The sequence below is a fragment of the Dickeya zeae NCPPB 2538 genome (assembly GCF_000406165.1).
In the GTDB taxonomy this organism is placed as follows: domain Bacteria; phylum Pseudomonadota; class Gammaproteobacteria; order Enterobacterales; family Enterobacteriaceae; genus Dickeya; species Dickeya zeae.
This window is the reverse complement of sequence record NZ_CM001977.1, coordinates 3,033,750-3,149,092: the sequence shown is the minus strand read 5'-3', so window position 1 is coordinate 3,149,092 and position 115,343 is coordinate 3,033,750. Positions and strand designations below refer to the sequence as shown.

The following is a 115,343-nucleotide window of genomic DNA, read 5'->3' as shown; positions in this document are numbered from 1 at the left end:
TCCATGCCGAAACCGGTCGCCAGTGCACTTGACTGGTATGTGTCTGCAGCAGAAAACAACCTGATCTGGTCCTGGCCGGACAACGAGAAAAAACCATCCTGACAGCGTACCGTTACTCGGCGGGCGCGGTGCTTAACGTACCGATTTTCAACATCCATGATACTCGACACCCGTAATACTCGACTACGCGGCGAGTCAAAACACGGTATTATCCAAAAATACAGTATGACTAAAAATACACCGGGCTGATGTGGTTGCATCAGCCCGGTGGCTTATTTTTCCCTGGACGTATCAGCGCGTTATGCTGCGGGTACTGTTGTTGGCGACTGGTGTCAGTAAAGGTTGTTGCTAGTGATGCTGATGATTGCTAGTGAGGCTAATTGTGTATGAGATCAATTGGTTATGAGAACAATTGGTTATGAGATCAATGGTTAACGAGGTGCGCGCTCAGGCGCACATCGTGTTTATTCACATTGCACCACTTTAATCGCCAGGCCTCCGCGGGATGTCTCGCGGTATTTGGCGTTCATGTCTTTGCCGGTTTCGTACATGGTTTCAATCACTTTATCCAGAGAAACACGGGGTTCGCTGGAGCGACGAATTGCCATACGGGCAGCGTTGATCGCTTTAACAGATGCAATGGCGTTACGCTCGATGCAAGGCACCTGAACCTGGCCAGCAACCGGGTCGCAGGTCAGTCCAAGATTGTGCTCCATACCGATTTCCGCCGCGATGCACACCTGCTCTGGGTTGGCACCCAGCAGTTCAGCCAGACCGGCTGCTGCCATCGAACAGGCAACACCCACTTCTCCCTGACAACCGACTTCTGCACCGGAAATCGACGCATTCATTTTAAACAGAATGCCGATGGCCCCGGCAGCCAGGAAATAGCGCAGGTACGTGTCTGGCGTTACCGGTTGAATGAATCGGTCGTAGTAGGCCAACACGGCAGGAATAATGCCACACGCACCATTGGTCGGTGCTGTGACTACCCGGCCACCTGCGGCGTTCTCTTCTGATACCGCCATCGCGAACATGTTGACCCAATCCATGGCATCCATCGGGTCATTGGAAAAACGCCCGTTGGTGAACAATAACCGGTGTAACGCCGAGGCACGACGTGGCACGCGCAGCGGGCCAGGAAGTACGCCCTCGGTATTCATACCGCGATGAATAGCGTTTTGCATGGTTTGCCAGACGCTGGCGAAATACGTTTCCAGCGCATCGCGGCCGTGCATGGCGATTTCATTTTTCATCACCACCGCTGACAGCGACAGGCAATTATCGTGACAATGCTGAAGCAGTTGTCGGGCAGAATAGAACGGCCAGGGCGCGCGCTCTTCCTGTGCCATTGGCTGGCCGAAGTGTTCCTGATCGACGACAAAACCGCCACCGATCGAATAATAGGTTTTGCTGTACAGCACGTTTTTACTGGCGTCGAGCGCACGGATTGTCATGCCGTTTTCGTGCAGCGGCAGGTTCTCCGGTTGGAAGCGCAGTGCGCTGTCCAGCGGGAAGTTGACCTCATAGCGCCCATTGAGCAACGGCAGACGGCCGCTGTGCTGTACTTGTTGAATAAAGGCCGGGATCGCGTCGATATCCACGCTGTCTGGCAAATTGCCCGCCAGTCCCATAATGATGGCGATATCGGTGTGGTGGCCCTTGCCGGTCAGAGCCAGCGAGCCATAAACATCAACAATAATGGCGTCAACCGATGAAATCAGAGACAGGTTGACCAGATCGTCGGTGAACATGTTGCCAGCTTTCATCGGACCAACGGTATGCGAACTGGAAGGGCCGATACCAATTTTGAAAATATCAAATACGCTGACCATAGGGGGTTCCTTTCAGCTGACGCAGGCAGCAGCACCGCCTGCGTCGGGAGGGACAGAGGAATTACTCGAACAGGGTGTAAACGATGGCGGTGATGGCGATCAGGCCCAGCAGGGTGACGAACACGTTGCTCAGCGCGCCGCTGTACTGACGCATGGCCGGTACTTTACGGATAGCGTACATCGGCATCAGGAACAGCAGACAAGCGATAACCGGGCCGCCCATGGTTTCAATCATACCCAGAATGCTCGGGTTCAGTGTGGCGACCAGCCAGGTGGTGACCAGCATGAACAGGGCAGTGATGCGGTTCAGTTTGGCGGTTGAAACTGTCTTACCGCGGCTGCGCAGCATTTTTGTCATCATGCCGTTCAGGCCTTCACCTGCACCCAGGTAGTGACCCAGGAACGATTTGGAAATGGCGATAGTGGCGATAACCGGTGCCAGATAGCCCATAACCGGGTTATTAAAGTGGTTAGCCAGATAGGACAGGATCGAAATGTTCTGAGATTTCGCTTCCATCAGGTCAGACGGGGAGAGTGCCAGTACGCAACTGAATACGAAGAACATCACGGTCAACACCATCATGATGTGGCTGCAAGCCAGGATACGGGAGCATTTTCTCTCAGCGTTATCGCCATATTCACGGCGTTTGGATACCGCAAAAGACGAAATAATCGGTGAGTGGTTGAAGGAAAACACCATAACCGGAATGGCCAGCCACAGCGTTGCCAGCAGGCCATTACCTGTGGTGCTGTTGGTCAGGGAAATATTATGGAAAACAGTTGTATTCCAGTGCGGAACTAAATACAGCGCCAGCATCATTAATACGGCCACAAACGGATAAACCAGCACGCTCATCGCTTTCACGATCATCGCTTCGCCAAAGCGAACGATAAACATCAGTCCCAAAATCAATATCAGAGACAGAATCGCTCGCGGTGGTGAAGGTAAATGCAACTGGTGAGTAATAAAGCTGTCAACGGTATTGGTAATAGCGACACTATAAACCAGCAGTATTGGATAAATAGCGAAGAAATAAAGCAGGGTGATTAATTTTCCCGCACCAGTACCAAAATGCTCTTCTACAACTTCGGTAATATCTTCACCACCTTTTTTACCGGATAAAACAAAACGGCATAATGCGCGGTGAGAGAAATAGGTCATCGGAAAAGCAATAATTGCCATGATAATCAACGGAATCAAACCGCCAATACCGGCATTGATGGGCAAAAACAGCACGCCCGCGCCGATGGCCGTGCCGTACAGGCCCAGCATCCAGACGGTATCGCTTTTACGCCAGCCTGAAGCGTTCTCCAGTACCTGACTGCTGTCTTGAATTGTGCTCATGCGAGTTTCTCCTTGGTGAACACAGAGTATAAAAAAATGCCGTACCGGCTACAGGCCAATACAGGGGTAATTCGCAGGTGTCACACGAGACATCATGTGAATCGGGGTAACCTTTTATTGTGGCGGCATTCTATATCCTGACCAGTGTGAAATAATAGTGAGGCGATCACACAAATGAATAAAGGTCAATTATTTTAACCCCAATTATTCAAAAATAAAATATCAGGATTGATGCGTTAAATAATTTATTTTGGGAGGTATCTTTTTTGATGCGTTAATTGATTTGAATTGGTGAATAATAAAGCGGAAATATTTCTCTTTCTGGATGTCCGTGAGTGAAATAAATAGCTGACACAAAGTATTTATTTTATTCGCGCTGAAGATAATAAACCCAATCGTCATAATGTCACGTAAAAATCGTACCGGCGATGAGACGCCCTAAATATTCCCGTTGCCAGAAAGCTAACCTGTCTGCAACGTCAAGCAAAACGGGTATCAGCGGGTCATGACTGACCTGCATGCACCGCTGACCCGTAGTCGACACCGGTTGCTTAATCAGCCAACCGGTGTTGTGCCCACGCCAGTCCAGAGTGATAAGCCTCAGGTAGCAGGGGCGCTAATGCCTGTAGTGTCTGGCTCAACCGCGCGTTATCGGGATGAGAGAGATTCAGGTGTCCGACTTTACGACCCGGACGAACCTCTTTTTCATACCAGTGCAGATGTACCAGCGGCAATGTCAGCCAGTCAATATTCACATCGGTGCCGATCAAATTGACCATCACCGACGGGCTGGCAACCACCGGAGCAGGAAGCGGCAGATCGAGGATCGCACGCAGGTGTAGCTCGAACTGGCTGATGGAGGCACCGTTTTGCGTCCAGTGGCCGCTATTGTGTACTCGTGGGGCCAGCTCATTGATCAACAGACGATCGCCTACCACAAAACACTCCATGGCCATCACGCCCACGTAACCGAGACGATGCATGATAGCTGACAGCATCTGTTCCGCCTGCTGCTGCAGGTGGGGCTGTGGGGTCGGCAGCGCCACACTGGTACGCAAAATACCGTCTTCGTGCAGATTGTGGGTCAGTGGGTAAAATACGCATTCACCTGTCGCGCTGCGAGCGCCAACCAGCGAAACTTCGCCAGAAAACGCGATGCCTTGCTCAACAATACACTCACCGTAGCAGTCGGCTGGCAGGCTGTGCTCTTCGCCGGTGCGGATACGCCACTGGCCCCGACCGTCATAGCCGCCGACGCGGCGTTTAACAATTGCCAGTTCGCCCAGTGAGGCGAAAACAGCTGGCCATTCCTGTGCCGAAGCCAGCAGTTGCCAGGGCGCGGTGGCCAGACCCAGTTCATCCAGCAGTTGCTTTTGGGTGTAGCGATCCGCCAGACGCGGGAAGATATCACGGTTAACGAAGGCGGCGTGCTGCGCCAACTGGCGGGTCAGCGCCGTTTCCGGCCATCGTTCGATTTCGGCGGTGATAACACTGTGTTGCACCGGAACGGATTCCGGCTCTGCATCCAGCCCGACAGGATAGACAGCGATGCCAAGCGGCTCGCCAGCCTGACGCAGCATACGGCCTAATTGGCCGTTACCCAGTACGCAAACCGGTTTCATGCTTCTTCCCTCGGATCTGGGTGGTTCAGTACCTCGTCGGTTTGCGCCTGACGCCATGCCGCCAGACGGGTTGCCAGTGCGCTATCGTGACGCGCCAGAATCTGGGCGGCCAGCAGGGCTGCGTTGGCCGCGCCCGCTTTACCGATAGCCAGAGTGCCGACAGGAATGCCGCGCGGCATCTGCACAATAGAGTAGAGGCTGTCTACACCACTTAGCGCAGCGCTCTGAACCGGAACGCCCAGCACCGGCACCAGCGTTTTGGCTGCCAGCATTCCCGGCAGGTGAGCAGCGCCGCCCGCGCCAGCGATAATAACGTCAAAGCCATTCTGGTCCGCCTGTTCGGCGAAGCTGAACAGTTTGTCTGGCGTGCGGTGCGCGGAGACCACTTCAACGTGATAAGGCAGATTCAGTGTAGTGAGGATCTCTGCAGCAAACTGCATGGTAGCCCAGTCACTCTTTGAACCCATGACAATAGCGATTTTCGCCGGGGCAGCGTTGGATGACATGCCTGTAATGCTCCTGTGGTTTGCATGGCGGAAGTAATTCATGTTGATGACGTGCAATGACAGTGAACGTTAATGATACGGTCATTGCGCGCTGCAACGGCGACCTGAAACCGGAGCCACAGGCCGCGAGGGCGTAGAGCATACCATGAGCCAGAAGGGAGGAAAACGGTTGCGTGGCGATGAAATGGGCCGTTAACAGGGAAAATCAGTGTAAACGGGGCGTTACAATGGAAACGAGTTCAGACGAACGTCATCCGCCGTTACCTGGAGCCACGATCCTTCCTGATGCCAGGCGCCTAATACCGCGCGTTCTGCTTTTACGCGGCCTTGATCGATAACGTGGATAGCCGGGCGGTGTGTGTGCCCATGGATCATCAGGGTGGCGTGATGGTAGTGCAGGCGGTTAATCACTTCATCGGCATTGACGTCCATGATCGTCATGGATTTATGCTGGTTGGCTCGCTGGCTGGCAGCACGCATACGTGCAGCAATGCGCAGGCGAAAAGATAAGGGCAACCACAGGAAAAGCCGCTGGATAAGCGGGTTATGCACTTTACGACGAAAATTTTGGTAGGCGTGATCGTCGGTACACAGGGTATCGCCGTGCAATAACAGAGTGCGTCTGCCATAGAGGTCAAGCACGGTTTCGGTGGCAAGCAAGTGCAGACCGCTCTGGTGGGCGAAACGCCTGCCGAGTAGAAAGTCGCGGTTGCCGTGCGCGAAATAGCAAGGCACGCCACTGTCGGTCAGCGACTTTAGCGCCTGAGCGACTGTCTTGTGCAACGGGGCAGGGTCGTCGTCGCCAATCCAGGCGTCGAACAGATCGCCGAGGATGTAGAGTGCGTCGGCGTTGGGGGCATCTTCTTGCAGAAAACGCAGAAAACCGGCGGTGATCGCCGGTTCCTGTTCGCTCAGATGCAGATCGCTAATAAATAGCGTCGACATACCGCAGGCGTTACTCGCTAACGGTTACGCTGGTGACGATCACGTCTTCTTTCGGTACGTCCTGATGCATACCGCTGCGGCCGGTAGAGACGGCTTTGATCTTGTCAACCACATCCATACCTTCTGCCACTTCAGCGAATACGCAGTAACCCCAGCCATTCACAGTTTCAGACTTGAAGTTCAGGAAGTCGTTGTCTACGACGTTAATGAAGAACTGTGCGGTTGCTGAATGCGGATCGTTGGTACGGGCCATGGCCAGCGTGCCACGATTGTTGGCCAGACTGTTGTTCGCTTCATTTTTGATCGGCGCATTGGTACTTTTCTGGCTCATGCCGGGTTCGAAACCACCACCCTGGATCATGAAACCGTTGATCACACGGTGAAAAATCGTGTTGTTGTAAAAACCGCTGCGGCAGTAGTTCAGGAAGTTTTCCACGGTAACCGGCGCTTTTTCCGGGAAGGTATTGATGACGATATCGCCGTGGTTGGTATGAAACGTAATCATAGATGAACCTTACTTAGCCATAATACACAGAATAATGAGAGATATTCACCGAGGCGCCAAGCCGCCAAGAGCGCTCTTATAACATAAGTGAATGGCTGAGTCAGCACAGGGCGTGGTGGGCGGCACAATGCGCACCGTGCGATGAATTCTATTTCAAATAAATTCATTAATATAAGTAAAATTAGGTGAATTAATTTGAAATATATTTTTCTTGCGCTAAATCAATAACTAGTATCATTTTGATATGTTTTTTTACTTTCTAAATTTATTCTTGTTGTAGTTGATAGTCACTCTCGTTAACACGTTGCTCACTCAATAATCATACAGGTAGGTAAATTATGTTAGACCGGATTAATCAGCTATTAGACAACCCGGATTTCGGTAAGCTGGTTCTGCGACTGTCATTCAGTATTTTGATGCTGTTCCACGGCGTTCATAAGCTGATCGGAGGTGTCGGCCCCATTCAGGGAATGCTGGCGGCTCACGGCCTGCCGGGTTTTATTGCCTACGGTGTATTCATGGGCGAAGTGGTGACACCGATTCTGATGATCCTCGGTATTTTGACACGTCCTGCCGCGCTTATTTTCTCCTCCACGATGATTGTTGCCTTGTTGCTGGCTGAGCCGCAAGCACTGTTCATGCTGGAAAAAACCGGTGCCTGGGGAGCAGAAGGCGTTGCCGTTTACTTCTTTGCCGGTATCGCGATTGCACTGTTGGGCAGCGGTAAATACTCCGTAATGAGCAACCCTCGCTTACGCTAAGCACGCAATAGCGCATATTCATCTGCATTAGCTGCGAGATAAACCCGGCGATATCGCCGGGTTTATGCGTTTTAGCCTGAGCAAAATGTGAAATGGCGGGGAAAGACGAATATTAGGTGCGCCCGCTTGCAATAGGGCAGGGTTCAGGTTTCAATACGCAGCTACGTCCGAAAACCGGATAAAAACTGACTTTATTACGCGTACCGCAGACAACGATGTACATCTCCTGCGAACACCATGGAATGCCCTGATGCTAAAGATCTTTAATACCCTGAGTCGTCAAAAAGAGGAATTCAAACCCATTCACGCTGGCAAAGTTGGCATGTATGTGTGCGGGATAACTGTTTACGACCTGTGTCACATCGGTCATGGGCGTACTTTCGTGGCGTTTGACGTGGTGGCGCGTTACCTGCGTTATCTGGGGTATGACGTTAAATATGTTCGCAATATCACCGATATTGACGACAAGATCATCAGGCGTGCGACGGAAAACGGCGAAACCATCGAGCAACTCACCGACCGAATGATCGATGAGATGCATACCGATTTTCGCGCGCTGAACATCCTCTCCCCGGATGAAGAGCCTCGTGCGACGCATTACATAGCGGAAATCATTGAACTGGTTGAAAAATTGATCGCTCGTCGTCATGCCTACGTGGCGGATAACGGCGACGTGATGTTTTCCGTGGATACCGCACCGGGCTATGGCGTGTTGTCCCGCCAGGATCTGGAGCAGCTCAAAGCCGGTGCGCGGGTGGAAATCACCGAAGTGAAACGCAACCCGATGGATTTCGTGTTGTGGAAAATGTCCAAGGTGGGCGAGCCAAGCTGGCCGTCGCCGTGGGGCAATGGTCGTCCCGGCTGGCATATTGAGTGTTCTGCGATGAACTGCAAGCAACTGGGTGAGCATTTCGATATTCATGGTGGTGGCTCTGATCTGATGTTCCCACACCATGAAAACGAGATTGCTCAGTCTACCTGCGCGCACGGTGGCGACTATGTCAATTACTGGATGCACTCCGGCATGGTCATGGTAGACCGGGAGAAAATGTCCAAATCCTTGAATAACTTCTTTACCGTTCGTGATGTGTTGTCTCACTATGATGCTGAAACTATTCGCTATTTTCTGATTTCTGGTCATTACCGCAGTCAGTTGAACTACACGGAAGAGAACTTAAAGCAGGCGCGTGCGTCACTGGAGCGCCTGTACACTGCGCTGCGTGGCACTGATGCGTCGGTACCAGCGGCAGGCGGTGAGGCGTTCGAGCACCGTTTCCGCGACGCGATGGACGACGACTTCAACACGCCGGAAGCCTATTCGGTGTTGTTCGATATGGCTCGCGAGGTCAATCGTCTGAAAGCGGATGATGCTGTGGCAGCCAGCGGTCTGGCGTCAGCGTTGCGCCAGTTGGCCGGTGTACTGGGCTTACTGGAGCATGACCCGGAATTATTCCTGCAAAGCAGTGCGCAGGCGGATGATGGCGAAGTGCAGGAGATTGAAGCGCTGATCAAGCAGCGTAACGATGCTCGTCAGTCTAAAGACTGGGCGCTGGCAGATGCGGCGCGTAATCGGCTGACGGAAATGGGCATCGTGCTGGAAGACGGTCCGCAGGGTACTATTTGGCGGCGTAAATAATCTTGGCGGCGTAAATAATCACGACAGCGTATCGCTAAAGTAAAGGCCCGACTTGCGGGCCTTTACGGTTTCTGGTGAACATGAAAACCAGCGATTATGCCTGTACGGTTACTGATTCACTGCCAAACTTCACTACCTGACCAGCAACGATTTTGCAGCGTTTGCGGGTTTCAATCTGGCCGTCGACGGTGACTTCACCGTCGGCGATAACCTGCTTGGCGGCGGCGCCGCTTTCGCTCCAGCCTTGTAGTTTCAGTAAATCGCACAGTTCCACGTGCGGGTGTTTATCCAAATGGAATACGTTCATGAGGGTTATGCCTGTGCCGGAGTGTCGTGGTATTCCTCGCAAGCCTGCAAGGTGTTCTGGATAAGCGTAGCGACCGTCATCGGCCCGACTCCACCCGGTACCGGGGTGATGTACGCCGCGCGCTCAGCAGCTTCATCAAACTTCACATCGCCCACGACTTTGCCATTTTCCAGCCGGTTAATGCCGACATCGATAACGATAGCGCCCGGTTTGATCCACTCACCCGGAATGAAGCCCGGTTTGCCGACCGCGACCACCAGCAGGTCAGCGTGTTCAACGTGGTGACGTAAATCTTTGGTGAAACGGTGGGTGACGGTGGTGGTGCATCCTGCCAGCAGCAGTTCCATGCTCATCGGACGACCGACAATATTGGACGCGCCGACTACCACGGCGTTCAGGCCGAACATATTGATGTCATAACGTTCCAGCAGCGTGACGATACCGCGTGGGGTACAAGGGCGCAGCAACGGCGCACGCTGGCACAGTCGGCCGACGTTATACGGGTGGAAGCCGTCTACATCTTTGTCGGCGGCAATACGTTCAATCACCTTGGTGTTGTCAATGCCAGCCGGTAACGGTAACTGCACCAGAATGCCATCAATGGCGGTATCGGTATTCAGTTCGTCGATCAGCGCCAGCAGCTCCGGTTCGGTGGTGGTGGCCGGCAGGTCGTAAGAACGGGAAACAAAGCCCACTTCCTCACACACTTTGCGCTTACTGGCGACGTAAATCTGTGAGGCAGGGTTATCACCTACCAGCACGACGGCTAACCCCGGTGCGCGTTTACCTTCAGCCAGTCGTTGTTTCACGCGCACGGCGACTTCGTCCTTCACCTGCTGCGCAATCGTTTTACCATCAATAATTTTTGCAACCATGTACAGAAAATCCATCATTTTCACTACGGGGGGATGCGCCTATTTTGGCAGAAGCGCCGCAGACTGTCAGGCGTTGTGTGTGGATTAATTGTGATAACACGGTATTTATCTCTGCATACTGTTACCGCAGAGTAACAATACCTGTCATGCGAATACCTCATAAGGGGTAATTCTTCATCCCTGTAGGGAGTAATGGTGGCGTTTCTCACTGCGACGATCTGCCACCCTGTGTTAGCCTGCCGAACGCCAAAATGTGTTAATCGTTTTAAACTGTTGTTGGGTTTTTCAATACGGTGTGGCAGGGGATGGTGCGATAAGAACTCGCTATTACTGATTTTTTTGTTTTTTGTCAAACATATCCCTTTAATGTAAATAAAGTTTCTACAATGATTGACGATGAAGTGAGTATCAGTCGATTGATTATCTCTGGTGTTTTTTGAGGACCATTCGGGGGACATTTATGCTGCGATTATCCTCGCTTTCTATCCGTTACAAGTTTGCGCTGGCGCTGACGCCATTACTGATTGCGCTGCTGTGGTTTGCTACCAATGGCGTATTGGATCGGCGTCATACCGAGCAGGATATGGTGCAGTTTGCCCAGTTACTGACACTGGCGCAGCGAGCGGGCAATGCGGCACACGCCCTGCAACGCGAACGCGGTATGAGTTCAGGCTACATTGGCAGTAAAGGGCAGAAATTTGCCGACCCGTTACGCGAGCAGCGAGGAGAAACAGATAAGGCACTGGCGGCGTTGTGGGAAAGCCGGTCTGCGCTGGTGTTATCTGACTCTGCTGGTGATATTGCACAGCGACTAAGCCGCTTGCAGGAGCGCTTGCAAACATTGTCCTCACTTCGTTCCCAGGTTGATGGTTTCTCTCTGCCCACCACACAAGTTGTCGGGTGGTACACCGCCAGTGTCAGCGACCTTATCGCGTTGGTCGGCGACATGAGCCATCTGGTTACCGAAGGGGGGTTGGTTAGCCGGGTCGCGGCGTATTACAACTTGCTGAATATCAAAGAGCAGGCGGGCATTATGCGGGCATTGTTGTCCGAAGTGTTTGCAGTGGATCGCTTTGCTCCGGGGCAATACGAGCGTTTCAGCCAGTTAGTCGGTATGGAGAATGCTTACACCACCGCGTTTAATCAGTTCGCGGAACCGGCGCTCAGGCAGCAATTGCAGAGTTCACTAAGCGATGCCGCGGCGCAAACCGCGCTGAAAATGCGTGATACCGCCTTTGCTAAAGCGGCTACCGGTGGATTCGGTATTGATGCTAACGAGTGGTTTAGCCAGCAAACTCAACGTATCGATCGATTAAAAGTGGTGGAGGACGCTGCTTCCGCAGAATTGCTGAACTGGGCGAACCGGCTGGAATATCAGGCACGGGTAAGCGGCTATGGTTATCTTGGCGGTGCGGTGGCGGCCGTGGTGTTGGCGCTATTGCTGGCAGTACTGGTGGCCCGCAATGTGTACCAGCAGCTGACGTCTACATTGAAAACCATTGATGAAATGGGCAACGATCTGACCTGCCGTTTGGCTGTGCCGGGTAAAGATGAGCTGTCGCAATTGAACCAGGCGTACAACCGGTCGCTGGAAAACATCGAGATGGTGGTGAGCACCATTAAGCAGGGTGCACAACTGGTGGAACGCGCCAGTACCGAAATCGCGCAGGGTAATCAGGATTTGGCGCAGCGAACGGACGAACAAGCGGCCTCGCTGGTGGAAACCGCCAGTAGCATGGAGCAGATAGCCATTGCAGTGAAGCAGACGGCGGATTACGCCGGTCAGGCGTCCGGGCTGATGACGACGATGGAAGCGCAGATCAGTGCCGCCGATCTCGTTACGATGCAGGCCAGCGATGCGATGGCGCAAATCCGGCAGTCCAGTGAGCAGATGTCGCAAATCACCGCCGCCATCGACGCCATCGCGTTTCAGACCAACTTGCTGGCGCTGAACGCGTCGGTAGAAGCGGCCAGAGCGGGTGAGCAAGGGCGTGGATTTGCCGTGGTAGCGACGGAAGTGCGCAATCTGGCACAGCGCAGTGCGGGGGAATCGCAGCGTATCCGGGATTTGATTTCAGCCAGCATTGAGCAGGTGCATGCCGGTGTGACGCTGGTTGCTCGCAGCAGTGAGACCATGAAACAGATCATGGCCAGTACGTCTCAGGTGCGTGATTTCGTCAGTGATATCGCCACGGCGGCGCGGGAGCAGTCGCTGGGTGTGGATCAGGTGCATCTGGCGCTCAATCAACTGGAACAAGTGACCCAGCAGAATGCCGCGCTGGTGTCCGAAGCAGCCACGGCCAGCCAGTTGCTCGACAGGCAGGCCAGTGACATGAAAGAAACGGTCGATCGCTTTGTCGTCGCTGATAACGACGCTGATAATAACAATGCTATCGCCAGCACAAGAATCGGCCTGCCTCGTTAATACACCGGCGGTCAGCGATGATACTGTCTGGCCGCCGCCTCCATGAAGGTGCGAACGATGCGCTCCAGCATCGGCTGTAATGCCTGTGCCTTGTCCGGTTGCCAGGCGAAAGGTGCCTGTTCACTCATGTAGTTACACTGCGCCAGCTCCAGTTGCATTGCGTGTTGGTGTTGTTCTGGCTGGCCGTAAGCCCGGGTGATGTAGCCGCCACGGAAACGACCGTTCATAACCCAGCTCCAGCGCTGTTGTGAGTGGCATGTCTCCAGCAACGCTGACTCAATAGCCGGTGCGCAGCTCAGGCCACCGTTGGTACCCAGGTTCAGGTCTGGCAATTGTCCATCAAACAAGCGTGGAATACGCGACGCAATAGAGTGCGCATCGAATAGCAACGCGTAACCGTGGCGCTGTTTGATGCGCGCCAGCTGTTGTTGGATCTGTTGGTGATAAGGATGCCAGATATCGCGCAGATAGCGGGCACGAGCGGCGTCAGACGGCGCATTGCCGGGAGCAAATGCTGGCGTGCCATCGAACAAAATATCGGGGAACAGGCCGGTGGTGGCGGTGGTATACAGTGGCTGGTCGTCGGCCGGGCGGTTCAGGTCGATAACAAAACGTGAGTAGTTAGCCGCCAGTACGCTGGCACCGAGCCCGTGGGCAAAATCGTACAACTGCGGAATATGCCAGTCGGTATCTGATAGCGGGCGAGCGGCGGGGGTGAGCCGGTCGGCTACTTCCGGCGTAAGATCGGTACCCGCGTGGGGAATGCTGAGCAACAGCGGGCTGTCGCCCTCCATCAAGGTAAATGGCGTCATGGACGTTGTTCTCCTCGAAAAATCGTTGTGCAGGGCAGTTGACCGCCCAACCAGTAAACCAGTTCTGCCGGACGCGCCAGCGGCCAGTGGACAAAATCGGCCACTTTACCGGCTTCCAGCGAACCGTGACTCTGTTCCAGCCCCAGAGCACGGGCCGCGTGTAAGGTGACGCCAGCCAGTGCTTCTTCCGGTGTTAATCGAAACAAGGTGCAGGCCATGTTGAGCATCAGCCGCAGTGACAACGCGGGGGAGGTGCCAGGGTTGCAGTCGCTGGCGACAGCCATCGGTACACCGTAGCGGCGAAACAGTTCGATCGGTGGGCATTGTGTTTCGCGCAGCAGGTAATAGGCTCCGGGTAACAGCACCGCGGTCGTGCCCGCGGCGGCCATCGCCGCGACATCCTGCTCGGTGGCGTATTCCAGATGATCGGCGGACAGCGCCTGAAAGCGAGCGGCTAGCGCACTGCCGTGTAGCGATGACAGTTGCTCGGCATGCAGTTTCACCGGCAGGTGAAGCGCCTGTGCGGCCTGAAACACGCGTTCGACCTGCGCCGGGCTAAACGCCAGATGCTCGCAGAAGGCATCAACGGCGTCCGCCAGCCCTTCGCTGACCACCGTGGGCAGCAGGTCACGGCAGACCAGATCGATCCACGCCTCCGGCTGTTGCCGGTATTCGGGGGGAATGGCGTGGGCGGCCAGACAGGTGGAAACAACCTGCACCGGCTGTTGTCGCCCCAATTCACGGATCACCCGCAGCATTTTCAGCTCGCTGTCTGGCGCTAACCCATAACCGGATTTGATCTCAATCGTCGTCACCCCTTCGGCCAGTAAGGGTCTTAAACGGGCCAGTGCCGAGGTGAGCAGGCTATCGTGGCTCGCCTCGCGGGTGGCATTGACGGTAGAAAGGATGCCACCGCCAGCAGCGGCGATATCGGCATAGCTGACGCCATTGAGGCGTTGTTCGAATTCACCGCTGCGATCACCGCCAAACACCAGATGGGTATGGCAGTCGATCAAACCGGGTGTAATGATGCCGCCACCGAAATCGGTGACTTGCGACGGCGCGAAATCGGGCAATGCATGCCGTGCACCCAGCCAGACGATGCGCCCGGCGGTGACGGCCAGCGCTCCATCTTCAATCACGTGATAGCGGCCGCCACGCAGGGTGACCAGATCAGCACCCAGCCACAGGCTGTCGCACGGTATCGTCATCGTGTATTCCCTTGCTGTTATAATCTTGTATAGACAAGTTATACGCCACCACAGCATTTCAGCAAGCTGTGACGGAATAGGAATTTCTTATTCACTTTCTCCGTCACAGTACCGGCAGTGAACCCGCGTTGATGGCGGAATAAAAAAGCCTTATATCCCACGTCGCAAACTTTGGTGTATAGATATGTCTATACAATGTTACTGATGACAATCACCGACAGGATCTTGCTATGTCCGTTTATTTTGCCGAACGAGCGTTACTGCCACAGGGAATGGCGCGCCATGTGCGTCTGGAAGTGGATGACCAGGGGTATCTGCAATCCGTTACGCCGCAGGCGGAGCCAGAAGGCGCGCAGCGGCTAAGTGGCATCGTGCTGCCGACGATGGTTAACCTGCATTCACATGCTTTTCAACGTGCGATGGCTGGGCTGGCGGAAGTGGCGGGTCATCCGCAGGACAGTTTCTGGACCTGGCGCGACCTGATGTATCGCATGGTGTCGCACCTGACGCCGGAACAGGTGGGGGCGATCGCCACCCGGTTGTATATCGATATGCTCAAGGGCGGCTACAGCCAGGTGGCGGAGTTTCATTATTTGCACCACGACCCGCACGGTAAACCCTACCGCCAGCATGACATGTTGCGCCATTTGCTGGCGGCGGCGCAGCAGGTCGGCATCGGTCAAACCATGCTGCCGGTGCTCTACAGCTACAGCGGTTTCGGCGCACAGCCGCCGCAGCCGGGGCAGGCTCGTTTTATTCAGGATGTAGACCATTACCTGCGCCAGCAGGAAACGCTGGCCTCGCTGGTTCAGCCTTATCCGTTGCTCAATCACGGGTTGTGTTTTCATTCGTTGCGGGCGGTCAGTCAGAATCAGATGGAGGATGTGCTGGAAGCCACTGACAGTAGCCTGCCGGTACATATCCATATCGCCGAGCAGCAAAAAGAAGTGGAGGATTGCCTGAACTGGAGCGCAGAACGCCCGGTACAGTGGTTGTTTAATCGGTTTGCGGTGGATGCCCGCTGGTGTCTGGTGCATGCCACCCATTTGGATGACTGGGAACTGAGTCGACTGGCCGACAGCCTGGCAGTGGCAGGGCTGTGCCCCACCACCGAAGCCAATCTCGGTGATGGTATTTTCCCGCTTGACCGCTATGTGGCCGCGGGAGGGCGCTGGGGCATCGGTTCTGATAGCCATGTGTCGTTGAATGTGGTGGAAGAGCTACGCTGGCTGGAATACGGGCAGCGGCTGCGTGATCGCCGTCGTAATCGGGTGGTGACCGTGCAGCAACCGGCGGTCGGCAGCCTGTTATACGCTCAGGCGTTGCAGGGCGGTGCTCAGGCTTGCCGGGTGCCGGTTGGCGAATTAAGCGAAGGCTGGCGTGCCGACTGGCTGGTGTTGCGTGAAGACGCATTGCTGAGCGCGGTGGCTGACGACAGCGTGCTCAACCGCTGGCTGTTTGCGGGCGGGAGTCAGCAGATTCAGGAGGTGTGGGTGGCGGGTAAGCTGGTTATCGAAGACGGGCGGCATGCGCTAGACGACGAAGCCGACGCCCGGTTTATTGACGTCATGAAAACATTACAGGCGGTGCTGTGATGCACAAATTCAGTCTGGATAGGCTGGCGGTCAGCCGCTGGAAAAACGGCGGTGGTGACACCCGTGAAATTTGCCGGATAGCCGCTGATCAGCCCGATGGGGATTTTGCCTGGCGTGCCAGTATCGCCACCATCGAGAAAGACGGTGATTTTTCCCGTTTCCCCGGTGTCGATCGGGTGATCACGCTGTTGTCTGGGGAGGGTGTAATACTCTGTGGTGAAGGCTGGCAACACCGGTTGACGTTGCATCAGCCGTTTGCCTTTACCGGCGAACAGGCTATCACTGCACGGCTGTGTGGCGGCGTCAGTCTGGACTTCAATATTATGGTGGAAAGATGTGGTTACCGGGCAGACGTCTCGGTCATCAAGGGGACGACGGTGCAAACGCCAGATACCGACGGCATCGCCTATGTACTGGCAGGCCACTGGTGTGCGAACACACACCGACTGGCTGCCGGGGAGGGAGCATGGTGGCGGTCATCGGGAGTGTGCTGGATACCTGATGACGACAATGCTGCCTTACTTCTTGCCACGATTTACGCACGATAACCTGCTCTGTGCATCGTCCTGATGCACAATCATTGGGCACCGCCATTATGTGGTGCAAGCTGTAAATGCGCGGTGCAACCTGCAAATGTGCGATACCTCCTGCGAATGTGTTTCTCCGCTTATCGCGACTTCCTGTTCGCCGCTGCCGGGCGGGGTTACCCGACATTACCCACCCGAATTTGCCCGCCAACTGAAATCATGGCCCGAATTTTGCTGCTTACCTGATGTTGTATATACATGTAATTACTTTGAAGCGTAAACACCAGGGGGAAGACATGAAAAAGAGCAAGCTGGTTCAGTCTGTGATTGCCTTATGTGTAGTCAGCGTGTCGGCTGTCTTTTGCGCAGGTGCGCAGGCCAAAGAGTGGAAGTCGGTGACTATCGCAACGGAAGGCAGTTATGAACCCTGGAATCTGACCTTGCCCGGCGGCAAGTTGGGCGGATTTGAACCAGAGTTGATGACCATCCTGTGTCAGCGAATGAACATCCAGTGCAAGCTGGTGGTGCAAAACTGGGACGGCATGATAGCGGGTCTGCAGGCTGGCAAGTTCGATGTGATGATGGACGCCATCGTGATTACCCCAGAGCGCAAGCAGGTGGTGGATTTTTCTGTTCCCTATGCGTCCACCCCAGCCAGTTTTATTACCGTCAAAGGTAAGCTGGCGCTGCCTGTCGAAGCCGATAAAGCGATGATTAAGCTGACAGATGATCCTGAGCAGATTAAACCGGCGATAGCGGGTCTGCGCAGCGCGCTAAAAGGCAAAACCATCGGTATCGCTTCCGGCACTGTCTATACGCCTTTTATCGACACCTACTTTCGGGATGTCGCCACCGTGCGTGAATACACCGCATCCGCTGATGCCATTCTGGATCTGCAGGCAGGGCGCATTGATGCCGTGTTCGACGATGTCACCTTCGCCAATTCCATCCTCAGCAAGCCGGAAAACAGCAACCTGACGTTAGGTGGCCCGCAACTGGCTGGGCCTATTTGGGGAGAGGGCGAAGCGTTGGGCTTTCGCAAGAGCGACCCGGAGCTGAAGGCAAAATTTGATGCCGCTATTAAAACCGCGCTGGCGGACGGCACGGTAAAAACGCTCAGCGAGAAGTGGTTCAAAACGGACGTCACCCCCTAAGACTTAAGGAAACAGTATGCTGGCCCTGTTAGATTTCAGCGATCAGGGGTGGGGCGGACTGCTGGCGATGGCCGCGCTGACCACCTTGTTCCTTACGATGGTTGCGCTGCTGATCGGCGCATTGGTCGGTGCTGCGGTCGCGGCGGCCAAACTGTCCACGCGCCGGTTCTGGCGCGTGGCCGGGGAGACGTATTCCATCGTGTTTCGTGGCATTCCGGAACTGCTGATCATCTACCTGTTTTATTTTGGTGGTTCGGGTGTGTTGACGCAGATTGGGCGCTGGTTCGGTGCCGAGGGGTTTATCGAACTGCCGCCTTTCCTGATTGGCGCGTTGGCGATTGGGTTTATTTCCGCATCGTATCAGGGCGAGGTGTACCGCGCGGCGCGTCTGGCCGTGAGTAGCGGTGAACTTGAAGCGGCCAGCGCGATGGGGATGTCGCGCTGGCGCATCGGATGGCGGATTCTGCTGCCGCAGGTGATGCGCTTTGCCCTGCCGGGTTTGTCCAATGTCTGGCAAATGAGCCTGAAGGATTCAGCGCTGGTGTCGGTCACCGGCATTATCGAGCTGATGCGCGCCAGCCAGATGGCCGCCGGTTCGACCCGCGACTATTTTCTGTTCTACCTCGCCGGTGCGGCTCTCTACCTGATCCTGACTGTGTTTTCCAATGCGGCGTTTGCCCGCCTGGAGCGGATGTTGTCTCAGCCTTATCGGCGTAAAGCGATGCAGGAGCCGTCATGATGGATATTGCTTTTCTGACTCAAACATTCCTGCGGTTACTCTCGGCGTTGCCAGTGACGCTGGGGCTGTTTTTTTCCTCATTTGTGGTGGGCGCTGTGCTTTCGGTACTGCTGGTGGCGATGCGGGTGAGCGCTATCTGGCCGCTGAGTGGGTTTGCGCGTTTGTATATGTTGATTTTTCGCGGGACACCGCTGCTGATCCAGCTATTTCTGGTCTATTACGGTTTGGGGCAATTCAGCGTGGTGCGTGACAGCCTGTTCTGGCCGGTACTGCGCGATCCGTTCAGTTGCGCTGTGCTGGCGCTAGCGCTGTGCACCGCCGGTTATACCGCGGAAATTCTGCGTGGTGCGCTGTTGTCTGTTCCTGCCGGGCAGATTGAGGCGGGGCTGGCGTGCGGCATGTCGCGCTGGCTACTGTTGCGCCGCATTATCGCACCGGTGGCGTTGCGTCACGCGTTGCCCGCCTGGTCAACCGAGGCGATCTTGCTGATCAAGTCCACCGCACTGGCCAGTCTGGTCACGGTGTGGGATATCACCGGTGTCGCACAACAGATAATCCAGCGCACGTATCGCACGCTGGAGGTGTTTGTCTGCGCGGCGCTGATTTACCTGCTACTGAACTTCATTATTGTCAGGGTGTTTGCCTGGCTGGAACGCGCGTTGTCACCTAATCTGGCCGCGTTACCGACGTCTTTTGGGAGAGATCATGAATAAAACCGCCCCCATTACCTTATCGATGATCGATATCCGCAAGTCATTCGGTGCGCTTGAGGTGCTCAAAGGTATCTCGCTGGATGCACGCAAAGGCGAGGTGATTTCGCTGTTGGGTGCCAGTGGATCGGGCAAGAGTACCTTTTTGCGTTGCATCAACCTGCTGGAAACGCCAGATGACGGCACGGTCGCGGTCAGCGGTGAAATGATCCTGATGAAGCGTCACAAGCTCGGCCATCAGGTCGCGGCTGACAGGCGTCAGGTGGAGCGGCTGCGTGCCCGATTGGGAATGGTGTTCCAGAATTTCAATTTGTGGAGCCATATGACGGTGCTGCAAAACGTCATCGAAGGGCCATTGCATATTCTCGGGCGCTCGCGCACCGATTGTGTCGAGCAGGCTGAGGCGTTACTGGCGAAGGTCGGGCTGTATGAGCGGCGGCACTTTTATCCAGCGCAACTGTCCGGAGGCCAGCAGCAGCGGGTGGCAATTGCCAGGGCGTTGTCGATGGAGCCAGAGGTGATGCTGTTTGATGAGCCGACCTCGGCGCTGGATCCGGAACTGGTCGGCGACGTGCTGAAGGTGATGCGCGGGCTGGCCGAAGAGGGGCGTACCATGCTGGTGGTGACCCATGAAATGGGGTTTGCCCGCCATGTCTCCAGCCGGGTGGTGTTCATGCATCAGGGGCGGATTGACTGTGAAGGTGCGCCAGACGCCATGTTCGGTGGCGAAAGCTCGGCGCGTTTTCAGCAATTTATCGCCAGTCACCAGACCGTGTAAGGGGAACACTATGGTTACCGAGATTTGTTGGGGCGATGCACCACTAACATGGCGTGAACTGGTGCAGGTGGCGCGCCATGGCGCACCGCTTAGCCTGAGTGAGGCGGCCTGGCAGCGTATGAGCCAATCACGGCGTATCGTCGAACAGATTGTGGACAGCGAAACGCTAGCCTATGGCGTGAATACCGGTCTGGGCGCGTTATGTAACGTCACCTTACCGGTGGCGGATCTGGCGCGACTGTCGCGCAATACCTTGCTCAGTCACGCCTGTGGCGTCGGGCCGCGGCTGCCTGTCGAGCAGACCCGGGCCATTCTGTGTGCGGCGATAGCCAATTACAGTCACGGCAAGTCGGGAATTCAGCCGGATATCGTGCGGGCACTGCTGGCGTTGCTCAATCAGGGCGTCACACCCTGCGTGCCATCGCAAGGCTCGGTGGGTTATCTCACTCATATGGCACATATCGGGCTGGCGTTGATTGGCGTCGGTGAGGTGGAGTGGCAAGGTCAGGTATTGCCAGCATCGCAGGTGTTGCAACGTATTGGTGTGGCACCTGTGACGCTGGGCGCGAAAGACGGGCTGTCGCTGGTCAACGGCACGCCGTGCATGACCGGGCTGGCCTGTCTGGCGTTGGATGATGCGGCGCGTCAACTGGACTGGGCGGATGTGACTGGTGCAATGAGCTTTGAGGCGTTGCGTGGGCAGATCGTGGCATTTGACCCTGAAGTGCTGGCATTAAAACCGAGTGCAGGCATCCAACGAGTCGGGCAGCGCCTGCGTGCCCTGTTGGCTGGGAGCCAGATTATCGCCCAGAGCGAAGGCATCCGGACGCAGGACGCACTGAGCCTGCGATCCATTCCGCAAATTCATGGTGCCTGCCGCGATCAATTTACCGCGTCGGTGCAGCGCATTGAGATGGAACTCAATGCCGCGACCGATAATCCACTGGTGCTGGGCACGCCGGAGCAGTGGCGGGTGATATCGCAGGCCAACCCGCACGGCGAAGCGGTGGCACTGGCGGCAGACAGTCTGGCGTTGGCGTTATGCGAACTGGCGAGCGTGGCGGAGCGTCGGCTGGACCGGCTGATCAACCCACTGGTGAGCGGGTTACCCCCCTTTTTGGTCGCCCAGCCGGGGGTAAATTCCGGCATGATGATCGCTCAGTATGTGGCCGCTTCACTCTGTGGTGAGAACCGCTTATTGGCCCAGCCTGCGGTGGTCGATAACTTTGTCACTTCCGGCTTGCAGGAAGACCATTTGAGTATGGGGACCCCGGCGGCGCTCAAGTTGCTGAAGCTGACTGAGAACGTCTGGCATGTGCTGGCTATTGAATACCTGCTGGCGGCACAGGCGTTGGATTTCCTCGGCCCGGATAACGCCGGTGTGGGAACACAACGGGCCTGGCAGTTGCTGCGCCAACAGGTTGGGGTCTGGCAGGAGGATCGATGGCTGGCACCGGATATCGCCCGTGCAGTAGCCGTGTTACGGCATCAGGATCCTGACTGGGATGAATTGCCCTACCCGAACAGGCAGGACGTTTCAGAAACACGTGGATAACGGCGAACCGTAACCGGGGTTCGGGTGTTAATTGAACGCCAGTCGGTAAAAACGTTGAGGCCGCCCGACGGTGCCGTGCTGAATGTGGGCTTCCAGCAATTTAATGTTCTTACAGTATTCCAGATAGCGCCGGGCGGTAGATTTACTGATGCCAATCATATCGCTCAGGCTGTCGGCGGTGTGCTGCGTGTGCTCGCCGGAAAACGCCGCCCGTACCTGATTGAGTGTCAACTCGTCGATACCTTTTGGGTAGGTAAACCCGGCAGGCACATGATGTGGAATGCTCTGACGTATGACCCGGTCGATCTCGTCTTGTTGCAGATGTGATTTCTGGGCGACTTTTCTGTTGAACATCAGGTAGTTTTTCAGCGCTTCTTCCAGCCGCTCCAGTATGAACGGTTTGACCAGATAATCACTGGCACCGTGCCGTATTGCTGCTTTGATCGTCTCGATGTCGTTGGCCGCGGTAATAAAAATGACGTCGACCTCCGGTTGGGTGGCACGCAGATGCTTCATCATGTCGATGCCGGTGCCATCGGGCAGGTAGTTATCCAGCATCACGAGGTCGGGTTTTTGGGCAGCGATGGCTATTCGGGCATCTGCCAGCGTGTCTGCGCTGCCTAATAGCAGGAATTCAGGGTGTTTCCTGATGAAGCTTTCAATAAAGAAAGCCATGTCGTGATTGTCCTCAACCAAAAAGACGCTGATTGTGTTTGCCATAGCGTTAATCTTCTAACTATCGGTTAAACTTTGGGTATATAAACGGAAAATACCGCGCCGTCGTTATCGCCGTCTGTATCAACCAGACAAACGCCCTGTGCCTTTTGTACCAGCGACTGCACCAGATACAAACCGACACCATGATGGCGTCCTGATTTGCTGGTCGTGCCTTTCATAAATAGCTCTTCTATCGCCACCTGACCGAGCCCTGGGCCGTTATCCTGCACCGATAAGACGATTTCATCACTGCTGTCATTGAGATAAAGTTCGACCGATTGCGCATGGGCGGGCATTTTCACCGTGGCTTCCAGCGCGTTATCCAGCAGGTTGCCAATGATACAGGCCATTTCCTCGGCGCTCAGCGGTGCATCCGTTCCAGTGTAACAAGAGAGCGGGTCAATCTGCAGGTCGATGCCCAGTTCGCTCGCCCGTCCCAGTTTACCGAGTATCAACCCGGCAACACAGGGGCAGTGGAAAGACTGGATGATGGCGTCGTAAAGCTGCTGTTGATGAGCGTTTTCCTGCGCAACATACTGGCTGACTCGCTCATATTCCCCTAACTGGAGCAGGCCGTAGATAACCGCCAGCCGGTTTTTGAATTCGTGGCTGATAACCCGCAGCTCTTCGCTTTCGTGTTTGATGTGATTGACCTGTTTGGTCATCAACGTTTCGTTGGTTCTTTCCCGCAGGCTGATGACAAAACCGGCAAACTCATCCTGCTGGTTGAGGATGATGGCGCGGTTGGCGATAAACGTCGAGCCGTTGAAGGTCACGTCCACATCATGGCATTCCTGACGTTCGCTGGATAAAAAGAAATCAGCCGGGACGACATAATCGGTAATGCTGTGTCCGGTCAGCGGACTGTTGGGATGGTCGATCGCGAGCATCTTTTTGGCCGCGTTATTGATGGCGATGATGCGGCCTTCCGGGCTGACGGCGATTACGCCATCGTAAATGGCGTGCAGAATGGCCCGGCGTACCTGGTATCTATAATTGATCATCTCCGGCGTCAGGCCGGACATCTGTTTTTTCAGCAAGCGATAGGAAAAGACGCCGCCGAGTAAAATCAGGATAAAGACGGCGACCAGCAAGCCGAGGAATGGCGAGAAGTAATCCTCCAGCAGGATCTGGCGGTGCGCTTCCGTATACCCAACCGAGACATAGCCGATGAATTTACCGTCGAGCAGCAACGGAGCGCGGGTTTTGACCGAGGCACCAGAATAACCGGTATTGTTGACCGTGTAGCTTTTTCCGGTGCGTAGCAGTTCAATATTACCGCTATCGTTGATGACCCGGTTCACCTGCGCCGGATCCGGATGGTAGAGGCGGATGTTATCCGGGTCGCTGATGACAATAAAATCCGCATCACTGCGCGCGTAGCGTTGATCGATAAGATTACGCAACATCGCCAGATCCCGATGCTGGACCGCCTGCTTGAGTGCCGTGTCCTGCGAGAGGATAAGCGCCAGATTCTTGGATTTATCCGCTACGTCGTTATACAGCAGATGACTGATAACGAGAAAAACCGCGCAGCCGGTCACCACCACCACGGCCAGCGATGTGATGAAATAATAAAGTATTATCTGATACTTATAAGAGCTGCTTGGCTCGCCGCGGCTGGTGATGGCCTCTGACATGGTGTATTCCGTCAGTGATGGTTGTACAAAAGATAACGACCGCCGCATCCTGTCGTGCCGTCTGGGTAAGCTATCTGATGGCTTGCGAGCCTCGGGAAACAGGAGCGAGTAGGGCTATTTAAACAGACAAGCGGCCTGATTGCTTCAGGCCGCATCAATGTTTCTGGTGATAACGCAGGTCGCGGTAACGCGTTAGCGATTCAACAGTGACAACACGCTATGCAGCGAAAGGCCCAGTAACGTGAAATCGGTGGTTGAGTAGGTGGTCGGTGCATCGACACCCGCATCGTGGATCGGCTGGAAAATAAACGCCGAACCGGCAATAGAGATGATGCCGCAAGCCACCGCACCGATGACCGCGCCACGGATACCACCGGTAGCATTACCGATAATGCCTGCGCCGCCGCCACTGGCAAAGGTAAACAGCAGGCTGGGAACCATGGCCGGGTAACCGAATACCGGTAACAGAATCATGGTCAGGAAGCCACTGATGGTGCAGCAGATAAAACCGATGAAAACAGCGTTGTTGGAATAAGGAAACAGTGAATAAATTTCAATCGCCGGAATGGATTTCTTAATGATTTTATCGCTGATACCTTTAAACGCTGGAATCAGTTCTTCGATAAACATATGCACACCGCGGGTCAGCATATAAACTCCGGCTGAAAATAACCCAGCTTGTTTGAGCAAAAACAGAAAAATATTGGTGTGGCTGTGATCTTTATGGCTGGCATCCGCGATGACCTGTACGTGTTCGGCACCGGCAACCAGTGAGGAGATAACAAAAAACAGCAACATAACAAAGAAGGTTGACACCTGCTTATCTTTTAAGAAGCCGATACTGGTCGGAATAGCCAGTTTCTCGGCGTCGACGTCTTTATTACCGAATTTTTCGCCCAACCAGCCAGCCAGCATATAACTGGTGGAACCAAATTGGCCGATAGAAAAATCACCGGACTGTCGCAACGCATCACAGTTTTCAATTTGTCGACAATAGCGCACCAGCAAGGCGGGAGAAATAACACACCACACTCCGGTAATAAGCGTCGCCAGTATCGCCGAGCTGGAAACGGAGATACCGTGCAGCATGGCGATGATAGTCAGACAACTGACCATGAAGAACACATGATGGCCGGAAAGGACGATATATTTCAGTGGCGTGATTTTAGCCAGCACAATATTGAAAAACATGGCACCGATAAGCCCGGCAGCAATAGCGGAAGAGTACAGCTTGCCGAGTTTTTCCATCGCAACAACAATCACCACTTCATTGTTGGGGACGATACCCTGGACGTGAAATGCGGTCAGGAAAATTTTTGAAAAGTTACTCAATGCTGGCGAGATAAGCAGGTCTGCGCTGGCGAACAGAATGATGAAACCCAGATAGGTTCTCACTGTTGACGTAATGATGTCATTGATGTTCTTCTTTTGAATAATATTTCCCAACATGGTGAAAAGACTCACCAATATGGCGGCGTCTTTGAGTAATTCAATCAGAAATTGAAGCACGGTATTCCCCTTTATTAATAAATTTCTACTCAGGGTAAAATAACGGTGTTCATATCGGTGAAAGTTGATCTGCGGTCACATTGGTGGATAAATTTAAAGCATTAAATGATTTTTATGCGCTTAATTATTATTTGGTTGATTTTGTTTTTTTGTTTCTTTACCGTCGGCAGCGAATTAAGCGTTACGGTTTATCCGCTTTATGTTAATGAATATCTTTGCGAATGTTAAGTGCGGTGATGAATTAATTGATATGTTTTAGTGCTATTACATATTCAGGCTGCATTATCTTTTAAGTTTTGTAAAAATACTGAGTGTTTTTTATTGAAATAAGTGAGTGGCGCTAACAGGTGCACCCTGTTATTACAGGTAGCACATAAAAAGAGCAAAACAGAATAAAAGCAGGTGGTTTCGGTATTGATGTGGAACTTGTCTCCCCTTGTGATGCAACGAGACCGCTTCCATCTGCTTTTCTCTATACCCTTCATACTTCAAGTTGCAGGTGTGTTGGCTGCCCTCACTCACCCCAGTCACTTACTTGTGTAAGCTCCTGGGGATTCGCTCGATTGCCGCCTTCCTGCAACTCGAATTATTTTAGGTATATGTCGTCTATTCCCATTCAACACTAAGGTGCCGTTTCCCTGCCTGTGGGCGGCAGGCACCAGAATAGCCGAATGGGACAGGCGCTTAGCCGCCGAACCGTCCGAACAATTGATAACGGGAACCGGGATAAAACAGTCGCGCCGAGGTAACGACTCGCGAGCCGTGCCAGGTCCGGCGGCGGATCAGCAGGCAGGGTTCCTGTTTGTCCAGCGCCAGTAGCTCGCGCTGGCGTGGTTCAGCGGCAACCGCTTCAACCCGGTGCTCACCGGCGGTCAGTGGTGCCACACGGCTCAGGTAACTGTGTGGCGTGACAACGGTAAAGTCCTGTTGCAGATAATCCGGTGCCACCTGGGGGTTCACGTAGCGGATCTCCAACTGTACCGGCACGCCGTTTTCATAGTGCACAATTTGCGAATGAAACAGTGGCTGCCCAGGCGCGATATCCAGCTGTGCGGCCTGATCGCTGTCGGCACTGAGACGTTCCAGCACCAGTACCTGGCTGCTGTGGCGATGACCGCGTGCGGCAATTTCATCGGCGATGTTGTGAACTTCCAGCATCGCGGTATGGGCTTTCTGCTCCGCCACAAAGGTTCCCACCCCTTGCATTCGCACCAGAAAACCTTCGCTGGTCAGTTCCCGTAAGGCCCGGTTGATGGTCATACGGCTCACGCCCAATTCGTTGACCAGCTCACTTTCCGACGGCACACGTTGGTGTGATTGCCAGGCTCCGCTGCGAATCTGGTTGATGATGGCTTGCTTTACCCGCTGGTAGATGGGGGCCGGGGTATCACTCATGGCCGCGGCAAGTTGGGACGCGGTTTGCTGGTCGGTCAAGGCGTTATCCTCAAAAGGCGACAGATAATGGCAGTGTAACGAACAACGCCCAGTCCTGTATAGACAACCTGTGATTCGAGGCAGTTTTCATCGCACTGCCAGCCCACCGCATTTTGTAAATTTATCAAAAGATCGATCCTTATCGTTATTCTGACGATATCTTTACGAAACCTTGACGTTTTGATGGCGTTCAGGTGACGTCTTCCATCTTGTCGGGCTTGTTCCTGATTTGTGCATGTGGTGTCAATTAAGAGTCGATCATCGATGAATACAACGTTTTCCTGTGTAGGATGCGGCAAATGCTGCATGGGCCATCATGTTCCCCTGACTCTGACTGAGGCGAAAGAATGGGCATCAGACGGTGGCCAAATCATCGTGTTGGTGGAGGGATTTCTGCAAAATGGTATTGGTATCCCACCAGAGCAGCGACAGCATGCCCAGTCGCGCTCTTGTGATGTGATAAGTGGTGAGACACGGGCATTTATTGCTATCACCTTTGCGGCTTACAGTCCTGGCCCGTGTCGGCATCTGGACGACGATTTACGTTGTCGAATCTATGCGCGCCGCCCGCTGGTGTGCCAGATTTACCCGATGGAGATTAACCCGCATATTCCACTGCGACAGGTTAACAAGGATTGCCCGCCCGAGGCCTGGCAACACGGTGACGCGTTGATTGTTTCAGACCGGCTGGTGGACCGTGAAACCGAGGCGTTGATCGAACGCTCCCGTCAGGCGGATCGGGATGATATCCATATCAAAGCATCAATTTGCCACTGGCTGGGGATCGCCACCAGTGCGCTGAAAGGCGATGGTTTCACGGCATACCTGCCGGATATGACGGCTTTTCTGTCGGCGCTGGAGTTGGCCGGGCAGTTTACCGCCAAAGAACATGCCGACGCCGCGCCGGGCCGTGCGTGGCAGTTCCATGTTTCCGGTGAGGACGTGCTGGAAACCCTGAAACAGGCCGGTGCTGACGCGGTCACCGGGCCGTCTCAGTCTTATGGTTTTATCGGTTTGCGCGCAGCCTGATCGCGTGGTAAACACGCCCTGCCGTTTGTCTGTTTGAACGTGCATGGTTGAAAACAGGGCAGGGTGCACCGTTATAGGGCACTCTGCCTCCCTCCCTGTGGTGATTCTCTTCTTTTCTGTCGCGTCATCCCGCCATTTTCCGTCGATTTGCCCGTGTTGCTGTACTGGCACGCCTCTTGCTTGTATAGACAAGATTATAACACTTGCGGTCCATTGCTTTTTCTTTTCCTGACAGGAGTAGAAACATGAGTACAGCACCAGGTCGTACCGGTTGGAAAATCTCGTTGATGGCGGTTTGTCTGGCTAGCGCCCTGAGCGCACAGGCGCAGGAAACGCCGGTGGCTATCGGTATTTCCGGCTGGACGGGCTTCGCCCCGCTGACACTGGCGGATAAGGCCGGTATTTTTCAAAAGCATGGGCTGAAAGTGGATCTGAAAATGATCCCACAGAAAGACCGCCATCTGGCGGTGGCATCCGGTGCGATTCAGTGTGCCGCAACGACGGTGGAGACCTACGTTTCCTGGGCGGCCAGTGGTGTGATGCTCAAACAGATTGTTCAGCTCGACAAATCTTACGGCGCGGACGGACTGGCGGTACGCAATGGTGTGAACAGCGTGCATGACCTGAAAGGGAAAACCATCGGCGTTGATGCGCCTGGGACTTCACCGTACTTCGCACTGGCGTGGATGCTGGATAAAAACGGCATGAGCCTGAAAGACGTCCACATTGCAACCTTGTCGCCGCAGGCGGCGGCTCAGGCGTTTGTTGCCGGGCAGAATGACGCGGCCATGAGCTATGAACCGTACCTGTCTACCATTCGTCAGCAGCCGGATAAGGGAAAAATTCTCGCCACGACACTCGATTACCCGATGGTGATGGACACGCTCGGCTGTACGCCGACGTTTTTGCAGCAACACCCGCAGGCAGCGAAAGCCCTGGTAGAAAGCTATTTTGACGCGCTGGAGATGATTAAAACTCAGCCGGATAAGTCATACGACATCATGGGCGCGGCGGTGAAAACCAGCGGTAAGGAGTTTGCCGAGTCAGCCCGTTATCTACGCTGGCAGGATCGGGAGCAAAATCGTGTCTTCTTTAGTGGCGAAATCGCCCGGTTCAGTGAAGAAGCGTCAAAACTGTTGCTGGAGGCGAAAGTCATTCGCCAGCAACCGGATCTTTCCGCGCTGTATGACGCCAGCTATGTGAAATAACCGAGGAGAGATGCGGACATGGCGGACATCAATAGCCTCCCTCACACCACCACGCGTACACCTGCGGCACTGCCCGATGCGCCGGTGCGGGTGCATAACCCGTTAATGGTGCCGCTGCGACCGGTATCGATGCGCTTACGCTGGACGCTCGGCATCGGTTTCTTCGTGCTGTTTATCAGCCTGTGGTCGCTGGTGACGTTCAGCGGTGTGGTTTCCGCCACATTTCTGGCTAACCCGCTGACGATGCTACACGAAGGGGTGCTGCTGTTTACTGATTATGATTTTCAGCAAGACATCGGCATGACGGTGATGCGCGTGGTGGCCGGTTTTCTGCTGGCCGCGTTGATTGGGGTGCCGCTTGGCATCCTGATGGGGGCATACAAGCTGGTGGAAGCCTTCTTCGAACCGTTTGTGTCATTCTGCCGTTATCTGCCCGCCTCGGCGTTCGTACCGTTGCTGATTCTGTGGGCCGGTATCGGTGAGATGCAGAAGATCCTGGTGATTTTTATCGGCTCGTTCTTCCAGATTGTGTTGATGGTGGCGGTCAGCGTTGGCGCTGCACGGCGTGATCTGGTCGAAGCGGCTTACACACTCGGGTGCTCCAGCCGCAGTGTGGTGACCCGGGTGTTGATCCCCGGCGCGGCACCGGGAATCGCCGAATTATTGCGGCTGGTACTCGGCTGGGCCTGGACTTACGTGATCGTCGCCGAGCTGATTGGTGCCTCAAGCGGTATCGGCCACATGATTGTTGATAGCCAGGCGCTGCTCAATACCGGACAAATCATCTTCGGCATTATTGTCATCGGCGTTATCGGGTTGCTGTCCGACTTCCTGTTTAAAGCCGTTAATCGCCGTTTATTCGCCTGGAGCCTGTCATGAAATACAGCAAACTGACCATTCGGCAGGTGGAGCGGGTGTTTACTGGCCCGCACGGTGAGGCTATCCCAGCGTTGCAGCCCATCGATTATCAGGTCAATGAAAACGACTTCGTCACGATTTTAGGGCCATCCGGTTGCGGTAAATCGACGTTACTGCGCATTATTGCCGGACTGGATACGCCAACCCGTGGCGAAGTCTGGCTGGATGGCGCGTTGGTGGACGGCCCCGGAGCCGATCGCGGCATGGTCTTTCAGAGTTATACCTTGTTTCCGTGGCTGACGGTGCGCGAGAACATCTGTTTTGGGTTGCAGGAGCGGGGCGTCAGTGCGGCGCAACAACGCGAACGCAGCGAGTATTATCTGCATCAGGTGGGGTTGAACGGGTTCGAGCATCATTATCCGCGCCAGCTCTCCGGTGGCATGCAACAGCGTACCGCCATTGCCCGCGCGCTGGCTAACGACCCGAAAGTTCTGTTGATGGATGAACCCTTCGGTGCGCTGGATAACCAGACCCGGGTCATGATGCAGGAATTGCTGTTGTCGGTGTGGGAGTCGTCGCGCAAGACGGTGTTGTTCGTCACCCACGATATCGACGAAGCGATTTTCATGGCTAACAAAGTGGCGATTTTTAGCGCCCGGCCGGGTCGGATTAAAACTGAAGTGGCAGTGGATTTTCCATGGCCGAGAGACTATACCCTTAAAACCTCGCCAGAATTTATGGCGCTCAAGGCGCGGGTGACGGAAGAGATTCGTAGTGAAACCCGGCAGGCGCTGGCACACTGAGCGGCGCGTCTGCTGTGGGTGTGCAGGATGAAACATACGCACCGGCTGGATAAAGGATGATGAACGCAGCCGGATTGGTTTAGCTTTACTTGTCTATACAGGATTAGATATATGTCACAAACCCGAAGCTATTGCCTGACGCCCGGCACGGTGGATCTCGCCACACTGCGCGCGATTTATCGGGGAAACGTCACCCTGACGCTGGCGGCACAGGCGCGTACGGCGGTGGCAGCCGCGCAGGAAACGGTGCAGAACATTGTGCGCCAGGACCGGGTGGTCTATGGCATCAACACCGGTTTTGGCAAGCTGGCCCAGACCCGTATCCCCGCCGACAGACTGGCGGAGCTACAGCGCAATCTGGTGTTGTCCCACAGCGTGGGTATCGGCGATCTGTTGCCGGATGATGTGGTGCGTCTGGTGATGGCGACCAAAGTCATTAGCCTGGCGCGTGGGCACTCCGGGGTGCGCTTGCAAGTCATCGACACCTTGCTGGCGCTGTTTAACGCCGGGGTCATGCCCTGTATTCCAGAAAAAGGTTCGGTGGGGGCCAGTGGCGATTTGGCACCACTGGCGCATTTATCACTGCTGCTGTTGGGAGAAGGGCAGGCGCGGGTTGACGGCGCGCTTATCCCGGCGGCTGACGGGCTGGCGCGCGCTGGCGTTGAGCCGTTGGTGCTGGGGCCGAAAGAGGGGCTGGCGCTGCTCAACGGGACTCAGGTGTCCACCGCACTGGCGCTGCGCGGGCTGTTCGAGGCTGAAAATGTGTTTGCCGCCGGGCTGGTGGCAGGGGCGCTATCACTGGAGGCCATCAAAGGTTCGGTGAAACCGTTTGATGCCCGTATCCATCAGGCGCGTGGTCAGCATGGGCAGATAGCCGTCGCCGCGGCCGTCAGCACCTTGCTGACCGACAGTGAGATTTTGCAGTCACACGTGCATTGTGGCCGGGTACAAGACCCGTATTCGATTCGCTGTGTACCGCAGGTGATGGGGGCGTGTCTGGACAATTTGCACCACGCCGCCCGCGTGCTGGGTATTGAAGCTAACGCCGCGTCGGATAACCCGCTGGTGTTTCCCGATGCCGACGAGGTGATTTCGGGGGGCAATTTCCACGCTGAACCGGTGGCGTTCGCCGCTGACATCATCGCACTGGCGGTGGCGGAAATCGGTGCCATTTCAGAACGGCGCATGGCGCTGCTGCTCGACAGCACCTTATCCGGGTTACCACCGTTTCTGGTTAACGATGGCGGGGTGAATTCCGGATTTATGATAGCCCAGGTGACCGCCGCCGCGCTGGCGTCAGAAAACAAATCGTTGGCGCATCCTGGCAGCGTCGACAGTCTGCCGACCTCCGCCAATCAGGAAGACCATGTATCGATGGCGACCTACGCCGCCCGCCGTCTCGGCAGCATGTGCTTTAACACCGCGACGGTGGTGGGGATTGAAGCCATGGCGGCGGCGCAGGGCATCGACTTCCATCGTCCACTGAAAAGTTCGCCATTGCTGGAGCGTGAGCTGGCGCAGGTGCGTGAACAGGTGGCGTTTCTGGAGCGTGACCGTCTGATGGCGACCGATATTGAGCGGATGCGCCAGTGGGCCAGCTGTGATCATTGGCCGTCTGTTATCACCGCATTGTTACCCAGTTATGCCGCTGACCCGGCTTTTGCTTCTGTTTGATAAGGAATGTGCTATGACCTCCTCTTCGTCTGTGACGCCTGCGGGTGCCCGCGTTGTTCGTGCTCCGCACGGCACCGAACTGCATTGTGAAAACTGGCTGATAGAAGCCGCCTACCGCATGATCCAGAATAACCTTGACCCGGATGTAGCCGAACGCCCGGAAGATCTGGTGGTGTATGGCGGGATTGGCAAAGCCGCCCGCAACTGGGACTGCTTCGACGCGATTCTGAACAGTCTGCGTCAGTTAAAGGCGGATGAAACCTTGCTGGTGCAATCCGGTAAGCCGGTTGGGGTGTTTCGCACCCATGCTGACGCTCCCCGGGTGTTGATTGCCAACTCGAACCTGGTGCCGCATTGGGCCACCTGGGAGCACTTTCATGAACTGGATAAAGCCGGGCTGATGATGTACGGCCAGATGACCGCTGGGTCGTGGATTTACATCGGTGCGCAGGGCATTGTGCAGGGGACTTACGAAACCTTCGCGGAAGCGGGTCGTCAGCACTATCAGGGCGATCTGAGCGGCAAATGGATCCTCACCGCCGGGCTTGGCGGCATGGGCGGCGCGCAGCCACTGGCCGGTGTGCTGGCCGGTGCCAGTGTGCTGGCGGTGGAGTGTCAGGAGTCTCGCATTGATTTTCGGTTGCGTACCCGTTATCTCGACTATAAAGCCAACAGTATTGACGAGGCACTGGCGATGATCGCCGAAGCCTGCGCGCAGAAAAAGGCCATTTCCGTCGGTCTGCTCGGTAACGCTGCCGAAGTGTTGCCGGAACTGGTGAAACGCGCCAAAGCCGGTGGCATGAAGCCGGATATCGTCACCGACCAGACTTCCGCCCACGACCCGCTCAACGGCTATCTGCCCGTTGGCTGGAGTGTGGCGCGCTGGGAGCAGGAGCGCGTCAGTAATCCGCAGGCGGTGACCAAAGCGGCCTGTGCTTCGATGGCGGTACATGTACAGGCGATGCTGGATTTTTGCCACATGGGTGTGCCTACCGTGGATTACGGCAACAATATTCGCCAGCGTGCGTTCGACGAAGGGGTCGCTAATGCCTTTGATTTCCCCGGCTTCGTCCCGGCGTATATCCGCCCGTTGTTTTGCGAAGGCAAGGGGCCGTTCCGCTGGGTGGCGCTGTCCGGCGATCCGCAGGATATCTACAAAACCGATGCCAAACTGAAAGAACTGTTCCCGGATAACCACCACCTGCACCGCTGGCTGGACATGGCGCGTGAGCGCATCGCGTTTCAGGGGTTGCCATCGCGCATTTGCTGGCTGGGGCTGGGTGAGCGACATCTGGCCGGGCTGGCGTTTAACGAAATGGTGCGTAACGGTGAGCTGAAAGCGCCGATCGTTATCGGTCGTGACCATCTGGATTGCGGTTCGGTGGCATCACCTAACCGGGAAACGGAAGCGATGCAGGACGGCTCGGACGCAGTCTCAGACTGGCCGTTGCTCAATGCTCTGCTGAATACGGCGGGCGGCGCAACCTGGGTCAGTTTGCATCACGGCGGTGGCGTCGGCATGGGCTTTTCCCAGCATGCCGGGATGGTGATTGTCTGTGATGGCAGCGAGCAGGCGGATGCCCGTTTGGGGCGTGTGCTGTGGAACGACCCGGCTACCGGGGTGATGCGTCACGCGGATGCCGGTTATGACACTGCCAAAGCCTGCGCGGCAACGCATCAGTTGAATTTGCCGATGGTGAAATAGGCCGTCATGACGGTTGACATGAGCAGGGCCGCCAGGCGGCTCTGCTCATCCTCAGGCAGGATAAACCGGGTAGTGGGCTGACGGCAGTGACCGAATCAACATCGGCACGGTATGGGGCGTCACCGGCTTAGGACAATTCAAACCAGTCCCGATTCTGTTCAGCAATCGGGGTAATCGAGTGGATCATTTCCTGCAGATGCCCACTCATCGCGGCTTCCACCGCGTTAGCATCACGCGCTTTTAATCCATTGAAAATCACATAATGCTGTTGAATCAGGCTGGCGGGCGGCGACACCTGACTGAGGCTCAGGAAGCGAACCCGGTCCATCGTGGCTTTGATCGATTCGATGGTTTCCCAGGCCAGTGGACACCGGGCAATCTGCGTCAGTAACTGATGAAAATCATCGTCCAGACTGAGAAATTCGCGTATCTGCTCGTTCTGTGCCGCCAGTTCCTGACGGCGCAAATTGTGTTCCAGCATCAGTAACTGTTCGTCAGTAATGAACTCGACAGCCCGGCGTACAATCGCGCATTCTAGTGCCTGACGAATAAAACGGGCATCGGCCACGCGCTGCTCGGAAATCTTCATCACGAACGTGCCGCGCTGCGGCAGAATCTGTACCAGCCCGGCTTCCGCCAGTTTGATAAACGCTTCTCGTACCGGTTGACGGGAGACAGAGAAACGGGTCGAAATTTCCTTTTCAGACAAGAGTTTGCCGGGAGGGATCGTGCATTCCACAATGTCTTTGCGCAATACACGATAGATCTGTTGATTAACAGGTTCGTTGCTGTTGATTTGGGCGTAGTTATCCATGCATCCGTGGTGTATTTAAGCTGTTTGTCATCATGATACATGGTTAGCCAACGCCTTATCCATAAGGCGTGTGATTTTCCCCTCGGGGGCGCACAGGCTGACGGGGCGGCCTGCGCGCCCCGGGCGGTATTATTGCATTAGCGCCTGTAGCGTGGCGTTAACACCGTGATCGACCAGCGACAGATAATAGCGGGTGACGGTCTGGACAAAACGGCTATCGGCGGGCAGGTCGCGACCAAAAATGCTCTCCTGCGCCAGCAGGGCGTTAACACGCGCCTCGCCTTGTGCGCTGTGTTGGACAACCTGCGCCAGCACCTCTTTTTGTGGATCGCTTATCTCGATCGGCTGGCCTTGTTCATCCACGCCGCCGACATAGCGCATCCAGCCCGCCACCCCCAGCGCCAGCATGTCGAACCGGCTGTTATGGGCCAGATGCCAGCGAATGGAATCCAGCAGGCGCGGTGGCAGTTTTTGCGAGCCATCCATGGCGATTTGCCAGGTGCGGTGCTTCAGCGCCGTATTGCGATAACGTTGCAGCAGTGCGTCGGCGTAAGCGACTCTATCGACCCCGATGGTACGCAGTGTCGGTGCCTGCTCCTGTAGCATCAGGTGACGTGCGGCGGCGACCAGTACCGGGTCCTGCATACAGTCGCTGATATGCGCGTAACCCGCCAGATAACCGAGGTAGGCCAGAAACGAGTGACTGCCGTTGAGCATACGCAGTTTCATTTCTTCATAGGGTAAGACATCTGACACCAGTTCAGCGCCGCCTTTTTCCCATTCCGGTCGCCCGTTGACGAAGTTATCTTCGATGACCCACTGGAAGAAGGGCTCGCAAGCGACACCCGCCGGGTCATCAACCCCCAGCATGGCGGTGATTTGTGCCCGTGTTTCCGCGGTGACCGCCGGTACAATGCGGTCCACCATGGTCGACGGAAACGTCACGTTTTGTTCTATCCAGCCTGCCAGGCCGGGCTCCTGCAACTGCGCTAACTGGGTGATGACGTTGCGTGTCACATGGCCATTTTCCGGCATGTTATCGCACGACATAACGCTGAACGGCGGCAGGCCATGTTCTCGGCGGCGTCTGATAGCAGCCAGTATCACGCCCGGCAGGGAACGGGGTTGCGCCGGGTGTTGAAGGTCATGCACGATCAACGGGTGTTCGGTGTTTAACTGCCCGGTAGCAGGGTGGTGGCAGTAACCTTTTTCCGTCACGGTGATCGACACAATGGCTATCTCGGGTGCGCTGAGCGCCGCCAGAATGCTTTCAATGCCGTCCAATTCGGCGTGCAGTGCTTTTTTCGCCACACCGATGAGGCGGCTGCTCCAGTTATTGCCCGCCATTTCCGATACCGACCACAGCAGATCCTGCTGCCGGATATCCTTGATCTGTTGCTCTCCGCCAATCAGGTTGATTTCACAATAGCCCCAATCGCTGCCGAATTGTGCGGCCAGTTTATCTGCGCACACCGCCTGGTGAGCGCGATGGAAGGCACCAAAGCCAATATGGGCGATGCGTGCCACCAGTTTACTACGGTCATACTCAGGCTTTACCGCGTTTGCCTGTAACAGTGGAGTTGTCATGACTTTTTTCCTAACGTGAATGCTTACCGGTGGTTTTTGACCACCGGAGTGACTGCTGAAATGTTATTCACCGACGTGAGTGATGGTTCGCGCCCTGTTGAGGGTGGGGGATTCGCTGTGTTGCCACAGGGTGTCGTAGGCATGACCGGTCAAGTCTTCCACGATACGACGTGTCTCTGGCGTGACGTCCTGCTTCCTGCCGTTCGCTTTCAGGCGCTCGACTTCATCGATAAGGACTTTGTGCGTTTGCTTATTGAGGTGGAAGGTCAATGCCTGCCACAGCGCAATCAGCAATAACCCAGCAGTACCGATAAACATCAGCCCGGCGATGGTGTTAATCGCTTCCTGCGGTTGCAACTGACTGCCTTTTACAAAGCCCCCCGATTGCAACAACAAACCGACGACAAAGGTGGCGATGGCAACCGTGGTTTTGCGTGAGAAGGTCATGACTGCCGCGAACAGCCCTTCACGGCGCTGGCGTGTGACCATCTCATCGATATCCGGAATGAATGGGAAAACATTCCAGGGGGTAAATTCCAGCACGCAACGGCCAACCTGATAGCAACCCGCCAGCGCCACCAGTGCCACTGTCTTGTTATCCATCGGCACGCGGTAGACATAAAAGAAACCGGCGAGACAGACCATCATCACCGTGTAGGCGAAGATGTACAAACGTGATGGACCGTATTTGATTATGGCAAGCCCTGCCAGCAACGTCACCGGTAACCCGACAATGCTCATGGAAAGCAGGCTGCCAGCAAAGGACGACGAAACGTTCAGGCAGTAGACGCAGAAGAACACGAACACGGTGTTGTAGACGTCTTTGGCGGTAAACGAGAACAGGTAAATGGCCAGGTGCTTTCTAAAGGCACGCACACGCAGGGTAGAGGCATAATCCTTCAGCAGCCCACCGAGCATCCGCAGTTTTTCCCATACGGTGCCAGGGTGCCGTTTCGCTTCCAGTTCCTCCAGCATTTCCGGGGTGAGTTCACGTTCCCAGGTCACTTTCCATGAGATAAACACGCACAGCATAAAGGTCACGGCGAACATCACGCCATTAACCAGATACGCGTTGGCATCGTGCTCGCCATAGTGCTTAATCAGCAGGCCGGGGATAAAGGTAGCAAGGAATGTCCCCAGTGCCGACAGAAACATACGGCAGGTAGAAAGCTTGGTACGTGAGTTAAATCCTTTGGTCATTTCCGACGGTAGTGTTTCCCACGGGATGAGCACCATCGCGGCGATAATTTCGAATGCCAAATACACCGACAAATAAAACCAATAATTCATGCCGTTTATCCATAACAGGGAATAAACCAGCATCAGCGGTGCACCAATTAATAAAAAGAATCGGCGGCGGCCAAATTTTTTACCAAAATAATTTTTATAGAAATGATCGGTAAAGCTACCCATAAATAAACTAACAATCGCATCGACAATACGAGCGATGGCGACAATAGATGCCGCCTCTACGGGAGTTAACCCCACAAAGGTGGTATAGAAAAAGAGTAACCAGGCTCCGATGACGGTAAAGGCACCGCCACCCATAATATCTGTCAGGCCATAACCAATACTGACGGGTATCGTGACTTTCTTGGTACCAGACATAATTTATCCTCATTGAAATGAGAGTAATAATCAGAATTTAAAATAGTGTAGGGCGTTATCGTGGCAAATATTTCTTACCATGCGTTGGAGAATGAGCGTGTCGGCAGGATAGTCTCCATTTTCAATCCACTGCCCGATTAATCCACAGAGAATGCGTCGGAAATAATCATGCCGGGGATAAGAAACAAAACTGCGTGAGTCAGTCAGCATACCGACGAAATTCATTAACAACCCTTGGTCTGCCAGGGTGTTAAGTTGGTTTTGCATACCACGGCGGGTATCGTTAAACCACCAGCCAGAACCGAACTGTAGCGGTGATTTAACGCCGTCTTCGCCAGATTGGAAATTGGCAATCGTCGAGGCCACAATATCGTTGTACGTTGCGTAGAGATTATAGAGAATGGTTTTCGGTAAGTGATTCTCCCTGGTTATGGCATTGAAAAAGGCATTCAGATTACTGGCTAACTGATTCTGATCGGCAATGGAATCAAACCCACTGTTGATGCCCACGTTTTCAAGCATTCGCTGGTTGTTATTACGAATGGCACCGAAATGAATTTGCATGGCCCAATCATATTTTTTATAAAGCCTGGACAGCGTAATTAATAATACACTCTGCCAGGTAATGTTTTCTGCAGGGGATAATGTCTTGTTCTGTATTTTTTTCAGGAATACCGCCTCGGCTTCAGCAGGCGTGCATTCGCTAAACGTGAAATCTCCCAATCCGTGATCGGAAATACGACAGCCGACATCATGGAAATATTTCACACGCGCTTCCAGCGCACGCTCAAAATCCGCCAGTTGGGTGATTTTTTCACCCGTTAATTCCGACAGGCGTGTCAGTGCAGTAAAAAATACCTGATGTTGCTGGGAAAAAAACTCATCCGGACGGAACGTTGGCAATACGCGTGGCGTGAAGGTGTCGTCCTGTTTTAATAACCGGTGGTAGTGCAAGTCATCCAGCGGCGAGTCGGTGGTGCAGATAACCTCCACCCGTGAGCGCGTCATCAGCGCGCGTGGCGTGAAAGCCTCGTCGCGGAGCTGGCGATTACAGGCCTCCATGATTTCACGCCAGTTACGGCTGCTGAGCGGTTCATCAATGCCAAAGTACTGTTTGAGCTCCAGATGCGTCCAGTGATAAAGCGGGTTGCCGAACGCTGCTTCCACGGTTTCTGCCCAGGCCTGAAATTTTTCTTCTGCGGTAGCATCGCCAGTGATTTTAGCTTCGGGGATGCCGTTGGCGCGCATCGCGCGCCATTTGTAGTGATCGCCTGCCAGCCAGAGCTCGGTTATGTTGCTGAACTGGCGGTTGTGGTAAATATCCTTGGCGTCCAGGTGACAGTGATAGTCAATGATGGGTAAGTCACGCGCGACCTGTTGGTAGAGCGTTATTCCCGTTGGGTTGCCTATCATGAAGTTGTCGTTAATCAAGCTCATGGCTTTCTCTCCACCCTGTCGTTGGTTTACCAGTTCCACAGCGTGCCATCTTCCAGGCGGGCAACCGGCAGATAAGCGGGGTCGTAGGGGTATTTGGCCGCCAGTTTTTCGTCAAACTCGATCCCCAAACCGGGTTTGTCGCCGGGGTGCATATAACCGTCTTCAAACGTCCAGTTATGCGGGAAGACTTCCAGCATCTGTTCGGAATACCCCATAAATTCCTGAATACCGAAATTCGGTACCCAGAGATCGAAGTGCAATGCGGCGGCCATGCAGACGGGTGACAAGTCCGACGGGCCGTGCGAACCGGTACGAACCTGATACAGCGAGGCGAAATCGGCGATACGGCGCATCCCGGTAATGCCGCCAGCGTGGGTGATGGTGGTGCGGATATAATCGATTAACTGCTCTTCGATCAGTTGTTTACAATCCCAGATGCTGTTGAAGACCTCGCCGACGGCAATCGGCGTGACGGTGTGCTGGCGAATCAGGCGGAAGCAGGCCTGATTTTCGGCCGGTGTCGGGTCTTCCATCCAAAACAAACGGTACGGTTCCACGCTTTTACCAAAACGCGCGGCCTCAATCGGTGTCAGGCGGTGGTGCATGTCGTGTAGCAGGTGTTCGTTAAAGCCAAATTTGTTACGCACGGCTTCAAACAGGTTGGGCGTGAAGTCGAGGTACTTCTCCGTTGACCAGACTTGTTCTTCCGGCCAGTTGCCTTTGGTGGCGGGTTCATACGCCAACCCTTTGCCCTTCGCCATACCATAGGTAGTTTTCATACCCGGAATGCCGCACTGCACACGAATCGCTTTGAAACCCTGCTCGCGGTGGCGGGCATAATCATCCAGCACTTCGTCGATAGAGTGACCGGTGGTATGGCAATACACCATGACGCCACTGCGGGAAGCGCCACCCAGCAACTGATAGAGCGGCATGTTTGCCACTTTGCCTTTGATATCCCACAACGCCATATCCACGGCGGAAATGGCCGACATGGTGACTGGACCGCGACGCCAGTAAGCACCTTTATAGAAATATTGCCAGATGTCTTCGATCTGCCGGGCGTCACGACCGATCAGCTGCGGGCAAAGATGATCTTTAAGGTAAGACGCAACGGAGAGCTCCCGTCCGTTCAGAGTGGCATCGCCAAGACCAGTAACACCGCTGGCCGTGGTGATTTTCAGGGTAACGAAATTACGTCCCGGACAGGTGACAAACACTTCTGCGCTAACAATTTTCACGGTTTTGAGTCCTTTTCATGTCTTCTACACTAACTACCATACAAGTATATATTCGCGCGCACTATGCGCTGCCTCACAGTTATTCATCTGGACGGGTGAAAAACCGCCTCACGCCATGCCGGAATCGCTGATGGCAATCTGTAGCTAAAAACCGCCATTAAGTGGCATAGTGTTTGCTTGATAAAGGGTGTGCCTGGCAAAAGCAGAGGGCAGTATCGAGCCCCGATAGGCCATTAACAGCAATCAATGACAGCAAACAGGAACAGTAATAGAGATGACACAACAGGTTTTCTTTCCCGCCACCGTGTTACGTGGCGTCGGGGTCAGTCAGCAGTTGGGGGCGGTGTGTGCCCGGTTCGGTAGTCGGGTTCTGGTGGCAGGAGGGCATCAGGCGCTGGCAGCCGCACAAACACTGGTAATAGAGCAACTGCGGCAGGCTGGGGTGACGCTGACGGCGGTGGAGTGGTCCGGTGAGCAGTGCAGTGTCAGCCAGATAGAGCGGTTGTGTGCGCGAGTGCGTGAAACCGACAGCGATCTGATCCTGGCGGTCGGCGGCGGTAAAGCACTGGATACCGGGAAAGCGGTGGCGTTTCAGTGTGGCATTCCGGTAGTGACATTGCCGACTATTGCTGCTACCTGCGCGGCGGTGACCCCGCTGTCGGTGCGTTACCATGATGACGGTCATTTCCACGATTTGTATCACCTGCCGGTGGCCCCCGCCGCCGTGGTGATAGACAGCGCGCTGCTGGTGCGTGCGCCGCTGCGCTGGCTGGCTGCCGGGTTAGGGGATACGCTGGCCAAATGGTATGAGTTCCGTGCGATTGATAAAGGTGACGATAGAAATGGTTTTGCGGCGTCGTCACGTGCTAACAGCGAGATCTGCTTTCGGTTGATAGCGCAGCACGGTGAGGCCGCCTGCCGTGCGGTAATGGAAGGGCAAGCCAATGACGCACTTGATCAGGTGCTGGATGCCATCTTCCTGTTTGCCGGGCTGACATCGCTGATGGCCAGTGGCGCGCATGCCGCCGCTTCCCATGCGCTGTATGAAGGGTTCACCGTGTGTGATAAAACCCGTGAATTTGGTCACGGCTTGCTGGTCGGTTTTGGCAATTTGTGTCTGCTAGCGCTGGAACAGCGTAGCGATGAGGAGTTGCTGGAAGCGATTCGGCTGGCGCATGCCTGTGCGGTGCCACTAACGTTGAATGCTATCTGCCCGGACCTGTCTGAAGATGAACTGGCGGCGATTATTCGTGCCTCGATTGACGCGCCGGATATGGCGAACATGCCGTTTAGCGTGACCGAACCGATGGTGCTTCAGGCGATACGCCGGGTCGAAGCGCTGGCGGTGCGCGTCACAGTCGGGTAACGCGCGAACCATTATGGAGTCGTCTCACCCAGCGGGTGAAGCGATAAAAAAGACCGGGCCATTCACCCGGTCTTTGCCTGTTTGATACTTTAGGAAGCCCATGTTGTGTTTCAATCAGTCAAGTGACCCTGTCAGAGTTTGGTCACATCTGAACGGCTAACTTTGCAGTTAGCGGTATTCCATTGATCTTCGTCTTTGTACTTCTTGCTCTCGCCGTTACCTTTCTCGACGCCGATGTACTCTTCGCAAACCTTCGGTTTGCCTGCTTTATAGTCTTTGATTTTGATGTTCTTGAGTGTCGCAACATCACCGTAGTTGCGGTTAACGCCAGCAATACTGCCGATGGTGCCGTTAACGATCAAGCCGTCAACACTCAGGAAACGTGGGCCACCGTTGTTGGTACAGTCACCGCAGGAGCGCCACAGTTTCCCGTGTTCGCCGGTCAAGGTGAAGTTGCCCTTCACCACGGTGGTGCTGTTCTTGGCATTCTGCTGCAACACCTTGTCTGGCTTGCCACCGTAACCACCGTTGGCGTTATGCGCGATCCCGCCGATGATGGTCATGGTTTTGCCGTTATTGGTTGCGGCATCTTCGCAGACGTCTTCCCAGATGACGTTTTCGATGGTGCAGTTGCCGCTGTCGCAGTGGATGCCGTCCGCGCCGCCGGAGGCGGAAATACGCAGGTTTTTCACTGAGGCGTTTTTCAAAATGATCAGCGGTTTCTGTTTATCGCTGTCATTCGGACAGGACGTACCGATGGTCACACCACCGCAATCCACACTACGGTTTTCGAATGTCACGCCCGGCTTACACTCAGAGCTGGCTTTTGCTGCACGCAGCGGGCCGGTGCTCGGAGCGTTGGTCACGGCATTTGATACCGTCTGGTTTTGCGTATCGCTGACCACATCTACCCAGTACCAGTAGTTGACGCCGCTATTGGTGTCGGCATCTTGAAAAGTACGAGTTTCCGAGTCCAGCACAGCGATACGCTCACGCTGGTCAGGATTACTGGTGGTGCCACGATACACTTCCTGGCGTGCGACTTTGCTTTCGTCGGTAGACCAGCCCAGATAATTCACATCGTTTTTCTGGGTCATCATCAGTGTGGTTTGGGTCGCGAGCGACGGTGCCGCTAGCACGAGTGCACACAGAGGCAATACATACTTAAACATACAATCTCCTTGTAAATCCCACAGGTATTGACTCTCATTCAATTGAGAGAAAGAAATAAATAAAAGCGGGTACTTCCTGAAAGTATCGAGACTACTATAGATCAAAAAATAAAAGGTGTGAGAAAAATAAACCGCTGTTTTGAAAATTAACTAAGAGTGAAAGTAATCCATTTTATTTTCTCATTCAGAACAGAGAATTCGTTATGGTAATTTGTGATTTACGAATGAAAAATATAAAAACGACTGTGATAGACATCAATTTTTTATTGTTGATGAATTGATTTTTTACGGTGTTTACGAATGGGAATAGAGACATGTGAATAACAGGCGAATAATAAAGCCCGTGGTTTATTCAGCCGCTATAGTGATCTCACTGGTGGTCTCAATGAGATGCTGAACGCTGCCACCGCAGGCTGGCTGCCAGATGATGACAGCATCAAACACCAGAGTGGAAAGGTAATCGCCGGGCGATTTTCATTCAGATGACTACGCTGTTATTTCTTAACAAGGTAAAAGGTTGTAACGTAAAAATGGTGAATGTATTCATATGCATGTCACATTGTTTTCATTTATAGGGATTTATGCTGAGAGTTACATAGGGACGTCTGTGGTGATGATGAAGAGGAGTATGTGGGGAACACCCGTTGCCATACTATGGGGTGTCGTAATGGCAGGGTCGACACTGTTGGCAGGATGTGGTGGCGCGGAACCGACAGAGCAGGAAATCAGGCAAGCCGTTGATGAGAGCGTGACGCAAACCAATCAGGAAATAAAGCAGCGAGTCGGCTCGCTTTTTAATGACGAGATGTTAATTAAAATCAATTCATTAAAAATATTGGGCTGTATTAGAATCAAAAATAAAACGTATCAATGCAATGTCGAGCTTGATATCACCCCACCGCAAGGTGGAAACAAAAAAGAAACCGTTATGCTGGTTTTTATTCAGGAAGACGGTATATGGAAACTAATCAAATAAGCGGTTTCTTTTTTTGATAAATAACGCGGACAGTTGTTTTGGTCGTGATATGACGTAGAGCTGTAGTTCTGTCATACAAATTGCTTTTTGGTGAAGCGGCACGTGATGCGTTAACGAAAAGAAACCCGGCGGGTTGTATGACTCGCCGGGTTTGTACAATCTGTCTTAACGGGAAATCTGTTGATGCATTCCTGATAAGACAACCGGGATTACGCGGTGGTGTTGATGTTGCGTCCGATCGCCGGATTGGCAGGTAATTGAGGGATGGACTGGACGAGGCTGGTCACGGTGTCTTTCTGATTATCCAGAGATTTTTTAAGAACAGCAGTACCGATCTCGCTGCTAAGCTGCATGTTATTCAGACCAGTGGAAAGCGATGCAATTTGTGATACATCCATTGTGGTTATCCTATGGTTGTGCTGGAAGAGGGCCGGTACAGCAATGAACTGCTCTGTGTAAATGAACTGCTCTGCGTACCGACGTGACGTCCATCAATACGGTATCCATTCGCATACCGATGCGCTGACTCAATGTGACACCAGCGTCTTTACGGTATCGGTCTTTTTTGCTCAAACTTTAGGCTAGCAGGTTCGGGACATGACTGCCGCTCTTTTCGTCACATTAGTCGTATTCGCTCAAACTTGACCTGACAGTATTTTCTGGTAGTGCACAATCAAATCTGACAGTCGGTTTTGAGCGAGGAGCGGAAGTTGGCGCTAAAAAGATGACTACCGATGCCGTGTCGATTCAAAATAAAAATGAGAATCAGCGTCTGAAGATCACCAGTGCCTCTGCATTTTCGGCCACACAGTGGTGTTCTTTGAAAAAGTCATGTAAAAGCACTCTGCTCAAAGCAAAAATTACAGGGTAAAACCACCATCACCCACTTGCGCCAGTGCATACCATTTCATCAACTCAGCCGTTCCCGGCTCGTTTTCGGCGGGGGCCCATGGGGCCATATCTTGCTCAGCTACTGGCTGGTAACCCCCGTGTTTTACCTCAAAAATAACGCCTCCTTTATCCATCGACAACACTGCATGCCAGGTCCCCGCATCCATTTCCAGCACCTTGCAGTCTTCACCTAACACAACGCGGTGGGTCACGTTGCCTTCGTCATCAAAATTCAATACCAAAAAGCGTCCGATGAGGGATGTCAGCAGCTCAAACGTGTGCGGGTGGCGGTGAGGGCGAACATAGGTACCCGGTTCCATAGCGATAGCCAGGCGCTGAACAGGATCGCTCAATTCAGGGTGGAGATTACGATGAGCACGTAAGCGAGGGGAATTTTCAGCCTGTTCGCTTTGTTCTTGTAGATCACTGAACGTAATTTGTTTCATATTGGCCTTTGTGAATGTAGGTCGCTCACAGGAAACCGGATGCCGTGAGGTTTTATGCTATCAATATCTTTTTAATCATTAGCGTTTCAACTTTCCAAAGCAGAAACAGGATTTGTTACTTTTACTGAAAATAGCTTATCAATTTTTCGCCTATGTATCAGATCATTCATTGCATGGTGTCAACGGGGTATGTTCTGCTCTTCGGTGAAAATTACATATTATCGATAGTAATGTCCGCTTGGCACAAAGCTGCCTGTCAGCTTTGTGCCGTATAAAGTGCCAGATCTGGTCGCGACTAGTACATATTAGTCGTCGTCTGCGATGTCGTCGTCGAAGAACCAGTAACCCTGATTGATCAGTCCGGTTAATTCCGCCACGAAAGCCGGGTTGTGCAGCGCGTCACCCAGTTCTTTTTTACCGATAGTGGTGTAACGGCACAAGGCATCGGCTGCATCCGGGGCGACGGTATCCAGTTCTTCACTATTAATGAAAAAATGGTTCCCAATATGCAGTACCCGTAGTCCGTTTAAGCGGGTCAGTACTTCACCGGCCTGCAGGGCATCGGCAATCTCATCCGGTTCGTAGAGTGGTTCCGCTGGTGCGATATCCAACTCGTGGCGTGGTGTGCTCGCAAAGCGACCAAACCACTGTTTAAACGCTTCCGGCTGATTGATCACCTCAATCATCATGTTACGCAGGCGATCAAGTTCATACTCTTCCACCCGGCCTGGGTGTTCCCGGCAGGTTAAGTCTGGGTCGCTGTAGTGCTCGCTGCCGAGGTCGTGTTCCAGCGCATAGTCTGCAAAGCTGCTGATCAAATCTCTACCATTCGGCCCACGGAAACCAACCGAGTAGTTGAGTGTGGTTTCGAAGGTGAAGCCATCGTGCGGGAAACCCGGCGGAATATATAAGATGTCGCCCGGTTCAAGCTCTTCTTCAATAATTGGCGTGAGCGGATCAACGTGCAGCAGTGCAGGATGCGGGCAGAACTGGCGCATCGGCAATTTATCACCGACCCGCCAGCGGCGGCGGCCCATCCCCTGAATAATAAACACATCGTACTGGTCAATATGCGGGCCAACGCCGCCACCCGGTACAGAAAAGGAGATCATCAAATCGTCTAAACGCCAGTCCGGCAGGACACGAAACGGGCGCACCAGCTCGGCAGACGGTGCATGCCAGTGGTTAACCGCCTGCGCCAACAATGACCAGCCGGTTTCCCCTAAGTGATCAAACTGCTCAAACGGGCCGTTCCATGCCTGCCATTGGTCATTCACATGGCTGACGATGCGGCTATCGACTTCCGGCTCCATCGCCAGACCCGCCAGCTCATCCGGCGTAATCGGGTCAACAAAATTCGGGAAGGCATTTTTTAACACAACAGGTTGTTTCTGCCAGTATTTTTCTAAAAATTCGGGCCAGTTAAGGTTAAGCTGATAAGCCATACATTCACACCAGTGAGAAGACAAACGGGCCTGATTATAAAGAGGCTGGGTGACTGGTCGCCTTGTCATGGGTCAAGGTCGTGCGTTTGGGCTGTTATCATTGTGAATAGATTGGTGAGGGCGTGACCGCTATCACGGCGTGCAACCGTCATGACAGAAGGTCACCACGGTTGAAATCATATTAAATCAAACTATATTATATATAATTGTATATTAATGAGGTGTCAGCTATGCTACAAACTGGCGATCAGACGTTACCCGACGACATGAGAAAGGCAGCTCAGGCGGCGGCGGATGTGCTGCGTGGGCTTGCTAACGATGACCGCTTACTGTTGATGTGCCAGCTTACCCGCGGGGAAGCCTGCGTAGCTCAGTTAGAGGAGCGATTGGGCATACATCAACCCACTTTATCGCAACAGTTAGGCGTGATGCGGCGGCTGAACCTGGTAGCGACACGGCGGGAAGGCAAACAGATTTTTTACCGCATCGAAGATGAACGGGTGCTTTCACTGCTCAACACGCTGTATACCCTGTACTGCCCGCAGGCAGAGGATGAGTAAAACATCATGATCAATCTTGAACAATTCACGCCATTGCCCAGTTTAAGCGGCGGTTTGCTGATTGGTATCGCCGCCAGTGTGCTGATTCTTTTTTGCGGCAGAATCGCCGGCATCAGTGGGATTCTGGCCGGTGTGTTGCCCGGAAAAGGAAAGATAATCGAGAAATGGCGGCTGGCGTTTCTTGCCGGTCTTATCCTCGCTCCGCTGTTGTATACCGTGTTCTTCCATCATCCCGACGTTGTGCTCAACACGTCCACACCCGGGTTACTGCTGGCCGGTTTTCTGGTGGGGGTGGGAACCCGGCTGGGTTCGGGATGCACCAGTGGACATGGTGTTTGCGGGTTGTCCCGTTTTTCCATTCGTTCGCTGGTCGCCACCCTGGTTTTTATGGTGGTGGGTTTCGCGACCGCCACATTAATCGGCTATTTTCAGTAGTAAGGATAAGACGATGACTCTTCTGGTGTCTTTTTTCTCCGGCCTGATCTTTGGATTTGGGTTACTGATTAGCGGAATGGCTAACCCGGAAAAGGTGTTGGGTTTTCTGAATTTATCCGCCGCCTGGGATCCGTCACTACTGTTTGTAATGGTGGGGGCTATCGCCGTCGGCATTGTTGGTTTTTCACTGGCAAAACGACGGAAAACGGCGCTTCTCGGCATGGATATGGCCTTACCAAAAAGTAAAACAATTGACGGCCCGCTCATCACCGGCGCACTGCTTTTCGGCGCAGGGTGGGGGATTGCTGGCATTTGCCCCGGACCGGCGCTGGTACTGGTGGGCGCAGGTTATACCAAGGGGATAATTTTTACCCTGGCGATGTTGGGTGGTATGGGGGTTGCCGGGCTGATTAAGCGTGCTTGATCATGCGTTATTGTATAAAGCGCCTGTGCTTTGGTGATAATACCGGGTGCCGGAGCATGTCGGGCTGTACAATAAAGCAGATTAAATCCTGTTCGATCGTCCCGATCAATTTTCTAAAGAAAGTCTGAGATCATTTTAGTGTCAGGAAAGGCCGTTAACTGCCCTATACGCGTGGGGATATTGTCACGATGTATCCACGCGTACAGGCTGTTTCGACAGCCAGGTTAGGCTTCATCAAAAACTTTTTTATCTTCCGTCAGAATATGTTCGATACAGAGCTCATAGACCAGAAACTGTGAAATAGCATCAAGCTCCAGATTTCCTCTTGAGAACAAATCAACCAGATAATCTAGTCGATCAATCAGGCTTTTGTGCTGTTGGTGATGTTCAGCTCTGTCTGGCGACGCTCTATCTGATGAGATCGATTTTTCCTCAAGAATGAAGTGAGCTAACATGGCTTCCCGCAGCCGCGCAATATAATTCAGTAACTGCGCTTTATTGTAATCCCGGTGGGCATAAGTGGCCCATTCGTTAGTGAGGTTGATAAGATTAACATGGTCACCATCAATATCATTTAGCCCCGTTGATAATTTATCAGACCAAATAATTGCAGGTGCACCCTTTTCAAATTGAATCGGAGCATCAAATAATGCCTTATTTTTCCCTGTTATTTTCGCATCATACAAAGCACTGTCAGCACGATCAAACCAGCTACTCCATGTGTCCGTGCTTAGACAAAGAGATAAACCAATACTTACACTCAGTGTTCTGTCAGGCAAAGACACCTCATGATTCACAGCATGACATAAGCGGTTGGCGATATCGTGCACCCCGGAAAGCCCAGTATTGGGGAATATGATCACCAGTTCTTCTCCGCCCCATCGCCCGATAATATCTGTATCCCGCAATTGAGCCCTGCACACGGCTGATATTTTAATTAATATCTGATCGCCAACAACATGCCCGTAGATATCGTTAACCTGTTTAAAATTATCAATATCGATGATCGCCAGCGCCACTGGTGTGCCATATCGCTTCAGACGGCCCATTTCATAAGTCGCGACTTCATCAATCTTACGCCGGTTCCAAAGGCCAGTTAATCCGTCTTTTAGGATTAACTCCATGTTTAAGTAATCTGTCCGCTCCTTCGTCATAAGAACAAAACCAACAGAAAAACAAATCACTGTAATTAAAACCGAGACATATAGCACCATCTGCGATATATCTCCTGAGTAGAGACCTTTTATATCTTGTGAGCGTAATAAAGCAAAAAAGACGCGATACGTCAGTATCACCATATTAGTCAGAATAGAAATAAGGACCAAATATTTCCCTCGTCCTTTAATCTGACGCCAGAAGCGCAAGAGCGCATAGGTAGTCATTAGCTCAATGCAGACATAAGCCGATGAGTTATAAATAATGCGGGCATCTTTACTGTCTTTATAAAGAAATGAAACCAGCGTCACATACAAAACCAGGAGCAGTTGAATTTTTGATGGCGGCGGGATTTTTAGAAATTTATAAATCCCTGCCATCCACAAGGAAATACTGATTGCAATACAGGTTTCGCCTGCCCAAACGAACAGGCTACCGTAACTCGCGGCGGTAATGAACAGGAGATATCCAGTACCATGTGCGATATTAGCGAAAGAGACATGATATAACCCGGATTTTCGCTCTGAGGCTGATGCTAATGAAATTGTTATCCCAAAAGTGAAGTTAATGACAACAATAAGTAAAAAAATTGTTTTAACGTCCAGCATTAATCACGACCCTAATATTGAGGAAAGATTAATATTCATTAATTATTTTAATGTAATCTGTGGGTAAGATATTCCAGTCTATAAGTATTATCTGAAAATAACCACGAGTAGAAAGTAAAAGATTATTGCCATCAGGTATTACTTTTAGACGGGGTATCGAGACATAAAATCACAGCAGAAAAAATTTCGGGGGTTATGATAATACGCGTAAATAATTCCGTGTAGCTGCCACCTGGGTAGGTGAGTATTACGACGTATGGATGGGGGGGCAACTCGTCATCGAATAAAGAGAAGAGGGCGGTAATTTATTGAGATACTCGCCATGACACCGCCGGTGATTGCTAACCCTGACACCGCGAACAGCATACCTTGCTTATTGGCTCTCATCTCTGTTTGCTTTTTCTCATAAGGAATGAACTAAGCGCCTTACGGCGCTTAAGCGTACAAACACTATCTACCTGATACCATCCACTTGATACAACCTACCTGGTGTTAGCAACCATTAACAATACTGCGTCAAAAAATCACTGACGGTCTGCATACACAATGACCGTTCTTCTACATGAGGCATATGGCTGGAGGATTCGAAAATTACCCATTGTGCACCGGTAATGTTGTCCATAAACGGCTGCACCACCTCGGGTGTTGCTTCATCATAGCGACCAGAAATCAGCAATGTGGGCACGCGGACTTGTGGCAAACGGTCGATAATCGTCCATTCTTTCATGCTGCCGATAACGTGGAATTCCGTCGGGCCGTTCATCGCGTGATATACCGTCGGGTCGGCGTCCATGGCGTCAAAGGTGCGCTGCACTTCCGGGGGCCAGGGTGAGAGCCGACAGACATGACGCTGGTAAAATACCTGGCTGGCCGCTTTGTATTCAGCGCTGTCCAGCGTGCCTGCCGCTTCGTGTGCCAGCAGTGTCTGCTGAACGTCCGGTGGAAGCTGCGCGCGCAGTTTCGCCGCGCCTTCCAGCCACAGCGCCATTGAGGCCGGTGAGTTGGCGATAATCATCGCTTTCAACCCTTGCGGCTGGGTGACCGCATGTTCGGCTGCCAGCATTCCGCCCCAGGATTGCCCCAGCAGCGCGTAGTTGTCGGCAATCTCCAGCGCTTGCAGTAGATGATTCAGTTCGTCGAGAAACAGCGAGGGCTGCCAGAAATCGGGGCTTTTCTCCGGCAGATGGGTGGAACGACCGTTACCTAGTTGATCGTAGTGGATCACGGCGCGCCCGGTCTCGGCGATATCTTTGAACGCATCAACATAATCGTGAGTGCAGCCGGGGCCACCGTGCGCGACCACCAACGGCGTCTGGCCGCTGTGCAGATCGCCGCAGATGCGAAACCAGGTCTGATATCCCCGGAAAGGGACATAGCCTTCTCGAATGGTGTACATGAGTGACGTTTACCCTGTTAAGTGAAGTGGCTTTCAGGTTAGAACGTCACTGCTTGCACTGAACACTAGCAAAAATGCTAGTTATTAACTGTCCAGCAAACGGTAATGCAACGCCCGGACAACCGCCTGCACGCGGTTGGTCGCGCCGAGCTTTTTCGCCGCTGTATTCAGATGCAGCGTGACAGTCGCGACCGAGCGGTGCAGCTTGCGGGCAATCTCTTTCGCCGTCAGCCCTTCGGCGGACCACGCCAGACATTCGCGCTCGCGGTTGCTCAGTTTGACATGGCGGCAGGTAAGCATTGAGGCGTCAAACAGCGGGAACGCCGACTCCTGAAAGCGGTGCGCCAGAAAGGTCAACTGCGCCAGCGTTTCGCTGATATCCCGCTCTTCCCGCTGGTCAGTCACAATGCCGGTTAGCGTGACAAAGCCGCCATTGGGCAGATGCAGCGGCACGGTGGCGCCGCAGGGCATATTGTTATCGCGCATGTAGTGCGTCACTTCTTGCGCGTGCTCATCCAGTCGCCCGTGCAATGCACTGCGATCCGGACGTTGATAAGACCAGACGAACGGCGCACAACTCTCCAGCGCAAAATGCTGAACCGGATCGACCTGATAGTAGCCACGCTCGCACCACAGCCGACGCATATCATCCGGTACATTGCGCATCTCCAGCAGCGACGGCGTAATCAGCACGCCTTCCAGCGAACGCGGCACCGGCGTGTAGTCGTAAATCACCGCATCAAAACCCAACGCCTGCGTCCGGGCGAACAGCCCGGCAAAAGCCTCTTCAAGCCTGGTGGCGTTGGTTGCACCAGGGCTTTCGATATCAATGCGCATAATGAACTCCCCCAAAGTAAACGGTGCCATGCCACGGGTACAGTGTGTGCAATTTTCCCGTGGCTTTGCCAAGGCATGCAATTCCGGTGCCGTCCTGCTGGAAAGGTAAAACTAGTATTTTTGCTAACTACCCAGCCCTGAATGATGTCGTTAGCGTAAAGAAAACGCCCGATAAGGCTGACCAGGCGCAAATTGATGACACAGGGCTGCACTGTGGCGGAGCGATTTTTTAACCCTTCACCACTGTATGCACCATGGGAGTTCGCTGATGCATCGTTACCGTTTTCTGTTATTTCGACCTTTGCAATTGCTGCCCGTACTGCTTGGGATCAGCATCATCACCTTCGCAATGGTACGGGCAATCCCCGGCGATCCGGCGCGTATTCTGCTTGGCGTACACAGTACGCCAGAAGCACTGGCGCGTATCCGTGCGCAGTTCGGTCTTGATGAACCGTTATGGGTGCAGTACGGCTACTTTCTGCGCAATTTATTACAGGGGGAGCTGGGCAAATCGATTGTCTACCACGTTGATACCCTGAAGCTGATTAACTCACGGCTTGAACCGACATTGTGGCTAGTGTTTGGCAGCGTGCTGCTGGCAGTGATCCTGACCATTCCGCTGGCCTCGCTGGCGGCACGGCAGCGCGGGCGGTTGGCGGATCAACTGATCCGTCTGTTCACCACTGCCGGGTTAGGGTTTCCGGCGTTCTGGCTCGGCATCATGATGATCATCATTTTTAGCGTGGTGCTCGGTTGGTTCCCGGTCTCCGGTTACGGTAGCGGTTTTGCCGACCAATTGCACCATATGGTGCTGCCGTGCCTGACGGTCGCACTGGCGCTGGCGGCGGTATTAATCCGCAACCTGCGCGCCAGCCTGCTGATGGAGATGAGCAGTGATTATGTCGTGGCGGCCAGGGCGCGGGGGCAGCGTGAAAACCGTATCTTCTGGCGTCACGTGTTGCCCAACTCATTGGTGCCGACCCTGAACCTGCTGGCGGTGAATATTGGCTGGCTGATCGGTAGCACCGTGGTGATTGAGAGTGTATTTGCCATTCCGGGGCTGGGCCAGTTGCTGGTGAAGGCGATTTTTAGCCGCGACTACATGGTGGTGCAGGGCGTGGTGATGGTGTTTGCGCTGGCGACCGTGGTCGTCAACCTGCTGGCTGATGTGCTGACCGTGGCGCTGGATCCGAGGGTGAAATTATGAGTGCGCTCAGCGTGATTTCCGGGTTACGTCGCCGGGCGATCCCTCGCCAGCACGCGTTGCGCGCCGGGATAGTGATTGTCTGTCTGTGGCTGTGTATCGCCCTGTTTGCGCCGTGGCTGGCACCGTTTGATCCCATTACGCAGGACGCCACATCGAGCCTGCTTTCCCCCGGCGGTGCGCACCTGTTCGGTACCGATAACTTTGGTCGCGATATCTTCTCGCGCGTGCTGTGGGGCGCGCGGGTGGATCTACAAATCTGCCTGCTGGGGGTTATCTTCCCATTTTTGCTTGGTACTACACTCGGTGCGCTGTCCGGTTATCTCGGCGGCGTGGTGGATGCGGCCATTATGCGGCTGATTGACATCGTGCTGGCGTTTCCTTTTCTGGTATTGATGCTGGCGATCATCGCCATCCTCGGGCCGGGGCTGGGCAGTTTCTATATTGCGATGGCGATGGTCGGCTGGGTCTCTTACGCCCGGTTAGTAAGGGCGCAGGTGCTGACGCTAAAACAGCGGGATTTTATTGTCGCGGCACGTAGCCTTGGCTACAGCCACGCGCGCATTCTGTTCCGCCATCTGTTGCCGAACGCCATCACTGGCGCGCTGGTGTTCTCCATGTCTGACTGTGTGCTGGTGCTGCTGAATGGCGCGGCGGTCAGCTACCTTGGGCTGGGTGTGCAGCCACCCACGGCGGAGTGGGGCGTGATGGTGGCGGAAGGGCAGAGCTTTATCACTACTGCGTGGTGGATAACCACCTTTCCGGGGCTGGCGATTGTGCTGCTGGCGATGGGCTTCAGCCTGCTGGCCGATGGCCTTGGCGATAAACTGGGAGCGCGCGTATGACACTGCTGACAGTCTCAGAACTGACTATTACCCGCGAGCCGGATATCGCGCTGGTCGATAAAGTTTCGTTTACGCTGAATGCCGGCGAGATGCTCGGTCTGGTCGGTGAGAGCGGTTCAGGAAAGACGGTAACCTGTCGGGCATTGATGCGTCTGTTGCCTGGTCAGGGGTTAGCCATTACCGGCGGCGAAGTGCGGCTGGGAGGCCGCGACCTGTTGTCGTTAAGCGACACGCAAATGTCGGCGGTGCGCGGGCGTGAAATGGGGATGATTTTCCAGAACCCGGCCAGCCACCTCAACCCGGTGATGACCATTGGCGAGCAAATTGCTGAAAGCCGCCGCCGTCATTTCGGTGCCAGCCGCGCACAAGCACGGGAAGATGCCAAAGAACTGCTGCGTCAGGTCGGTATCCCCGATCCACAAAACCGTATTCACAACTATCCGCACGAATTTTCCGGCGGCATGCGTCAGCGCGCGATGATCGCTGTAGCGTTGGCACCTGAGCCGTCGCTGCTGATTGCCGACGAGCCGACCACCGCGCTGGACGTTACTGTGCAAATGCAGATCCTGCGTCTGCTCAGCGACTTGCGACAGCAACTGGGGCTGGCGGTGATCATGATCACCCACGATCTCGGTGTGGTGGCACAAACCTGCGATCGCATTGCTGTCATGTACGGCGGGCGGCTGTGCGAAGTGGGGGGTAAGCGCGATGTACTGGCGCAACCGCTGCATCCTTACACCCGTGGATTAATTGATTGCCAGCCAGCCAGCGAAGGCGGGCAGGGGAGACTGATGACCATCAGCGGCCAGCCTCCAGTGGCGGATAACTTCCCAGCCGGTTGCCGTTTTCATCCCCGTTGTCAGCATGCCAGCGCGGCTTGTCAGCAGCAGCCTGCGCTGCGGCAGGGGCGCGACACACTGGCACATGCGGCGGCCTGCCATCACGCATTACAACCCCTTAGCCTGCGGGAGGACGCATGACGACATCAGCAAACTGGCCGTTGTTAGAGGCGGACAATGTCAGCGTGACCTTTCCGGTTTCCGGCGGCCTGCCTGGCACCGGGCGGAGGGTGCACGCCGTTAATGGCGTCACACTGAAAATTCACGCCGGGGAAACCCTCGGTCTGGTGGGCGAATCCGGTAGCGGCAAAAGTACGCTGGGTCGGGCGTTATTGCAGCTTGAGCGGGTGACGGCGGGCGAGGTGCGCTTCGATGGATACCGTATTACGCATGGACTGAAGAGTGACGTGGCGCGGTTGCGCCTGCAAACGGCGATGATTTTTCAGGATCCTTTCGCCTCGCTTAACCCGCGCCAGACCATCGGCGACAGCATCGCGGAAGTGCTGCGTGTACATCAGAAAGTGCCGCGCAATGGTGTGCATGCGCGAGTGGCTGAACTGTTGACGTTAGTCGGGCTACGCCCGGAGCAGGCGAAGTCTCGACCTGGCCAGCTTAGCGGCGGGCAGTGCCAGCGTGCCGGTATTGCACGTGCGCTGGCGATCGAACCCCGGTTGATTGTGGCAGATGAGTGCGTGGCGGCGCTGGACGTTTCCATTCAGGGGCAGATCGTTAACCTGCTGATGGAGCTGCGTGAAAAGATGGGGCTGGCGATTTTGTTTATCGCGCACGATCTGGCGATTGTGCGCCGCCTGTGCGATCGCGTGGCGGTGATGTACCTCGGGCGCATTGTCGAAGAAGGACCGTCCGAAGCGGTGTTTACTCAGCCGCGCCACCCCTATACCGCCGCGCTGGTGGCGGCTATTCCGGAAATCGACCCTGATAAACCGCTGCCCACAGCACCGCTTGGTGGCGAACCGCCCAGCCCATTATCCATTCCACAAGGTTGCGCTTTCCATCCGCGCTGCCCCTATGCGCAAGTGCAGTGTCGCACTGGCGCGTTACCTCCAACCCGGCAGATTGCCGATCACGCATATTCCTGTGTGTTGACCCACACAGGCGATGAGACTGTTTTTCCTTTAACCAGGAGATCTTTTGATGAAGCACAAGCATGTTAAGTTGTTGGCGGCCAGCGTTTTTCTGGCGCTCAGTGTGGTCAGCGAAATGGCACAGGCGGCAGGCGTATTAACCATTGGCCGTCGCGAAGACAGCACCACGTTCGACCCGATCAAATCGGCGCAAAACGCCGACAACTGGGTGTTTTCCAACGTCTTTGATCCGCTGGTGCGGGTGGATAAAACCGGCACCAAACTGGAGCCGGGCGTGGCGGAAAGCTGGACCGTTTCGCCGGACGGCAAGGTCTATACCTTTAAAATTCGCGACACCAAATTCTCTGACGGTACACCGCTGAGCGCCAGCGATGCCGCGTTCAGCCTGCTGCGTATTCGTGATGATGCCGGTTCATTGTGGCGCGATTCGTACAGCATTATCGATAAAGCCGAAGCGCCGGATGCACGTACGCTGATCGTCACGCTGAAATCGCCGTCGGCACCGTTCCTGTCACAACTGGCATTGCCGAATGCGTCGGTTATTTCGGAAAAAGCGCTGAAGGCCGAAGGGGCGGAGACATTTGCCGAAAAACCGGTCGGTTCTGGCGCGTTTAGCGTGAAAGAGTGGGTGCGCGGCGAGAAAATCGTGCTGGTGAAGAACCCGAACTTCTGGCAGGCGAAGAACGTTAGCCTCGACGAAGTGGACTGGCTGACTATTCCTGATGACAACACCCGTATGCTGAAAGTGCAGGCCGGTGAGTTGGATGCCGCGCTAATGGTGCCGTTTTCGCGTATTGCCTCACTGCAAAAAGACAACAACCTGAAGGTGGAACTGGATCCATCAACCCGTGAAGATCATCTGTTGATCAACCACTCGCACGGTGTGCTAGGTAAAGTGGAAGTACGCCAGGCGCTGGACTTTGCCATCGATAAAGAGGCAATCGTGAAAACTGTGACCTTTGGTTACGGCCAGGTGGCGAACTCCTATATCCCGGCTGGCGCGCTGTATCACTACAGCGATAACCTGCGCCGCGCCTACGATCCAGAGAAAGCTAAGCAGATGTTAAAAGCCGCAGGGGCGTCTAACCTCACGCTGAATTATCTGGTGAATGCCGGTGATGAAGTCGATGAACAAATCGCTATCCTGCTGCAACAGCAACTGGCGAAAGCGGGTGTGAAAGTGAACCTGCAAAAAGTCGATCCGAGCCAAAGCTGGAATATGCTGATAGCGGGCGACTATGATATTTCGGTGATGTACTGGACCAATGATATTCTCGACCCGGATCAAAAAACCACCTTTGTACTGGGTCATGACACGAATATGAATTACATGACGCGTTATAATAATGACAAGGTGAAATCACTCGTGGCGGCTGCGCGGGTGGAAATGGATCCGAAAAAACGTGAGCAAATGTATATTGAATTGCAAAAAATGGCGAAAGCCGACGTGAACTGGATCGATCTCTATTATAGCTCTTATCGTAATGTCACTCGGAAAAACATCGACGGTTTCTACCAGAATCCGCTTGGCCGTTTCTTTCTCGAAGACACGGTAAAGAAATAATATACGCTTCAACATTGGTTCAAGCCGCTATATAACTATTTCATGCGGCTTGGACCAATCGCTATACAGGCATATCCAAACAAGGCGAGTTGCCCTGACTGTTACACTGATGCCATTAACGGCGTACTCCTCCCTGGACATAAGGCCCAATAGCGGCAGGTGCCTGAGAAGTTGCAATTGCTGACATAGACCAACCTTATTAAAAGTCGCGTTATTTTTGACCGGAAAGTTCTGTTGTTCGACGTACCGCAGCCAGAACACTGCTTTGCAGGCCAGCAGCGAAATCACTTTTATTCAACTCGTATAAGCCATTAATGCCGACTCCCGCCGGAGAGTTATTAATATCCATCAGTTGGCGTGGATGGCGTCCGGATAACTTAAGCATTTCAACCGCGCCGACCAGATTTTCCCACACTACCTGCGTCGACTGAGTGCGGGTTAATCCGGCAAGTACACCGGCGTCAGCCAGCGCTTCGACAAAGTAATAGACATAGTTGACGCCAGCGACAGCAAAACCGGTGAAGACGTCAATCAGCCGTTCCTCCAGCACCATCACCTTGCCGAAACTTTCGAGGAATGGCATAACGGACGCGCTGTTGACATAAGCATTAAACGCCACGCCGCTGTAGCCCAGCCCGGTATCCGTCAGCGTATTCGGGATGATCCGCGTAATCGGGCGCGACTCGCCCAGCATGGCAGACAACTGAGCCAGCGTTACACCCGCAATAATAGAAATGACCGACGCCTGCGGTGCCGCATGCGCTTTAATCAGCTGTGCGACACCGGCAATATCATCCTGCGGGCGAACCCCTATCACGATGTGATCCGCGGCGGCCAGCGCGTTGGGCAAATCTTGGGTATTGCTCAACCGATAGCGCGCTTTCAGCGTTTCAATTCGCTCAGGATCAATATCCGATAAGCTGACTTCATCCGGGTTTAATGCACCGCGTTTTAAGGCGGCGCGCAGAATGGCTTCGGTCATTTGACCGGCACCAATAAAGTGGATATGACTCATAGTGAATCCTCGGAAGTAACAGAAACAGGGCCCAATGACCTCTCCACCAGCGATACCCAAAGACCGATGCCGGGTGCGATAAGTTGGTCATTAAAATCGTAATGCGGGTTATGTAATGTCGCGCCCGGCGTTGGGCCATCGGCCCCCAGCCATAGATAAGCGCCCGGACAGGCCTCCAGAAAATAGGCGAAATCTTCCGCTGCCATGGATGGCGATAACTGCGTGTGGACCTGCGTGATCCCGGGGACGTGGCGTGCGGCATCCGCCAGCATTTTGGCCTGTTGCACATGGTTGACCGTGACCGGGTAACCGTATTCCCAGCGAATGCTGCCCGTAACGCCAAACGGCTGGGTGAGCTGTTCGACATACTCCGCCATCAGGGTCTGGCAACGCGCTCTGGCGGCCTGACTGAGGCAACGCAACGTGCCGGACACGTGCATTGTCTGCGGAACGACATTGATCGCTTCTCCAGCCTGCAGTTGCGTCACGCTGATCACGGCGCTGTCCAGCGGAGAGAGGCGGCGCGTCGTGATCGTTTGCAATGCGGTAATCAGGTGCGCACCGGCCAGCACCGGATCGGCTCCTTTTTCCGGCATCGCCGCATGGCATCCCACGCCAGTCAGCGTGATAAAAAAATTGTCCTGCGAAGCCATCATCGGGCCTGCGCTAACGGCCACTTCGCCTACCGGCAACCCCGGCCAGTTGTGCAGCGCATAAACTGCAGAAACAGGGAAGCGCGTAAAGATCCCTTCTTCCACCATCAAACGCCCGCCACCGGCATTCTCTTCCGCAGGCTGAAAAATAAAGTACACCGTACCGTTGAACGCTCGGGTCTGGCTGAGATAGCGTGCCGCCCCCAGAAGAATAGCGGTATGCCCGTCATGCCCACAGGCGTGCATCGTGCCTGCCGAGGTTGAGCACCAGGCAACGGCGTTATTTTCCTGGATGGGGAGTGCGTCAATATCAGCGCGCAGGGCTATCGCCGGGCCCTCACCATGGCGAAGCACGCCAACCACGCCAGTACCCGCGATACCGGTATGCACTTCAAGATCATATTCGCGCAGCAGGCTGCTGATTTTCGCGGAAGTATTAAATTCTTGTAAGCCAATCTCCGGGTGCGCGTGGATCTCACGCCGCCAGATAATCGCCTGTTGAATAATCTCTTCGGGAATGGCGCGCATATTTCCTCTGCATTTTCCCGGCACAATGCCGCAGCATGACGCTGTGAATGGATGACCAGAACGCATAATGCCTTCTGGTAGCGGATTACATTATTGTGTTTTTTTAACGAAAAAGAGTGGCTCAGGGTTTGCCAAAATAGATTCTGGCCAGCCCTTCTTTTGTCACTTCAACCGCGTGCTCGGCGCTTAATGAAATATGTTGCTCAATCAGCACCACGCCTTTTTCTATATCCCGCTGACGTAATGCCGCGATAATGTCGACATGTTCGTCATAAGCATTATTCCTGCGCACAGGCGTTTCGAGATCGATACGTCGGAAAAAGCGGCTGAGCGAATTCAGGCTATCGAGCATTTCATAGAGCCGACCGTTATGGGAAATACGGGCTATCTCCATGTGGAAACGTTCGTCGATTTCCGCGATCTTCGCCCAGTCCTGCTCGGTTTGCGCCGGGCGATGCTGGCTCACTTCCTCCCAGATAGCCGTGGTCGCGGCGATCTCTTCATCGGTTGCCCGCAGGCAGGCGAAACGAAAGGTGGATTGTTCTATCACCATTCGCACTTCATACAGCTCGCGGACACCCTCCGGCGTCAGGTCGCGGGAGTAAAAACCCCGGTTGGGTACAAAGTTCATAAAGCCATCTTTTGCCAGACGGTTCAGCGCTTCCCGTACTGGGGTGCGCGAGACGCCCAGTTGTGCCGCAAGCTCCACTTCATTCACCCGTTCGCCGGGACGAAAGTGGTAATCAATCGCCAGGCCTTTCACTTTCTCGTAGACCTTTTCCACACTGTCAGCGCTACGGGATTTCTTTTTAATGGCAACCACATTATCCCCTTATTTACCGCATGCTCAGCACGAAAATAAAAATGCTGTACAGGTTATTTCACGTAATGTTTTTATAGATAACACAGCGAAAAAAACAACTCAACACAAAAGTGAATACACTTCTGCTTTATTTAAAAAACACTGATTCATAAGTGTTTTCTATCTTATTTCTTTTTGTGGTGATTTTTTCGCACCATTTTACGGCAGCATTGCACCAAAATGAATCAACGTGACTTCACTTTTGTATGCAGACGTTTTTATCAATCACAATAAAAAAAGAAAGTGAAAGTTTTACTGTGCGATTTTTATTATTTTAGATTTCCTTGTATTTATTCGGGAATTTGCATTTGTCTTGCCTGAAATAAGCACGTGCTGTCGGGAACAGCCTGGCTTTCTGGCATCGTCTTTGCTTAATGCATAAGTGTATGCACTTATATATTCACTTTGGTGCGCACTTTTTTGGCATGACCAGGCAGGCTTGTGCACGTCTGCACAGGCGACAAAACACCGGCCTCAGAAGTCGGTAACAGCAAACCGGAGAACCAACATGAAAAATCGTTTTGGGCAGGGTATGGCGCTGTCAACACTGGCAGGTATGACGTTGTTAGGTCTGGCGCATACGGCGCAGGCCGATGTGAATATTGGTGCGATTTTGCCCCTAACTGGCACCAGCGCCAGCATTGGCGAAGATCAGCGTCGTGGTATTGAACTGGCGGTTGAACAGGTCAATGCCCAGGGCGGCGTCAACGGTCAGCCATTACATGTGATCGTGGAAGATTCCGCTGAAAGCCCGGTAACCGGCCTGAATGCTGTACGCAAGCTAACTCAGGTTAACCATGTGCCGTTAGTGGTGGGCAGTTTTTCCTCCAGCGTCACCATTCCGGTTGGGCAATATCTGGTGAAGAACAATCTGCTGCACATCAATATTTCCGGCACCAGCACCGATATCCGTAAAATCGGTGCGACGTCCTGGAGCGTTATTGGCCTGGATTCCCTTTCCGCGAGCTTCTCGGCACAAGATGTGCGCCAGCTCGGTTACAGCAGCGTCGCCTTTATCGCACCGGATGGGGCGTACGGGCAGGGGATGGCGGAGCAGTTCACCAAAGCGTTTGAAAAAGCGGGTGGTAAGGTGGTCGCCAAAGTGCTCTATACCAGCGGTCAGCCTTCTTATCGCCGCGAGTTGGAACAAATCTCCCGCGCTCATCCACAAGCCTATGTCTATACCAGTTACGGACAGGATGCCATTGTGCTCAACCGTGAGGCCTGGGAACTGGGGCTGAATAAAACGCCCTGGTATGGCATGTATTTAACTATGGCCATTGAAGGTTCTCCGGCGCAGTACACCAACGGACAGGTGGGTATGGAAGTCGCGGGTATTGACCAGCAAGCGGCGAGCGGCAACGGCGCAAATTATGCTGAGCTGTACCAGAAAAAATTCCATGAGAAGCCTCGCTCCGTGTACGGCAGCTATGCCTGGGATAGCGTGATGCTGGCGGCGGCAGCGATTGATAAAGCACACAGTGCCGATCCGGCAGCGATGATCGCGGCAATGAAAACCGTTGCGCCTGGCTTTACGGGTATTACCGGCACATTAAATCTGGATGCCGACAACCAGCGTCAGTCCCAGCCATACCTGAAAGTGAACGCGTTTAATGGCGTACCGGTTCCCCGGTAACGATCCGCTTTATCTTGCCAGTTCACGCTACATCATCGGGGAAACACCATGCTGCAGTTTTTGATTGATACATTGATTCGCACGGCGGATTTGTCGCTGGTCGCGCTGGGATTAAGCCTGGTGTACGGGCTGGTACGGTTCGCCAATATCGCCCATATGCAATATGCCATGGTCGGTTCATTTATTACCGCCGCCGGGCTTCGTCTTGGCATGCCGTTGTCTATGGCAATCGTGTTTTCGGCAATGGTCTGCGGCATGCTTTCCATGATGTTGCATCACTGGGTGTACCAGCCGCTGCTAAAACGCGGCACCGCTAACGCCATGATTGGCTCGTTGGCGGTATCGATGGTGCTGATTGCACTGGTTCTCGGGGTTGAAGGATCGGCCCCGGTGAATTATTCACTGCCAGTGGGCGAACTCTTGCTGGTGGGGGACACACGTATCTCGACCGACGAACTCTGGAGTCTTGGCGTCACGATTTCGTTGGTGGTGATGTTCAGTCTGCTGCTTTTTCGCACGCCGCAAGGTCGCGCTATCCGTGCGCTGGCCAGTAACCGGGATCTGGCGGCAGCCTCTGGGTTGAATGCCAGTGCCATTATCCACAACGTCAATCTGGTGGCCGGCATGCTGGCCGCTGTGGGCGGCAGCATGCTGGCGATGAACGCCAGCGCATGGGTTAATCAGGGCAATGATCTGATGTTGCCGGTACTCGCTGCCGCCATTCTCGGCGGGCTGGGAAACCCAATGGGCGCTATTTTTGGCGCACTTCTTATCGCGGCAACCGAAACCCTCGTTACCAACATCGACTGGAGCTGGCTGTTCGGCGGTGACTTATTGTTTATCCCGGTCACCTGGGTGAATGCCTCATCATTTGTGATTTTGCTGCTGGCGCTGTTGCTGCGTCCTTATGGCCTGTTTAACCGGGAGGTCCGCCGTGTCTGAGTTTTTACTGCATATCCTTTGCCTTGGCGGGATCTACGCCATCGTCGCGCTAGCCTTGAATTTACAGGCTGGTTACGCCGGTTTGCTGAATTTCGGTCATATCGTGTTTGTCGGAACCGGCGCTTATGCCATCGGTCTGGGAAGCCATTTTGGGTTGCCGCTGTGGCTGGTGATCCCGGCTGGATTACTGTGTGCCCTTGTTATCAGCGCGTTGATGACGTTGTTGGGCCGCCAGCTCACAGCAGATTACTGGGGTATCGCCACGCTGGCGCTGGCTGAAATCATCCGTATTGCGGTCGTCAATGAGGACCGTCTGACGGGTGGCGCGCAGGGGATTGGCGGGTTGTCCGCACCCTGGTCAACCGGCGATACCGTCGCCGATACGCGCATCTTTGCGGTCATTATCCTGCTTTGCGTCATCATCGCTACGCTTGCCAGCCTGCGGATCGGCACCAGCCGGTTTGGCCGGGCGCTACGCCTGATGCGCGAGCAACCTCAATTGGCTATCTGTATGGGCTATGCGCTGCTATGGCTGAAATGCCGGGCGTTAATGAGTAGCGCGGTGATGTGCTGTCTGGCCGGTATGTTACTGGCCTGGTACACCGACTATGTCAGCCCGGATTATTTGCTCTCTTCGGAAACCTTTCTTATCTGGAGCATGGTGATGATAGGCGGCATTGGCAATGTGCGCGGCGTGCTGCTGGGCGTGTTGTTGGTAGAAGGGCTGTATAACTTTATCCCCTTCGCAAAAGATTATTTCCATATCAGCTCAGACCTGACTGGCGCTTTGCGTCTGGGGTTGGTCGGTCTGGCTTTATTGCTGTGCCTGCTCACCCGGCCGGGCGGCCTGTTACCTGAAAAATTAAGGACGTTATCATGAGCCGTTTGCTTGAAGTGGCTGATGTCAGCAAAGCCTTTGGCGGCAACCAGGTACTGACATCCGTATCATTTACGCTGGAAAAGGGCGAAATTCTTGGCCTGCTGGGGCCGAATGGTTCCGGTAAAAGCACGCTGCTCAACACCATTTCCGGTTTTACCCGACCGGATGGCGGTAGCATCACATTTGATGGCCGCGCTATTGCTTGCCAGCCCAGTCACCGGATTATCCAGGCAGGCATTGCGCGCACCTTCCAGCTTCCCGTCATGCCGGAAAAAATGAGCGTGATGGAAGTCGTGATGGCGGCGGGTACTCGTCAGCACGGGTTATTCAACGGTCTGCTGGGGCTGGCTTCCGGGCGTAAAGTCGAACAGGAAGACCGAGTCCGCGCCAGCGAATTACTCGACACCTTGTTGTTAACCAAAGTGAAAGACCTGCCTGCTGCGGCGCTTTCCGGCGGACAGAAGAAATTACTGGGCATTGCCTGCGCGTTGATGGGCAAACCGACGCTACTGATGCTGGATGAGCCTATGGCGGGCGTGCACCCGAAATTACGCCAGGAACTGGTGGAAACGCTGGTCAACCTGAGTCGTCAGGGCATTTCGCTTTTGGTTATCGAGCACGACATGCACTTTATTAACACCTTGTGTCAGCGCTGCATTGTGTTGGATCGCGGGCAGATTGTCGCCAGTTGCCACCCGAGCGAACTGGCGCAGAACCAGCAGGTGCTGGAGGCCTACCTCGGGCACAGCACCGCAACATTGCAGGAGGCGGTATGATTACCCTCGAAAACGTGGTTGCCGGTTATACCCCGGGGATTGATATTCTGCATGGTATTTCATTGCATGTTAAACAGGCGGAAATTGTGACGCTGCTGGGGCCAAATGGCTGTGGCAAATCCACCTTGTTGAAATCGATTGCCGGTTTTGTCTCCCCGCGCGAAGGACGGGTTGAAATCAATGGACAGGACACGGCCAACATTCCTGTGCACCGGAAAATCCGTGAATGCGCACTCGGGTTTGTCCCGCAACTGGACAATGTCTTCAACACCCTGACCGTGGCAGAAAACCTGCAAACCGGGGGACAGTTTTTAGCGCCCGGCCAGCGTAAGCAGCGGATGGCGCAACTGGCGGAACATTACCCGGTGTTACATAAAAAGTGGCAATCCCCCGCGTCCGCGCTTTCCGGTGGCGAGCGACAAATACTCGCGCTCGCCCGCGCACTGATGCCTGAACCGGCGGTACTGCTGCTTGATGAACCGTCGGCCGGGCTGTCACCGAAAATGCTGACGGAAGTGTTTAGCGCCATACAAACCATTCGCCGCAAGGAAAAAGTGACCATTTTGATGGTCGAGCAGAACGCCATGGAGGCACTGCACATTTCCGACCGGGCTTATGTGCTGGCGCTGGGGAAAGTAGCGATGGAGGGCAGTGCGCGGGATCTGCTGGACGACCCTCGTATGCGCGAGCTCTATTTTGGCGGTCGTGCCGCCTGACAGGATCAATAAAAAGAACAGAAGGAATACACCATGCCGATTACCCCGGTTATCGATCACGCGGTGATTAATGTCGATGAAGAGCTGGATCAGGCGCAATGCCTGTTTCAGCGGATGGGATTTCAGCTCAGTACGCGGGGACATCATTCGATGGGCTCCAGCAACCATCTGGCCATATTTGCCGATAACTATCTGGAGCTTTTAGGCTATGAGCCCGCCAGGCAGACAGACTCGCGAGGTTTATGGAGCGTTGCTCCAGGCCTTGCCGGGCTGGTCTGGAAAACCCGGGATGCGCATGCGGTATGGCAGCACCTCCAGCAATGTCAACTCGATGGCGAACCGCCGACCCGCTTCTTTCGCCCGGTGATACTGCCAGACGGCAGTCAGACTGAGGCGCGGTTCTGTATCTCGCGGATCCGCGCCAGTGCCGTGGAGTACGGATTCAGTTTTTTCTGCGAACACCAGACGCCGCAAGCCGTCTGGCAGCCCGCCTGGCAAGTACATCCGAATGGCGTGCAGGCGCTGTCCGCGTTCGTTATTGCCTCGCCTCAGCCTGAACAGACACTGGCGCTGTATCGTCAGTTATTCAGTACAGAGGCTCGCGCGGAGGACAACGGCGGCTATGTGCTTGATTCAGGAACCTGCTGTCTGCGTATTATCACGCATCAGCAGGCAAGCCTGGAGTTCGCGCTGCCACCTGTCGCTGCGCAGGCACCCGCGAAAATGGTGGCACTCTGTTTTCAGGTGGCCTCACTGGAGCAGCTCAGGCGCTGCCTTAGTCAGGGAGATATTCAGTGGCGCGAGCAGGACAGCCAGGTGCTAGTGATGCAGCAGCAGGCACAATGGCTGGCGATGCGTTTTGCGGAAAAAGAATAGAGGGGAGAGCTGAAAACGAAGGAAGAGCAGGGCGTGGAGTGAATATTCGCCCGCCGATGTTCTTCAGTCACCACCGATTTTAGCCCGGCTGCACGCTCTGGCAGCCGACCGATCCCGCTAAAAATTCAGAGGGCAGCATCCACTTCAGATGACACCATCCACGATGGCGCTTGCCTGCCCAACTTTTGGCGGTTCGCTGTCACCGAAGCGAAGCTGAAGAGTTGTACTGGGAAAACGATAAAACCGTGGACAGTTTTACTTGATCACTACAGTTGATGTAACTGATGGGTTTGTATGGTACGCCCTACAGGATTCGAACCTGTGACCTACGGCTTAGAAGGCCGTTGCTCTATCCAACTGAGCTAAGGGCGCCTTGATGGGATACAGTCGCTTGGCGATGTGGGCTGGATTATACCGGGCATCACTGATGAGTCAATGAATTGGCGTGCGATTCGGGTCGGTCGGCGAATCCCTGAACAACTGTTGTATTATCCCTTGTTATTGTTGCAAATCACGTCAGCATATCGGAAGCGGTCTCGCACGTTGAGCAGTTTCGGCGATATCTGTTTGAGTTTTACCTTCATTGCTGAGTAAGTTAGTAGCCACCTGCCTGCAGAGTGACGTGGGTTTTTATTTTATAGGCAACTGGTATCAGGTGTGCTGTACCGGCTGTCGACAGTATCAAGGGTACATTGAGTGTATGCGTAAAAGGTTATTCGAGGTTTACGGAATGATGCTGCTGATGGCGTTGTTTGCCTTCAGTTCAGTGAGTATGGCGGCGACAGACCCGGTATCAGATGGGCAGGGGGATGCCGTAGAAAAAGTGAATGTGGATACCGAACTGGTGAAGTTGCAAAAACAGCTCGATGGTATCAAACAACAGGTCTCCGGCACGACCACTGACGCTAAGCTCAACGCGCTCAACGATACCACGCTGGAATTGGTGGCAAGTGCGGATAAGCTCGCGGGTGTCATTGCACCGATGCGTGCGCAGCTACAGGCCCAACTGGACGTACTAGGGCCAGCGCCTGCGCCGCAGGCCGCGGTGAGTGAAACGGCGGAGGTGACGCGTAAACGCGCTTCGCTTAATCAACAAAAACAAAAGCTGGATACACAGGCCAATCAGGTTCAGTCGATAAAAACCGGTGCTGAGAACCTGTCGACGCAGATTCTGGCATTGCGCCGCAATGTGCTGAAAAGTCAGTTGGCGCTCAATTCCGGTAGTATTCTGGGCAGCCGATTTTGGTCACCTATTGTCAAGCCGTTGCAAGAAGACGTGGAGCGTTTATCCGACTTGAGAGATGACCTGGGTGAAGCATTTAGCGCCGCCTGGCAGCCAGAATGGCGTTATGGTTCGGCGTTTTTCCTGTTTCTGGCGATAGCGCTGGGTACGGTCGGCCGAAAGCTGCTGGAGAAATATCTGGCACGCGCGGGGATTCATCTTTTACCGGAAGGTCGCCTGAGACGCAGTTTCCTGGCTATCGCAGTGGTGTTTTCCACGGTGCTGACGATGGGGCTGGCCATTCTGTTGGTGGATTATGTGTTCACCCGTCATGGCGATGTGACCGATCGTGCTGAAGGATTCCTGGAAGGATTGGTGCGGCTGGTTGTGTTCTGCTCGATGATTTCCGCGCTCGGACGGGCTTTTCTTTCCAATAAACGCCCATCGTGGCGATTACCGGCGATGGCTAACCCGGTGGCGAAGGCGATGGAGCCATTCTCTATTATTGCCACCAGCTTTATCGTTATTTTTGGTGTGATTGAGCAGATTAACACCGTTAGCGGTATTTCTGTGGGAGTGACGGTCGTAGGCAATGGCCTGTCGTCACTGTTTCTGGCGCTGGCGTTTGGAGCCATTGCCTTACGTAGCGATCAGATTCGGCGACGTATGGTTGAGGCCGGTGAAACGCCAGAGGCTCGCTCTACGCTGGCAGGTTTGATTCATCTGGCTGTGTTATTGACGACGCTGGCGGTGTTGGTGTCGCTGTTGATTGGCTATATCTCGCTGGCTCGGTTCCTGACGTATGAGCTGGTCTGGGTTGGCATGGTGTTATCGCTGTTGTATCTGATGACGACCTTTGTGGAAGATGTGTGCGAGAGCGTGTTTTCACCCGCATTCGCCTGTGGCCGACAGATTAAGCGAACACTGAATCTGGATGATCGTCATCTGGATCAGGCGGCGACTATTTTGTCCGCCGCGTTGAAAGTCATGCTGATTTTGATGGCGATTGTGGCATTGATGAATGGCACCTTTGGCTCCACGACTCCGGTTGAACTGGTGCAGAAAGTCGTTGAAATCTGGGGCGGCAAAGGCCTGGAGTCTATCAGCATCGTACCTGCCCACTTGGTCAATGCCATTATCCTGCTGGTGATCGGTATTTATAGCCTGCGGGTGTCTCGCCGTTGGCTGGAGCATGATTTTTTCCCGAAAACGATGCTGGAAGCCGGTATCAAGGCCTCACTGGTGACGTTGTATTCCAATATCGGTTACATCCTGATTATTTTGCTGACACTGGCGACGCTTGGCATCGAATGGAGCAAGCTGGCCTGGATTGTCAGTGCGTTGTCCGTCGGTATCGGGTTCGGTTTGCAGGAAATTGTGAAGAACTTTATTTCCGGGTTGATCCTGCTGACAGAGCGGCCGGTCAAAGTGGGGGATTTGGTCAACATCAGTGGTGTTGAAGGGGATATTCGGCGTATTAATGTGCGTGCGACGGAAATTCAGTTGGGAGATCGTTCCACCGTGATTGTGCCTAACTCCCAGTTCATTTCGCAGAATGTCCGCAATATTACGATGGGGAATCCACACGGTGTCGCCACGCTGGCGCTCACTTTCCCGCTGGATATTGATCCGGAAATGGTCAGGGGCATTCTGTTGGATGCCTACCACGAACATGAAAAAATTCTGGACACCCCGGCACCGTCTGTCATGTTCAGCCAGTTGACGCCAAACGGTATGGTGCTCAGTGTCACCGGGTATGTCGGTAGTCCACGCATGGTATCGTCAGCCAAGAGTGACCTGTTGTTCGACATCATCAAACGCCTGAGAGCCGAAAATATTCCACTGGCCGTGCCGCAAAAAATGGTACTGGAAAGCAACGTGGATATTTCCTCGCTGCAAACAGAAGCGTTGCCGTTACCCAGACAGTAAAGCGGCGGGCAGCAAGGAAACAATAGAGAGACGGCATCGCACCACCGTCTCCTTGTTGTCATCGTGACAAACCGGTTCCCCGCTTACGTCGGGGGCCGGTTTTTCGGACGAATCGGGAGCTGTTAACGGGTTTGGGCGTGCGCCATCGCGATGTAGATATCACGCAGGCGGCGAGTGACAGGCCCTGGCTTGCCGTCGCCGACCTGCCGACCATCGATGTTCACCACCGGTAACACGAACGATGTGGCTGAAGTGATAAATATTTCCCGCGCCTGCCAGGCTTCTTCCGGTGTGAATGGCCGTTCTTCTACCTTGATCTGCTGCTGTTCTGCCAGCGCAAGCAGTGACTGTCGAGTAATACCGTGCAGGATATCGTGACTCAACGGACGAGTAACCACGGTATTGTCATCCAGCACGATGTAACAGTTGCAGGAGGTGCCTTCGGTGACGAAGCCGTTTTCAACGAGTAGGGCATCATCTGCCTGATGGGCATGTGCATACTCTTTAGCCATACAGGCTGCCAGTAAACTGACCGTTTTAATGTCGCGGCGATGCCAGCGAATATCCGGACAGGTCACCACCGAGAGCCCGGTTTCCGCTTTGGGGTGGGCAATAATGGGGCGAGCCTGGGTGAATAACACCAGCGTTGGTTTGACATCCGCCGACGGAAAGTAGAAATCGCGATCACCGCCATTGCCGCGGCTGAGCTGAAGGTAAATTGAGCCTTCCTCTAGGTGATTTCGTTCGATCAACTGTTGGTGGATGGTTTTCAGGTCATCATTCGACACGGGCAGCGACAGGGAAAGCTCGCGACAAGAGCGCTGTAGCCGCACCAGATGTGCATCCATGTCGACCAATCCGCCGTTAATCACCGATGTCACTTCATACACTGCATCAGCAAACAGAAAACCACGATCGAACACCGAAATGGTAGCCTGGGATTCCGGCAGATACTGACCATCAACATAAACCATGCGCTGCATGACAACACTCCTTAATGGTGTCGGGCAAAATCAATCATGTCATAACGCCGTATTGCCGTACTGGAGACACGACGGCTTCAGGCGTGTGGGAAAATTTTAGGAATCGGACGGGCAGTTCTGCCAGCGGCAGTCAGAGGCATCAGGAGCAAAGATTGTCGCGCGTCGTAACCGCGCATAAAGATACTGATTTCCCTGACCGGGTGAAAGTGCGTTGCCGCAGTCTTTCATAGGAAAAAGCTATACTGCGGGTGTCGATGGCGTTGGCGTGTCCAATACTCATCAGTGGTGAGTATCGTCGAGATGGGGGACGTTGAACGGTAATAGCCGAAAAAATCGCCGGATAAATCAGTCCAGCGCTAGGCAAAAAATAATTATCTGTCGCTATCGACAGCAATAGGTTAACTGGGATAGGGTGAATAACGGCCCGTCTCACGGGCCTGCGTCGCTCGGACGGTCCGGGCGCTCACGTTATCCTGAGGATTCTATGGCTGATTCTACTTCTCAGCGCCATTTTGCGCGCATCGATCGTCTCCCGCCTTACGTTTTTAATATTACCGCTGAATTGAAAATGGCTGCGCGTCGTCGCGGCGAGGACATTATTGATTTCAGTATGGGCAATCCAGATGGCCCGACACCACCGCATATTGTTGAGAAACTGTGCACGGTGGCCCAGCGCGAAGATACCCACGGTTATTCCACATCACGGGGTATCCCGCGGTTGCGTCGGGCGATTTCCAACTGGTATGCCGAGCGTTATCAGGTCGAGATTGATCCCGAAAGTGAAGCGATAGTCACAATCGGTTCCAAAGAAGGGCTGGCGCATTTGATGCTGGCGACGTTGGATCACGGTGACACCGTGCTGGTGCCGAACCCCAGTTATCCGATTCATATTTATGGTGCGGTTATTGCCGGTGCGCAGGTCCGCTCAGTGCCGTTGATCGAGGGTATTGATTTCTTCAACGAGCTGGAGCGTGCAATTCGTGAAAGTATTCCTAAACCTAAAATGATGATTTTAGGTTTTCCGTCTAACCCGACGGCGCAGTGTGTTGAGCTGGATTTCTTTGAGCGGGTTGTGGCGTTGGCCAAACAGTATGGGGTGCTGGTGGTACACGATCTGGCGTATGCCGATATCGTTTACGATGGCTGGAAAGCACCGTCGATCATGCAGGTTCCCGGTGCCAAAGAGATAGCGGTAGAGTTCTTTACGCTATCAAAAAGCTACAACATGGCAGGCTGGCGTATCGGTTTCATGGTGGGTAACCCGGAGCTGGTGAGTGCACTGGCGCGAATCAAGAGTTATCACGACTATGGCACGTTCACGCCGTTACAGGTAGCGGCAATCGCTGCGCTGGAAGGCGATCAGCAATGTGTGCGCGATATTGCCGAGCAGTATCGTCAGCGCCGCAATGTGCTGGTGCGCGGTCTGCATGAAGCGGGTTGGATGGTGGATGAGCCGAAAGCCTCAATGTATGTCTGGGCGAAAATCCCGGATGCGTACGCACATTTAGGATCGCTGGAGTTCGCCAAGCGGCTACTGGCAGAGGCAAAAGTGTGTGTCTCTCCCGGTATCGGATTCGGTGATTACGGCGATACGCATGTGCGTTTTGCCTTGATCGAAAATCAGGATCGTATTCGTCAGGCGGTGCGTGGCATCAAAGCCATGTTCCGTGCCGATGGCATATTGCCCACCGTTAACGCGTTGTCCGGCAATAAGAAAGGGGGATAAGCCTGTCGGCCAGGCTTGCAGAAATATTTTTCTGATGGTTTGATCACGCCGTCCTTTGTCGCCGCTTGTGGCGACAAAGGGATAATGGTTTGCTAGGCGGATGCCCATGTCGGGCATCCCAGAGATGGAACTTAATCAATAAGACGAGTTGAGTCATGCATGTATCTTCGTTAAAAGTGGTGCTTTTCGGTGTCTGTTGTCTGAGTCTGGCGGCCTGTCAAACGTCCGCGCCGGTGAAAAACACGGCGTCTCGCAGTACAACCAGCCTGTCGGTTAATGAACAAATCAGCCAACTGGCGTCATTGGTGGCGGCCAGTAAATACCTGCGTGTGCAGTGTGAGCGTAGCGATTTGCCGGATGACAGCGTGATTCTGAAAACGGCAATGAAAGTGGCAGCGCAAAAAGGCTGGGATACGACCCGCTATCAAACCTTGCCGCAACTGAGTGAAAACCTGTATCAGGGGCTGCTGAAAGACGGTACGCCTAAAGCCACACAGTGCTCGTCGTTCAACCGCACGATGACCCCATTCCTTGACACCATGCGTACCGTCCGCTGATGAGGCAAGCAACTGCCTGACGTGCAGTTGCTGCATTATTTTTTCGTGGTTCTGATGGTTTTTTCCGGTTTCGACGTTGTTTTCGGCACGGCATCTTCGCCGGCGTCGCTTCCTGGTTTCCCGCCCGGCCAATCCTGCAATGAATCCAGAATAAACGGCTCGCCATCGAAGCTGAAGATCACCATATCCTGTTCAATCTGCTCGATAATTAGCCCTGGATACGGGGTGTCGCCTTCCCGATAACGCTCTCCGTTCAGGGTGACGCTGCGTTTGTCTGGGTCAGAAGTGTAGACGTGGGCGCTGAAGGCGATAGAGGGGAGTTCGCCGGGTTGAGCGGTTTGCCAATGGGCTGCCGGTTGTTGCGCTTTCGCTTCTCCTGCGGTATCTGTCGGTTCAGCCGGGGTGCCCTGATGATTCACGGCTGTCTGTGTCGGAAGCGACGCGGTAGCCTCGGTCGGCTTGTCATGGAGAGGCGTTGCAAGAACCGGTGAAGGCGCTGGTGAAGCGGCGATCGCTGCGATGGGCATTGATGGCGAGTGAATGTCCGCCCAGTGCTGATGACCAAACCACCCCAGCGTGAACAGCAGCAGCGCGTAAACTGCCAGCAAGTAACCGGGAATACGGTAGCCTGTTTGGGTCGATGTGGCCTGGGTCGATGATGTTACTTCCGGTGTATGTTTCACGTCTTACCTCAACGGTTATGCAGCCTGACGCTCTTTTGTGAGTCCATCTGACAGACCTTGGCAGGAATGCGGATGCCTTATTTTCCCGGGAATGAAAAGGAATAATCAACGCTTCATCCCAGTTATGTGACCTGAATGCCATTTCAACAACATTCTATTACGCTGCTCATTAATGCCGGTAAAAATTTGAGGCTGGTCGCAAAAAAAAAGCAGGAATATGTTTTAATGAAACGGTGTTTTACTATCATGTTTGTGTTGTTTCTTTTTTTGTACATAAAAGAATCACAGGCAGCAGAGACAGTATAGGAAACCTAAATGACGTCAGGTGATTAAATAATCTGACGTATTTGGGGGATGGCCCGATGGCAGGGAGCACGCCGAGGGCAATAGAGTGGTTCATCAACTGCTTAGCGGAAGATATATCCCTTAGACGATCGTTTTTTTAGATAACAGACGAGGCGTCATTGGCGATAAAAGTTTTCTTCTGCAGAAAAATTGTATTTTTGTATCAGTCAGCAATCTTAGTCATGACATGAAATGAGTCTGTCAATAAAATACGATTCTTTTACAAGACAGAATATTTCTACGTGTTTAAGAAACTTCGGTAATACTGGTATGGCCAATGATATCGAGTAGTGACTGGAACAGGGTAGGAAAATGGTTGCTGACTGGAGGATTGTCTTGTCATTAACCTGGGTTATATTGTTGACGGTTTTAGCGCGACCCGGCATGACGGTACGGCGTGTCACTCGCCTGGCATAACAGGAAACAGGATGCCTGTCAGCCAGCAACACGACAGTAGACAGGTGTCGCATAAGCACGGTGTGATGATGAAAAATGCGTAAAAAATGCGCAAAACATGAATATCATCATGCTGCCGTGTCGCTTTTCCGGCAAATCAGTTTGAACACATATCGTTACCTGTATCGGTGATATCCGGCCTGCAGGTATTAAAACGACAACCAACGCAGAAGCGCTGTTTTTCAGAAGCCGCATCCATTTCTAAATGGATGCCATGCCGTTAAACATGGCGCTGTATGGCCCTTATTCCACGTTTACGAACGTGGCAAGGATAATCGGCGAACACATAGGGATAATGTTTGCAGATGAATATCTCGACACTGCCACCGTTATCTCCGTCTGCTATCAGACGGATTTTGTTTTATCTGTTGATGCTGCTCTTTTGTCAGCAACTGGCGATGATTTTCTGGCGCATCGGTTTGCCGGAGAATACACCGGTTGCCAGTGTGCAGATCACCCCGGCTCAAGCCCGGCAGCAGCCTGTTACCCTGAATGACTTCACGCTGTTCGGCGTTTCTCCCGAAAAAAATCGCTCGGGCGCATTGGATGCGTCGCAAATGAGCAATCTTCCCCCCTCTACGCTGAATCTTTCGCTGACTGGCGTGATGGCTGGCGACGATGCGTCCCGCTCGATCGCCATCATTAGCAAAGACAATGAGCAGTTTAGTCGCGGCGTCAATGAAGAGGTCCCCGGTTATAACGCCAAAATCGTGTCAATCCAGCCGGATAAAGTGGTGTTGCAGTATCAGGGGCGTTATGAGGTGCTGGGGTTGTATGGTCAGGAGGAGAACGGCGCGGACGGTGTACCCGGCGCGCAGGTAAGTGAGCAGCTTCAACAGCGTGCTTCTACCGCCATGAGTGATTACGTGTCGTTCTCGCCGGTGATGAACAGCAACAAACTGCAAGGATACCGGTTGAATCCAGGTCCGAAAAGCGACTCGTTCTACCGTGTTGGACTTCAGGATAACGATATGGCCGTTGCCCTGAATGGCTTGGATTTGCGTGACGAAGAGCAGGCTAAAAAGGCCATGGAACGTATGGCTGATGTGCATAACTTTACCCTGACGATTGAGCGGGATGGGCAGCGTCAGGATATTTATATGGAATTTGGGGGAGACGAGTAACGTGCTTGGCAAAGGGATAAAAAAAAGCTTGGGGTGGCTGGGGCTAACCGTTCTCCTGCTTGGCTCGCCGTGTGGCTGGGCCGCTGAATTTTCAGCCAGTTTTAAAGGAACCGATATTCAGGAGTTCATCAATACGGTCAGTAAGAACCTGAACAAAACGGTGATTATTGACCCAACGGTGCGCGGCACGATCAGTGTGCGCAGTTATGACATGATGAACGAAGATCAGTACTACCAGTTTTTCCTCAGTGTACTGGATGTTTATGGCTTTTCAGTCGTGCCGATGGATAACGGAGTGTTGAAAGTCATCCGTTCTAAAGATGCCAAATCGTCGTCCATTCCGCTGGCGAATAACGAACAGCCCGGTGTGGGTGATGAACTGGTAACCCGTGTGGTGCCGCTCAATAATGTGGCCGCCCGCGATTTGGCGCCATTACTGCGTCAGCTTAATGATAATGCCGGTGCCGGTACGGTGGTGCATTATGAGCCGTCCAACGTATTGCTGATGACCGGACGTGCGGCGGTTATCAAACGGTTGGTAGATATCGTTAATACCGTGGATAAAACCGGCGATCGTGAAATGATCACCGTGCCGTTGGCCTACGCATCAGCGGACGATGTGGCCAAACTGGTGAACGATCTCAACAAAACAGATGAGAAGAATTCGTTGCCCAGCACCATGCTGGCGAATGTGGTGGCAGATAGCCGCACCAACTCGGTGGTGGTCAGTGGTGAAGAAAATGCCCGTCAGCGCGCGGTAGAGATGATCCGACAGCTGGATCGCAAACAGGTGGTGCAGGGCGGCACCAAAGTTATCTACCTCAAGTACGCCAAAGCGTTAGATCTGATCGAAGTGCTGGCCGGTAACGGAACCAGCGGGAGTCGCAATTCATCGTCGAACAATTCGTCTTCTTCGCGTTCAGGCAGCAGCACCAACAGCAACGGTAATCTCAGTTCGTCTAATAATTCCTCCAACTCGTCATCTTCCTCATCATCATCGTCGTCATCATCCAGCTCCAGTATGGGGTTTGGTTCTGCGTTTGGTTCAACCAACAGCTCTGGTGGACGCACGATCATGATTCAGGGCAAAGAGGTGACGGTGCGCGCCCATGATCAGACCAACTCACTGATCATCACCGCGCCGCCCGATATCATGCGGGACCTGGAGCAGGTGATTAACCAATTGGATATTCGTCGGCCTCAGGTACTGGTAGAGGCGATCATCGCTGAGATTCAGGACGCCGACGGGCTGAATTTGGGGATTCAGTGGGCCAATAATCGCGCCGGGATGACGCAATTCACCAATACCGGCATACCGATTTCAACCGCGGTCATCGGCACCGATCAGTTCCGTAAAGATGGAACCCTGACCACGGCCTATGCCAATGCACTCGGTAGCTTCAACGGTATTACCGCCGGTTTTTATCGTGGTAACTGGTCGATGCTGATGACCGCGTTGTCCAGCGACAGTAAAAACGATGTACTGGCGACGCCCAGCATTGTGACGCTGGATAACATGGAAGCGACCTTCAATGTCGGTCAGGAAGTGCCGGTATTGACCGGGTCGCAAACCACGGTTGGTTCAGGAAACAACATTTTTAATACCGTGGAGCGTAAGACCGTCGGTATCAAACTGCGCGTCAAACCGCAGATCAATGAAGGCGATTCGGTGTTGCTGCAAATTGAGCAGGAAGTCTCCAGCGTGGCAGACAGCAGTAGCAGCGCCAACAGTTCACTGGGCGTCACCTTTAATACCCGAACGGTGAATAACGCAGTCATGGTCAGTAATGGCGAAACGGTGGTCGTAGGGGGCCTGCTCGATAAATCGACCGATGAAAACAACAGCAAAGTGCCGTTGTTGGGGGATATTCCGGTGCTGGGCAATCTGTTCCGTTCGAAGAGCCAGAGCGTGAAAAAACGCAATCTGATGCTGTTTTTACGACCGACTATCATCCGTGACCCGAAACAATTCCAGGATGCGTCGATCAGCAAATACCGCAGCTTTAACAATGAACAGCAGCAGCAGCGTGGTGAGGGCAGCAATGTGCTGGATAGCAACACGGTGCGTTTACCCGGTGGCAACACCTACACCTTCCGACAGGTGCAGTCATCTATCGCCGCGTTTTATCAGCCGGAGGGGCGATGAGCGCTCAGCCCGCCCACACGCCTGAATTACGACCTGTACTGCCGTTTGCGTTTGCCCGGTCACAGCAAATTCTGTTGCTGCAAGATGAGTCGGCAACCGTTGCAGAGGCGGTTTGTGTACCCGGCACCTCGGCTCTGGCGTTACTGGAGGCTCGCCGGGTCGCTGGGGTGGCGTTGGCGGTCAGTCAGGTCAGCCCGGAAGAGTTTGAGCGGCAACTGGTTATGCGTTATCAGCGCGATTCTGAAGAAGCGCGACGCCTGATGGAAGACATCGGTAACGATATCGATTTCTACACGTTGGCCGAGGAACTGCCGGACAGCGATGACTTACTCGATGCCGACGACGACGCACCGATTATTCGGTTGATCAATGCCATGCTCACGGAAGCTATCAAACACAAGGCGTCGGATATCCATATCGAGACGTTTGAGCGCCACCTGCTGATCCGCTTTCGTATTGATGGTGTGTTGCGGGAGATTTTGCGCCCGCAGCGCCAACTGGCGTCATTACTGGTGTCGCGTATCAAGGTCATGGCCAAGCTGGATATTGCCGAAAAGCGCGTCCCGCAGGATGGTCGTATGGCATTGCGCATTGGCGGCCGTGCTATTGATGTGCGTGTCTCGACCCTGCCTTCGAACTATGGCGAACGCGTAGTGCTGCGTTTGCTCGATAAAAACAGCGTCCGGTTGGATCTGGAAACACTGGGGATGGCGGAACATAACCGCCGTCAGATGGATACGCTGATCCACCGTCCACACGGCATCATTCTGGTTACCGGCCCTACCGGCTCGGGAAAAAGTACCACCCTGTATGCGGCCTTGAGCCGACTCAACTCTGCCGAACGCAACATCATGACGGTGGAAGACCCGATTGAATATGAACTGGAAGGCATTGGCCAGACCCAGGTGAACCCCAAGGTTGATATGACGTTCGCCCGTGGTTTGCGCGCCATTTTGCGTCAGGACCCGGACGTGGTGCTGGTGGGGGAAATTCGTGACGGTGAAACGGCACAAATTGCGGTGCAAGCGTCACTAACCGGGCATCTGGTGTTATCCACCCTGCATACCAATAGCGCGCTGGGGGCGTTGTCCCGCTTGCAGGATATGGGGATTGAACCGTTTCTGCTGTCAACGTCGCTACTGGGCGTGCTGGCGCAGCGGCTGGTGCGCACACTCTGCCCGTCATGCCGTCAGCCCTATGCCGTCGATGAGGAACAGGCAAAACAGACCGGACTGGCGGTGGGAACCACTCTCTACCATCCCGGTGGGTGCGAGAAGTGTAACTACAGTGGCTATCGCGGTCGTACCGGTATCCATGAGCTGTTGCTGATTGATGATACGGTGCGCACGGCGATTCATCGCGGCGAAAGTGAATTGGGCATAGCCCGGATGCTGGGCGATGGGCGAATCACGATTCGTCAGGATGGGATGGACAAAGTGCTGGCGGGTATCACCACCTGGGAAGAAGTGGTGCGTGTAACGAAAGAGGAATGACATGGCGCTGTTCCAGTATCAGGCATTAAACGCCCAGGGAAAGAAAAGTCAGGGCATGCAGGAGGCGGACTCTGCGCGTCACGCACGCCAACTGCTGCGTGAGAAAGGGCTGGTGCCGGTCAAAATAGAGGAGCAGCGCGGCGAAGCCGCTCCCCGTAGTGGTTTTTCGCTGTCGTTGCGCCGTTCCCACCGTATCAGCGCCAGCGATCTGGCATTGCTGACCCGGCAACTGGCGACGCTGGTTGCGGCAGCGCTACCGCTGGAAGAAGCTCTCGACGCGGTGGCGAAACAGAGTGAAAAACCGAAGCTTAGCGCCCTGATGGCGGCGGTGCGCGCCAAAGTGGTGGAAGGGCATTCATTGGCTGAAGCGATGGGGAACTTTCCCGGCAGCTTTGAACGGTTGTACTGCGCGATGGTGGCAGCGGGCGAAGCCTCGGGCCATCTGGATGCGGTATTAAATCGACTGGCGGATTACACCGAGCAGCGTCAACAGATGCGTAGCCGTATTCAGCAGGCGATGATTTACCCTTGTGTGTTGACCCTGGTGGCGATTTCGGTGGTGTCTATCCTGTTGTCTGCTGTGGTGCCTAAAGTAGTCGAGCAGTTTATTCACATGAAACAGACGCTACCGTTGTCCACCCGGTTATTGATGAGTGTCAGCGACGCGGTGAGAACGTACGGGCCTTGGGTGGTGTTACTGCTGATACTGGCGGTCATGGGGCTGCGCGTATTGCTGCGCCATGAGAAGCATCGTCTGGCGTTCCACCGGCGTTTACTGTTTTTACCTGTCATTGGGCGGGTTGCCCGAGGTCTTAACACCGCCCGCTACGCCCGCACATTAAGTATTTTGAATTCCAGCGCCGTGCCGCTATTGCAGGCGATGCGTATCAGCGGCGATGTCCTGACCAATGATTATGCCCGCTTCCGGCTGGGGCAGGCGACCGACGCCGTACGTGAAGGGGTGAGCCTGCACAAAGCGTTGGAGCAGACATCGCTGTTCCCACCGATGATGCGCCACATGATTGCCAGCGGTGAACGCAGCGGTGAACTTGATGGCATGCTGACTCGCGCCGCGGATAACCAGGATCGTGAATTCAGCGCCCAGATGACATTGGCGCTGGGGCTGTTTGAGCCGCTGCTGGTGGTGAGTATGGCGGGCATTGTGCTGTTCATCGTGCTGGCGATTCTCCAGCCGATTTTGCAACTGAATACCCTAATGAGTATGTAGCGAAGATTGATACGTTAATGAGGTAACAAAGAGATGGAACGACGTCAGCGAGGTTTTACCCTGTTGGAAATCATGGTGGTCATCGTCATTCTTGGCGTACTGGCCAGTCTGGTTGTCCCGAACCTGATGGGCAACAAAGAAAAAGCCGACAAGCAGAAAGCCGTCAGCGACATAGTGGCGCTGGAGAGCGCACTGGACATGTACAAACTGGATAACAGCCGTTACCCGACAACCGAACAAGGGCTGGGGGCGTTGGTGAAAAAACCGACCACGCCGCCGGAACCACGAAACTATCCGCAGGATGGATATATTCGCCGTTTACCACAAGACCCATGGGGCGCGGAATACCAACTGGTCAGCCCAGGCCGTCACGGCAAGATAGACGTGTTCTCCTACGGCCCGGATGGCATGCCGGATACCGATGACGACATTGGCAACTGGAATGTCGGCAATGGTGCGCACAATAACGGTAACAACGGCAACGGGAACCCCTGATTGTGCGCCAGCGGGGATTCACGCTGCTGGAAATCATGCTGGTGGTGTTGCTGGCTGGCATTGCCGCCACACTGGTCATGATGGCGATCCCTGCGCCCAAGCAGCAGGACAGCGGCTGGCAGATAGCCCGCTTTAAAGCACAACTGCAATACGCGGTGGAGGACAGCCAGATGAATGACCATATTCTGGGGATTTATCTGCAACCTCACCGCTGGCAATACGCACTGTTACAGCGTCAGGTCGTGGAGAACTCGCCCGAAGATCAACAACGTCTGCGCTATGTTTGGGTGCCGTGGCAGCCGTACCGCCTGTCTTCCCCCAGCGAATTGCCAGCTAGCTTTCAAATTGAACTGTCCACGCAGGCAGGCGCTGCGGGCGACGGTGCCGGTTTTTCACCGGGCAATGGCGACCCGCATATCCTGATTCTGCCGGGCGGCGAAGTGACGCCTTTTCGTCTGACCTTGCGTAACGGTAATGACTCTGCCTGGCTACAGGTCGATACCAACGGTCAGCTACACACGTCGTTGGAAGCGGAGCGCTAAGGGATGAAACAACAGGGAATGACGTTGCTTGAAGTGATGGTGGCGTTGGTGATTTTCGCGCTGGCGGGGTTGACGGTGCTGAAGACAACCGCGCAGCAGGCCAATAGCCTGGGGCGTCTGGAAGAGAAGACGTTTGCGCTCTGGATTGCGGAAAATCAACAGGCGGTGATGCGGCTGGAAAAACAGTGGCCACAAACCCAATGGGTAACGGGTGAGGTTAATTTTGCCGGTTCACAGTGGTTTTGGCGCATTCAGGGGGTAGCCACAGCGGATCCGCAGGTACGCGCCATCGATGTTGAAGTGCGCCATGATCGTGACAGCCGGGCTGCCGATGCCGTATTGCGCAGTTATCAGGTTCAGCCGGGAGACCCTGCGCAGTGAAACGTCCAGAAAGAGTGAAACGGCCAGAAAGCGGCTTTACCTTGCTGGAAATGATGCTGGCGCTGGCGATTTTCGCGGCGTTGAGTCTGGCTGCCTCGCAGGTGATGAACGGCGTGATGCATAACGATGAGGCGTCAGCGCGCAAAGAAGCCCGACTGGCAGAACTGCAACGAGGCTTTTCCCTGATGGAGCGGGATTTTTCACAAATCGTTCCTCGCCGTAGCCAAGGTTATGAACTGGGGTTTTACGCTGAGCGTTATCAATTAGGCAGCGCCGATTGGGCAGTCAGCTTCATCCGCAATGGTTGGCTCAACCCGCTGGGCATTATGCCGCGTTCGGAACTACAGCGGGTCGGATACCGGCTGCGTGGCGATACGCTGGAGCGGTTGTTTTATGATTCTTCCGAACCACTGTCGACGCAGGAACCGGCGATACGGGCGGTGTTAACCGGCGTCAGTGGTTTCGTCTTGCGCTTTTTCGGCAAGGATGGCTGGCAGGATCGCTGGGATGATACGACCCATCTGCCGCGAGGTATCGCCATCGTCGTGACCCTGCGGGATTATGGCGACATTACCCGCGTGTTTATGGTGACGCCGCGCTACGTGGCGACGCAAAGTCAAAATAAAGCGGGACAAAACGGCGATAACCGCGACGACGATAAGAACGTGAGCAGTCAGGAACAACAGTCGCAGGACAATACCGACAGCGAGCAGAACCAGCAGGCCGCACCAGATGATAACAGCGGGGGGGATTCATGAGTCGTCGCCAACGTGGTGTCGCCCTGCTGATCGTGATGTTGATGCTGGCATTGATGGTCACTATCGCCGCGTCGATTACGGAGCGCAGCGGCAAAGCCTGGCAACGCACCAGCAATTTACTGAACCGTTCTCAGGCCCGCTGGTATGCCTTGGGCGCAGAGTCGCTGATTTCCAGTGTGCTACAGCGTGATGCGAAGGCTTCACCACAGAGTACTTTTATCGGTCAGCCATGGTCTAAAGTGGACCATCAGATAATGTCTGACGGCAGCGAAATTCGCGCCCAGGTACAAGATGGTCAGGCTTGTCTTAATCTGAATGCGTTGAGCCCGGCAAAGAATACAACGGCGACGGGTGCGTCCGGCAAGAGTAGCGACAACAATTCAACGGGCAGTAGCAATACAAGCAGTAGCAGTTCAAGTAGTAACAGTGGCACAGGTAACAACAGCAGTAGCACCAACAGCGCCAACCCTGAACAAGGGCCTTATGCCGCGCGGGTTTTTCGCCAGCTATTGATGGTGTTGGGGGAAGAGCCTAAGCAAGCGGAGCGTATCACCGATGCGGTTCGCGATTGGATTGATGAGGATAGCGAGCCGCTGATGAACGGGGCGGAAGACGACAGCTATGTCAATTTTCATCCCGGTAACCAGCGTATGGCGGATGTTTCAGAGCTGCGGGCGGTCATGGGGGTGGATGCGGGGTTATATCGCCGGTTATTGCCTTATGTCTGCGTTTTGCCGGTGGATAAGCTGGCTATTAATGTGAATACGCTGACACCAGACAGCGCGCCGCTGCTATCGGCGTTATTCATGGGCGAAATCAATCTGGATATCGCTGAGCGAATATTGCAGCAGCGGCCACCGCAAGGGTGGCGCAATCTTAATGATTTTATGGGGATGCTGACCCTGTCGGGAAATGGTAAGACTGGCGCTCGCCAGGCGCTGGTGATAAAGAGCGACTGGTTTTTTGCCGACATACAGATACGGGTGGACGACAGTGAATTCTATCAACGCAGCCTGTTTCACCGTGGTAAACAGACTGAGGTCGTACAGCGTCAGTACGGGGGATATAGGACGGTGAACCCATGAACAAGGCCGAAAATATCAGCGGCAAACAACAACTGATTTTACGGTTACCGACAGAAGCCTCCGGCAGTCTGGAGTGGCTTATCTGGTCTGTCAGCCGCCACCAGGCGTTATCCAGAGGGACAGGCACGCTGGAGAGCCTCCAGTCGGCGTTAGTGGATTATCCGGTCATGTCGGCACGAGCTCTGGTGCCGTCCACGGATGTGACGCTGCATAACCTGTCATTACCACGCCAGTCGCGTCGGCAACTGTTACAGGCGATTCCATTCATGCTGGAAGAGCAGGTAGCAAGCGATATTGACCAGTTGCATTTTGCCGTTATGGACATGCAAGGGGATACCGCGACGGTGGCGGTGGTGCAAAAGTCACGTTTGCAGGCGTGGCTGACGTTGTGCGAGGAACTGGGCGTGCCGCTAGAAACCATCATGCCGGATGTGATGGCATTGCCGCGTGCCGATAGCGCCTGGAGTGCCATTAGCCACCAGAATCTGTGGTTATTCCGCCAGGATACCGGTGTTGGCATGGCTGCTGAGGAAAGCTGGTATCAATCGTTGCTGTCCAGCTTTCAGCCATTACCCGCCGTGCATTGCTACAGCCCGGTACCTGCGTCGGCACTCACCTGGCAACCACAACCGGTAACCGATTTACTGACATTGGCGGCACAAGCGGCCTTGCCGATGAGTATGGATTTGCGGCAGGGGGAGTATGCGCCGGTGAAGCCCTGGAAACAGGCGCTGTTGCCGTGGCGCAATGTGCTGATTGCTTTGTCTGCCTGGTTGCTGCTGGTGTTGGGGGAATCGGTCTGGACCCATTATCAATTGTATCGCCAGGCGGACTACTGGCGTCAGGAAAGCGTGCGGGTATACCGCAAATTGTTCCCGGATGAAAAACAGGTGGTTAACCCGCGTGCGCAGATGCAACGCCATTTGCAGGAGGTACGTACGGGAGGCGGCGGCTTTGCCTTGACCGAGCAGATGAATCGGTTGCAGCAACTGGTGGCGCAGAATGACGGCGTGTCGTTGCAGTCGTTGTCGTACGATCGGAGCCGCGATGAGTTACGGCTCAGCCTGCGTGCCACGTCCTATGCGCAGATGGAGCAGTTCCGCCAGCAAGCTCAGGCGTATTTCCAGATCCCGCCGGGGGAAATGAAGCAGGAAAAAGACCATGTTGAAGGCCAGTTAACCCTGAGGAGTCAGCCATGAATGAATTACGTCGTCGCTGGCAGATAATGAGCCAGCGTGAGCGGATGATGATGCTGGCGTGTGGCGGTCTGGTGGTACTTTGCCTGTTGTATTACCTGATCTGGTCACCCTGGCAGGAGAGTGCGCGACAATGGCAGATGACTATCGATCGTGAGCGTCAGACCGTGCGTTGGATGCAACAGCAAGCGCCACGGTTACCGCCTCAGGAAGGCGTACGGCGACAAATTGCCGGTCGTGACATCAGCCTGACGGTGCTGGTGCCGCAAAGCGCCGCCCGTTTCGGCATTACTGTACTGCGTATGCAGCCGCAGGAGTCGCAGGTATCGGTAACGCTGGCCCGTAGCGACTTTAATAACCTGCTGCACTGGCTGGCCGAACTGGAACAGAAAAATGGTGTGATTACCCAAGGGATGGATGTGACAGCGGTACCCAACAGTCCTGGCATCGTGGAAGTGACCCGTTTGTCGCTGGAGCGGGTGTTGTAACGGACCAATCCCCGAAGTCAGCTGTTCTGCGTACTGGCTCGTAAAAAACAATGTCCGGCTCGCGGCTGTCTAGGTAACGCCAGTAGTGTGTGTCAGCATATCAGCCATCAGGGATCGGAATAGGAGAACAACATGGATCTGGTCACCTTCGCCAATACTAGCCCGCGTATCTGGCTGGGGATGCTGTTAGTGCTGGGGCTGGTCATCGGCAGTTTCCTCAACGTGGTTATCCACCGGTTACCTGTCATGCTGGAGCGGCGCTGGCAGCAGGAGGCGCGTTTCCACCTGGGGTTGCCCGTTGGTGCGCCGCCTTCTCGTTATGATCTGTGCTGGCCGCCGTCTTCCTGCCCACACTGCCATCAACACTTACGTGTGCGTGACAATATTCCAGTGCTGAGCTGGTTATGGCTGCATGGGCGCGCCCACTGTTGCGGTGGCGAGGTATCCTGGCGTTATCCGCTGATTGAATTGCTGTCCGGGGGCGCTTTTTTGCTGGCCGGTTTACTCTGGCAACCGGGGCTGGCGCTGCTGGGCGCATTGCTGTGTATTAGCATGTTGCTGGCGCTGGCAGTGATTGACGCGCGAACCCAACTATTACCGGACGTGATGACATTGCCGCTATTATGGTGCGGGTTGTTGTTCAACCTGGCCGATACGTTTGTACCGCTTGAGCAGGCGGTTATCGGTGCCATGGCGGGGTACCTGTCGCTGTGGCTGATTTACTGGGTATTTCGCCTGCTGAGTGGACGAGAGGTGCTGGGGTACGGTGACTTCAAACTGTTGGCGGTGCTGGGTGCCTGGCTTGGCTGGCAGGCGTTACCTAATCTGGTGTTGATCGCGTCGTTAGCCGGGCTGGTGGCGACACTGTTGTGGCGGCGCATCCGGCGTATCAGTATGCAGCAACCGCTGGCGTTTGGCCCCTGGCTGGCGGTGAGTGGCGCAATCGGTCTGGTGTTGAATGTGCTTGGTGGCTGGAGTCACTAGCGAGCCTGATACCGTCTTGCAGCCGGTTTCTTTTCTCCGTACCGCTAAAAGGAACAGGCTGGCAGAATAGCTGCCAGCCTGTCGTTTATTCGTCTTTCGTGTACTGATAATTATTTTTTGTTGTCGCTTCAACAGGAGCCTTCTGTCGAAGTGGATGAGGAAAAACCGTCAGGGTTATTCCAGCATCAGTAAAAAAGTGCCTACCCATAAAAATAAAATAAACGAAACGCCCATGAATAAGTACTTCACTGATTTTTCTCCAGGACTATTACGCCAGCAATAATTTCTACACCAGCAATAATTCCGATTGTGCGTTTAGCTTTCAGGAGCCGCCTGTATTAAGACGATCCCCAGTCACTGCCGCCTGGGCGGGCAGATGAGGGAATCGGCGCTAATCTACGCTGGGTCAGGGGCGAAATTCAAGCGGAATGTTTAACGCTGGCTCATTGACGTGCTCAGTTATCCTCAATAGTGACGATGATCGCCGTATCGTCGGCCCCATGGAATAGACATTCTTGCGGCAGACGGGGTAAGCCAGCAGGTTATATTGTGGCAAGTACCAGACATAAAAAGAAAAAATCGTTTTTTTGGTGAATCGGGCCAGCATATAAATTGCTGTACTGAATCAGAATACAAATCAGGAATCCCGTGGTAGGCTGTAAGCCGGTACTGATATTGTTATCAGATTGTAATGGAAAGGATGTAAGGATGGCGATGTCGTCAATGCTGTCTGTGTCATCCTGACGGACAATCAACAGGGAGACACAGAACCTGATGCAGACAACAGAAGTAGACCAGCGGCTGAGAGAGCTCGACTCGCGCTTAACGATGGTGCTGGTGCCGGGATTACGTGACAGTGACGAAGACCACTGGCAGAGCTACTGGGAACGCCGGTTTCCCTTCTGGCGGCGTATCCGCCAGAAAGAATGGTATCAGGCGGATCTGGATCGCTGGGTGTTGGCTATTCGCCGCGAACTGGCGACCTGTGATCGCCCTGCGGTGCTGATAGGCCACAGTTTTGGCGCGCTGGCCGCTTGCCATGTGGTCCAGCAGGGCATGGAAGGGATTGCCGGTGTGATGCTGGTGGCACCAGCAGAACCCATGCGTTTTGAGATTGAAGACCGAATTCTACCCGAGCAACTGGCGGTACCCAGTCTGGCATTTGCCAGCCACAACGATCCGTTGATGACCTTTTCCCGTGCTGAATACTGGGCGAAAGTCTGGGGAAGTGATTTGGTGGATGTGGGCGAAGGCGGGCATATCAATGCTGAAGCTGGGTTTGGTAAATGGGAGTATGGGCTGCAACGTCTGGCGGCGTTTGGTGAGCACCTGTCGCCTGCTGGTTGATGCGGCGAGACTTGCACACAGGCTGGTATGACTATCCCTACCTATCTTCGTCATTGATAGGCGACTAACGTGTTGGTTTGCTTATCTGATCTATACCCAAAATAATTCGAGTTGCAGGACAACACGCTCGCGTGTTGAACAACGCGATGCGTTGGCCCTTTAGGGCAAGGCACGTTAGAGCCTTGTAGCGCGGCAAGTGAGTGAATCCCGATGAGCTTACTCAGGTAAGTGATTCGGGTGAATGAACGCAGCCAACACACCTGCAACTTGAAGTATGACGGGTATATATATTGGCCTGTCGCCCGATGGGCCAATGCACCCTGCGTTAACCCAGTAGGTTCTTTGTCCTCCACCTGGCGTATTCAGCGCGTATATAACCTGATGCGTCGTCATTAGCACCGAATGGTATGGCGGCTGTTCCTGCAATAAGGTATATCCCTTGTCCTGAGCCGTTACCGCTACCACCGCTGTTACTGGCGCGTTGTTACCGGGTAGTCGGCTATCGCATGATCGTTCTGGCATCACATTGCTGTTTGCTAACAACACTCGGCGGCGGGTGTATTACTACCCGTATCGACCGCCAACAAATAAGGAAAATGCTATGTCAGGTTTGTTTGATCCTATTCATATTGGTGCTATTCAGGCTGAAAACCGTATTGTCATGGCGCCGCTGACCCGCATGCGTGCTTTTGATCAGCGTATCCCAAGCGCGCTGTCGCAGGAATATTACGTTCAGCGCGCCAGTGCCGGGATGATCCTGACGGAAGCGACCGCTGTTACACCACAGGGGGTCGGTTACCCCAATACCCCAGGCATCTGGTCGGAGGAACACATTGAAGGCTGGCGTCGCATCAATGCAGCGGTCCACGCGGCAGGCGGCAAAATGGTGTTGCAGATGTGGCATGTGGGGCGCATTTCAGACCCCGTCTATCTGGACGGCGAGTTACCGGTGGCTCCCAGCGCCATTGCGGCAGAAGGGCATGTGGCGACGATTCGCCCATACAAACCGTATGTGGTGCCACGCGCGCTGGAAACGGATGAAATCCCAGGGATTGTTGAAGACTTTCGTCAGGCGGCGGAAAACGCCAAACGCGCTGGGTTTGATGGGGTGGAAATCCATGCGGCCAATGGTTACCTGTTCGATCAATTCCTGCATGATGGCTCAAACCAGCGCACCGATCAGTACGGCGGCTCGATTGCTAATCGGGCGCGTTTCCTGTTGGAAACCGTCGATGCTGTGTTGACCGTCTGGCCAGCGGATCGGGTCGGCGTGCACCTGAATACCATGTCTAACACCCATTCAATGCAGGACTCCAATCCGCAAGCGCTGTTCGGCTATGTGGCAGAACAACTCGACAGCCGTAAACTGGCCTTCATCTTTGTGCGTGAAGCGCTGGATACCCCACAGCGTATTTTGCCGCTGATCCGTAAAACCTTCCGTGGTGTGGTGATCGCCAACGATGGTCTGACCCGTGACTCGGCCGAACAACTGTTAGCGGATGGCGAGGCGGATGCGGTGTCATTTGGGAGAGTGTATATCGCCAACCCGGATCTGGTTGAGCGTTTGCGTCGCGGTGCACCGCTGAATGAACTCAACGGCAGCACGATCTATGGTGCGGGGGCGGAAGGCTATACCGATTACCCGGTATTGGCGGAGTAAAACTCACCAGGAGGTTGTTTACAAACAGCGATGTTGTTTTATGAATGGTGAAGTTTGCCCGGTCAGTGAGCAGTTTCGTGCGGAATAAACGGTGTAATTTCTTTGCTGCTTTATCGCACGCACGACAATGAGAGGCTCAAACGCCGCCTCTCCTTGACCACTGGCTTGGTGGCTAAACAGTGGCGCTGCGCGCTACCTTCGGCGTTTGACTTCGCTGTTCGGGCCGCCCGTGACGCGTTTACTCGCCCCATTCATGGGGCTCGCCCTTCGGGCCAGCGTAAACGCTGTTCAAAAACGTTCCCGACGTTTTTGTCCGACGCGGCACGGGCTTTCGCCGCGTCCATGCGGCTCACCCGGCGAAGTCGGCCACCTCAGCACTGTTTGTAACGCCAGAAAAACCCACTCACCGATAATTAAGGTGTTTGTCAGCAATCTGAAGGAGGCCATCGGCCTCCTTTTTCTTATTTACGACTTCTACGGTTGAATCACCGCGGTGGTCAGCCGGGCGATGCAGCAGCGCCGCTGGCGTTCGTCCTGTATTTCTATCTGCCAGACTTGTGTCTGGCGGCCCAGATGCAGCGGCTGGCAGATTCCCCGTACCTCTCCTTGTGTCACCGCCCGTAGATGACTGGCGTTAATCTCTACGCCGACCACGCTGGCACCCGGCTCGGTGCACAGCCAGCCCGCCACTGAGCCGAGAGATTCGGCCAGCACCACCGAAGCACCGCCATGCAACAGGCCAAACGGCTGTCGGGTGCGGGCGTCTACCGGCATCAGCGCTTCCAGACTGTTGTCCGTCATGTGGACAAAACGGATCCCCAGATGCGACAACATGCAGTCTTCACTCATCTGGTTGAGCATGTCCAGCGTGGTGACGCGTTTCCAGATCACTGTGTGTTCCTCCTGTATCTCCATCAAGAGCCAGTGCCGGGGTCATGCACCCAGCGTAGCACCACCGTCGATGACCACATCCTGTAACGTCACGTGGCCTGCCAAATCAGACGCCAGAAACAGCACCGTATCGGTAATGTCGCGCGGACGGGCGATTTTGCCGAGCGGAATACCCAGTTTGAACTGTTCTGGAAAACCGGCGATGGTGTGTTGTTCTGCATCGGGGGCGTGCCACAGGCTGCGCTGCATCGGGGTATCGGTGGAGCCGGGGGAGACCAGATTGCAGCGCACGCCATACGGCGCCAGTTCGAGACCGACGGTCAGGCACAGGCTGCGTAACGCCGCCTTGGAAGCGCAATAGGCGGCCATGCCGACGCGCGGTACATGTGCGGCGTTAGAGCCGATAGACACGATAGCACCGCCGCGTTGCCGCTGAAATTGTGGGATCACGGCCTGAAACAGATGAAACGCGCCGCCTGCGTTGACGTTCAGGCAATCCTGCCAGTCTTGCTGACTGAGTGTTTCGGTGTGGCCCATGCGCAGGATCCCGGCACCGTTAATCAGCACATCCAGATGCGGCGTCTGTGCCAGTTGTCTGGCACAGGTGGCAGCAACAGCCGCCGCATCGCTGACATCCAGCTCGATGGCGTGAAACGGCAGGGAGTCTGAGGAAAAGGCGCGGTCAAACCCGGTGACGGTCGCCCCCGCCTCGGTAAAACGGCAGGCGATGTCATAACCGATGCCACGTCCGGCACCGGTCACCCACACTTGCTTACCGCTGAAATCCAACGCGACGCTCATGCTTCCTCCGCCTGACGCTGGCTGAGCAACTGGTGCCAGTGACGCAATGTAGGCTTTTTCACTAATGCCACGAAGTCCAGGTCATGCCCTTGCTGACGCCAGCGGGTCACCAGCGACATGATGCGTACCGAATCCAACCCATAATCCAGCAGGTTGTCGTCGTCACCGATGTCGTCATCGTCATCCAGCAACGGCAGCAGTTCGGCGCGCAGGCGCATCAGGCCGTCGTCCGTCTGTGGCGCGAGGGCATCCAGCAGTTGTTCGCAGGTCAGCACCCGGCCGCAGCGACCGGCGGTATAACGCAGCGCCATCAGGTGTTCTTCCTGGGAAAAATCTGCCAGCGCATCGGCTACCATGAACGGTTTGATGTCACGCATAAACGCATCGGTAGCGGTCGTCAGGCAACCGATATGCGCGTATACCCCACAGATAATCAATTGGTCACGGCCGGATGATTTCAAGCGCTGTTCCAGATCAGAACGGTGGAAAGCGCTGTAGCGCCATTTCACCAGCACGGTATCGCTGTCTTCCGGCGTCAGGGCCGCGGCAATGCGCTGTTGTTCCGGGTGGCGATTGAGTCCCGGTCCCCACATGTCGTTGAGCAGTGCCCGGTCAGCGTCGCTTTGCTGGTTAGGCTGAGCGGTATAAAACACCGGGATGCCCTGCTGACGACATGCCTGCCGAAGGCGAGCGATGTTGGCGATCAACTGTTCGGTCAGCGGGCTGTTTTCTCCCCAGAAATTAAGGAAGTAGTTTTGCATGTCATGAATCAGCAAGGCCGCGCGTGAGGCGTCAACCGGCCAGTTCACCTTATTGACCGGCAGATGCTCTGCGCTGGGAAGTGGGTAGGCGTTCAGTTTTGGAATAGCCATGATTTATTCTCCTGCAGCGGCCGTTGCGACAGGCTGTTGCGCCAGCTGGCGTAGCCGCTGTTTATCGACTTTGCCCACCGCGGTTTCCGGCAGGGTGGGCAGTTGTTCAAATCGGTCCGGTAATTTGTAGTCGGCGATACCCTGCTCACGCAGGTGGCGACGTAATGTCACCGCTTTGAGTGGCTCGCGGGTGACCAGAAAAGCGCAGCTTTTCTCACCCATCATCGGGTCGGGCACCGCCACCAGCGCGGCATTGATCACGGCGGGGTGGCGAAGCAGCAGGTTTTCGATCTCTTCAGCCGCAATCTTTTCCCCACCACGGTTGATCTGGTCTTTTTCACGCCCGACCACTTGCAGGTAGCCATCGGCCTGTTGGATCACCACATCGCCGGAGCAGTAGAACCCTTGCGCGTCGAATACCTGACGGTTGTAGGCCGGGCTGCGGTAGTAACCACGGAAGGTGTAGGGGCCACGCGTCATCAGACGGCCCGGTGTACCGTGCGGCAACGGGTTGCCGTCGGCATCGGCTACCCAGACCTCGTCATCGTCGCTGATAGGGCGGCCCTGCGTGGTAAAGCAGTGGACATCGTCATCGTCCAGCCGGGTGTAATTCACCAGCCCCTCGGCCATGCCGAACACTTGCTGTAACTGGCAACCCAGTTCCGTCGGTATGCGTCGTGCCAGCGATTCGCTTAACCGAGCACCACCGACCTGCAGTACGCGCAGGCTTGCTAGCGCGTGGCGATCGCCCGATAACGCCACCGCTTCCAGCCACAGTGTGACAGCCGGGGGAACCAGCGCGGTGAGGGTGATGCGATGCTGCGCAATCAATGGGAAACAGCAGGCTGGGCTGGGGTCGCTTGCCAGCACGACCGTGCCCCCGGCATAGAACACACCCAGTGCGCCTGGCGAACTGAGCGGGTAGTTGTGGGCGGCGGGCAGGGCGCACAGGAAACGGGTATGTGCGTCAACCCGGCAAATCTCCACGCTGCCGCGAATGCTGTAGTAGTAATCGTTGTGGGTACGAGGAATCAGTTTCGGGGTACCGGTGCTACCGCCGGAAAGCTGGAAAAATGCCACCTGATCGGCGGGTGTCGGGGTTGCCGGTGCGAAGGCTTCCGCTTCCAGCAATCGCTGTGACAAATCCTGAGACGTGTTGCCATCACCACGCAGCAGAACGTGCTGTAACGTGGGGCAGCGCTGGCGTAGTTCGTTGATAAAATCATCGTTGGCGAACAATGCGTGGCTGCGATCGGCTATCAGCAGCGTTGGCGCAATCTGGTCGGCATAGGCGCACAGCTCGCTGCGCTGATGGCTGAACAGGGCGTTGACCGGCACGATACCGGCACGCAACAGTGCGAAGTAGGTCAGGTAGAACTCGGCGGTATTGCCTAGTTGTACCAGCGCCGTTTGACCTGGGGTGATCCCCTGGCGTTGCAGTGAGCCAGCTAATTGCGCCACCAGTTGGTTCATCTGGCGGTAGCTGAGCGTGCGTTCGCCATCGATCAGGGCGATGGCGTCATTATCGGCATGGCGGGTGAGGATGTCGCCCAGCGGGAGATCCAGCCAGTAGCCCCGCTCGCGATAACGCTGCTCCAGCTCGGGCGGCCAGCGTGTGAATTCAACCATCATGCTGCACACTCCTGATCTTGTCGCAGACCAAATGCACGCAGCATGGTGCTCAATTTAACGCCGGTTTCGTGCCACTCAGACACGGGCTGAGAGTCTGGTACGATGCCAGCACCGGCAAACAGCCGTACCCGGTTTTGCCGTACTTCGCCACAGCGAATGGTCACCACCCACTGGCCGTTGCCTTCATCGTCGCACCAGCCGACGATACCGCCGAATAGCCCACGGTTGAACGGTTCCAGTTGAGCGATACGGTCCCGAGCCGCTTCAAACGGTACGCCGCACAGCGCCGGGGTGGGGTGCAGCAGGCAGGCCATCGACAGGGCGTTTTCCTGGGCATTCAACACTTCACCCTGAACACGGGTCGCCAGATGCCACAGCACCGGTGTGCTCAGCAGCTCGGGGGTGTCCGGAATGTTCAGTGTCCGACAACGAGCTGCCAGTACCCGACGGATATCATCGGTGACCAGTCGGTGTTCGTGGCGATCTTTCGCGGAGGCCAGTAGCGTACGGCGCAGGCGCTGATCTTCCACCGGGTCGTCGCTACGGCGGGCGGAACCGGCCAGCGGCTGCGACACAATCTGGTTACCCTGCTTATGCAACAACAGTTCCGGGCTGGCACCCAGCAACGCGCCTTGTTCCAGCGGCACGTGGAAGTTATAGCTCCAGGGATTTTGCTGGTTGAGCTGTCGCAACAGGCGGATTGAGTCCAGCGGTTGCTCGGTGTCGATATCCAACAGGCGTGACAGTACGATTTTATTCAGCTCACCGTTACGGGTGGCGTCAACGCCAGCGCTGACCATCTGGCAAAACGCATCGTGTCCCGGTACTTCGCGTATTTGACGTGCGTTTATTGGCGTGGCGGGCACCAGGTCGTGTTGTAGTGAGTCCCGTGAGAACCAGTGCGACTGTTGCGGTACAAACAGTCGTGCAGGCTGGCGTTTGTCAAACGGGATCGCGCCTACCAGTAGTGGTCGGGCGATACCATCCTGCCGGGCGCGGGCAAACAGGGCGTTGACCTGCTGCTGAACATCGCCCTGGAGGTGCTCGCCCCCTGCCACGGCCGTCGACAGGGCGGCGTAACATCCACGGGCATGTAGGCTGTTGTCGGGAGACAGAAACAGAAAATCATCGTGCTGAAGTGTGCGGATATCCAGCGATGAAGAGGTAGCTGCGAGCGTTGACACGGGGGGTATCCTTATGTCGAGAGTGGAACAAAATGGTGGCGCGCAGGCGTCACCGCAGGGCGGGAAAACCCGCCCTGCCGCGTATTACCAGCTGTAGCTGACCGTCGCGACGACAGTACGCCCGCTACCGTAGAAGCAGGCGGTATCGCCACCGCATGACGCCACATAGCGCTTGTCGGTCAGGTTGTTGACGTTCAGTTGCACGGTGGTGCCTTTCAACTGGGAAGAGAGCGACCCCAACTCGTAACGTGCCATCGCGTCGTACAGGGTATAGGCCGGGACTTTGAAGCTCTCGGCGTTATCGCCGTAGCTTGAGCCGACATAACGCACCCCAGTACCCAGCGTGACACCACGCAGCGGACCATTCTGGAAGCTGTAGCTGCCCCAGGTGGACGCAGAGTGACGTGGAATCGCCGATGGTGTTTTGTTCACCTGGCTGGCGGTGTAGCTATCCTTGGTGACCGCATCGGTATAGGTGTAGGCCGCCATCAGGCTGATTTCCGGCGTCAGTTGCGTGTGCACTTCCGCTTCCGCGCCTTTGGATTTCACTTTGCCGATCTGTTCGTTGTACTGGGTCACGCTGTTGTACGAGGTGATGTTTTTCTGCGTGATATCAAACAGCGATAAGGTCAGCAGGGTATTGCTGCCTTTAGGCTGGAACTTGATACCCACCTCGGATTGTTCACCGGTGGTCGGTTTAAACGCAGGCGTGCCGGGGGCACCAGAGTCCAGGTTGGGTTCAAACGAGGTGCTGTAGCTGACATACGGCGAAATACCGTTATCGAACGCGTAGAGCAGGCCAGTACGACCGGTGAATTTACTGTCATCTTGCTGTGTTGAAGTACTGGTGGTGTGGTCTTGCGTGCGTATTTGGCTCCAGTCATGGCGGCCGGACAGCAGCAGGTTCCACTGATTCCATTCCATCTGGTCTTGCAGATAAACGCCGACCTGATCGAGTTTCTTCTTGTAAGACTGGTTCAACGAGAGCTGGCTGTCACTGACCAGATAAGAACCACCGTAGCTGGGGTTCGCCCAGTCAAAGTTGTATCCCGAACCGCTGTTGCGCCAGTAGTTGTAATCGCGATCCTGCCATTTGTAATCCACCCCACTGAGTACAGTGTGTTGGACATCGCCGGTTTCCAGTTTGACCTTCATCTGGTTATCCAGACCGATTTCATCGGCGTTCAGCTCTTCACGCACCTGACGGCGGGACAGCGACGTATCAGAGATCTCCGGGTTACTCCAGGTATACACCAGATACTTGTAACGTTCTCTTAGCTGGGAATAGCGGAAGTTTTGCTGGAAAGAGACGTTATCGTTGAAGGAGTGGTCGAAAATATAACCGATGCCAATCTGCTCACGTTTCGAACGATTGTAGTTAGGGTCGCTGACGTCCAGATCACGCGGAATATAACCTGCGCTGGCTTCGGTCACGGTACCTATCTTAGGCAGGAAGTTGCGGTAACCGGCCTTAGGATCGTTCTGGTAACTGGTCAGCAGCGTAAAGCTGGTATCGCTGTTCGGCAACCAGGTAATGGCTGGCGCGATAGCAACGCGCTTCTCTTTGTAATCCTTGACGAATTCATCACGGGTGCTGGCGATACCGTTGAGGCGGTAAAGCAGGGTTTTATCGTCATTGAGTGCGCCACCGAAATCAAACGCCGCTTCACCCAGATGTTGATTACCCGCGCTGAATTCCACTTTGTGGATATCTTCTGCCGTTGGGCGTTTGCTGGTCATGCTGATAAGCCCGCCGGGGTTGACCTGTCCATACAGGACGGAAGCAGGGCCGTGCACCAACTCTACTCGCTCCAGCAACCAGGGATCTATTTTCCCCAGCGCAGCACCCTGGCCGCTCAGGCCATAGCTCAGGCCATCAAGGAATTTCGGCGCGTAGCGGAAACCACGGGCAATCACTTCATCGTTGCGGTTAGACGAACCGCGGTAGTTGCTGACCACGCCGCTGGAATAGTTCAGAGCGTCGGATACGGAAGAAACCGCTTGTGCGTCCATCTGGTCGCGGGTGACCACGGTGACGGATTGTGGGGTTTTGATGAGCGGCGTGCTGGTTTTGGTGCCGGACGCACTTTCCTTCGCCACGATGCCTTTCAGCGGTGCAGTCACGCTTTCAGCGGCGGTTGCCGACACCACGATGGTATCGGTACTGGTCGTGGTGTCCGCTGCCTGTGCATGAGCAGCCACCAGCAAGGTGGAAGCCAGCATGGCTGGCATGGCGTTTTTATTTTTCTGCCAAGACTTTAGTTTTGTTAATTGTTTCTTCCTGGTGCTATGCATCAGAGATCCCCTCCTGTGAAAGACCTTATTTTTTGTGTACATCAGGCTGTGTACTCACCGGCCTTGCCATTCTTTGCATTAAAAAATCGAATTAACTTTAAATTCATGTGGTTAATTTGTTTTTTAGCGATATGTGACCAGATGGCGAGTTTTTAAATCCCAGTAAACTTTGGGAATTGCATATTATTGCAAATGAAAATGTTTCTCAATATTATTCTCGTTGTCTAAATAAATGTAAATTCACGAATGGACACATTAGTTCTGTTAACTAAATGTAAGTGAAACGTAAAGGGCAGACACAGGAGGTTTTGATGTCGGCAGTACAGCCGTCAGGCTTCGCCGCCACGCTGTTGTCATCACCGCAAACCGGGGATGACGCGTGGTGGCAACAGATCGCCAGCGTGGGGACGCCGCTGGTGGAAACGCAAGATAGTGAGCGGGTTCGCGTGACCTTTCTCTGGCGTGACCCGAACGGCGATGAGCATCACTCCGCTATCCAACGGGTCTATGCCGATATCAACGGCGTGACCGATCACCACAGTACCGATCCGCAGAGCCTGGCGCGCCTGCCCGGTACCGATGTCTGGCATTGGTCGATGGTGATTGAACACGACTGGCGTGGCAGTTATTCCCTGATTCCGATTGAGGCGGCGCAACTGCCACCGGCATTCAGCGACGATGACCAACAGCGGGATGACCAGCAGCGGGCGTGGTGGTGTTCGCTGTTCCCCTGCGCGATGGCCGATCCGCTCAACCTGAACCGACCGTGGGGAACGCAATTGTCAGCGGCGCATATGCCGGGTGCACCACCACAGCAGTCCTGGCGTGCTGTGGATCAAGGCGAGGCGCATGGCGCAGACCCCGCCCGGCTGACGGTGTTTGACTGGCAGAGCGAGCAGCTCGGCAACCAGCGTCGCATCTGGCTGTACACCACCGGGGAGAGCGACATACCGGCACAACGGCCACTCTGTCTCATTCTGGATGGGCAGCGGTGGGCTGACGACACACCGCTCTTTAGCGCTCTCGATACGGAAACCGCACAGGGGAATCTCCCGCCTGCCGTTTGGTTATTTATTGACGCGATTGATGGAGAAACCCGTTGTCGGGAACTGCCGTGCGATGCCGCGTTCTGGCAGACGGTGCAGCAGGAATTGCTGCCGCAGGCGGCACGCCTGACGCCGTTTAGCGACGATCCGAACCGCACCGTCGTAGCCGGGCAGAGTTATGGCGGGCTGGCGGCGTTGTACGCCGGGTTGCACTGGCCGCAGCGTTTCGGTCGCGTACTTACGCAATCTGGCTCGTTCTGGTGGCCGAATCTGCAATTCATTACCGATTTTGACCAGCACGCGACGCTGGAGCCCGGCGTGTTGGTGACCCAGGTGCAGCAGGGTGGCCGGGCCGCATCGCCGCTGGTGATTTTTCAGGAAGCGGGACGACGTGAGGCGGATATCGCCTTCGTCAATCAACAGATGCATGAGGCGCTGATAGCCGCAGGGCATCAGGTTTACCAGCGTGTGTATGCCGGTGGGCATGACACCTTGTGTTGGCGTGGCGGGTTGATGGACGGATGTCGTTGGTTGTTGAACCACACCCATACCCGATAACGCACAGCACCCCTTATCACATGAGGTAACAACAATGAGTCAGGAACAAGTTAATCCGTTTGACGATGATCGTCTGACATTTCTGGTCGTCACCAACGAGCAACAGCAATACAGCCTGTGGCCAGAGTTTGCCGCCGTACCGGCGGGCTGGCAGGTGGTCTACGGGCCGCAGTCCCGCGAGGCGTGCATCGCCTATACCGAAACCCACTGGCAGGACATGCGTCCGGCGAGCCTGCGGGCTGAAAACGCCTAACCGGCATGACCAGTCGGGACTGTTTCCGTTGACGGAGTAAGGAAAACAACGTGTCAGAGCTACTTAACGAAACACAATTATCTACCCAGCAATCATCATCGATAAAGAAACCATCATCGACCCAGCAGCCATCATCCGCTGAAGTGTCATCGCCTCATCCTCACGTCTCCTTCTCCCCGGCGGGAACGTCCGGGCAGCCCGTGTCTGCTCACGACGTCACGTCGGCACAGTCGGTGAATGTGTCTGAACTGCCGCTGGTGGCGGCCCAACCCGGTATCTGGATGGCCGATCACATCGCCAGTCAGTCGAATGCGTTCACGGTGGCGCATGCGCTGGAGTTGAACGGCCCGGTTGACCCGGACTGTCTGCTGGCGGCCATCCGTCAGGGGCTGTCGGAAGCGGATACGGTACAGGCGCGCTTTGGCTTCAATGATCTTGGCGAGCCGGTACAGTGGCTACCCTCTGCGCCGGGTGTGGCGGCGATTCATGAACCGGAATGGCTGGATTTTTGCGACCCAACACAAGGTGAACAGGCTGCCTGGGCGCTGATGCAGGCGGATCTGGCCGCGCCGCTGCCGGTCGATGGTGAGCAACCGCTGTATCGCCAGGTGCTGATGCAGGTCTCCGCGCAGCCGGAACGCTGGTTCTGGTATCAGCGCTTTCATCATCTGATGGTGGATGGTTTCAGTTTCGATGCTCTGACCCGGCGTATTGTGGCAATTTACAACGCCCTTTGTGCGGGTAAAACGCCGGACGTCTCGCCGTTTACACCGTTTGCCGATGTGGTGACGGAGTACCAAGAGTGGGAACGTTCGTCGGCCTATCAGCAGTCGGCTACGTTCTGGCGCGAGCATGCCAGCGAATTGCCGACGCCCGTGTCGCTGGCGGCGGACGTTTGTGAGGCCTCGCCGCAGGGCATCCGCACCTTACAACAACGGGTCACCTTACCCGCGGCGCCTTTTGTCGCACTGGCGGAGCAACGGTTTGGCGCTCAGCTACAACCGGCGGAAATTGCGATGGCGGCACTGGCGGTGTACCTCTACCGCATGAGTGGCGAGTCGCGTTTGTCGGTGGGCTTTCCGTTTATGCGGCGCATGGGGTCGGCAGCATTGTGTGCGTGTGGGCCGGTAGTGAACGTACTGCCGCTTCAACTCACGCTGCAACCCGAGATGACCCTCATCGACGCCACGCAAATGCTGCAGAAGGAAATCAAGGCGGTACGACGTCATCAGCGTTATGAAGCGGAACAGTTACGACGGGATCTGGGGCTGGTCGGCGGCAGTGAGGGGTTGTACGGGCCGGTGATCAATTTCAAGGTGTATAACGCCGAACTGGCACTAGGCAATACGCCGGTCACCACCCATGTGCTGGCGATGGGGCCGGTGGACGATATGGAGTTTACCCTTGGCGTGCAGGAGGGCGAGCTGCAACTGGAACTGGTGGCCAATCCAGCGCGCTATGACGCCCCGGCGTTGCAAGGGCATGCGCAACGTCTGCAACACCTGCTGACGCAACTGATACAACAACCGGAGCAGGCTATCGGCGAATTAAGCCTGTTGAGTGATGACGAATGGCGGCGTATTGACGGCTGGGGCAGCGGCCCGCGCCTGACAATACCCGCGACGCTGCACTCGGTGCTGGATTGCCTGCAACAGCAGGTACAGCAACAGCCCGATGCGCTGGCTGTGACCTGCGGCCGCGAGCAACTCAGCTACCGCCAGTTATCGGCGCAGGTCATGCAACTGGCCCGTCGGCTAATGGCGCAGGGGATCGGTGCCGGTGATGTGGTGGCGATCGGCGTCCCGCGCTCGGTCTCGTCGGTGGTGGCGATGTTTGGGGTACTGGCCAGCGGTGCGGCTTATATGCCGTTGGATCTGGATTATCCACGCGAGCGTCTGGCGTTGATGTGTGACGATGCGCGTCCGGTCCTGCTGCTGACCCACAGCACGGTACGTGAGTCTATGCCGACGCTGCCGCAGGTGCTGTGTCTGGACGATGCCACGTTACGGGCCGAGTGCGCCCGCTTGCCCGCCCACACGGTAACGGACGCGGAGCGACGCGAGCCGTTACGGGCTGAACATCTGGCGTACATGATCTACACCTCCGGTTCTACCGGGAAGCCGAAAGGGGTGATGAGTACCCATGCCGGTTTGCTCAACCTGATGATGTCACATTCGAGCTTCCTGTTTGGCCCGGTGATAGATCGCTTTTCACGGCAAAATGGTCGCCGTTTACGTGCCGGACACACGGCGTCATTCTCCTTCGATTCCTCCTGGGAACCGCTGTTTTGCATGATGATGGGCAGCGAGTTACACATTTTCGATGAAGAGCTGCGTAAAGATGCCTGGGCGCTGGTTCAACACTTTACTCAGACGCCTATCGATTTGCTGGATATCACCCCGTCGTTCTTCACCCAGATGATCGACAGCGGCTTGCTGGAGCCGGATAACCATCAGCCCGCTTTCATCATGATTGGCGGTGAAGCGGCCACGCCTCGGCTGTGGCAACTGATGCGCCAGCACCCGCAGATGGAAATTCATAACTATTACGGGCCGTCGGAATACACCATCGATACGCTGGGTGCCCGGGTCACGGTGGCGGACCAGCCGGTTATCGGCCAACCGGTCGCCAATACCCGTGTGTGGCTGCTGGATAACCACCTGCGACCGGTGCCGGTGGGTGTACCCGGTGAGCTGTATATCGCCGGGCCGGGGCTGGCGCGTGGTTACCTGCGCCGCCCGGATCTCACGGCGACGCGCTTTGTCGCCTGTCCGTTCATATCAGGGGCGGTGATGTACCGCACCGGTGACCTGATGCGCTGGCGTCACGACGGCCAACTAGCCTTTATCGGCCGCGTTGACCATCAGATCAAAGTGCGCGGCTTTCGCGTGGAGCTGGGCGAAGTAGAAAATGCGCTGGTGGCGTTGGATGAGGTCAGTACCGCGGTGGTGATCGCCGAACCACTGGGTGCGACGCACCGGCTCATCGGTTATTGCTCGGTGCCGAACGAGAACGTCCGCGAACAACCGGATTGCGCTGCCCGTTTGCTGGCACAACTGGCTGAGCAACTGCCGGATTACATGGTTCCGGCGGTATTGATGGTGATGGCGGAACTGCCGCTGACCGTCAACGGCAAAATTGACCGTCAGGCACTGCCAAAACCACAGCAGGCAGAAGCCGTGGCGGGACGTGAACCCGACACCGATGAAGAGCGGCTGATTTGCCAGTCCATCGCCAGCCTGCTGAAACTGGACGCGGTCAGTGCGGAAGCGGATTTCTTTGCACTCGGTGGCGACAGTATTTCCGCCATGGGGCTGGGCACGCTGTTGCGACGCGCCGGTTGGCAACTGCGGCCGAAAACCATTTTCGCCGAGCGCACGCCAGCGCGGATGGCGCAGGCGATGCAGCCGCTAACAACGACAGCCACGCCGTCACGCACCATGCGCTACGGTGTGGTGGACGGGCTGCCTATCGTGCACAGTTTCGCCCAACTGGCGGGCATCAACCAACGGTTTGCGCACGGCGTATTCCTGTCGGTGCCTGAAACACTGCAACCGGCACACCTGATGCAGGCGTTGAGCGCACTGGTGCAGGCACACCCGGCATTAACCGCGCAGACTTGTGACAGCCATCTGGTCATTCATCGGTCGTCATCGACGGCCGTACCGCTACAGTGTGACGCGCTACGCGTACAAGAGCCGGTTGAGGTGGCGGCAGAACGGGCATTTGAGGCAGCGGTAGCACGTCTTGACCCGGCGGCAGGCCAGATGATGCAGGCGGTACTGTTGCAACGCGATGGTTGTGCTTGTGGGCTGGTGATGGTGGCCCATCATCTGGTGGTGGACGGCGTATCGTGGCGCGTGCTGTTACCCGAACTGCGTCAGGCCGCTGAAGCGGCGATGGGGGGGCAACCGGTCGTGTTAGCGGCTGAAGAGTGCTCGTTATACGACTGGTCTGCCAGCCTGAAAGGGCAGGTAGCCGCGCGCCGTGCGGAGTTACCATTCTGGCAATCGGTGCTGGCGACGCCACTGCCTCTGCTGGGGCGTCGGGCGCTTGACCCGTCCTGCGATCAGGAGCAGACCCGGCAACAATCACGCCGGGTGCTGGATGCCAGGTTGACGCAGGCGGTGCTGACGCGCTTACCGGAACGTTATCAGGCGCGGGTGGACGAGATTCTGCTGGGCGCGTTGGTGCAGGCCTGCCACCACCGTTTTGGCGTGCAACCGCTGCGGCTGGCACTGGAATCTCACGGTCGTATCGACACGCCGGAAGGGGGGGATCTCGCCCGTACCGTCGGCTGGCTGACCGCCGAATACCCGGTGTGCATCGCGGCACCGACGGCACAGGCCGATGCGCCCTGGGCGATTCTACGGTCGGTGAAAAGTGCGCTGCGAGCGGTGCCGGATCGTGGCGTCGGCTACGGTGTGCTGCGTTATCTGGATACACAGAGTGCCGAAACGCTGGCGTCGTTGCACACGCAGGCACCGGAAATCCTGTTTAACTATTTGGGTCGCTTCGAGTCGGGCGAGGGCCACTGGTCGCCACGTCGTAGCGATCGCCACTTCCGCGATACCTTTGCCGTACTACAGGCACCGACGATACCGCTCAGCCACCCGCTGGATATCAATATCTTTGTGGATGAACAGGGCGAACAGCCGCAACTGGCCATCCACTGGGGATGGGCGCATGGCGTGTTCGATGAGGATGATATCGACGCGTTGCATCAGGGAATGGCGCAAGCGATCGACGCGTGGCGGCAACAGGCGGACTACCCGCCGTTGTCGGATACGTTGGTCTGCGCTGACGTCGCGCAGGATGCGGTCACTGACGAGACACTGGACTGCCTGCGTCAGCATTACGGGCCGTTATCGGCGGTGTTGCCGGTGCTGCCATTGCAGCAAGGGTTGTTATTCCACGCGCAACTGGCGCAGACCACCGGCAGTTATAACTCACTGACCCGGCTGTCGTTGCACGGCCCGCTGTCGGTGGCACAACTGAGTCAGGCATTAGAAGCGGTGGTCCGTCACCACCCGCAACTGGCGGCGCGTTTTGACACCGAACAGACATCGGTGCCGTTGCAGGTGTTGCCGGTGCTGCGTGACGACCAGTGTTACTGGCCGCTGGAGAGTCAGACGTTACCGGCGATGCCAGCAGACGAAGAGGCCGCTGCGCTGCTGGCGCTGGAAAAAGCTGAACTGGCGCGCGACCTGTTCCACCAGCCCTCATCCATGTTGCACGCCTTGCTGGTCAGCCATGCGGACACTGAGCGTCACACACTGTTTCTGAATGCGCATCATCTGGTGGTGGATGGCTGGTCGACCCCGGTATGCCTGCGTGACCTGTTCACTGCATTGTATCAGGGCCGCTCGGCACTCACGCCGCACAGCGTGCCGTATGCCGATATCGTTCGCCAACTGGCGGCCCGCGACGCGCAGGCGTCACGTCAGCGCTGGCGTGAGGTGCTGACGGGTGCCCGCCCGACCCTGCTATTTGGTGACGGACCGCATCATGGTGATGGTTCGTATCATGATGAAGTGCGTGAGCTGGAGTTACTGCCGGAACCGCAACTGGAACACGGCTTACTGGCGCTGTGTAAACAGTATGGCCTGACGCTCAACAGCGTAATGCAGGGCATCTGGGGGATGTTACTGTGCGCCAGTAGCGGCGCGGACGATGTGCTGTTCGGCTCGCCGGTGTCGGGTCGCTTCGGGCAGATTGACGGCATCAGCCAGCAGGTCGGGTTATTCAGCAATACGTTACCGGTGCGGGTACGGTTGGATGCCTCACGGCCGTTGCCGCCGCAGTTGGCTGAGCTACAGGCACTGCAAATCCAGCTGATTGAACACGATGACGTGGGGCTGGGGGAAATCCAGCAACTGGCGGGCACCGGCACGCTGTTCGACACCTTGCTGGTGGTGGAGAACTACCCGGATGGCGATGAACTGAGTCAGGCTGGGCAGGCGCTGCGCTGTGAGGCGGTCAACAATCGGGGGTACACCCACTATCCGTTGACGCTGCTGGTGCTACCGGGCAAACGGCTGCGGCTGCTGATGGAATACCGCGACAGCGTGGCGCAGCCGCAGCGGCTGGCGCAGCGCTTGTTACTGTTACTGCAACAACTGGTGGCAGACCCGGAACGCCCGCTGTCGGCCTGGAATCTGCAACTACCGCAAGAGCAGGCGCTGCTGGCGGCGGTCAATCGTACCGAACAGCCGGTACCGCCAGGTACGCTGCATCAGGCGTTGGCAGCACAGGCACAACGCACGCCGGATAGCATCGCGCTGGTGGATAGCCAGCATCAGTTGACCTACCGTCAGGTTCAACGCCAGACCCGACTGCTGGCTGACCGGCTGATCGACGCCGGGGTGCGGCCCGGTGATATCGTGGCGGTGGCGCTGCCGCGCTCGGTGCGCTTGAGCCTGGCGTTATATGCCATTCTGGAGGCGGGCGCGGCCTGGCTGCCGCTGGATACCGGTTACCCGGATGAGCGGCTGGCGCTGATGGTGGAGGATGCGCAACCTCGCCTGATGATCACCGAAAGCAGTTTGCAGTCGCGTTTTGCGGGCATGGCCGATGTACTGCTGCTCGATACGCTGGCGGATGAACGCCAGTCGCCGCGTCACTCGTCACCACCGGTCGCCGATCAGCAGGCCGCTTACGTGATTTACACCTCCGGTTCTACCGGCCGCCCGAAAGGGGTGGTGGTCGGCCATCAGGCCATCGTCAACCGCTTATGGTGGATGCAGCATCAATACCCGTTAGTGGCGGATGACGTGGTGCTACAGAAAACACCGTGCAGCTTCGATGTGTCGGTGTGGGAGTTCTTCTGGCCGCTGATGGTCGGTGCCCGTCTGGTGATGGCACCGCCGGATGCGCACCGTGACCCGGAGGCACTGGTACAGTTGATCAACGATTACGCGGTGACCACCCTGCACTTTGTACCGTCGATGCTAGCGGCCTGGGTGAGTGCGCTGGAGACACGTCCGCGTGCGGAGATCGGCTGTGGCAGCCTGCGGCGAGTGTTCTGTAGTGGTGAGGCACTGTCGCGCGAACTGGCGCTGGATTATCAGTCGCTCATCGCAGCACCGCTGCACAACCTGTACGGCCCGACCGAAGCGGCGGTGGATGTCACCTGGCAACCGGCCTCTGGCGAGGCGCTGGAACGCTATCAGTTGCCGGGCATTCCTATCGGCCTGCCGGTGTGGAACACCCAACTGCGTATTCTGGACGGCGCGTTGCGGCCGGTACCGGTCGGCGTAGCGGGCGATCTGTATTTGTGCGGCATCCAACTGGCACAGGGATACCTGCGTCGGCCCGATTTGACTGCCAGCCGTTTTGTGGCGGACCCGTTTGCCCACGGTGAACGGATGTACCGTACCGGCGATATCGCCCGTTGGCTGGAAGACGGCACGGTAGACTACCTGGGGCGCAGCGATGACCAATTGAAAATCCGTGGTCAGCGCATTGAACTGGGGGAAATTGAGCAGGTGCTGCTGGCACAGCCCGGCGTGGCGCAAGCGGTGGTCGGTGCGCGTGAGTTGGGTGGAAAAGCAACCCGTCTGCACGGTGCCGATGCCCGGCAGTTGGTGGCCTGGCTGGTGGCGCAGGCCGGTGTCTCGCTGGATGTTGACCAGTTACAACAGGCGCTGTCGCAGCAATTGCCAGCCCATATGGTGCCGGTGAGTTATGTGCTGATGGCGTCATTCCCGCTGAGTGCGAATGGCAAGCTGGATCGTAAGGCGTTACCGGCACCAGCCGGACAGCATGCTGACGGCCGCGCCCCGCAAACAGACACCGAACGCACGATCGCGGCTCTGTTTGCGGAGCTACTGGCCTGCGAGACGGTATCGGTGGATGACGATTTCTTCGCGCTGGGCGGTCACTCGTTGCTGGCCATGCGACTGGCCGCCGAGATTCGCCGTCAACTGCAACACTCGCTGACGGTGGGGCAGATTATGGCGGCACGTAGCGTAGCCCGTATTTCGGCACTGGTAGAAGGCGATGCGGACAGCCAGCACCTGGACGGTAATGGCGATATGCTGCCGTTACGGACGGGAACCGGGCCGGTGCTGTTCTGCCTGCATCCGGCATCGGGCTTTGCCTGGCAGTATGCGGGTCTGTTGCAGTATCTGGACGGGGAGTATCCGATTGTCGGGTTGCAATCACCACGACCGGACGGGGTCATTGCCGCGTGTGAATCGGTGGAGGCGATGTGCGAGCGTCATCTGGCGACCATCCGGCGTATTCAGCCGCAGGGGCCGTATTTCTTGCTGGGTTACTCGCTCGGCGGCACGCTGGCGCACGGTATCGCTGCACGGTTGCAACAGGCGGGCGAAACGGTGTCGTTCCTCGGTTTGCTGGATACCTATCCGCCGGAAGGGCAGGACTGGACCGCCCCGGATGAAGCCGACGCCCGCGAGGAAGTCGAGCGTGAACAGGCCGGATTTATGGCCGACACACAGGCAGAGGACGACCCGCAACTGCGTGCAGAACGCGAGGCAATGTTTGGCAATATCGTCGCCAACTATCAGGACGCGGTACGGCTGTTGTCATCGGCCCGTTCACAGCGTTACGACGGTGAAGCCACGTTGTTTGTGGCAACCCGCACTCTGCCAGCAGGGATGGACATTGCCGCGACCTGGGCACCGTATGTCGGCACACTGACGCAGTATCCCCAGTATTGTGAGCACGCGGATATTCTTTCGCCCGCATCGCTGGAAAACCTGGGGCCGTTGCTGAATAGGTTGCTGACAAACAGCCATGTTGTTTTATGAATGGTGACGTTTGCCTGGTCAGTGAATAGTTTCGTGCGGGATAAGCGGTGTCATTTCTTTGCCGCTTCATCGCACGCACGACAAGGAGAGGTTCAAACGCCACCTCTCCTTGACCACTGGCTTGGTGGCTAAACAGTGGCGCTGCGCGCTACCTTCGGCGTTCGCCTTCGCTGTTCGGGCCGCCCGTGACGCGCTCCCGGCGCGGCACGGGCTTTCGCCGCGTCCATGCGGCTCACCCGGCGAAGTCGCCCACCTCAGCACTGTTTGGGACGCCAGAAGACCTACTCACCGATAATCAAGCTGTCTGTCAGTAATCTGAATGGCCGACGATAGTCGGCCATTTCTTATGCCAGAAACCGTGTTTGTTTTAAGGGGCTGGGTGATGGCGGCCGCAGGGGACGATAAGGGGGGTGTGGGAAACCGGGTCGTCGATAATGACACAAGCCATGCCGAATACTGCCTGCACCAGTTCGGCGGTGATGACATCAGCGGGGGCACCCTGCGCCATGACGGTGCCTGCGCGCATCACGATAAGGTGATCGGCGTAGCGGCAGGCTTGATTGAGGTCGTGCAGTACCGCCACCAGTGTGCGGTCATGCTGCTGGTTCAGTTCCCGAAACAGATCGAGCAGGTCAATTTGATGGGCGATATCCAGCCAGGTGGTCGGTTCATCCAGCAATAACAGCGGTGTTTGTTGTGCCAGCACCATCGCAATCCACACCCGTTGACGCTGGCCGCCAGACAGTTCATCGACGCTGCGTTCTGCCAGTTCGCTGACGTTAGTCGCCACCATCGCCTGTTCCACCGCCACTTGATCCGCCTCACTCCACTGGCGCAGTAGCGTTTGATGCGGGTAGCGGCCGCGCGCGACCAAATCCATCACGGTGATGTTATCCGGCACGATAGCGTGCTGTGGCAGCAGACCCAACTGCCGGGCCAGCGTTTTGGTGGGAATGCGGTGGATGCTGGTACCGTCCAGTAACACGTCGCCCGCCATCGGTTTGAGCAGTCGGCATAGCGCCCGCAGCAGGGTGGATTTGCCGCAGGCGTTGGGGCCGATGATGACGCTGAATTTTCCTGCCGGGATCGCCACGCTCAAATTGCGGGCGATAATGTTGTTGTCGTAGCCCAGCGTTAACTGCTCGGCGTGTAAAAGCTGTGTCATCCGAATCACTCTTTACAGGCAAATTACAGGTAAATTAAAGGGGCGGATTAGCGACGCGATTCACGGATCAGCAATCCGATCAGATACAGCCCGCCAATGCTGACCGTCACCGAGCCGACAGGCAATTGCCGACCGGTAAACAGATGCTGAGCGACAATATCCGCTGCCAGTAGCAGCACGCTGCCGACCAGTGCGGCAGCGCACAGCGGCATAGTGCTGGCACGAGTCAGGCGGCGTGCTATCTGCGGTGCGGCCAGTGCGATAAAGGAAACCGGCCCGGCACTGGCCGTGACCACCGCAATCAACACGATGCCGCACAGCATCAGCCACAATCGGCTGGCCTGTGCATTGACCCCCAGCGCTCTGGCGCTGTCATCGCCCATTTCCAGCAGTTGCAAGCGCCGCGCCAGTAATAGCGTCGCCAGTACAGTCAGCGGCATTACCAGTAACGCTGGCATGGCTTTGGCCCAGGTCATACCGTTCAACGAACCAGCTCCCCACAAGGCGGCGCTCATCACCGTTTCCAGCGCGCCGGTGATCATCAACCAGGTATTGAACGCCGACAACACGGCACTGACCGCGATCCCGACGATAATCAACCGAAAACCGCTGATACCCTGCCGCCAGGCCAGCAGATACACCAGTAACGCGGTTGCCAGACCACCCAACATGGCACCTCCGGCAATCTGGTAATAGCTGCCGTGCAGCACAATGATCGTGACCAGCGCACCGGTATAGGCACCGGTGTTAAACCCCACGACGTCCGGGCTACCCAATGGGTTGCGCGTCAGGGACTGGAAAATAGCACCGCTGATACCAAGACAAGCACCGCACAGTAACGCCATGATCGCCCGAGGGGCGCGCCATTGGGTGACCACGGTCACGGTACCGGCATCACCGTGGTGAGCCAGCGCCTGCCAGACGGTGACGGCTGACAGCGGCAGGGTGCCGAGGCTGACTGCCAGCGTCAGCAGGGCGACGCAGACCAACAGCAGCGAGAGATTGACCCACAATGCGCGCAGCGGTAATCGACCGCTAATCAAACCAGAAGTCGTGCGCAGGAACAGAGTTTGGGTAGACATAACGTGTTTCCTAAAACTTGCGCTGGCGTACCAGCCAGATCAGCACCGGCGCACCGATAAAGGCGGTGACAATAGAAACCCGCAATTCACCCGCTACCAACAGGCGGCCGACAATATCAGCGCAGAGCAACAGTATGGGGGCGAACAGCAGGGAATAGAGCAGAATCCAGCGTTGATCCGGACCGGCCCAGCCACGTGCGATGTGAGGGATCATCAGGCCGACAAAGCCAATCGGGCCGGTTAGCGCGGTAGCGGAGCCACACAGCAGCATCACCGACAGCATCGCCATCACACGAATGACCCCCACACGGGTGCCGAGTGCCGTCGCGAGGTCATCCCCCATACTGAGGGTATTCAATGAACGAGCGGCCAAAAAAGCCAGTGCGCAGCCCAGCAGTACGATGGGCGTGACCCAGGCAATGTTGCTTAGGGAACGGATATCCAGCGTACCGGCTTCCCACAGGCGTAACTGATCAAAGGTGTGTGGATTGAGCAGCGACAGTGATGAGGTAAACCCCGACAACACGGCGCTCAGCGCCACACCGGCCAGCGTCAGGCGTATTGGATTCACCCGACCGCCGCTCAGTGTACCGATGATCCATACCATCAGGCTGGCTGCCAACACGCCGAGCCAGGCAAACCCCAGCCACGATGCCATACCGGTAATCCCGAACACGCTAATGCCGAGCACGATGGCGAAACTGGCACCGGCGTTAACACCGAGGATGCCAGGGTCGGCCAGCGGGTTGCGAGTCAGCGCTTGCATCACCGCCCCGGCGGCACCCAGCGCCATGCCGACCAGAATACCGGCCAGTGTGCGTGGTAGCCGCGCCTGTAAAACGATGATGCTGTCCGGACCTTGCGTGTGACCGGCCAGACTCTGCCAGACGACCTCCGGCGCGATGGCGCGGGCACCCAACATCAGGCTGGCGAGACACACCAAAGCTAGCAACAGCAGACAAGGTAGTACGCCACCGAGCCGACGCCCGGTTAACGATGACGATGTGTACGGCAGGACGGTCGCCTGACCACCAAGAGATGAACGCATTGATAAGAACTGCTTTATTAAATAATGCATATGATTATTATTATCATTAATGTTATGGCATGACTAGGGTAACATTGAGGTTTTGGTAAAGACATTGACCTGACGCCGGGTTAAGGGCGTTTACCACAGGATTAACGTCTTGCACCTTGCCGGGTATGCCGTTTTCAGGTCGCTACTGGCGGCGCTGTTGTGCGGCGGCGGCCGCATTTTTATTAAAGACAGGAATTCAACCAACACTCATGGCTAAATCTTCTTTTTTTCTCGACTTCAGCCTGCTCAGGCAGAACGCACATTTTCGCGCCATTTTTATGGCCCGCATGTTGTCGGTGTTTGCACTCGGTATGCTGACCGTTGGTGTACCGGTGCAGATTCAGGCGATGACCGGCTCTACGTTACAGGTCGGTATGGCGGTGGCATTGGATGGCATCGGTATGTTTATCGGGCTGATGTTGGGCGGGGTACTGGCGGATCGCTTTGATCGCCGCAAACTGATTTTGTTTGCCCGTGGCACCTGTGGGATAGGGTTTGTGGCACTGAGCCTGAACGCGTTTTCCGGCTCGCCGTCATTGCTGGCGCTCTACGTGCTGGCGGCCTGGGACGGCTTTTTCGGTGCACTGGGGATGACCGCGTTGATGGCGGTGATCCCGTTGTTGGTCGGTCGGGAAAATTTACCGGCGGCTGGGGCGCTGACCATGTTGACGGTACGACTGGGGGCCATTTTGTCCCCCGCACTGGGCGGTGTGATCATTGTCGCTGGTGGCGTCGGCTGGAATTTCGCGGTGGCGGCGGCCGGTACGCTGGCGACTTTGATCCCACTGGTGCGACTGCCGACCATGAAACCAGCACCGGGTAAGCCGGAGCACCCGTTGCAGGCGCTGGCTGGCGGGGTGCGTTTCGTTTGCGCGCACCCGGTGGTGGGGTGTGTGGTGTTGCTGGGAATGCTGGTGAGCGTGGTCGGTGCCATGCGGGTGCTGTTCCCGGCGCTGGCGGGTGATACATACCACGCCGGGCCATCGGCGGTCGGGTTAATGTATTCTGCCGTACCGTTGGGTGCCATGCTGGGGGCGTTTACCAGTGGTTGGGTATCGGGTGTGCAGCGGCCGGGGCGTATTCTGCTGGGGTGTGCGACCGGGGCGTTTCTGGCGGTGGGGTCGCTGGGGCTGTTCAGCCATTTGTTGCCAGCGTTGTTGGCGTTGGTTTGTTATGGCTATTTCAACGCGATCACCTCGTTGTTGCAGTTCACCCTGATTCAGAGCCACACGCCGGATCACCTGTTGGGCCGGGTTAATAGCCTCGGTACCGCGCAGGATGTCACCGGCGATTCCGTTGGCGCGTTGATTCTGGGGCTGATGGGCAAACTCCTGGTGCCTGCGACCAGCATTCTGGCGTTCGGCGCGGCGGCGACTGCGTTGGGGGCACTGATAACATTGCTGGTGCGCCCACTACGACAATGCCGTTTTGGCGAACCGGTGGAAACACAGCGTGAAGAGGAAACAACCGACGACGCGTTACAGGAAGGGTAACGCGTCGCCGTGTGCTCCATACTGTCGGTCAGTGAGCCGCTGGCCGACGAAAATGGTGTTCGACCTGGTCCAGCATGTTGCTGGCGCTGTAATAATCGAGTCGGAAGGTATCCGGGCCCATCGCCCAGACACGGTGCTGCATGACCGGATCGAGGTGACTGAGGAATGGGTTGTCGATGACTCGCTTCACGCTATTCTCGTCAGTGGCGAACAGCAACAGTGACTGGCCGTTGAGGCTGGCAGCCATATTCTCACCGGAGATTTGCACAATATCTTGCCGTTTGCCCATTCGCGTTTCGGTAGGCAGGTTGTCTGGCAGCGAGGCTAACTGGAACCCGAGTTCATGGAGCAATTGCCCCTGTGCGGACGAGGGTGTCCATAGGTTAACGCCCCGACCGTCTTCGTAATACACCAGCGCCGACACGGGTTGCGGCGGCAACTGAATCGCCTGTTTCACCGCCTGCACCCGCTGTTCGAAACGCTCAGTCACCTGGCGGGCATCGGTTTCGTGACCGGTGGCTGCACCCAGATAGTCAGCCAGTTGTTGCCAGCTTTTGTCACCGTAATCCACCACCAGCGTCGGCGCGATGGCCGAAAGCTGTTCATACAGCTTCAGGGCAGAGTCACCGCCAGTAGCGGCAATAATGATCATGTCCGGTGCGGCCGCGGCAATCGCCTCTGCATTCGGTTCGGTGATATAGAGCGGTTTGACGTGGCGGGCTTTTGCCTCGGCACTCCACTGACGAAAGAACCCTTGCTCGTCAGCCACGATGGTATCAGGGCTGGTGGCACCCGAGCCAACCAGCGGCGCATTGATAGCCAGTAGTGTGCCGCTGAGGGTGACACTGGTGGAAACGATACGCTGTGGCGGGTGTGTGAGTGTGAGCGGCCCTTTCGGCGTTGGTACCGTACGGGGCCAGCCCACGGACGCTGACGCCGGGGGTGTTGGCGTTGGGGAGGCGGCGTTGTCGCAACCAACCAGCAGCATTGCCAGTAACCCCAGCAGCCAGGGTAGGTAACCCTGTTGTTTATTCCCTGATGGCACGCTTTGCGCGCACTTGCCTGATCCCACCATACGATTACCTGTCGAGCATCAAAATGTGCCGCAAGGTTATCGATAATGCGTATCATATTCAATACGATTGAGTGGGATGGTTAATATCTCTTAATGATTTCCTGGGGTGAAAATGATCAGTTAACCATGCTGATTTTTTGGTCTCAGACATGTTCATCGTTTTTTCAAAGTAAAACACACAGCAGCTATGTCATGTTTTGTTAATCATGATTCATCACTGTGTATCGAAAGCATAATAAGTGTAATAAAGTTAATGTGTTGTTCTGTTGAGAACGACGAGATTCTTTATCTATACAAAAACAGGTCATGAAGACCTTAAGGCTGCCTTTGACGTCCGATGTCAGGAGGCTTGCTTTCCTTTTCATTGGATCGTGAGAAGGCGTACTTACTCATTATCATGCTCGGAAAACGGACTTATGTCGCAGATAAAAAAGCATATTTCTCTGGGGCGCTGCTTGTTTGTTGCAGGTAGCCTATTGGCGGCGAACGCTGCTTATGCCGATGAAACCTGTGTGGCAGGCAACTGGCGAGTCAGTAACGTCAGCGATATGCCCGCAGTGCAGTATCAAACCGAACACTTCGCGTTTCGCTGGAACAGTAATCAGGTTAAACAGGCCGACGTTGTTGCCGCCGGTAAGCAGCTGGAGTTGATTTGGGATAAGTTCATCAACCAGATCAAATTCCCGCAGCCGTATTGCAACGCCACCACCAAATACAAAGCGAACATTCATATCGACCCGTCTTTCGGTCTGAACGGTGGGATTGCTGACGGTGGTACCATGGGCATGTGGATCGGTGCGGAGTCCTTGCTTGACCACTGGGGGCTGGCGCATGAGTTTACCCACGCGTTACAAGGGCAGACCGGCAGCTTCCAGTCTTACGGCAATCAAAACTTTGTCGGCTGGATTTGGGAGTCCCATGCGAACTGGATGGCGCATCAGCTTGATGAATACCACGGTACCTCCACGCATTGCTCCGATATGCTGGTGAATTATCCGCACCTCTATCTGGGATCAACCCGCGATCGTTACTGTAACTGGCAGTTCATGGAACACC

General features: G+C 55.2%; 98 protein-coding genes and 1 tRNA gene (2 of these 99 cut by a window edge). 56 read left to right on the top strand and 43 right to left on the bottom strand.

The window, feature by feature from the left end; genetic code table 11:
* Nucleotides 1–102, top strand: partial view of a helix-turn-helix domain-containing protein gene (locus DZE2538_RS13765; RefSeq protein ID WP_023640341.1) — the 3' portion only. 339 nt of this gene lie to the left of the window's left edge; 102 of the gene's 441 nt are visible here — the last part of the coding sequence; its start codon lies off the left edge, out of view; it ends in the stop codon at nt 100–102.
* A 362-nt stretch (nt 103–464) separates the two neighbouring features.
* On the opposite strand, the gene DZE2538_RS13760 is transcribed toward DZE2538_RS13765, so the two are convergent.
* From DZE2538_RS13760 to ppiB, 6 genes are all read right to left on the bottom strand, one after another.
* Nucleotides 465–1,835, bottom strand: coding sequence for an L-serine ammonia-lyase (locus DZE2538_RS13760; RefSeq protein WP_038916592.1), 1,371 nt, complete (start codon nt 1,833–1,835; stop codon nt 465–467).
* A 61-nt stretch (nt 1,836–1,896) separates the two neighbouring features.
* On the bottom strand, nt 1,897–3,180 hold the full coding sequence (locus tag DZE2538_RS13755; RefSeq protein ID WP_019844915.1) for an HAAAP family serine/threonine permease: 1,284 nt from the start codon (nt 3,178–3,180) through the stop codon (nt 1,897–1,899).
* A 551-nt stretch (nt 3,181–3,731) separates the two neighbouring features.
* Nucleotides 3,732–4,802: a 5-(carboxyamino)imidazole ribonucleotide synthase gene (gene purK / locus DZE2538_RS13750; RefSeq protein WP_038916591.1), complete on the bottom strand. Its 1,071-nt coding sequence runs from the start codon at nt 4,800–4,802 to the stop codon at nt 3,732–3,734.
* Nucleotides 4,799–5,308: a 5-(carboxyamino)imidazole ribonucleotide mutase gene (purE, locus tag DZE2538_RS13745; RefSeq protein WP_016943358.1), complete on the bottom strand. Its 510-nt coding sequence runs from the start codon at nt 5,306–5,308 to the stop codon at nt 4,799–4,801. The genes purK and purE overlap by 4 nt, the downstream gene beginning before the upstream one ends.
* A gap of 222 nt (nt 5,309–5,530) precedes the next feature.
* Nucleotides 5,531–6,253: a UDP-2,3-diacylglucosamine diphosphatase gene (lpxH, locus tag DZE2538_RS13740; RefSeq protein WP_038916590.1), complete on the bottom strand. Its 723-nt coding sequence runs from the start codon at nt 6,251–6,253 to the stop codon at nt 5,531–5,533.
* A 10-nt stretch (nt 6,254–6,263) separates the two neighbouring features.
* Nucleotides 6,264–6,758 (bottom strand): peptidylprolyl isomerase B, encoded by a 495-nt coding sequence (gene ppiB / locus DZE2538_RS13735; RefSeq protein ID WP_038916589.1) that lies wholly within the window; start codon nt 6,756–6,758, stop codon nt 6,264–6,266.
* Between the two features lie 338 nt (nt 6,759–7,096).
* On the opposite strand from ppiB, the gene DZE2538_RS13730 reads away from it, so the two are divergent.
* Complete coding sequence (locus DZE2538_RS13730; RefSeq protein WP_038916588.1) at nt 7,097–7,519, top strand: DoxX family protein; 423 nt, start codon at nt 7,097–7,099, stop codon at nt 7,517–7,519.
* A gap of 250 nt (nt 7,520–7,769) precedes the next feature.
* A complete protein-coding gene (cysS, locus tag DZE2538_RS13725) occupies nt 7,770–9,155 on the top strand; it encodes a cysteine--tRNA ligase (protein ID WP_038916587.1) in 1,386 nt (461 codons plus the stop codon).
* A gap of 94 nt (nt 9,156–9,249) precedes the next feature.
* Here cysS and ybcJ read toward each other — a convergent pair whose 3' ends face one another.
* Both ybcJ and folD read right to left on the bottom strand, forming a co-directional pair.
* Nucleotides 9,250–9,462, bottom strand: a complete 213-nt coding sequence (gene ybcJ, locus DZE2538_RS13720; RefSeq protein WP_023640336.1) for a ribosome-associated protein YbcJ — start codon at nt 9,460–9,462, stop codon at nt 9,250–9,252.
* A gap of 5 nt (nt 9,463–9,467) precedes the next feature.
* Nucleotides 9,468–10,337, bottom strand: a complete 870-nt coding sequence (gene folD, locus DZE2538_RS13715) for a bifunctional methylenetetrahydrofolate dehydrogenase/methenyltetrahydrofolate cyclohydrolase FolD (protein WP_023640335.1) — start codon at nt 10,335–10,337, stop codon at nt 9,468–9,470.
* Nucleotides 10,338–10,797: 460 nt separating this feature from the next.
* Between folD and DZE2538_RS13710 the strand changes: the two genes are divergently transcribed.
* Nucleotides 10,798–12,762, top strand: coding sequence for a methyl-accepting chemotaxis protein (locus DZE2538_RS13710; protein ID WP_033581670.1), 1,965 nt, complete (start codon nt 10,798–10,800; stop codon nt 12,760–12,762).
* Between the two features lie 11 nt (nt 12,763–12,773).
* Here DZE2538_RS13710 and hutG read toward each other — a convergent pair whose 3' ends face one another.
* Nucleotides 12,774–13,574 (bottom strand): N-formylglutamate deformylase, encoded by an 801-nt coding sequence (gene hutG, locus DZE2538_RS13705; RefSeq protein WP_038916586.1) that lies wholly within the window; start codon nt 13,572–13,574, stop codon nt 12,774–12,776.
* On the bottom strand, nt 13,571–14,785 hold the full coding sequence (gene hutI, locus DZE2538_RS13700) for an imidazolonepropionase (RefSeq protein ID WP_050568694.1): 1,215 nt from the start codon (nt 14,783–14,785) through the stop codon (nt 13,571–13,573). The genes hutG and hutI overlap by 4 nt, the downstream gene beginning before the upstream one ends.
* Before the next feature lie 230 nt (nt 14,786–15,015).
* On the opposite strand from hutI, the gene DZE2538_RS13695 reads away from it, so the two are divergent.
* The 7 genes from DZE2538_RS13695 (at nt 15,016) to DZE2538_RS13665 (ending at nt 21,843) form a co-directional block, all read left to right on the top strand.
* Entirely contained in the window at nt 15,016–16,380 is a 1,365-nt protein-coding gene (locus DZE2538_RS13695; RefSeq protein ID WP_038916585.1) for a formimidoylglutamate deiminase, read from the top strand.
* The gene (locus DZE2538_RS13690) at nt 16,380–16,928 is read left to right on the top strand and encodes a HutD/Ves family protein (RefSeq protein WP_050568693.1); all 549 of its coding nucleotides are present in this window, start codon (nt 16,380–16,382) and stop codon (nt 16,926–16,928) included. The genes DZE2538_RS13695 and DZE2538_RS13690 overlap by 1 nt, the downstream gene beginning before the upstream one ends.
* 275 nt (nt 16,929–17,203) lie before the next feature.
* Nucleotides 17,204–18,061, top strand: coding sequence for a transporter substrate-binding domain-containing protein (locus DZE2538_RS13685; protein ID WP_023640329.1), 858 nt, complete (start codon nt 17,204–17,206; stop codon nt 18,059–18,061).
* Nucleotides 18,062–18,077: 16 nt separating this feature from the next.
* Nucleotides 18,078–18,800, top strand: a complete 723-nt coding sequence (locus DZE2538_RS13680) for an ABC transporter permease (RefSeq protein ID WP_038916583.1) — start codon at nt 18,078–18,080, stop codon at nt 18,798–18,800.
* On the top strand, nt 18,797–19,513 hold the full coding sequence (locus DZE2538_RS13675; protein WP_038916582.1) for an ABC transporter permease: 717 nt from the start codon (nt 18,797–18,799) through the stop codon (nt 19,511–19,513). The genes DZE2538_RS13680 and DZE2538_RS13675 overlap by 4 nt, the downstream gene beginning before the upstream one ends.
* Nucleotides 19,506–20,288 carry an ABC transporter ATP-binding protein gene (locus tag DZE2538_RS13670; RefSeq protein WP_019844930.1) on the top strand — a complete coding sequence of 261 codons (783 nt, stop codon included), beginning with the start codon at nt 19,506–19,508 and terminating at the stop codon, nt 20,286–20,288. The genes DZE2538_RS13675 and DZE2538_RS13670 overlap by 8 nt, the downstream gene beginning before the upstream one ends.
* Nucleotides 20,289–20,298: 10 nt before the next feature.
* A complete protein-coding gene (locus tag DZE2538_RS13665) occupies nt 20,299–21,843 on the top strand; it encodes an HAL/PAL/TAL family ammonia-lyase (protein ID WP_038916581.1) in 1,545 nt (514 codons plus the stop codon).
* Nucleotides 21,844–21,870: 27 nt separating this feature from the next.
* Here DZE2538_RS13665 and DZE2538_RS13660 read toward each other — a convergent pair whose 3' ends face one another.
* From DZE2538_RS13660 to hutC, 4 genes are all read right to left on the bottom strand, one after another.
* On the bottom strand, nt 21,871–22,563 hold the full coding sequence (locus DZE2538_RS13660) for a response regulator (protein WP_016943370.1): 693 nt from the start codon (nt 22,561–22,563) through the stop codon (nt 21,871–21,873).
* Between the two features lie 23 nt (nt 22,564–22,586).
* On the bottom strand, nt 22,587–24,200 hold the full coding sequence (locus DZE2538_RS13655) for an ATP-binding protein (protein ID WP_019844932.1): 1,614 nt from the start codon (nt 24,198–24,200) through the stop codon (nt 22,587–22,589).
* Between the two features lie 192 nt (nt 24,201–24,392).
* Complete coding sequence (locus DZE2538_RS13650) at nt 24,393–25,709, bottom strand: PTS transporter subunit IIC (protein ID WP_019844933.1); 1,317 nt, start codon at nt 25,707–25,709, stop codon at nt 24,393–24,395.
* Between the two features lie 684 nt (nt 25,710–26,393).
* Entirely contained in the window at nt 26,394–27,143 is a 750-nt protein-coding gene (gene hutC, locus DZE2538_RS13645; protein ID WP_038916580.1) for a histidine utilization repressor, read from the bottom strand.
* Between the two features lie 264 nt (nt 27,144–27,407).
* Between hutC and DZE2538_RS13640 the strand changes: the two genes are divergently transcribed.
* From DZE2538_RS13640 to hutU, 6 genes are all read left to right on the top strand, one after another.
* Nucleotides 27,408–28,172 carry a YkgJ family cysteine cluster protein gene (locus DZE2538_RS13640; RefSeq protein WP_038916579.1) on the top strand — a complete coding sequence of 255 codons (765 nt, stop codon included), beginning with the start codon at nt 27,408–27,410 and terminating at the stop codon, nt 28,170–28,172.
* A gap of 245 nt (nt 28,173–28,417) precedes the next feature.
* Entirely contained in the window at nt 28,418–29,380 is a 963-nt protein-coding gene (locus tag DZE2538_RS13635; protein WP_026357937.1) for an ABC transporter substrate-binding protein, read from the top strand.
* A gap of 18 nt (nt 29,381–29,398) precedes the next feature.
* Complete coding sequence (locus DZE2538_RS13630; RefSeq protein ID WP_050568692.1) at nt 29,399–30,259, top strand: ABC transporter permease; 861 nt, start codon at nt 29,399–29,401, stop codon at nt 30,257–30,259.
* The gene (locus DZE2538_RS13625; RefSeq protein ID WP_019844937.1) at nt 30,256–31,041 is read left to right on the top strand and encodes an ABC transporter ATP-binding protein; all 786 of its coding nucleotides are present in this window, start codon (nt 30,256–30,258) and stop codon (nt 31,039–31,041) included. Before DZE2538_RS13630 ends, DZE2538_RS13625 begins: the two co-directional genes overlap by 4 nt.
* Before the next feature lie 111 nt (nt 31,042–31,152).
* Nucleotides 31,153–32,715, top strand: a complete 1,563-nt coding sequence (gene hutH, locus DZE2538_RS13620) for a histidine ammonia-lyase (protein WP_038916578.1) — start codon at nt 31,153–31,155, stop codon at nt 32,713–32,715.
* 13 nt (nt 32,716–32,728) lie between these two features.
* Entirely contained in the window at nt 32,729–34,420 is a 1,692-nt protein-coding gene (gene hutU / locus DZE2538_RS13615) for a urocanate hydratase (protein WP_038916577.1), read from the top strand.
* 127 nt (nt 34,421–34,547) lie between these two features.
* Here the strand turns inward: hutU and DZE2538_RS13610 are convergent, their stop codons facing one another.
* From DZE2538_RS13610 to manD, 5 genes are all read right to left on the bottom strand, one after another.
* Entirely contained in the window at nt 34,548–35,234 is a 687-nt protein-coding gene (locus DZE2538_RS13610) for a GntR family transcriptional regulator (RefSeq protein ID WP_012885587.1), read from the bottom strand.
* Nucleotides 35,235–35,363: 129 nt separating this feature from the next.
* Nucleotides 35,364–36,821 (bottom strand): mannitol dehydrogenase family protein, encoded by a 1,458-nt coding sequence (locus tag DZE2538_RS13605; RefSeq protein WP_038916576.1) that lies wholly within the window; start codon nt 36,819–36,821, stop codon nt 35,364–35,366.
* A gap of 63 nt (nt 36,822–36,884) precedes the next feature.
* Nucleotides 36,885–38,429: an MFS transporter gene (locus DZE2538_RS13600; protein ID WP_038916575.1), complete on the bottom strand. Its 1,545-nt coding sequence runs from the start codon at nt 38,427–38,429 to the stop codon at nt 36,885–36,887.
* 30 nt (nt 38,430–38,459) lie between these two features.
* Nucleotides 38,460–39,866, bottom strand: a complete 1,407-nt coding sequence (uxaC, locus tag DZE2538_RS13595) for a glucuronate isomerase (protein ID WP_038916574.1) — start codon at nt 39,864–39,866, stop codon at nt 38,460–38,462.
* Nucleotides 39,867–39,892: 26 nt separating this feature from the next.
* On the bottom strand, nt 39,893–41,107 hold the full coding sequence (gene manD, locus DZE2538_RS13590; RefSeq protein ID WP_023640315.1) for a D-mannonate dehydratase ManD: 1,215 nt from the start codon (nt 41,105–41,107) through the stop codon (nt 39,893–39,895).
* A gap of 274 nt (nt 41,108–41,381) precedes the next feature.
* Here manD and DZE2538_RS13585 point away from each other — a divergent pair, with 274 nt between their 5' ends.
* Nucleotides 41,382–42,473: an iron-containing alcohol dehydrogenase family protein gene (locus DZE2538_RS13585; RefSeq protein WP_038916573.1), complete on the top strand. Its 1,092-nt coding sequence runs from the start codon at nt 41,382–41,384 to the stop codon at nt 42,471–42,473.
* A gap of 131 nt (nt 42,474–42,604) precedes the next feature.
* Here the strand turns inward: DZE2538_RS13585 and pelI are convergent, their stop codons facing one another.
* Nucleotides 42,605–43,645: a pectate lyase PelI gene (gene pelI / locus DZE2538_RS13580; protein WP_038916572.1), complete on the bottom strand. Its 1,041-nt coding sequence runs from the start codon at nt 43,643–43,645 to the stop codon at nt 42,605–42,607.
* Between the two features lie 628 nt (nt 43,646–44,273).
* Between pelI and DZE2538_RS13575 the strand changes: the two genes are divergently transcribed.
* The gene (locus DZE2538_RS13575) at nt 44,274–44,621 is read left to right on the top strand and encodes a DUF3888 domain-containing protein (protein WP_236616967.1); all 348 of its coding nucleotides are present in this window, start codon (nt 44,274–44,276) and stop codon (nt 44,619–44,621) included.
* Between the two features lie 209 nt (nt 44,622–44,830).
* Here DZE2538_RS13575 and DZE2538_RS13570 read toward each other — a convergent pair whose 3' ends face one another.
* The 3 genes from DZE2538_RS13570 to DZE2538_RS13560 all read right to left on the bottom strand — a co-directional run bounded on the left by DZE2538_RS13570 (nt 44,831) and on the right by DZE2538_RS13560 (nt 47,403).
* Nucleotides 44,831–45,019, bottom strand: a complete 189-nt coding sequence (locus DZE2538_RS13570; protein WP_019844956.1) for a YjfB family protein — start codon at nt 45,017–45,019, stop codon at nt 44,831–44,833.
* 462 nt (nt 45,020–45,481) lie between these two features.
* The gene (locus DZE2538_RS13565; protein WP_012884037.1) at nt 45,482–45,958 is read right to left on the bottom strand and encodes a WbuC family cupin fold metalloprotein; all 477 of its coding nucleotides are present in this window, start codon (nt 45,956–45,958) and stop codon (nt 45,482–45,484) included.
* A gap of 305 nt (nt 45,959–46,263) precedes the next feature.
* The gene (locus DZE2538_RS13560; protein WP_038916571.1) at nt 46,264–47,403 is read right to left on the bottom strand and encodes a ribosomal protein uL16 3-hydroxylase; all 1,140 of its coding nucleotides are present in this window, start codon (nt 47,401–47,403) and stop codon (nt 46,264–46,266) included.
* 230 nt (nt 47,404–47,633) lie between these two features.
* On the opposite strand from DZE2538_RS13560, the gene DZE2538_RS13555 reads away from it, so the two are divergent.
* The 3 genes from DZE2538_RS13555 to DZE2538_RS13545 are packed head-to-tail and all read left to right on the top strand — an operon-like array spanning nt 47,634 to nt 48,822.
* Entirely contained in the window at nt 47,634–47,963 is a 330-nt protein-coding gene (locus DZE2538_RS13555; protein ID WP_012885568.1) for an ArsR/SmtB family transcription factor, read from the top strand.
* A gap of 6 nt (nt 47,964–47,969) precedes the next feature.
* The gene (locus tag DZE2538_RS13550; RefSeq protein WP_080638421.1) at nt 47,970–48,398 is read left to right on the top strand and encodes a YeeE/YedE family protein; all 429 of its coding nucleotides are present in this window, start codon (nt 47,970–47,972) and stop codon (nt 48,396–48,398) included.
* Nucleotides 48,399–48,411: 13 nt separating this feature from the next.
* On the top strand, nt 48,412–48,822 hold the full coding sequence (locus DZE2538_RS13545; RefSeq protein WP_019844959.1) for a DUF6691 family protein: 411 nt from the start codon (nt 48,412–48,414) through the stop codon (nt 48,820–48,822).
* A 224-nt stretch (nt 48,823–49,046) separates the two neighbouring features.
* Here DZE2538_RS13545 and DZE2538_RS13540 read toward each other — a convergent pair whose 3' ends face one another.
* The 3 genes from DZE2538_RS13540 to DZE2538_RS13530 all read right to left on the bottom strand — a co-directional run bounded on the left by DZE2538_RS13540 (nt 49,047) and on the right by DZE2538_RS13530 (nt 52,818).
* Nucleotides 49,047–50,585 (bottom strand): diguanylate cyclase, encoded by a 1,539-nt coding sequence (locus DZE2538_RS13540; RefSeq protein ID WP_019844960.1) that lies wholly within the window; start codon nt 50,583–50,585, stop codon nt 49,047–49,049.
* 502 nt (nt 50,586–51,087) lie between these two features.
* On the bottom strand, nt 51,088–51,981 hold the full coding sequence (locus DZE2538_RS13535) for a proline iminopeptidase-family hydrolase (protein ID WP_038916570.1): 894 nt from the start codon (nt 51,979–51,981) through the stop codon (nt 51,088–51,090).
* Between the two features lie 84 nt (nt 51,982–52,065).
* Complete coding sequence (locus tag DZE2538_RS13530; protein ID WP_038915150.1) at nt 52,066–52,818, bottom strand: LuxR family transcriptional regulator; 753 nt, start codon at nt 52,816–52,818, stop codon at nt 52,066–52,068.
* A gap of 268 nt (nt 52,819–53,086) precedes the next feature.
* Here DZE2538_RS13530 and DZE2538_RS13525 point away from each other — a divergent pair, with 268 nt between their 5' ends.
* The 5 genes from DZE2538_RS13525 to DZE2538_RS13505 are packed head-to-tail and all read left to right on the top strand — an operon-like array spanning nt 53,087 to nt 58,376.
* Entirely contained in the window at nt 53,087–54,025 is a 939-nt protein-coding gene (locus DZE2538_RS13525) for an ABC transporter permease (RefSeq protein WP_038916569.1), read from the top strand.
* The gene (locus DZE2538_RS13520; protein WP_038916568.1) at nt 54,022–54,867 is read left to right on the top strand and encodes an ABC transporter permease; all 846 of its coding nucleotides are present in this window, start codon (nt 54,022–54,024) and stop codon (nt 54,865–54,867) included. The genes DZE2538_RS13525 and DZE2538_RS13520 overlap by 4 nt, the downstream gene beginning before the upstream one ends.
* On the top strand, nt 54,864–55,847 hold the full coding sequence (locus DZE2538_RS13515) for an ABC transporter ATP-binding protein (protein ID WP_038916567.1): 984 nt from the start codon (nt 54,864–54,866) through the stop codon (nt 55,845–55,847). The genes DZE2538_RS13520 and DZE2538_RS13515 overlap by 4 nt, the downstream gene beginning before the upstream one ends.
* Nucleotides 55,844–56,881: an ABC transporter ATP-binding protein gene (locus DZE2538_RS13510; RefSeq protein ID WP_038916566.1), complete on the top strand. Its 1,038-nt coding sequence runs from the start codon at nt 55,844–55,846 to the stop codon at nt 56,879–56,881. Before DZE2538_RS13515 ends, DZE2538_RS13510 begins: the two co-directional genes overlap by 4 nt.
* Complete coding sequence (locus DZE2538_RS13505; protein WP_012885558.1) at nt 56,862–58,376, top strand: ABC transporter substrate-binding protein; 1,515 nt, start codon at nt 56,862–56,864, stop codon at nt 58,374–58,376. Before DZE2538_RS13510 ends, DZE2538_RS13505 begins: the two co-directional genes overlap by 20 nt.
* Nucleotides 58,377–58,587: 211 nt before the next feature.
* Here DZE2538_RS13505 and DZE2538_RS13500 read toward each other — a convergent pair whose 3' ends face one another.
* The 3 genes from DZE2538_RS13500 to DZE2538_RS13490 all read right to left on the bottom strand — a co-directional run bounded on the left by DZE2538_RS13500 (nt 58,588) and on the right by DZE2538_RS13490 (nt 61,395).
* Complete coding sequence (locus DZE2538_RS13500; RefSeq protein WP_038914354.1) at nt 58,588–59,391, bottom strand: pyrroline-5-carboxylate reductase family protein; 804 nt, start codon at nt 59,389–59,391, stop codon at nt 58,588–58,590.
* Nucleotides 59,388–60,572: a M20 aminoacylase family protein gene (locus DZE2538_RS13495; protein WP_038916565.1), complete on the bottom strand. Its 1,185-nt coding sequence runs from the start codon at nt 60,570–60,572 to the stop codon at nt 59,388–59,390. The genes DZE2538_RS13500 and DZE2538_RS13495 overlap by 4 nt, the downstream gene beginning before the upstream one ends.
* Before the next feature lie 121 nt (nt 60,573–60,693).
* A complete protein-coding gene (locus DZE2538_RS13490) occupies nt 60,694–61,395 on the bottom strand; it encodes a GntR family transcriptional regulator (protein WP_038914352.1) in 702 nt (233 codons plus the stop codon).
* On the opposite strand from DZE2538_RS13490, the gene DZE2538_RS21045 reads away from it, so the two are divergent.
* The 7 genes from DZE2538_RS21045 to DZE2538_RS13460 all read left to right on the top strand — a co-directional run bounded on the left by DZE2538_RS21045 (nt 61,385) and on the right by DZE2538_RS13460 (nt 67,260).
* On the top strand, nt 61,385–61,540 hold the full coding sequence (locus DZE2538_RS21045; RefSeq protein ID WP_155242660.1) for a hypothetical protein: 156 nt from the start codon (nt 61,385–61,387) through the stop codon (nt 61,538–61,540). The two genes, DZE2538_RS13490 and DZE2538_RS21045, sit on opposite strands and share 11 nt — an antisense overlap.
* Nucleotides 61,541–61,942: 402 nt before the next feature.
* On the top strand, nt 61,943–63,070 hold the full coding sequence (locus tag DZE2538_RS13485; protein ID WP_023640299.1) for an ABC transporter substrate-binding protein: 1,128 nt from the start codon (nt 61,943–61,945) through the stop codon (nt 63,068–63,070).
* A gap of 48 nt (nt 63,071–63,118) precedes the next feature.
* Nucleotides 63,119–64,012, top strand: a complete 894-nt coding sequence (locus DZE2538_RS13480) for a branched-chain amino acid ABC transporter permease (protein WP_012885553.1) — start codon at nt 63,119–63,121, stop codon at nt 64,010–64,012.
* Nucleotides 64,005–64,892 (top strand): branched-chain amino acid ABC transporter permease, encoded by an 888-nt coding sequence (locus DZE2538_RS13475; RefSeq protein WP_019844970.1) that lies wholly within the window; start codon nt 64,005–64,007, stop codon nt 64,890–64,892. The genes DZE2538_RS13480 and DZE2538_RS13475 overlap by 8 nt, the downstream gene beginning before the upstream one ends.
* Nucleotides 64,889–65,668, top strand: coding sequence for an ABC transporter ATP-binding protein (locus DZE2538_RS13470; protein ID WP_019844971.1), 780 nt, complete (start codon nt 64,889–64,891; stop codon nt 65,666–65,668). Before DZE2538_RS13475 ends, DZE2538_RS13470 begins: the two co-directional genes overlap by 4 nt.
* Nucleotides 65,665–66,384, top strand: coding sequence for an ABC transporter ATP-binding protein (locus DZE2538_RS13465; protein WP_038916564.1), 720 nt, complete (start codon nt 65,665–65,667; stop codon nt 66,382–66,384). The genes DZE2538_RS13470 and DZE2538_RS13465 overlap by 4 nt, the downstream gene beginning before the upstream one ends.
* A 33-nt stretch (nt 66,385–66,417) precedes the next feature.
* A complete protein-coding gene (locus DZE2538_RS13460) occupies nt 66,418–67,260 on the top strand; it encodes a VOC family protein (protein ID WP_038916563.1) in 843 nt (280 codons plus the stop codon).
* 295 nt (nt 67,261–67,555) lie between these two features.
* Here the strand turns inward: DZE2538_RS13460 and DZE2538_RS13455 are convergent.
* Nucleotides 67,556–67,632: transfer RNA gene (locus DZE2538_RS13455), tRNA-Arg, on the bottom strand.
* Nucleotides 67,633–67,960: 328 nt separating this feature from the next.
* On the opposite strand from DZE2538_RS13455, the gene DZE2538_RS13450 reads away from it, so the two are divergent.
* A complete protein-coding gene (locus DZE2538_RS13450; protein WP_038916562.1) occupies nt 67,961–70,411 on the top strand; it encodes a DUF3772 domain-containing protein in 2,451 nt (816 codons plus the stop codon).
* 122 nt (nt 70,412–70,533) lie between these two features.
* Here the strand turns inward: DZE2538_RS13450 and DZE2538_RS13445 are convergent, their stop codons facing one another.
* A complete protein-coding gene (locus tag DZE2538_RS13445; protein ID WP_038916561.1) occupies nt 70,534–71,394 on the bottom strand; it encodes a D-amino-acid transaminase in 861 nt (286 codons plus the stop codon).
* Between the two features lie 484 nt (nt 71,395–71,878).
* On the opposite strand from DZE2538_RS13445, the gene alaC reads away from it, so the two are divergent.
* Complete coding sequence (gene alaC, locus DZE2538_RS13440) at nt 71,879–73,120, top strand: alanine transaminase (protein WP_038916560.1); 1,242 nt, start codon at nt 71,879–71,881, stop codon at nt 73,118–73,120.
* 155 nt (nt 73,121–73,275) lie between these two features.
* Entirely contained in the window at nt 73,276–73,677 is a 402-nt protein-coding gene (gene outS, locus DZE2538_RS13435) for a GspS family T2SS pilot lipoprotein variant OutS (RefSeq protein WP_038916559.1), read from the top strand.
* 35 nt (nt 73,678–73,712) lie between these two features.
* Here the strand turns inward: outS and gspB are convergent, their stop codons facing one another.
* The gene (gene gspB, locus DZE2538_RS13430) at nt 73,713–74,360 is read right to left on the bottom strand and encodes a type II secretion system assembly factor GspB (protein WP_038916558.1); all 648 of its coding nucleotides are present in this window, start codon (nt 74,358–74,360) and stop codon (nt 73,713–73,715) included.
* A gap of 1,106 nt (nt 74,361–75,466) precedes the next feature.
* Here gspB and gspC point away from each other — a divergent pair.
* The 12 genes from gspC to DZE2538_RS13370 all read left to right on the top strand — a co-directional run bounded on the left by gspC (nt 75,467) and on the right by DZE2538_RS13370 (nt 87,081).
* Nucleotides 75,467–76,285 carry a type II secretion system protein GspC gene (gene gspC, locus DZE2538_RS13425; RefSeq protein ID WP_038916557.1) on the top strand — a complete coding sequence of 273 codons (819 nt, stop codon included), beginning with the start codon at nt 75,467–75,469 and terminating at the stop codon, nt 76,283–76,285.
* Nucleotide 76,286: 1 nt separating this feature from the next.
* A complete protein-coding gene (gene gspD, locus DZE2538_RS13420) occupies nt 76,287–78,431 on the top strand; it encodes a type II secretion system secretin GspD (protein ID WP_038916556.1) in 2,145 nt (714 codons plus the stop codon).
* Nucleotides 78,428–79,924, top strand: coding sequence for a type II secretion system ATPase GspE (gspE, locus tag DZE2538_RS13415; RefSeq protein WP_038916555.1), 1,497 nt, complete (start codon nt 78,428–78,430; stop codon nt 79,922–79,924). The genes gspD and gspE overlap by 4 nt, the downstream gene beginning before the upstream one ends.
* Before the next feature lies 1 nt (nt 79,925).
* Nucleotides 79,926–81,152: a type II secretion system inner membrane protein GspF gene (gspF, locus tag DZE2538_RS13410; RefSeq protein WP_038916554.1), complete on the top strand. Its 1,227-nt coding sequence runs from the start codon at nt 79,926–79,928 to the stop codon at nt 81,150–81,152.
* A 33-nt stretch (nt 81,153–81,185) separates the two neighbouring features.
* Nucleotides 81,186–81,647, top strand: a complete 462-nt coding sequence (gene gspG, locus DZE2538_RS13405) for a type II secretion system major pseudopilin GspG (RefSeq protein ID WP_012885483.1) — start codon at nt 81,186–81,188, stop codon at nt 81,645–81,647.
* Nucleotides 81,648–81,649: 2 nt separating this feature from the next.
* Nucleotides 81,650–82,189 carry a type II secretion system minor pseudopilin GspH gene (gene gspH, locus DZE2538_RS13400; RefSeq protein WP_038916553.1) on the top strand — a complete coding sequence of 180 codons (540 nt, stop codon included), beginning with the start codon at nt 81,650–81,652 and terminating at the stop codon, nt 82,187–82,189.
* A gap of 3 nt (nt 82,190–82,192) precedes the next feature.
* On the top strand, nt 82,193–82,570 hold the full coding sequence (gspI, locus tag DZE2538_RS13395; RefSeq protein ID WP_019844984.1) for a type II secretion system minor pseudopilin GspI: 378 nt from the start codon (nt 82,193–82,195) through the stop codon (nt 82,568–82,570).
* Entirely contained in the window at nt 82,567–83,328 is a 762-nt protein-coding gene (gspJ, locus tag DZE2538_RS13390) for a type II secretion system minor pseudopilin GspJ (RefSeq protein ID WP_038916552.1), read from the top strand. The genes gspI and gspJ overlap by 4 nt, the downstream gene beginning before the upstream one ends.
* Nucleotides 83,325–84,413, top strand: coding sequence for a type II secretion system minor pseudopilin GspK (gene gspK / locus DZE2538_RS13385; RefSeq protein WP_038916551.1), 1,089 nt, complete (start codon nt 83,325–83,327; stop codon nt 84,411–84,413). The genes gspJ and gspK overlap by 4 nt, the downstream gene beginning before the upstream one ends.
* On the top strand, nt 84,410–85,612 hold the full coding sequence (gspL, locus tag DZE2538_RS13380) for a type II secretion system protein GspL (RefSeq protein WP_038916550.1): 1,203 nt from the start codon (nt 84,410–84,412) through the stop codon (nt 85,610–85,612). Before gspK ends, gspL begins: the two co-directional genes overlap by 4 nt.
* Nucleotides 85,609–86,097, top strand: coding sequence for a type II secretion system protein GspM (gene gspM / locus DZE2538_RS13375; RefSeq protein ID WP_038916549.1), 489 nt, complete (start codon nt 85,609–85,611; stop codon nt 86,095–86,097). Before gspL ends, gspM begins: the two co-directional genes overlap by 4 nt.
* Before the next feature lie 132 nt (nt 86,098–86,229).
* Nucleotides 86,230–87,081, top strand: coding sequence for a prepilin peptidase (locus DZE2538_RS13370; protein WP_038916548.1), 852 nt, complete (start codon nt 86,230–86,232; stop codon nt 87,079–87,081).
* A 174-nt stretch (nt 87,082–87,255) separates the two neighbouring features.
* Here the strand turns inward: DZE2538_RS13370 and ypdK are convergent, their stop codons facing one another.
* Complete coding sequence (gene ypdK, locus DZE2538_RS21490) at nt 87,256–87,330, bottom strand: membrane protein YpdK (protein WP_099327210.1); 75 nt, start codon at nt 87,328–87,330, stop codon at nt 87,256–87,258.
* Nucleotides 87,331–87,855: 525 nt separating this feature from the next.
* On the opposite strand from ypdK, the gene DZE2538_RS13360 reads away from it, so the two are divergent.
* Together DZE2538_RS13360 and DZE2538_RS13355 are read left to right on the top strand one after the other, a co-directional pair.
* The gene (locus DZE2538_RS13360; RefSeq protein ID WP_019844990.1) at nt 87,856–88,428 is read left to right on the top strand and encodes an RBBP9/YdeN family alpha/beta hydrolase; all 573 of its coding nucleotides are present in this window, start codon (nt 87,856–87,858) and stop codon (nt 88,426–88,428) included.
* A 601-nt stretch (nt 88,429–89,029) separates the two neighbouring features.
* Nucleotides 89,030–90,088 (top strand): alkene reductase, encoded by a 1,059-nt coding sequence (locus tag DZE2538_RS13355; RefSeq protein ID WP_038914329.1) that lies wholly within the window; start codon nt 89,030–89,032, stop codon nt 90,086–90,088.
* A 474-nt stretch (nt 90,089–90,562) separates the two neighbouring features.
* Here DZE2538_RS13355 and DZE2538_RS13350 read toward each other — a convergent pair whose 3' ends face one another.
* The 6 genes from DZE2538_RS13350 to DZE2538_RS13325 form a co-directional block, all read right to left on the bottom strand.
* Nucleotides 90,563–90,979: a hotdog fold thioesterase gene (locus tag DZE2538_RS13350; protein WP_038916546.1), complete on the bottom strand. Its 417-nt coding sequence runs from the start codon at nt 90,977–90,979 to the stop codon at nt 90,563–90,565.
* Nucleotides 90,980–91,021: 42 nt separating this feature from the next.
* Nucleotides 91,022–91,780: a 2,3-dihydro-2,3-dihydroxybenzoate dehydrogenase gene (gene dhbA, locus DZE2538_RS13345; protein ID WP_038916545.1), complete on the bottom strand. Its 759-nt coding sequence runs from the start codon at nt 91,778–91,780 to the stop codon at nt 91,022–91,024.
* Nucleotides 91,777–92,652, bottom strand: coding sequence for an isochorismatase family protein (locus tag DZE2538_RS13340; RefSeq protein ID WP_038914328.1), 876 nt, complete (start codon nt 92,650–92,652; stop codon nt 91,777–91,779). The genes dhbA and DZE2538_RS13340 overlap by 4 nt, the downstream gene beginning before the upstream one ends.
* 3 nt (nt 92,653–92,655) lie before the next feature.
* Nucleotides 92,656–94,284, bottom strand: coding sequence for a (2,3-dihydroxybenzoyl)adenylate synthase (locus DZE2538_RS13335; RefSeq protein ID WP_038914327.1), 1,629 nt, complete (start codon nt 94,282–94,284; stop codon nt 92,656–92,658).
* Complete coding sequence (locus tag DZE2538_RS13330) at nt 94,281–95,468, bottom strand: isochorismate synthase (protein ID WP_038916544.1); 1,188 nt, start codon at nt 95,466–95,468, stop codon at nt 94,281–94,283. The genes DZE2538_RS13335 and DZE2538_RS13330 overlap by 4 nt, the downstream gene beginning before the upstream one ends.
* 84 nt (nt 95,469–95,552) lie before the next feature.
* Nucleotides 95,553–97,763: a TonB-dependent siderophore receptor gene (locus tag DZE2538_RS13325; protein WP_038916543.1), complete on the bottom strand. Its 2,211-nt coding sequence runs from the start codon at nt 97,761–97,763 to the stop codon at nt 95,553–95,555.
* A gap of 311 nt (nt 97,764–98,074) precedes the next feature.
* Between DZE2538_RS13325 and fes the strand changes: the two genes are divergently transcribed.
* The 3 genes from fes (at nt 98,075) to DZE2538_RS13310 (ending at nt 108,394) form a co-directional block, all read left to right on the top strand.
* The gene (fes, locus tag DZE2538_RS13320; protein ID WP_038916542.1) at nt 98,075–99,367 is read left to right on the top strand and encodes an enterochelin esterase; all 1,293 of its coding nucleotides are present in this window, start codon (nt 98,075–98,077) and stop codon (nt 99,365–99,367) included.
* Nucleotides 99,368–99,401: 34 nt separating this feature from the next.
* A complete protein-coding gene (locus DZE2538_RS13315) occupies nt 99,402–99,620 on the top strand; it encodes an MbtH family protein (protein WP_019844062.1) in 219 nt (72 codons plus the stop codon).
* Nucleotides 99,621–99,820: 200 nt separating this feature from the next.
* On the top strand, nt 99,821–108,394 hold the full coding sequence (locus tag DZE2538_RS13310) for an amino acid adenylation domain-containing protein (protein WP_038916541.1): 8,574 nt from the start codon (nt 99,821–99,823) through the stop codon (nt 108,392–108,394).
* A 367-nt stretch (nt 108,395–108,761) separates the two neighbouring features.
* Here the strand turns inward: DZE2538_RS13310 and DZE2538_RS13305 are convergent, their stop codons facing one another.
* Genes DZE2538_RS13305 through fepD form a run of 3 tightly spaced genes read right to left on the bottom strand, consistent with a single transcriptional unit; the run spans nt 108,762 to nt 111,719 of the window.
* Nucleotides 108,762–109,559 carry an ABC transporter ATP-binding protein gene (locus DZE2538_RS13305; protein ID WP_012885463.1) on the bottom strand — a complete coding sequence of 266 codons (798 nt, stop codon included), beginning with the start codon at nt 109,557–109,559 and terminating at the stop codon, nt 108,762–108,764.
* Between the two features lie 47 nt (nt 109,560–109,606).
* A complete protein-coding gene (fepG, locus tag DZE2538_RS13300) occupies nt 109,607–110,641 on the bottom strand; it encodes an iron-enterobactin ABC transporter permease (protein ID WP_038916540.1) in 1,035 nt (344 codons plus the stop codon).
* Between the two features lie 10 nt (nt 110,642–110,651).
* Nucleotides 110,652–111,719, bottom strand: a complete 1,068-nt coding sequence (gene fepD / locus DZE2538_RS13295; RefSeq protein WP_038916539.1) for a Fe(3+)-siderophore ABC transporter permease — start codon at nt 111,717–111,719, stop codon at nt 110,652–110,654.
* A 209-nt stretch (nt 111,720–111,928) separates the two neighbouring features.
* Between fepD and entS the strand changes: the two genes are divergently transcribed.
* Nucleotides 111,929–113,212 (top strand): enterobactin transporter EntS, encoded by a 1,284-nt coding sequence (gene entS / locus DZE2538_RS13290; RefSeq protein WP_038916538.1) that lies wholly within the window; start codon nt 111,929–111,931, stop codon nt 113,210–113,212.
* Between the two features lie 28 nt (nt 113,213–113,240).
* Here entS and fepB read toward each other — a convergent pair whose 3' ends face one another.
* Nucleotides 113,241–114,287, bottom strand: a complete 1,047-nt coding sequence (gene fepB, locus DZE2538_RS13285) for a Fe2+-enterobactin ABC transporter substrate-binding protein (RefSeq protein ID WP_038916537.1) — start codon at nt 114,285–114,287, stop codon at nt 113,241–113,243.
* Between the two features lie 416 nt (nt 114,288–114,703).
* On the opposite strand from fepB, the gene DZE2538_RS13280 reads away from it, so the two are divergent.
* On the top strand, nt 114,704–115,343 hold the beginning of the coding sequence (locus DZE2538_RS13280; RefSeq protein WP_038916536.1) for an Svx/AvrXca family virulence/avirulence protein. 1,217 nt of this gene lie beyond the right edge of the window; only the first 640 of its 1,857 coding nucleotides appear in the window; it begins with the start codon at nt 114,704–114,706; its stop codon lies beyond the right edge, outside the window.

Coding starts and splice junctions, on each gene's coding strand:
- DZE2538_RS13760 (WP_038916592.1), bottom strand. CDS start 1,835: ATGGTCAGCGTATTTGATATTTTCAAAATTGGTATCGGCCCTTCCAGT.
- DZE2538_RS13755 (WP_019844915.1), bottom strand. CDS start 3,180: ATGAGCACAATTCAAGACAGCAGTCAGGTACTGGAGAACGCTTCAGGC.
- purK (WP_038916591.1), bottom strand. CDS start 4,802: ATGAAACCGGTTTGCGTACTGGGTAACGGCCAATTAGGCCGTATGCTG.
- purE (WP_016943358.1), bottom strand. CDS start 5,308: ATGTCATCCAACGCTGCCCCGGCGAAAATCGCTATTGTCATGGGTTCA.
- lpxH (WP_038916590.1), bottom strand. CDS start 6,253: ATGTCGACGCTATTTATTAGCGATCTGCATCTGAGCGAACAGGAACCG.
- ppiB (WP_038916589.1), bottom strand. CDS start 6,758: ATGATTACGTTTCATACCAACCACGGCGATATCGTCATCAATACCTTC.
- DZE2538_RS13730 (WP_038916588.1), top strand. CDS start 7,097: ATGTTAGACCGGATTAATCAGCTATTAGACAACCCGGATTTCGGTAAG.
- cysS (WP_038916587.1), top strand. CDS start 7,770: ATGCTAAAGATCTTTAATACCCTGAGTCGTCAAAAAGAGGAATTCAAA.
- ybcJ (WP_023640336.1), bottom strand. CDS start 9,462: ATGAACGTATTCCATTTGGATAAACACCCGCACGTGGAACTGTGCGAT.
- folD (WP_023640335.1), bottom strand. CDS start 10,337: ATGGTTGCAAAAATTATTGATGGTAAAACGATTGCGCAGCAGGTGAAG.
- DZE2538_RS13710 (WP_033581670.1), top strand. CDS start 10,798: ATGCTGCGATTATCCTCGCTTTCTATCCGTTACAAGTTTGCGCTGGCG.
- hutG (WP_038916586.1), bottom strand. CDS start 13,574: ATGACGCCATTTACCTTGATGGAGGGCGACAGCCCGCTGTTGCTCAGC.
- hutI (WP_050568694.1), bottom strand. CDS start 14,785: ATGACGATACCGTGCGACAGCCTGTGGCTGGGTGCTGATCTGGTCACC.
- DZE2538_RS13695 (WP_038916585.1), top strand. CDS start 15,016: ATGTCCGTTTATTTTGCCGAACGAGCGTTACTGCCACAGGGAATGGCG.
- DZE2538_RS13690 (WP_050568693.1), top strand. CDS start 16,380: ATGCACAAATTCAGTCTGGATAGGCTGGCGGTCAGCCGCTGGAAAAAC.
- DZE2538_RS13685 (WP_023640329.1), top strand. CDS start 17,204: ATGAAAAAGAGCAAGCTGGTTCAGTCTGTGATTGCCTTATGTGTAGTC.
- DZE2538_RS13680 (WP_038916583.1), top strand. CDS start 18,078: ATGCTGGCCCTGTTAGATTTCAGCGATCAGGGGTGGGGCGGACTGCTG.
- DZE2538_RS13675 (WP_038916582.1), top strand. CDS start 18,797: ATGATGGATATTGCTTTTCTGACTCAAACATTCCTGCGGTTACTCTCG.
- DZE2538_RS13670 (WP_019844930.1), top strand. CDS start 19,506: ATGAATAAAACCGCCCCCATTACCTTATCGATGATCGATATCCGCAAG.
- DZE2538_RS13665 (WP_038916581.1), top strand. CDS start 20,299: ATGGTTACCGAGATTTGTTGGGGCGATGCACCACTAACATGGCGTGAA.
- DZE2538_RS13660 (WP_016943370.1), bottom strand. CDS start 22,563: ATGGCAAACACAATCAGCGTCTTTTTGGTTGAGGACAATCACGACATG.
- DZE2538_RS13655 (WP_019844932.1), bottom strand. CDS start 24,200: ATGTCAGAGGCCATCACCAGCCGCGGCGAGCCAAGCAGCTCTTATAAG.
- DZE2538_RS13640 (WP_038916579.1), top strand. CDS start 27,408: ATGAATACAACGTTTTCCTGTGTAGGATGCGGCAAATGCTGCATGGGC.
- DZE2538_RS13635 (WP_026357937.1), top strand. CDS start 28,418: ATGAGTACAGCACCAGGTCGTACCGGTTGGAAAATCTCGTTGATGGCG.
- DZE2538_RS13630 (WP_050568692.1), top strand. CDS start 29,399: ATGGCGGACATCAATAGCCTCCCTCACACCACCACGCGTACACCTGCG.
- DZE2538_RS13625 (WP_019844937.1), top strand. CDS start 30,256: ATGAAATACAGCAAACTGACCATTCGGCAGGTGGAGCGGGTGTTTACT.
- hutH (WP_038916578.1), top strand. CDS start 31,153: ATGTCACAAACCCGAAGCTATTGCCTGACGCCCGGCACGGTGGATCTC.
- hutU (WP_038916577.1), top strand. CDS start 32,729: ATGACCTCCTCTTCGTCTGTGACGCCTGCGGGTGCCCGCGTTGTTCGT.
- DZE2538_RS13610 (WP_012885587.1), bottom strand. CDS start 35,234: ATGGATAACTACGCCCAAATCAACAGCAACGAACCTGTTAATCAACAG.
- DZE2538_RS13605 (WP_038916576.1), bottom strand. CDS start 36,821: ATGACAACTCCACTGTTACAGGCAAACGCGGTAAAGCCTGAGTATGAC.
- DZE2538_RS13600 (WP_038916575.1), bottom strand. CDS start 38,429: ATGTCTGGTACCAAGAAAGTCACGATACCCGTCAGTATTGGTTATGGC.
- uxaC (WP_038916574.1), bottom strand. CDS start 39,866: ATGAGCTTGATTAACGACAACTTCATGATAGGCAACCCAACGGGAATA.
- DZE2538_RS13585 (WP_038916573.1), top strand. CDS start 41,382: ATGACACAACAGGTTTTCTTTCCCGCCACCGTGTTACGTGGCGTCGGG.
- pelI (WP_038916572.1), bottom strand. CDS start 43,645: ATGTTTAAGTATGTATTGCCTCTGTGTGCACTCGTGCTAGCGGCACCG.
- DZE2538_RS13575 (WP_236616967.1), top strand. CDS start 44,274: ATGTGGGGAACACCCGTTGCCATACTATGGGGTGTCGTAATGGCAGGG.
- DZE2538_RS13570 (WP_019844956.1), bottom strand. CDS start 45,019: ATGGATGTATCACAAATTGCATCGCTTTCCACTGGTCTGAATAACATG.
- DZE2538_RS13565 (WP_012884037.1), bottom strand. CDS start 45,958: ATGAAACAAATTACGTTCAGTGATCTACAAGAACAAAGCGAACAGGCT.
- DZE2538_RS13560 (WP_038916571.1), bottom strand. CDS start 47,403: ATGGCTTATCAGCTTAACCTTAACTGGCCCGAATTTTTAGAAAAATAC.
- DZE2538_RS13555 (WP_012885568.1), top strand. CDS start 47,634: ATGCTACAAACTGGCGATCAGACGTTACCCGACGACATGAGAAAGGCA.
- DZE2538_RS13550 (WP_080638421.1), top strand. CDS start 47,970: ATGATCAATCTTGAACAATTCACGCCATTGCCCAGTTTAAGCGGCGGT.
- DZE2538_RS13545 (WP_019844959.1), top strand. CDS start 48,412: ATGACTCTTCTGGTGTCTTTTTTCTCCGGCCTGATCTTTGGATTTGGG.
- DZE2538_RS13540 (WP_019844960.1), bottom strand. CDS start 50,585: ATGCTGGACGTTAAAACAATTTTTTTACTTATTGTTGTCATTAACTTC.
- DZE2538_RS13535 (WP_038916570.1), bottom strand. CDS start 51,981: ATGTACACCATTCGAGAAGGCTATGTCCCTTTCCGGGGATATCAGACC.
- DZE2538_RS13530 (WP_038915150.1), bottom strand. CDS start 52,818: ATGCGCATTGATATCGAAAGCCCTGGTGCAACCAACGCCACCAGGCTT.
- DZE2538_RS13525 (WP_038916569.1), top strand. CDS start 53,087: ATGCATCGTTACCGTTTTCTGTTATTTCGACCTTTGCAATTGCTGCCC.
- DZE2538_RS13520 (WP_038916568.1), top strand. CDS start 54,022: ATGAGTGCGCTCAGCGTGATTTCCGGGTTACGTCGCCGGGCGATCCCT.
- DZE2538_RS13515 (WP_038916567.1), top strand. CDS start 54,864: ATGACACTGCTGACAGTCTCAGAACTGACTATTACCCGCGAGCCGGAT.
- DZE2538_RS13510 (WP_038916566.1), top strand. CDS start 55,844: ATGACGACATCAGCAAACTGGCCGTTGTTAGAGGCGGACAATGTCAGC.
- DZE2538_RS13505 (WP_012885558.1), top strand. CDS start 56,862: ATGAAGCACAAGCATGTTAAGTTGTTGGCGGCCAGCGTTTTTCTGGCG.
- DZE2538_RS13500 (WP_038914354.1), bottom strand. CDS start 59,391: ATGAGTCATATCCACTTTATTGGTGCCGGTCAAATGACCGAAGCCATT.
- DZE2538_RS13495 (WP_038916565.1), bottom strand. CDS start 60,572: ATGCGCGCCATTCCCGAAGAGATTATTCAACAGGCGATTATCTGGCGG.
- DZE2538_RS21045 (WP_155242660.1), top strand. CDS start 61,385: ATGGCAACCACATTATCCCCTTATTTACCGCATGCTCAGCACGAAAAT.
- DZE2538_RS13485 (WP_023640299.1), top strand. CDS start 61,943: ATGAAAAATCGTTTTGGGCAGGGTATGGCGCTGTCAACACTGGCAGGT.
- DZE2538_RS13480 (WP_012885553.1), top strand. CDS start 63,119: ATGCTGCAGTTTTTGATTGATACATTGATTCGCACGGCGGATTTGTCG.
- DZE2538_RS13470 (WP_019844971.1), top strand. CDS start 64,889: ATGAGCCGTTTGCTTGAAGTGGCTGATGTCAGCAAAGCCTTTGGCGGC.
- DZE2538_RS13465 (WP_038916564.1), top strand. CDS start 65,665: ATGATTACCCTCGAAAACGTGGTTGCCGGTTATACCCCGGGGATTGAT.
- DZE2538_RS13460 (WP_038916563.1), top strand. CDS start 66,418: ATGCCGATTACCCCGGTTATCGATCACGCGGTGATTAATGTCGATGAA.
- DZE2538_RS13450 (WP_038916562.1), top strand. CDS start 67,961: ATGCGTAAAAGGTTATTCGAGGTTTACGGAATGATGCTGCTGATGGCG.
- DZE2538_RS13445 (WP_038916561.1), bottom strand. CDS start 71,394: ATGCAGCGCATGGTTTATGTTGATGGTCAGTATCTGCCGGAATCCCAG.
- alaC (WP_038916560.1), top strand. CDS start 71,879: ATGGCTGATTCTACTTCTCAGCGCCATTTTGCGCGCATCGATCGTCTC.
- outS (WP_038916559.1), top strand. CDS start 73,276: ATGCATGTATCTTCGTTAAAAGTGGTGCTTTTCGGTGTCTGTTGTCTG.
- gspC (WP_038916557.1), top strand. CDS start 75,467: ATGAATATCTCGACACTGCCACCGTTATCTCCGTCTGCTATCAGACGG.
- gspE (WP_038916555.1), top strand. CDS start 78,428: ATGAGCGCTCAGCCCGCCCACACGCCTGAATTACGACCTGTACTGCCG.
- gspF (WP_038916554.1), top strand. CDS start 79,926: ATGGCGCTGTTCCAGTATCAGGCATTAAACGCCCAGGGAAAGAAAAGT.
- gspG (WP_012885483.1), top strand. CDS start 81,186: ATGGAACGACGTCAGCGAGGTTTTACCCTGTTGGAAATCATGGTGGTC.
- gspI (WP_019844984.1), top strand. CDS start 82,193: ATGAAACAACAGGGAATGACGTTGCTTGAAGTGATGGTGGCGTTGGTG.
- gspK (WP_038916551.1), top strand. CDS start 83,325: ATGAGTCGTCGCCAACGTGGTGTCGCCCTGCTGATCGTGATGTTGATG.
- gspL (WP_038916550.1), top strand. CDS start 84,410: ATGAACAAGGCCGAAAATATCAGCGGCAAACAACAACTGATTTTACGG.
- gspM (WP_038916549.1), top strand. CDS start 85,609: ATGAATGAATTACGTCGTCGCTGGCAGATAATGAGCCAGCGTGAGCGG.
- DZE2538_RS13370 (WP_038916548.1), top strand. CDS start 86,230: ATGGATCTGGTCACCTTCGCCAATACTAGCCCGCGTATCTGGCTGGGG.
- DZE2538_RS13360 (WP_019844990.1), top strand. CDS start 87,856: ATGCAGACAACAGAAGTAGACCAGCGGCTGAGAGAGCTCGACTCGCGC.
- DZE2538_RS13355 (WP_038914329.1), top strand. CDS start 89,030: ATGTCAGGTTTGTTTGATCCTATTCATATTGGTGCTATTCAGGCTGAA.
- dhbA (WP_038916545.1), bottom strand. CDS start 91,780: ATGAGCGTCGCGTTGGATTTCAGCGGTAAGCAAGTGTGGGTGACCGGT.
- DZE2538_RS13340 (WP_038914328.1), bottom strand. CDS start 92,652: ATGGCTATTCCAAAACTGAACGCCTACCCACTTCCCAGCGCAGAGCAT.
- DZE2538_RS13335 (WP_038914327.1), bottom strand. CDS start 94,284: ATGATGGTTGAATTCACACGCTGGCCGCCCGAGCTGGAGCAGCGTTAT.
- DZE2538_RS13325 (WP_038916543.1), bottom strand. CDS start 97,763: ATGCATAGCACCAGGAAGAAACAATTAACAAAACTAAAGTCTTGGCAG.
- fes (WP_038916542.1), top strand. CDS start 98,075: ATGTCGGCAGTACAGCCGTCAGGCTTCGCCGCCACGCTGTTGTCATCA.
- DZE2538_RS13315 (WP_019844062.1), top strand. CDS start 99,402: ATGAGTCAGGAACAAGTTAATCCGTTTGACGATGATCGTCTGACATTT.
- DZE2538_RS13305 (WP_012885463.1), bottom strand. CDS start 109,559: ATGACACAGCTTTTACACGCCGAGCAGTTAACGCTGGGCTACGACAAC.
- fepG (WP_038916540.1), bottom strand. CDS start 110,641: ATGTCTACCCAAACTCTGTTCCTGCGCACGACTTCTGGTTTGATTAGC.
- fepD (WP_038916539.1), bottom strand. CDS start 111,719: ATGCATTATTTAATAAAGCAGTTCTTATCAATGCGTTCATCTCTTGGT.
- entS (WP_038916538.1), top strand. CDS start 111,929: ATGGCTAAATCTTCTTTTTTTCTCGACTTCAGCCTGCTCAGGCAGAAC.
- fepB (WP_038916537.1), bottom strand. CDS start 114,287: ATGGTGGGATCAGGCAAGTGCGCGCAAAGCGTGCCATCAGGGAATAAA.